Genomic DNA, 87,159 nt, shown 5'->3' with positions numbered 1-87,159 from the left:
CGACGGCCGCATCGTCGACGAACTCCACCAGCCCACCGCCGACACCGTCCTGGACCGCATGCGCCGCTTCGACGCCAAGGGCCGCACCAGCTGACAGCCCACCAGCCCGGCCCCGATCACCGACCACCTCCAGGACACCCCATGTATCGCACCGCACTGCGCAACGTGCTGGCCCACAAGGGCCGGCTGCTGATGACGGCACTGGCCGTCATGCTGGGCACCGCCTTCGTCGCGGGCACCATGGTCTTCTCCGACACCTTCGGCAAGGCCATGAAGGACAGCAACTCCAAGAGCTACTCGGACGTCTCCGTCCAGGTCGTCGACCGCGCGGCCGACGCCGAGGCGACCGGCAAGCACCGCGACCAGTCGGCGCCCAGCGAGCTCACCGACAGCGCCGTCCAGCAGCTCGCCGCCCTGCCGGGCGCCGCCAACGCCCGCGGCGTGGTCAGCGGCTTCACCGGGGTCGCCGACAAGAAGGGCGCCCTGATAGGCCAGACCTGGTCCGCCAAGGGCTCCAACTTCGCCCCCGGCGCGAACGGCGCCGACCCGCGCTACCCGATGGCGGAGGGCCGCGGCCCGCAGAACGACAAGGAGGTCGCCCTCGACCGCAAGACCGCCGACAAGGCCGGTTACAAGGTCGGCGACACCGTCCGGGTCGCCTCCACCGGCCCGGTCGTCGAGGCGAAGCTCACCGGCGTCTTCACCACCGACGACCCGGTGGTCAACACCGGCGGCACCCTCACCCTGTTCGACCGCGCCACCGCCCAGCAGGTGCTCCTGGAGCCCGGCCGCTACAGCAGCATCGTGCTGACGGCCAAGCCCGGCACCAGCCAGGAGGCGCTGCTCGCCGAGGTGAAGGCCAAGCTCGGCAACAACCCGGTCGACATCGAGACCGGCGCCCAGCTCAAGGCCGACCAGGAGTCGATGATCACCAGGAGCACCGACGGCCTGCGCACCATGCTGCTGGTCTTCGCCTCGATCTCGCTGTTCGTCGGCATCTTCATCATCGCCAACACCTTCACCATGCTCGTCGCCCAGCGCACCAGGGAACTGGCGCTGATGCGGGCCATCGGCGCCAGCCGCAAGCAGGTCACCCGCTCGGTGCTGGTCGAGGCCTTGGTGATCGGCGCCGTCTCGGCGGTGGCCGGTCTGCTGGCCGGCGTCGGCATCGGCGCCGGGCTCCAGTCGCTGATGGGCAGCCTGAACGAGAGCATGCCGAGCGGCTCCCTGGTGATCAAGCCGCTGACCGTCGTGGTGACCCTCGTGGTCGGCGTCGTGGTGACGGTCCTGTCCGCCCTGCTGCCCGCCCGCCGCGCCTCCCGGATCGCCCCGGTGGCCGCGATGAGCAGCGGAGACCAGCCCGCCAGCCACAAGAGCCTGCTGATCCGCAACACCATCGGCTCCGTGCTGGCCGCCGGCGGCCTCGCCCTGATCGGCTACGGCGCCTCCACCGGCGACGACACCGGCCGGACGCCCGTCGGCATCGGCGCCGGGCTCGCGCTGATCGGCGTGTTCGTCCTGCTGCCGCTGCTCTCCCGCCCGGTGGTCGCCCTGGTCGGCCCGCTGCTGCGCGGCCTGGGCGGCACGCCCGGCAAGCTGGCCCAGCAGAACGCGGTGCGCAACCCGCGCCGCACCGCCGCCACGGCCGCCGCGCTCACCATCGGCCTGACGCTGGTCAGCGGCCTCACCGTGATCGGCTCCTCCGTCTCCGGCGCCCTGGACAAGTCCCTCACCAGCTCCGTGAAGGCCGACTACCTGGTCGACGCGGCCAACGGCATGGCCCTGACCGCGCCGCTGACGGACAAGGTCGCCAAGGCCCCCGGGGTCACCGCCGCCTCCCCGCTGATCGAGGCATACTGGCTGCTCGGCGACACCTCGGTGAAGGTCACCGGCCTCAACCCGGACACCTACCAGCAGCTGGTCAAGATGCAGCTGAACAGCGGCTCGGCGGACGCCGTCGGCAAGGGCCAGCTGCTGATCGCCTCGGACCTCGCGAAGAAGCTGAACGTCACCGCCGGCTCCACGGTGAAGGCCTCCTTCTCCGACCGCTCCAGCGACACCGTCACCGTCGGCGGCGTGTTCGAGAAGGGCGGCGTGCTCGGCGAGGTCGTCATGTCCAACGCCGCGATCGCCAAGCACGAGGCCAAGCCCCGTACGGTCGCCGTGCTGGTGAAGGGCCAGGACGGGGCCACCTCGGCCCTCAAGCAGTCCCTCACGGACGCCACCGGCGCCAACCCGGTGATCGAGGTCAAGTCCATGCAGGACGTGCGGGACGGCTTCAGCCAGACCATCACCTTCGCGCTGAACATGATGTACGGCCTGCTGGCGATGTCCGTGCTGGTCGCCGTCCTGGGCGTGATCAACACGCTGGCCATGTCGGTCTTCGAGCGCAAGCGCGAGATCGGGATGCTGCGGGCGATCGGCCTGGACCGCCGGGGCATCAAGCGGATGGTCCGCCTGGAGTCCGTGGTGATCTCGGTGTTCGGCGCCGGCATCGGCCTGGTGCTCGGCTGCTTCATCGCCTGGGCCATCAACGGCACCCTCAAGTCCGACATGGCCGGGCTGACGACCGTCCTGCCGTACGGCCAGCTGGCGCTGTTCCTGGCCCTGGCCGGGCTGGTCGGCCTGGTGGCCGCGATCTGGCCGGCCCGCCGGGCGTCCAAGCTGGACATCCTGGAGAGCATCAAGACCGACTGACGCTCCCCCAGGTCCCGCACCCGCACAACAGAGAGCCCCTGCCGGAGGGTTTCGGCAGGGGCTCCTCTACTGCTGTACTCCGCCCGGTCGCACGGCCGGCTGAGCACCACGGAGGTCGTGGTCCGGCGACACTGCCGGGCGGAGGGCCTCCGACTCATACCCCGGCGCTCCCACACCGGGGTCTCAGTCGCTTACTTGGCGGCGAGTTCCTTCTCGGCGGCCGGCTTGGCGGCCTCGACGGGCTTGGTGGGCGGCGTGACCTCCTGGATGGGCAGCTGCGGCTGTTCCATCTGGGAGAGGCCGACCGTCTCGCGCTTGAAGAACATCGCGAGGGTCCAGTCGGTGAAGACGCGGACCTTGCGGTTGAAGGTCGGGACCATCGCACCGTGGTACAGGCGGTGGAACCACCAGGCGAGGCGGCCCTTCAGCTTGACCTTGCCGAAGAGGATCGCGACGCCCTTGTGCAGGCCGAGACCGGCGACCGCACCGAGGTTCTTGTGCTTGTACTCCTTCTGCGGGAAGCCCCGCATGCCGGAGATCACGTTGTCACCGAGGACGACGGCCTGGCGGCAGGCGTGCTGGGCGTTCGGCGGGCACCAGGCGCCCTCGCCGGCGGCGAGGTCGGGCACCTGGGCGTTGTCGCCGGCGGACCAGACGTTGTCGAAGCCCTGGACCTGGAGGGTCGGGGCGGTGTCGACGTGGCCGCGCGGGCCCAGCGGCAGGCCGAAGTTGGCGAGGATGGGGTTCGGCTTCACGCCGGCCGTCCACACGATGGTGGCGGCGTCCATCTCCATGCCGTTCTTCAGCATGACGTGGCCGTCGATGCAGGAGTCCATCGAGGTCTCGATGTAGACCTCGATCTTCCGCTCCTCGAGCTTCTCCTTGGTCCACAGGCCCAGCTCCGGGCCGACCTCGGGGAGGATGCGGTTGGCGGCCTCGACCATGACGAAGCGCATGTCGTCACGGCTGAAGGTCTTGTACAGCTTGGCCGCGTCGCGGGCCATGTCTTCGATCTCGGCCAGCGTCTCGACGCCGGCGAAGCCGCCGCCGATGCAGACGAAGGTCAGGGCCTTGCGCCGGATGTCCTCGTCCGTGGTGGACTCGGCCTTGTCCAGCTGGGCCATGACGTGGTTCCGGAGGCCGATGGCCTCCTCGACCGTCTTCATGCCGATGCCGTTCTCCGCCAGACCCGGGATCGGGAAGGTGCGGGAGACCGAGCCGGTCGCGACGACCAGGTACTCGAACGGCAGCTCGTAGCTGTCGCCGGCCGCGGGCTGGATGGTGGCGACCTTGCGGGCGTGGTCCACACCGGTGACGGACCCGGTCAGCACCTCCGCCTGCTTGAGGACGCCGCGCAGCGGGGCGACGAGGTTGCGAGGCGCGACGCTGCCGCCGGCCGCCTCGGGAAGGAAGGGCAGGTACGTCATGTACGACCGCGGGTCCACGACCGTGACGGTCGCTTCGCCGTAGCGCATCTTCTTGAGGATGCGCATCGCGGCATACAGGCCGACGTAACCACCGCCGACAATGAGGATGCGAGGACGCTCCGTGGTGCTCATATCCGAAAGTATCCAGCACCGTCCGGAGCAGCCTTCGTGAGCCCGGTCACAAGTTGCTGGACACCCCGTGCTACACTGCGCGCCCCCACAACGGGGGTCGGCGCACGGGTTCACGGGCCCGCGCGGGCGCGGAAGGACACGCGCCGGGGCACCACCCCGTTGAGCAGCAACGATCCGTACGACACCCGGGTTCCCGCTCGCGATTTCGATTTTCAAACCTCAGCCAAGGGCTGACCTGCGATCCAGCGGGCCGGGCGGGCGGGCGACCTTCGGTCCCACAATTCGGACGTAGCGGGCGACAGGGTGCGACGAATGACTGGATCGCCATGTGAAGAAATTCACGAACATTCCCGCACGGGGTCGGGCGCGCCCCGGCCCCGGCCCCCTCGAAGGGGTGCCGGGGCCGGTTCGACCATGATCCACAGGGGTCGCGCGGGGGTCGTGCAGGGGGTCGCGCGAAGGTCCCCCAAGGGTCCTGGAAGGGGTCAGACCACCATGCTCCAGGCGGTGCCGTCCAGGATGTCGTGCTCGCTGACGACCACCTCGGCGGCGCCCGTCCGCTCCATGATCTCCAGCAGCTCCAGGGCCCCGGCGGCGATCACGTCCACCCGGCCCGGGTGCATCGACGGGATGGCCGCGCGCTCGGCGTGGGTGGCGGCCAGCAGCTCGCGGGCGATCTCGGCGACCCGCTCCCGGGTGATCCGGGAGTGGTGGATGCGCTCGGAGTCGTACGCGGGCAGCTCCTGGGCGATCGCGGACACCGTGGTGACCGTCCCGGCCAGGCCCACCAGGGTCGCCGCGCCGGTCAGCGGGACGACCTCCTCGGCCTTGTCCAGCTCGGCCCGCACGTGCGCCCTGGCCGCCTCGATCTGCTCCCCGGTGGGCAGCTCGGCGCCCTCGAAGTGCCGCTCGGTCAGCCGGACGCAGCCGATGTCCACCGAGCGGGCCGCCTCCACGTCCGTCCCGCCGAGGACGAACTCCGTGGAGCCGCCGCCGAGGTCGAACACCAGGTAGGGGGCGGGGAACCGATCGCCGGTCAGCTCCTTGGTGGCGCCGACGAAGGAGAGGCGCGCCTCCTCCTCGCCGCTGACCACCTCGGGCTCGACGCCCAGGATCTCGCGCACGCCCTTGACGTACTCGTCGCTGTTCTCGGCGTCCCGCGAGGCGCTGGTGGCGACGAAGCGGGTGCGCTCCGGGCCGACGCCGAAGCCCCGGATGACCTCCCGGTACTCGCGGCAGGCCGCGAAGGTGCGCTCCAGCGCGTCCGGGTGCAGCCGGCCGGTGCGGTCGACGCCCTGGCCCAGCCGGTTGATGATCATCCGGCGGTCCAGGTCGGTGATCGCGCCCGTCTCCGGGTCGAGGTCGGCGACCAGCAGGCGGATGGAGTTGGTGCCGCAGTCGATCGCGGCCACGCGGGTCGTGCTCACTCGGACTCCTGAGCGGCTTCCTCGGCGGCCTTCTTCGCGGCCCGCTCGGCGGTCAACTGCTGCTTGGCCGCGATGACGGCCTCGTGGTCCTTCTCCTTGGCGCGGTTGCGCTGGACCCGCTCGCCGGCGGCCTCGACCTCGGCCGGGGAGACGCAGGAGCCCTTGGCCCACCAGTCCTCCAGCATGCCGATCGCCTCGTCGCCGAGCGGGTTGACGCCCTCCCCGGCGGCCAGCGAGTGGCCGACCAGCACGTGCAGGCACTTCACCCGGTCCGGCATGCCGCCGGCGCTCGGGAAGCCCTCCAGCACCTCGATGGCGTCGCGCCGGGCGATGTAGTCCTCGTGCGCCTTCTGGTAGGCGGCGGCCAGCTCCGGGTCCTCGGCGAGGCGCGCGGTCTGGTCCTTCATCACGCCCTCGGCCTCCAGGGTGCCGATCAGCGAGGCGGCCTTGGGGCAGGTCAGGTAGTACAGCGTGGGGAACGGCGTGCCGTCCGGCAGGCGCGGGGCCGTCTCGACGACGTCCGGGTTGCCGCAGGGGCAGCGGTGCGCCACACCGCGCAGGCCGCGCGGCACCCGGCCGAGCTGGGCGGCGATGGCCGCGACGTCGGCGTCGGAGACGGCGGGGTGGTTCTCAGTGGTCATGGGGGGAGGTGTCTCCAGCGGATGGCGATGTGGTCGGACGGGGTGCGGCAGGAACGGCGGCGGGTGCGGCAGCGGCGGTGTCGGCCGCGTCCACGGAGTCCCAGATGCCGGTGTACCAGGGCTTGGCGGCCTTCACCGCGCCGGCCGCCGTGCCCCCCGAGGGCGTGGCGGCCGAGGACGGCCGGTCGGTGGCCTGCCCGGCCGGGTCCACCGCGATGTACGGGGTCTCCCCCGGCACCGCGAAGTGCAGCCGGGCCCGGGCCTGCGCCTTGACGTACTCCGGGTCCTGCCAGCGGGCCTTGTCCCGGCGCAGCTGCTCGACCTGCTGGCGGGCGTGGTCGGCCTTCGCCCGCTGGGCGGAGATCTCGGCGCGCTGGGAGATGAACTGCCGCGTGGGGTACGCGAGGATCGCCACCAGTGAGCAGAGCACCAGGACGAGGACGGTCGCCCGGCTCGTGAACCGAGGCCGGGCCGCCAAGCCCGGGATCCTCCAGCCTGCCATCTGCGCTGTCCCCTCCTGGTCGCGACGGTGCCCCGCCGACCACCCTACGGGGTGAACGGCGGGGCACCGGTCAGGCTGTACGTGTTACTCGGCGGCGCGACTGTGCTGGTTACTCCGCAGAGCGACTGTGCTTACTGGTCCGCGGAGCGGAACCGCGGGAAGGCGCCGCGGCCGGCGTACTCGGCGGCGTCGTCGAGGATCTCCTCGATGCGCAGCAGCTGGTTGTACTTGGCGACGCGCTCGGAGCGGGCCGGGGCGCCGGTCTTGATCTGGCCGCAGTTGGTGGCGACGGCCAGGTCGGCGATGGTGACGTCCTCGGTCTCGCCGGAGCGGTGCGACATCATGCAGCGGTAGCCGTTGCGCTGGGCCAGCTCGACGGCGTCCAGGGTCTCGGTCAGCGAGCCGATCTGGTTGACCTTGACCAGCAGGGCGTTGGCGGTGCCGGTCTCGATGCCGCGGGCCAGGCGCTGCGGGTTGGTGACGAACAGGTCGTCGCCGACGATCTGGACCTTGTCGCCCAGCTTGACGGTCATGGCCTTCCAGCCGTCCCAGTCCGACTCGTCCAGCGGGTCCTCGATGGAGACCAGCGGGTAGGCGTCGACCAGCTCGGCGTAGTACTCGATGAGCTCGGCCGAGGTGAGGGCCTTGCCCTCGAACTGGTAGGCGCCGTCCTCGAAGAACTCGGAGGCGGCGACGTCCAGGGCCAGGGCCACGTCGCGGCCGGGCTCGTAGCCGGCCTTCTGGATGGCCTCGACGATGAGGTCCAGGGCCTCGCGGTTGCTGTCCAGGTCGGGGGCGAAGCCGCCCTCGTCGCCGAGGCCGGTGGACAGGCCGCGCTCCTTCAGCACGCCCTTGAGGGTGTGGTAGACCTCGACGCCCCAGCGGACGGCCTCGGAGAAGGACTCCGCGCCGATCGGGGCGATCATGAACTCCTGGATGTCGACGTTGGAGTCCGCGTGCGAGCCGCCGTTGAGGATGTTCATCATCGGGACGGGCAGGACGTGCGCGTTCGGGCCGCCCAGGTAGCGGAACAGCGGCAGGTCGCTGGCCTCGGAGGCGGCGTGCGCGACGGCCAGGGAGACGCCCAGGATGGCGTTGGCACCGAGCGAGGACTTGTCCGGGGTGGCGTCCAGGTCGAGCATGGCCTGGTCGATCAGGCGCTGCTCGGTGGCGTCGTAGCCGACCAGCTCCGGGCCGATCTGCTCGATGACGGCCAGGACGGCCTTCTCCACGCCCTTGCCGAAGTAGCGGTTCTTGTCACCGTCGCGCAGCTCGAGCGCCTCGAAGGCGCCGGTGGAGGCACCGGACGGAACGGCGGCACGGCCGGTGCTGCCGTCGTCGAGGCCGACCTCGACCTCGACCGTGGGGTTGCCGCGGCTGTCGAGGATCTCACGGGCTACGACGACATCGATGGACGGCACGTGGCATCTCCTTGCGGAAGCAGGTCCCGGCCGACCGGGGTGGTGATGTCGGCGGGAGGATTGCGGAGTCGTTACGACCAGAGCCTAACCGCCCGGGCCTCCACGGCCACGTCGGCCTCGGTCCCGTCTCAGCGTGTGGCCGTGCTACCCACCGGTAGTTCACCTGGGCGCCCCGGGTCGGCAGCCCGATCCCGGGCGAACGCGGACGAAGGGGCCGGCCCTGCCGGCCGGCCCCTCTGACGTCCGGTCGGCTCAGCCGAGGTGCAGCACCTGGCCCGGGAGGATCAGGTCCGGGTCGCCGCCCACGGTGGCGCGGTTGCCGGAGTACAGCGACTGCCAGCCGCCGGAGACGCCCTGGGCGGCAGCGATGGTCGACAGGGTGTCACCGGAGCGCACGGTGTAGTCCCCAGCCTTGGGCGCGGCGGCCTGCGGGGCGGCGTGCTTGGGAGCGTACGACTGCGCGGCGGGCTTCTCGGCCGCCTTCGGGGCCGCGTGCTTCGGGGCGTACGACTGGGCGGGCTTCTCCTGCGCCGGCTTCTGGGCCTGCTGCTGGACGGGCTTCTGGGCCTGCTTCTGGGCCTTGGGCGCGGACTGGGCCTTGGTGTCCGAGGAGGTGTCGACGGAGGCGGCCGGGCCGCCCTTGCTCAGGCCGGCCTTCTGGGAGCAGACGGGCCAGGCGCCGGGGCCCTGGGAGGCGAGCACCTTCTCGGCGACGGCGATCTGCTGGCCCTTGCTGGCCTGGTTGGCCTGCGCGGCGTAGGAGGTGCCGCCGTACGCCTTCCAGGTGCTGGAGGTGAACTGCAGGCCGCCGTAGAAGCCGTTGCCGGTGTTGATGCTCCAGTTGCCGCCGCTCTCGCACTGGGCGACGGCGTCCCAGGTGGAGGCGGGGGCCGCGGAGGCGCCGGTGGCGGTGAGGAGCGGCAGTGCGAGTCCGACGCCGGCCACACCGGCGACGGCGATGACCTTCTCGGCCTGGGTGCGACGACGGTGACGGCCAGATCCAACGAGCAGCATGAAGAGGTCCCTCTCCGCACGCCTGCGAGGTGAGCTGTCGGGTTCGGACCGGGAGGTGGCCCGGCCGCCGTGACGCGGAGTCGGCTCCGCGCGGGCGGCTTCACCCCAAGCCGTGGGGACGGCAACAAACCTGGGTCCCCCGCCCCTGCCCAGGGTTCTGGTCGGTTTCCCGTGGCGCGGCGGGCAGGATTCGGCGTTCCGCGTTCGGGGTCCGCAGCTGCGAACTCCACGGAGACTAGACAGATCATCAGCTCGATCACAAGCTCATCTCGCCGATATCACACAGAAATCACGGCCAGTGGTCGCTCGCCTACGCACGGCGCCGGTTTGTCCGATTTGATGCGTGTTCACACCCCGATCGACAGGCTGCCGGCGACGCCCCGTCAGCGTGTCGGTGTCTCGAAGGACGTCAGGGAGTGGCCGGAACCGCGTGCGGGGAGCGGATTTCCGGGCTGAATTCGACCGGCAGTTCCCGCAGTCCACGCATGATCAGACCGCCGCGCCAGCGCAGGTTCTCCGGCTCCTCCGCCAGCCGTACGTCGGGCAGCCGGGAGAGCAGCGTGGCCAGCGCCGCGCGGCCCTCCAGGCGGGCCAGCGGGGCGCCGATGCAGTAGTGGATGCCGTGCCCGAAGCCCAGGTGGGGGTTGTCGGCCCGGGCCAGGTCGAGGGTGTTCTCGTCCGAGAACCTCGCCGGGTCGCGGTCGGCCGCCGCGAGCACCACCAGCACCGGGTCCCCCACCGGAACGGACACCCCGCCGATCGACAGCGGCTCGGTCGCGAACCGCCAGGTCGCCAGCTCCACCGGCCCGTCGTAGCGCAGGAGTTCCTCGATCCCCGTCTCCAGCAGGGCGCTCTCGCCGCGGGCCACCGACTCCTGGAGCAGCCGGCGCTGATCCGGGTTGCGGAACAGGGCGTAGGCCCCGTTCCCGATCAGGTTGATCGTGGTCTCGAACCCGGCGAAGAGGAGGATGAAGGCCATCGCGGCGGCCTCGTTCTCCGTCAGGTGCTCGCCGTGGTCGCTCGCCCGGATCAGGCCGGAGATCAGGTCGTCCCCGAGGTCGGCGCGCTTGCGGTGGATCAGCTCCAGCAGGTAGGCGCGGATCTTCTTCACCGCCCGCCCCACGCCGCCGCGTTGGCCGCCGTGGTGGCGGATCATCGCACCGGCCCAGTCCCGCAGGTCGTCCTGGTCCTCGGGCGGCACGCCGAGCAGGTCGCAGATCGCGTAGATGGGGAGCGGGAAGGCGAACTCGTGGATGAGGTCCGCCGATCCGCGCTGCGCGAAGCCGTCGATCAGCCGGTCGGTGAGCTGCTGCACCCTCGGCTCGAACTCGGCCACCCGGCGCGGGGTGAACGCCTTGGACACCAGGCGGCGCAGCCGGGTGTGGTCCGGCGGGTCGATGTTCAGCAGGTGGGTCATCAGGTCCGCCTGCCGCTCACCCGGGATGCCCACCCGGCCGGTGCGGTGCGCCTGTTCGCTGTGGTGCGCCGGGTTCTTCGACAGCCGTCCGTCCGCGAGCGCCTGGCGGGCGTCCGCGTACCTCGTCACCAGCCAGGCCTCGACCCCGCTCGGCAGCGTGGTGCGGTGCACCGGGGCGTGCTCGCGCAGCCAGGCGTACGCCGGGTACGGGTCGGCGGCGAACTCCCAGGTGAAGAGCTGAGGGGCGGTGGCGTCGGGCTGAGCTGGCATGGGTCGACGGTATCCGGTGGCGGGGGCGCGCCCCGTCCGTCAACGGCGCGCGAACGGTTCGCGAACGGCGTGCGCCCGGCGCATCGACGGCGCGTGGCCGGCCCGTGCCCGGCCCGTGGACGGTTCTTGGACAGCTCTTGGCGCGGCGCCTGGCGTGAGCCTGGTCACCTGAGGGGTAATCCCTGTTGCGGGGGGTCAGGACGTGCCTACGATCCTCCGCAGTACGCGTGGGCGCCGGTGCGGTGTCGCCCACAGGGAGGAGCAGACCATGCGGGTCGCCGGGGCAGTCGTCGTCATCGCGGTACTCGACGGCGGGTCGGGGGCCGACCTCGCCCGCCGGTTCACCGCCGCCGGCGCCGCCGGGATGCTGATCGCCGACCAGCACGTCGGCGTCGCGGAGGACCTCGCCTCCGAGCTCGACCGCCCGGGCTGCCCCGTCGTCGGCGTCCACGGGGACGTCCGCCGCCCCAGCGACGTGGCCGCCGTCGTCGACACCGCCGAGAAGCACCTCGGCCCGATCGACCTCTTCTGCGTGGCCGGGCCGGACGGCGAGCGGATCGTCTCCCTCGCCGAACTGCCCGCCCACCTCGACCTGGAGCGCCTCGCCGAACTCGTCGCCCTGGTCGGCGACGCCATCGCCGAGGTCGTCCTCCCGCTGCCGGTGGAGCACACCACCGCCGCGTGACGCTCCCCTACGGCTGGAGCCCCTCGGCCGCGCGCACCGCGCCCCGGTAGCGGCGCGCCGCCGCGCGCAGCGCCGCGTCCACGTCCACCCCGGCGTCGTGCGCCCGCTGCGCCACGGCCAGCAGCAGCCGGCCCGCCGACTCGGCGGTCAGCTCGGCCGGCAGCTCGTACGGCTCGTCCGGCACCTTCCCGAAGCCCGCCCGCCGCACCCGGGACACCAGCTTCGCCGCGTACGCCAGGGCGGGCAGCCCCGCCGGGACGCCGTCCAGGACGGACTCCCGGTCCGCCTTCTCGGCCGCCTTCAGCTGCTCCCAGTTCGCCTCGACCTCGGCGGCGCCCTCGGCCCGCTCGCCCGCGAACACGTGCGGGTGCCGGTAGACCAGCTTGTCGACGATGTCCCCGGCCACGTCGTCGATGGAGAACGGCTCCTGCCCGTCCTCCTCGGCGATGCGCGAGTGGAAGAACACCTGGAGCAGGACGTCGCCCAGCTCCTCGCGCAGCGTGTCGCGGTCCCCCTCCTCGATGGCCTCGACCAGCTCGTACGCCTCCTCGACCAGGTACTTCACCAGGCTCTCGTGCGTCTGCTCGGCGTCCCAGGGGCAGCCGCCGGCCGAGCGCAGCCGGTCCATCACCGACACCAGGTCCAGCAGCCGGGCCCCCGGCAGGTCGTACGAGCCGGGCAGCACCTCGATCTCGGGCACCTCGCCCGCCCGCTCCACGGCCAGGCGGGCCAGCGCGTCGGTCAGCCCCGGGTCGCCGTCCGGGCTCCCCAGCCAGACGACGGGCCCGGCGGCGGCCGGCTGCCCGGTCAGCAGCCGCGCCAGCGCCGGTACGGACGCCTCGGCCGCCACCTCCACCACGACCCCGGCGGCCCGCACCGCGGCCACCTGCGGATGGTCCTCCTCCGCCGCCAGCACCCGCCCCGCCGAGCGCAGCGCCTCCCAGGCGGGCCAGGACAGCAGCCCGGGGGCCACCCGGTGCGTGGTGGTCAGCAGGATCAGCTTCGCGCCCTCGGCGCCCGGGCTCGCGGCAGTCGTCGTCACCCGACGAACCTACCCGTCCCGGGACGCCGTACGGGGGCCCCTGCTTCTCCGGCCGCTCCTTCTTCGGCCCCTACTTCTTCGAGCCTGCGAGGTCGTCGAACATCGCGGAGAGGAACTCCGTGCACCAGCCGAGCAGGTCGCGGCCGACGAGGGGCTTGCCGCCGATGCGGCCGGTGCTCGGGCGGGGGACGAGGAGCTGCTGGGAGGCCGCCTTGACCTGGCTGCGCGGGTAGAGGCGGTTGAGACGCAGCTCCTGGGACTCCCGCAGTTCGACCGGGCCGAAGCGGACGAAGTTCCCCTGGAGGGTGATGTCCGCGACGCCGCAGCGGCGGGCGTACAGGCGCAGGGCGGCGACCAGCAGCAGGTTCTCGACCGGCTCGGGCAACTTGCCGTAGCGGTCCACGAGTTCGTCGCGGACCTGCTGGATGTCCGCCTCGGAGTTGACGGCCGCGATCGAGCGGTACGCCTGGAGGCGCAGCCGCTCGCCGGGGGCGTAGTCGTGCGGCACGTGGGCGTCCACGGGCAGCTCGATCTTCACCTCCAGCGGCTCCTCCTCCGGCTCGCCGCCGCCGGCCAGCGACTCGCGGAACTCGGCGACGGCCTCGCCGACCATCCGCATGTAGAGGTCGAAGCCGACGCCCGCGATGTGCCCGGACTGCTCGCCGCCGAGGAGGTTGCCCGCGCCGCGGATCTCCAGGTCCTTCATCGCGACGTACATGCCGGCGCCCATCTCGGTGTGCTGGGCGATGGTGGCCAGGCGCTCGTGGGCGGTCTCGGTGAGCGGCTTCTCCGGCGGGTAGAGCATGTACGCGTAGCCGCGCTCGCGCCCGCGGCCGACGCGGCCGCGCAGCTGGTGCAGCTGGGAGAGGCCGAAGGTGTCGCCGCGCTCGACGATCAGGGTGTTGGCGTTGGAGATGTCGATGCCGGACTCCACGATCGTGGTCGACACCAGGACGTCGAACTCCTTCTCCCAGAAGTCGACGACGACCTTCTCCAGCTGGGTCTCCCCCATCTGCCCGTGCGCGGTGGCGATCCGCGCCTCGGGCACCAGGTCCTTGAGCCGGGCGGCGGCCTTGTCGATGGACTCCACCCGGTTGTGGATGTAGAACACCTGGCCCTCGCGCAGGAGTTCGCGCCGGATCGCGGCCGAGATCTGCTTCTCGTCGTACGGTCCGACGAAGGTCAGCACCGGGTGCCGCTCCTCCGGCGGGGTGGTGATGGTGGACATCTCGCGGATGCCGGTGACGGCCATCTCCAGGGTGCGCGGGATCGGCGTCGCGGACATGGTGAGCACGTCCACGTTGGCGCGCAGCTTCTTCAGCTGCTCCTTGTGCTCGACGCCGAAGCGCTGCTCCTCGTCGACGATGACCAGGCCGAGGTCCTTGAACTTCGTCTCGGAGGAGAACAGCCGGTGCGTGCCGATGACCACGTCCACCGAGCCCTCGAACAGGCCCTCCAGGACGGCCTTGGCCTCACTGTCGGTCTGGAAGCGGGAGAGCGCCTTCACGGTGACCGGGAAGTTGGCGTACCGCTCGGCGAAGGTGGAGAAGTGCTGCTGCACCAGCAGCGTGGTCGGGACCAGCACCGCGACCTGCTTGCCGTCCTGGACGGCCTTGAAGGCGGCGCGCACCGCGATCTCGGTCTTGCCGTAGCCGACGTCGCCGCAGATCAGCCGGTCCATGGGGACGGACTTCTCCATGTCGGACTTGACCTCGGCGATGGTGGTCAGCTGGTCCGGCGTCTCCGCGTACGGGAAGGCGTCCTCCAGCTCGCGCTGCCACGGGGTGTCCGGGCCGAAGGTGTGGCCGGGGGCGGCCATGCGGGCCGAGTAGAGCTTGATCAGGTCGGCGGCGATCTCCTTGACGGCCTTCTTGGCGCGCTGCTTGGTCTTCGCCCAGTCCGCGCCGCCGAGCCGGTGCAGGGTCGGGGCCTCGCCGCCGACGTACTTGGTGACCTGGTCGAGCTGGTCGGTCGGCACGAACAGCCGGTCGCCGGGGTGGCCGCGCTTGGCGGGGGCGTACTCCAGGACCAGGTACTCGCGGGTGGCGCCCTGGACGGTGCGCTGCACCATCTCGACGTACCGGCCGACGCCGTGGGCCTCGTGCACCACGTAGTCGCCGGCCGCCAGGGCGAGCGGGTCGATGGCGTTGCGGCGCCGCGAGGGCATCCGGCGCATGTCCTTGGTGGAGGACTTCTGGCCGGAGAGGTCGGTCTCGGTGATGACGGTGAGCTTGAGGCCCTCGTCGACGAAGCCGTGCTCGATGGAGCCGCAGGAGACGTGGACGACGTCCCGGGTGGGCGCCTCGGCGAGGTCGGCGACCAGGCGGGCCGGGATGCCCTCGTTGCCGAGCACCTCGGCGAGGCGGGAGGCGGGGCCGTGGCCCTCGGTGACCATGACGACCCGCCAGTCGGCGGCCAGGCGCTCCTTGGCGTCGGCGATGGCCCGGGCGGTGTCGCCCCGGTACGCCTCGACGGCGTGCATGCCCAGGGTCAGGGTGTTGGCGTCGAACTCCAGGATGCCGTCCACCGTGGACTCGCTGGTCGCGAAGGGGCTGACGGACCACCAGGGCAGCCCGATCTCGGCGGCGTGCTCGCGCACCTCGGCGATGGAGCGCAGCGAGGCGGCGGAGACGTCGATCACCTCCAGGTCGATCGGCCGGTCCCCGCCGGCCGCGGCGGCGACCCAGGAGGCGTGCAGGAACTCCTGGCTGGTGGCCACGAGGTCGGCGGCCCGGGTGCGGACCCGCTCGGGGTCGCAGACCACGGCGACGGAGCCCAGCGGCAGCACGTCCACCAGCAGTTCCATGTCGTCGACGAGGACGGGCGCCAGGGACTCCATGCCCTCGACCGCGATGCCCTCGGCGATCTTGTCGAGGATCTCGGCCAACCCCGGGTGCTCGGCGGCGAGTTCGGCGGCACGGGCGCGGACCTCGTCGGTCAGCAGCAGCTCGCGACAGGGCGGGGCCCACAGGCCGTGCTCGGCGATCTCCAGCGAGCGCTGGTCGGCGACCTTGAAGTAGCGGATCTCCTCGACCTCGTCGCCCCAGAACTCCACCCGAAGGGGGTGCTCCTCGGTCGGCGGGAAGACGTCCAGGATGCCGCCGCGGACGGCGAACTCGCCGCGCTTCTCGACCAGTTCGACCCGGGCGTAGGCGGCGGCCGAGAGTCGGCGGGCCACCTCCTCCAGGTCGTGCGAGCCGCCGCGCTGCACGGCCACCGGCTCCAGTTCGGCGAGCCCCTTGACCTGCGGCTGGAGCACCGAGCGGACGGGGGCGACGACCACCTGCACCGGCCCGGCCGCCGGGTCGTCCGCCCTCGGGTGCACGATCCGGCGCAGCACGGCGAGGCGGCGGCCCACGGTGTCGGAGCGGGGCGAGAGCCGTTCGTGCGGCAGGGTCTCCCAGGCCGGGTACTCGGCGACGGCGTCCGGCGGCAGCAGCGAGCGCAGCGAGGCGGCGAGATCCTCCGCCTCCCGGCCGGTCGCGGTGACGGCCAGCACCGGGCGGCCCCGTTCGCCGGCCGCCCGGCCGGCGAGGGCGCGGGCCAGCGCGGCGATGGCGAAGGGCCGGGCGGCGGGCGGTCCGACCAGGTCCAGGTGGCGGCGGCCGCCGGCCGCGGCTCCGGTGGCGGTGGCCGCTTCGATCGCCTCGGCGAGCGCCGCGTCCCGCGCGACGACATCGAGCAGTCCGGTCAGGCTCATCTGGGGTCTCTTCTTCGTCCCGTGACTGATGCTGCCTCCGGGCGGCGAAGGCCCGCCGGGGCAACGCGAACGGCCCGGCACGCCGAGCGGCCGGGGGTTCCCAGCCTACGCCGCGGCAGGGGCGGCCACGCGGCGTACGGCCCCGGCGGGGCCGTACGCGAGCGCCGCGCGAGATGCCGCGGGATGTTCCGCCTGCGCCGCGCCTTTGATGTCAGGGACACGACCGAGGACGAACGAATGGACGGATCGCGGAGCCGCCAGTGGACGAACCGAAGTGACAGGCACCTAAAGGCGGGCACCGCTACGTGCCACGAACTGGACATACTCCTGTCACTGCCCGTCCATGGACGTCCTGCACCATGGTGAATGTGCCCGCCGCACCCAACCGTGGGGGATGGCTGTGGGGGGCACCTGTCGCACCACCCGATGGGGGTCGGGGGTGCGAGGCCGGGCGACCCTGGGTGGGGGCGCCCGCCCAAGCGCCGGGAACCGCGGCGCCCTTTCCTGGAGGGCGCCGCGGGTCTCGGCCTCTTCTGTTGCCGCTGCTTCCTCGAACCCTCGAACCCTCGCCCCGGGCGTCCGCACCGGCCCGGCGGTCAGGCCCTCGGGCTCACCAGCGCGACAGGTTGATGTCGTACATCATCACCTGGTGCCCCTGGTTGGCGTTGAAGTCGTAGCGCTCCCAGGTGAAGACCGTCCAGGAGCCCAGGCCGCCGCCCAGGTACGTGACGACCTTGTTGTTGCCGGCGTCGATCCGGTCGACGTTGTAGATGCGCACGGACATCCAGCCGTCGTTGGCGAAGCAGAGCTGCCCGCCGTAGCCGTAGTTGTACACCTTCGCGTAATCGTCCCGGTTTCCGCAGTCGACGCGGTTCACGGCATTCGCGCCGGAGACCGGGAGCAGTGTCGACGCGGCGGCCGTCAGAGCCGCGAGCACGGCCAGCCTCCGGCCCGTCCCCTTTCCCTTCCGAAGGCGAGTTCGGCGATTGGTGCGGCGAATCATTGAAACCCCTCCATCGGCAGTGTTCGAGACTCCAGAGATTCGCACGACGCACTGTGGGCGGACAGTTGTTTTCCGGCCAAGACGATCGCCCGCAGGGGCTCCGGGAACGTATCGAGACGAAATGCGCTAGGGTCCCAACACACTTGCCGCACAAGAGGATAGGAGCAGACGCTTGCCACGTCCCACCCAATTCGGGCGATTCACCGCCATCGCCCTGGCAGCCGTTCTGGCCACCCTCTCGGCAGGAACGGCAGGCTGCTCCGGCGACTCCGGCAAGGCCTTACCGAAATCCTCCCTGACACCGCCGCTCATTTCCGATCCGCGCACTCCGGATTCCGGCCGGGGCGCAATGACCGGACTTCCTCTTTCCGCTTATCGGGCCGACGACCAGATCGCCGTCAAGGAAATCAAGGCCCGCAATGCGCTGATCGTCTCCTGCATGCATACGGCCGGGTACGCGGCCTTCACCGGGGACGGGCTGCAGCCCGCGCAGCCGCCGGACAACCTGACCGCGCTGCCCGCCGGGCCCTGGGGCTACATCGGCCCGGGGCCCGCGAACGCCCAGGGCTTCCACCCGCCCAGGCGCCCGGCCCCCCGCGCGCCCGACGCCTCGGCCGGCTACGGCGGCGAGGCCTACGACGCGGCCCGGGTGGACTGCGACCGGCAGGCCGCCGAGAAGATCGGCTCCCCGCCCCCCAAGGGCGCCGACCTGGTGGGGCAGCTGTTCGACGAGTCGACGAAGGCCACCGCCCAGGACGCCCGGGTGCTGGCGGCGCGCAAGGACTGGGCCTCCTGCATGGCGACGGCCGGGTTCGAGGCGGCGGTCCCGGAGGAACTGCCGAAGACGTACGAGGCGGCGCCCGAGATCACCCAGGCCGAACTGGCCGCCGCCCGCGCCGACGCCGACTGCACCACCGGCACGAGCCGCCTCGCGGCCGTCTACTTCGCCGTCCTGGACGGCTACCAGCGCCAGCTGGTCGACCGGAACGCCGAGGCCCTGACCGCCCAGAAGGAGGCGGTCAGGGCCCAGGACGCCAAGCTCACCCGGCTGATCACCGGGGAGGGGAAGGGCTAACGACGACGGTAGGAGACCGTGTTCGGGGTGGCGTAGCCGGCGCCGTCGTCGACGATGATGATCTTCGGGACGATCTTGGTCTCGTCCTCGCCTTCGCCCTCGCTCGCGGCCGGGGCCGGGGCCGGGGGCGGGCTTGAGGGCTTCGGCGGCAGGGCGGACGGGGTGACCGGGCCGGTCACCACCGTGGGCTCGCCCTCGGGCGCGGGCTTCGCGTCCGCGGGCTTGACGTCGGCCGGCTTCGCGTCGGCCGGCTCGGCGTCGGCCGGTGCCTTGTCCGCGACGGGCTTGTCGGCCGCCTTGTCCGCGCCCGGCTTGCGGTCCGCTGCGCCGCCGAGGACCGGCGCCCGCAGCACCGCCGTCGCCTGCTCCCTGGCCGGCGCCTTGCGCAGGCTCGGCCGCACCGGCGGGAGCGGGATCTCGCCGGTGTCCGCCTCGGAGTCCACGGCCGCGCCCACGACCGCAGCCGCGTCCTCAGGAGCGGGGACCGGGGCCTCGGCGGGGGCCGCCTCGGTCGGCAGCACCGCGGCGAGCAGCTCGGGCTCGATCTGCCCGACCGCCGCGCCCGTGAGCGAGGCCAGCGTCGCCTTGATGTGGTCGAGGTGCTTCTGCACCGTCTCCAGCCGCGTGTCGAACTCGCGCTGCTCGCGCTCGATCCGCGCGTTGATCCCCTCCGCCTCCCGGCGGGCCTGCTCGACCAGCTTGTCGGCCTTGGCCTGCGCCTCGGCCTCCTGCTGCTTGATCTGCGAGAGGACCGTCTCCCGCTGCTGCTCGGCCTCCTTGACCCGGCGCTCGGCCGTGGAGGACACCTGGGCGTCCTCGGCGTCGGCCTTGGCCTGCGCGGCGGCGAAGGTCTCGTCGGCCTTGCGGCGCCGCGAGGCCAGCTCGGCCTCGGCGTGCTCGTTGGCCTCGGCGGCGGCCACCCGCACCTTGGCGGCGTACGCGGTGGCGGTGTCCCGGGCGGTGCGGCCGTCCCGGTCGGCGGCGGAGCGCAGGCCCTCGGCCTCGGAGCGGGTGCGCTCCTCGGTGCGGCGGGCGGCCGCGTCGGCCTCCTTGCGGGTGGTGGCGGAGTACTCCTTGGCGGCCTTGTCCAGCGCCTGCCCGGCGTCGTACGTCTCGTCGCGCAGGTCCTCCGAGAAGCGCTCGGCCTTCTCCCGGACGGCCTGCGCCTCGTTGCGGGCCATGGCGGCGAGGCCGGCGGCCTGCTCGCTGAGCACCTCGTAGTCGGGTTCCGGCGCGTCCTCGGCGGCGCGGCGGATGTCGGCCAGGCGGCCCTCCATCTGCCGGATGCCGGCGCCGAGGACGCTCAGCCGTTCCCAGGCCTCGTCGCGCTGGGCGGTCAGGGCCTCCAGCGCGCGCTCGACCTGATCGGGCGCGTAACCGCGCCGTGCCTGGGTGAAGCCGTACTGGGGGACGGCGTCGCTCATGGGCTCTTCCCCTCGTTTCGCGGGCTGCGGAGCCCATGATCGGACGGAGCGGACGAATCCGGAACCGGTTCCGTGGCCGGGGCCGGATTCGGTCGTCTCGCGGACCTGATTGCGTCGAGGATGGACGGGTAGGCCCATCCTCTTGACCTATTTTGCGCAGATCCGGACGAAACCCCAACGAGGCACCGCCGCCGCGGTACGCCGGAGGGGCCGCTCCGGACCCCGGAACGACCCCTCCCCACCTGCGAGGATCGGCGACGGCAGCCCTAGAGCAGGCCGTCCCAGAACTGCTCCAGCAGTACGGCCCACCACGTGTCCGCGTTCTGCAGGGCCGCCGGGTCGATCGCGGCGAGCTGCGCCTGGAAGTCGGTCGTCCAGCGACCGGCCTGGTCCGGCGTCAGCCCGTACCGCAGCCGCCACATCCGGCCCAGCAGGGCCAGCGCGCGGGCGAACTCCGGCACACCGCTGTTGACGAAGCGCGGCGGCTGGCCGGTTCCGTCGACGTCCACGGCGACGACGTTGGCCGTGCCGTACTGCACGCACAGCTGCCGACCGTAGTCGTTTCCGAGCACCAGGTAGCCGCCGAAGTCCGGGGCGGCGGGCAGGCCGCGCTCGGCGGCCAGCTCGGCCAGCGTCGGGATCGGGCGGCCCTCCTGGGCCTGGGCCCAGAAGAACGGGCCGAAGTCGCGCGGCAGCCCGGCCCACATCAGGCTCTGCGAGACCGGCTCCGGCACGCCCTGGCGGGAGACGGCGCGCTGCTCGTAGCGGAACACGTTCTGCCCGAAGGCCGCGCCGACCTCCTGCGCCAGCTGCTGCGGGGGCAGCGGCGGCAGGGCCTGGACGGTGCCCGGCGCGGGCGGCGGCACCCGGAACGGGCGGACCCGCTGGGCGCCGGCGGCCTGCTGGTGCAGCTCGTCCAGGTGGTCGAGCAGCTCGGCCATCCCGGCCTGGCGGGAGGCGTGGTCACGGCCGTACGGGGCGGTGTGGGTGAGCCGCACGTTCGGCCAGGAGGCGGCGATCATGCGGTTGCAGTAGCCGCCGGGCAGGTCGCAGGACTCCAGCTCGGTGTACAGCTCCAGCACCTGCTCCGGCGGCACGTTCAGCCGCCGCAGGTCCTGGAGGATCTTCCACTCCGGGTGCGGGGTGCCGGGCTCGCTGCGGTGCAGCAGCTTCTGCTCCGAGCCGTCCGGGCCCCGGTAGCTGAGCGCGGCGAAGTAGCCGGGCCCGACGGCGGGCACGCCCGGCGGCACGGGGGCCGCCGGCGGGTGGCCGGCGACCGGCGCGGGCGGGACGACGCCCTGGGCGCCGCCCGGGTAGCCGTAGCCGGCGCCGGGCGAGACGGGGACCGCCGGGCCGCCGGGCGGCGGCGGGACGGCGGGGCCGCCGGAGGGCGGGGTGCCCGGGTCGGCCGGGGCGGCGCCCAGCAGTGCCGGGTCGACGGCGCCGGCGAGCTGGGTCGCCTCGTACGCCGCGCCGGGGGCGGGCGCCGGCGCGGGTGCGGCGGGCGTGCCGGAGCCCGGGGTGTGCCGCAGCCCGGCGGGCGGGGGCGGCGGCGGGGCGGAGGCGGCGGAGCGGCCGCCGGCCTGCGGGGCCGGGCCTGAGGAGCCGCCGCGCAGCGCGGCCGGCGGGGGCGGCGGCGGGGCCGAGGAGGCCGCGCGGCCGCCGGCCTGCGGGGCGGGTGCGGGCGGGGCGGGCGGCGGGCCCGCGGGGGTGCCGCCCGGCGGGGTGCCGGGGGCTCCGGGCAGGCCCATCAGACCGGGCACGGAGCCGGGGGCGGCCAGCATCGTGGGTGCGTGCTCCACCGGGGCGGCGGGGGCTCCCGCGGGCGGGGTGCCGGGCGCGCCGGGCAGGCCCATCAGGCCCGCGACGGCGTCCGGCGGCGCGAGCAGCGTCGGCGCCGGCTCCACGGCCGGGGCGGGCGCGGGGGCCTGCGGGGCGGGGGCCGGAACGGGGGCGGGCATCGGGGCGGGCGGAGGCGGCATCAGCACGGTCGCGGCCTCGGCGCCGGGCGGCGCGGGCACGTCCGGCAGGTCGGAGCCGCTGGTCCGCAGGCCGTCCGGCGCCAGCACGGGCGGGACGGGGGACGGCGCCACCGGGGAGGGCGGCGCGGGCGGCGCCCAGGACGGGTCCGGGGCGCTGGGGGAGGCGGGGGGCGCGGGCGGCGCCCAGAACGAGTCCTCGGCCCCGGGCGGCGGGGCGAGCATGGTCGGCGCGTCCCCGGCCGGACGGTCGGAGGCGGGAGGCGTGGTCAGCACGGCGGGCGCCACGGGCGGCACGGGCTCGGCGGGCGCGAACGGCGCCACGGGCTCGGCGGGGGCGACGGGAGCAACAGGGGCAACCGGCGCGACAGGCTCGGCGGGAGCCGTCGTCCCCAGCTTCTCCGCCTCCGCCGCGATCGCCGCCGCCCCCGCCTCCTGCAGCCACTGCGGCGGGCTGAGCAGGAAGGAGGTGGCCTCCACCGGCCCCGGAGCGGGCTTCGCCGCCCCCGCCGGGTTGGCCGCGACCGGCCGCCCGTACGCCTCCTCGAACTGCCGGACGACCTCGTTGACCGGCAGCGCCGGCCACAGCGTGCTGGCCCCCGAGTCCCGGGCGATCACCAGCCGCGCCTCGCCCGTGTCGGCGTCCGGCCCGGCGTCCGCGGGCTGCACCGCCCAGCAGACGAACCCCAGGTCGAACTCCCGCACCCGTACCTCGCGCTGCTGCGCGAGCGGCACGCCGCCGTTGATCCACTCCTCGGCGAGCTCCTGCGCCTGCGCGTACGTCACCACGCCCGGTTCACCCCTGTCGTCCGCATCCTCGTCACTCCCCCGCCTGTCCGTGCGGCCGGACGGCCCGGGCGAACCCGCCGTCCACCATCAGCTCCGCGACCGTCTCCAGCTCCGGCGGGCTGCCGGCCAGCCGCAGCAGGAACGCGTCGAAGTCGTCCCCGCAGGGCAGCAGCAGCCGGGCGCAGCGCTCCTCCGGGCTCTCCTGCGCGCCGGTGTCGCGGGCGTCGTCGTAGAGGTGGAACCAGACCGAGCCGGCCCGCTCCCCGCGCACCTTGAGCGCGACGATGCCGCCCTGGGCGTAGGCGACGCCCAGGAAGTCCTTGGTGAGGTGGTCGCGCAGGCACTTGTTGGCGTAGACGACGTCCTCGGTGCCGTACTCCTCGGTGAGGGTGAGGAACGGCTGGTCGAGCAGCAGGCCCAGCTCGGTGTCCAGCGCGACCCCGACCGGGGCGCGGCCGCCGCCGACCTTGAGGAAGCTGCGGTAGGCGCCGGGCAGCCGGTAGCCCAGGCGCGCCTCGGCGCGCTGCACCAGGTCCTCGGGGACGCCGATCGGGTCCCCGCCGTCCTTGGCGAGCGAGAAGTGGACGGGCCGGCGCTCCTGCAGCGGGCGGGTGCCGCGGCGGGTGTGGTCGGCGCCGGAGGTGGCCAGGCCGCCGTGGTGGCGCAGCAGGGCCTTGACCTCGACGGGCACGAGCTCCATGCGCCGCCAGCCGGGGGCCGCGTGGCCCGCGACGTGGTGCCAGGTCCAGCCGGCCGGGGTGGCGACGGCGGTCTCCTGGTCGGCCCAGAGCGGGTGGCCCTGGGTGAACAGCGCGGCGTTGGCCGAGACGTAGTCGGTCAGGCGCAGCTCGTCCACGCCGAAGCCCTCGGGCGGGTCGGCGACCTCGGCCGCGGCGGCGGCGTACGGGCTGAAGTCCGGGTAGCCGTGCTCGTCCACCTGGACCCCGGCCGGGTGCCGCTCCGCGCGGACCGGGTCCGGGAAATGCACCACCTGACCTGCGTACGCCGCGTTCGGTGCGACGGCGACGCCGGGCCGACCTGTCGTCATCTGGGAGCCCCCACTGCTGCTGCGTCCTCTGGTGCGCTTGCCGAACACCAGCCTAGGGGGTCACCCGGCCGCAGCACCCCCCGCACCCAGGGCCCGCCCCAACACCTCCACGACCCGGGCCTGCTGGGCCTCGGTGAGGTGCGGGTGCAGCGGCAGGCTGAGCAGTTCGCGGGCGGCCCGTTCGGCGACGGGGAACGCCCCGGCGCGGTGGCCGAGGTGGTGCAGCGCGGGCTGGAGGTGGACGGGTGCGGGGTAGTGCACCCCCGCGCCGATGCCGGCCGCCTGCAGCGCCGCCAGCGCCGCGTCCCGCCCGCGGCCGACCCGCACCGGGTAGAGGTGCCAGACGTGCTCGTTGCCCGGCGCCGTGCCCGGCGCGGTGAGCAGGCCGGCCCCCACGAGCGGGTCCAGCAGCGCGCGGTAGCGGTCGGCGGCGGCGCGGCGGGCGGCGTTCCAGGCGGGCAGCCGGCGCAGCTTGGCGCGCAGGACGACGGCCTGCAGGGCGTCCATCCGGGAGTTGAAGCCGAACCGCTCGTGGACGTACTTGCCGCGCGCCCCGTGGTCGCCGATCCGGCGGACGGCGTCGGCGAGTCCGGGCTCGTCGGTGAGCACCGCGCCCGCGTCCCCGTACGCGCCGAGGTTCTTGCCCGGGTAGAAGCTGGTGGCCGCGATCCGCCCGTACGCGCCGCGCCCGTGCCGCCGGGCGCCCTGGGACTGCGCCGCGTCCTCGATCACCGGCCGGCCGTCCGCGAGCTCCAGCAGCGCCTCCATCGGCGCGAGTTGCCCGTACAGGTGAACGGGCAGCAACGCCGCCGCGCCGGGCAGGGCCTCGGCGGCCCGGCCGGGGTCGATCAGGAGGTGCTCGGGGTCGGCGTCGACGAGGACGGGCCGCAGCCCGGCGCGCAGCACGGCCTCGGCGGTGGCGACGAAGGTGTTGGCGGGCAGCACCACCCCGGCGCCGGGGGCCAGGTCGAGGGCGCGCAGGGCGAGTTCGAGGGCGTCGGTGCCGTTGGCGGCGCCCACGCAGTGCCCGACCCCGCTGAAGGCGGCGAACTCCCGCTCGAAGGCCGCGACTTCGGGCCCCTTGACGTACGCGCCGCTGGCGAGCACCCGCTCGAACCCGGCCCGGACCTCGGCCTCGACCTCGGCGTGCGCGGCGGCCAGGTCCACCAGGGGGATGCCGCTCACCTCACTGCTCACCTCACTGCTCACCTCACTGCTCACCTCACCGCCGACCGCACCGCTCACCGGACCGCCTCCCGCTCGCCGGAGCCCACCGGCACGGTGGCCCCGCCGAGTTCGAGGCTGAGTGAGGCGGCCTCCAGCAGCCGCAGCACCCGCAGCCCCGCCCGGCCGTCCGTCAGCGGGGCGCGGCCCTCCAGGACGGCGGCGGCGAACTCGGCCATCACGTTGCGCAGCGCCTCCTGCTCGACGAGCGCGGGGGCGACCATCTCGCCGACCCGGTAGGAGATCAGCGCCCGGTGCCGGATCGCGTCGGTCAGCTCGTCGGGCGGGGTGAGGTCCACGCCCCGGTCGTGCACGGCCAGGCGGGCCTGCGGGTTGAGGTCGTCCCAGACGAGGGTGCGCCGGGAGCCGCCGATCAGCGTGGTGCGGACCTTCGTCGGGGAGAGCCAGTTGACGTGGCAGTGCGCCAGCGCGCCGTTGCTCAGCCGCAGCGTCAGGTACGCGACGCAGGCGCGGCCCGCGCCGATCGGGTCGGCGCCGTGCGCGCAGACGCCGACGGGCTCGACACCGGGTGGCAGCACGAAGTCGAGGATGGACAGGTCGTGCGGGGCGAGGTCCCACAGGACGTCCACGTCGGGCTGGACGAGGCCGAGGTTGATCCGCACCGAGTCGAAGAACTGGACGTCGCCGATCTCCCCGCCGTGCACCAGTTCGCGGATGCGGCGCACCACCGGGGTGTAGCAGAAGGTGTGGTCGCACATCAGCACCAGCCCCGAACGCTCGGCCAGCTCGACGAGTTCGGCGGCCTCCGCGGAGGAGGTGGTGATCGGCTTCTCGACCAGCACGTGCTTGCCGGCCTCCAGCGCGGCCCGCACCAGCCGGTAGTGCCCGGCCGCCGGGGTGGCCACCGCGACGGCCTCGACCCGCTCGTCGGCGAGCACCCGCCGGTAGTCGTCGGTGGCGCCGACGGTGCTGTACTCCCCCAGCACCGTACGGGCCTTGGCCGCGTCCAGGTCGCAGAGCCAGTGAAGCCGCAGCGCCGGGGTGTGCTGCGCGTTGCGGACCAGCTTGGGCCCCCAGTATCCGGCCCCGACCACGGCCAGCCCGACGGGCCGCTCCGGTACGGGCTCCGGCGGCGCCCCCGGGGTGGGCACGTGGCCTCCGGGCGCCTGGTTGGCGGCCTCGGCCGCCCACTGCCACGACGTCATCGTCGAGCTCCCTCGGTTCTCGGGCGCGGCCCCAACCTCCGGCGCGGGCAGGGGACTCGGCCCCTCCGGGCAGCCGCCCGCGGCCCGCTCGGTGCCGGAACCGTACCGGCCGTGCCCCCGGCCCCGGGCCACTTTCCTGAAATCAGTGGACAATTCATGACGGCACTGTGGGGATTCGGCCAGCATCGGGTGAGCACCCGGTGGGTCCCCGTCACGGCCCGGGCACCCCCGCACCCCGGATGTGCGGTTGTCGGTGCCGTTTGACAGGCTTGCCCCGGAAGGCCCGGTACCAGACGGGCGAGAGTGACACCGGAGCAGCGGCGAGGAGGGGGAGGACGGATGACCACCGGTGAGCCGGCGGGCCCGCCCGTACTTCGCCACCTCCGCGACAGCCTCCTGCCCGCCGTCGCCGCCGCGCTGTCGCTCAAGGGCGGCGAGGTGCACACCCTGGCGGGCGACAAGGACGCCCGCCGCCCGGCCCTGCACCCGCTGGTCGGCGAGTTCCTGGACGCGCTGCCCGTCGAGGCGCGCGAGCGCTTCACCGGCCACTGCCCGGAGGCCGTCCTGCTCTCGCGCTACCTCACGGCGGTCGACGGCCGGCGCTCCAAGCGCGCCGCCCGCAAGGCGATGACGCTGCACGAGGCGCGCAAGGCGCTGCGCGGCGCCCGGATGACGACCGTCCGCATCCGCGAGGAGGGGGACCCGACGCACGGCACCCACGCCCCGCCGTGCCGCTCCTGCGAGCCGATGCTGGAGCACTTCACCGTACGGAGCGTCGCGGTCGGCCCACCCGCGCACTGACCGCCGCCCGCGCCCCGCCCGATCCATCGCGCCCGGCGCCCCCCGTCCCCGAGCCCAGGAGCCCGTCCTGAACCCGCCCCTCCCACCCCCACCGCCGGCCACCCTGCACCCCGCCGGCGCCCCCGGGCGGACGCGCCCGCGCTTCCCCGCCGAGGTCGCCGCCGAGCTGAAGGCGGCCGGCTGGCACCCCGGCCGCTGGGAGATCCGGCAGGCCGAGGAGTGGGCCGACGCCCTGGTCGGGCACGGCGCCCCGACCGGCGCGCAGCACGCGGTGTTCCCGGCGGCGGTGGAGGTCTGGGCCGAGTTCGGCGGCCTCGCCTTCGACCTGACCGGCCCCGGCCGCCAGGTCGCCCGCACCCCGTTCCTGCTCGACCCGCTCTGCGGCCTGCACCAGCCGCGCACCCTGCTCGACCTCGGCCGGGCCCTGGGCGTCCAGCTCGCCCCGCTCGGCGAGGAGGCGTACGGGCAGGCGCTGCTGGCCGTCGACGAGGAGGGGCGCGTCTACAGCCTGGACCACACCGGCGAGTGGTTCCTCGGCCAGGGCATCGACCAGGCGATCACCACCCTGGTCCTGGGCACGGCGCCCCAGCGGCTGATGACGGCCGAGGACTACTGACCGAGCCGGTCCGCCCGCACGGCCAGCCGGGACGGCAGCACCGCCTCCACGCGGAACCCGCCGTCCGCCTCCGGCCCGGACGAGAAGGTGCCGCCCAGCGCGACCACCCGCTCCCGCATCCCGACCAGCCCGTTGCCGCCGCTGGGCAGCTGCGCCGCGCCGCGCTCCCCGCCCGGGCAGGCGTTGACCACGCTCACCCGCACCCCGTTCGGCGCGTACGCCAGCAGCACGGACACCTGTGCGCCGCCCGCGTGCTTGTGCGCGTTGGTCAGCCCCTCCTGGACGACCCGGTACGCGGTCTGCTCCGCCTCGCCGGTGAACTCCTGGCGGCTGCCGCTGACCGTCAGCGTCACCGCCATCCCCGCCGCCCGGGACTGGTCCACCAGCCGCGGCAGCCCGGCCAGCGAGTCCGGCTCCGGCTGGCCGCCCTCGTCGTCCATCCGCAGCACCCCGAGGATCTCGCGCAGCTCGTTGAGCGCCTGCCGGCCGACCTCGCCCATCAACTTGGCGCTCTGCGCGGCCTTCTCCGGGTCCTTGCCGACGATCCGCTCCAGCGCCCCGGCGTGCACCACCATCAGCGACACCCGGTGCGCCACCACGTCGTGCATCTCCCGGGCGATCCGGGTGCGCTCCTCCAGCCGCGCCCGGCGGGCGCGTTCGCGCGCCTGCTCGGCCAGCAGGTCCAACTCCGCCTCCAGGCCGTGCGCGCGGTCCTGGAGCGACTCGATCAGCCGCCGCCGCGCCCCCACGTACAGCCCGGTCACCACCGGCGGGACGGTCAGCCCGATCGCCACGAACACCGAGAGCAGCACCTGGCCCCAGACCGGGGGCCGTTCCAGCGCCGTGTCGCCGGGGCTGAGCATCGACACCAGCATCACGGCGACGGACTCGGCGAAGGCCAGCGCGGACAGCCCCACCACCCGCCGCCGGGTCGAGGGCCACTCCCAGGTCTCCGCCAGCGTGTACAGCGACACCACCAGCAGCGTCACGCTCAGCATCACGGGCATCAGCAGCAGCGTCACCAGCACCGGGACGGCCGGCCAGCGCCGCCGCAGCACCAGGGTGCCGCCCGCCAGCACGCCCATCACCCCGATCCCGACCGAGGCCGCGCCCGACAGGTGCACCCTGCTGGAGAAGAAGTTGAGGACGTTCACCACGCACTCGAGCGCGGCGAGCAGCGCCAGCCCGATGTCCAGGAAAGCGCTGCGCCGCCGCTTCCACCACCAGAACGACATGACCGGCGCGCGCTCCCCAGGCGACTTGCTCATGCCCCAAAGACTAAGGTGCAACCCCGTCCCCTCCCCACCCGGTTCGCCCGACACACCGCGGCGGCCCGGTAAGTGGTCCAGACCACAGGTGCTTTTCGGCAGCTCTGTCCGCCATCCGGCCACCTCTCGGACACCGCCCGTCCCGACACCTATGCTGGTCGCGTCGGACAGCGCGGTCCGCACGCGTCACACCCGCCACTGTGTGCGCGGACCTGTGACGATGAGCCGTTGCCGAACCCCACCACCAGAGGGAGCCAGCCGTGACCGCTCCGGTCCCCAACCCGGCGGACAGTCCGACTCCGGTCGTCGCCGACCCCGTCGCCGACAACGCCGCCCTGCGTGCGGACATCCGCCGCCTCGGCGACCTCCTCGGCGAGACACTGGTCCGTCAGGAGGGCCCCCAGCTGCTGGGCCTGGTCGAGCAGGTCCGCCTGCTCAGCCGCACCGACGGCGAGGCCACCGCCGAACTGCTCTCCGACATCGAGCTGGAGACCGCCGCCAAGCTGGTGCGCGCCTTCTCCACCTACTTCCACCTCGCCAACGTCACCGAGCAGGTGCACCGAGGCCGCGAACTCGCCACCCGCCGCGCCCGCGAGGGCTCGCTGCTCGCGCAGACCGCCGACCAGCTCGCCGAGGCCGACCCGAAGCACCTCCAGGACACCCTGGCCCACCTCGCGGTCCGTCCGGTCTTCACCGCCCACCCCACCGAGGCCGCCCGCCGCAGCGTCCTCAACAAGCTGCGCAGGATCGGCGAACTCCTCGACCGCATCCACCGCCAGGAGATCTCCTCCGGCCTGGCCGCCGCCGACCCGGCCCGCGTCAGCAGCGCCCGCCGCTCCGCCGACCGCCGCCTCGCCGAGGTCATCGACCTGCTCTGGCAGACCGACGAGCTGCGCATCGCCCGCCCCGAGCCCACCGACGAGGCCCGCAACGCCGTCTACTACCTGGACGAGCTCTACCGCGAGGCCGTCCCCGAGGTGCTGGAGGAGCTGCACGAGGAGCTCGCCCGCGTCGGCCTGAACCTGCCCGACGGCGTGCGCCCGCTCACCTTCGGCACCTGGATCGGCGGCGACCGCGACGGCAACCCCAACGTCACCCCGCAGGTCACCTGGGACGTCCTCAACCTCCAGCACGAGTACGGCATCAAGGACGCCCTCGCCGCGATCGACGACCTCCGGGGCACCCTCTCCACCTCCGAGCGGCTCGCCGGCGCCTCCGTCGAACTCCTCGCCTCGCTCAACACCGACCTGCACCGGCTCCCCGAACTCAGCCCCCGCTACAAGCGGATGAACGCCGAGGAGCCCTACCGCCTCAAGGCCACCTGCGTGCGCCTGAAGCTCGAGAACACCCGCGAGCGCCTGGCCGGCGGCACCCCGCACGTCGAGGGCCGCGACTACCTCGGCACCCGCGAGCTGATCACCGACCTCCGGCTCATCCAGGACTCGCTGCGCGCCCACCGCGGCGGCCTGATCGCCGACGGCCGCCTCGCCCGCACCATCCGCACCGTCGAGGCCTTCGGCCTCCAGCTCGCCACCATGGACGTGCGCGAGCACGCCGAGGCCCACCACCACGCCCTCGGCCAGCTCTTCGACCGCCTCGGCGAAGAAGCCTGGCGCTACGCCGACATGCCCCGCGAGTACCGCCAGCGGCTGCTCGCCAAGGAGCTGCGCTCGCGCCGCCCCCTCGCCCCCACCCCGGCCCCGCTGGACGAGGCCGGCACCAAGACCCTCGGCGTCTTCAGCACCATCCGCGAGGGCTTCGACCGCTTCGGCGACGAGATCGTCGAGAGCTACATCATCTCCATGTGCCAGGGCGCCGACGACGTCTTCGCCGCCACCGTCCTCGCCCGCGAGGCCGGCCTGATCGACCTGCACGCCGGGATCGCCAAGATCGGCATCGTGCCGCTGCTGGAGACCACCGACGAGCTCCAGCAGGCCGACCGCATCCTCGACGAGATGCTCTCCGACCCCTCCTACCGGCTGCTCGTCTCCCTGCGCGGCGACGTCCAGGAGGTCATGCTCGGCTACTCCGACTCCTCCAAGTTCGGCGGCATCACCACCTCCCAGTGGGAGATCCACCGCGCCCAGCGCCGCCTGCGCGACGTCGCCCACCGCTACGGAATCCGGCTGCGCCTCTTCCACGGCCGCGGCGGCACCGTCGGTCGCGGCGGCGGCCCCTCGCACGAGGCGATCCTCGCCCAGCCCTGGGGCACCCTGGAGGGCGAGATCAAGGTGACCGAGCAGGGCGAGGTCATCTCCGACAAGTACCTGCTCCCCTCCCTCGCCCGGGAGAACCTGGAGCTGACCATCTCGGCCACCCTCTCCGCCTCCGCGCTGCACACCGCCCCGCGCCAGGCCCCCGAGGAACTGGCCCGCTGGGACGCCGCGATGGACCAGGTCTCCGAGGCCGCCCACACCGCGTACCGCGCCCTCGTCGAGCAGGACGACCTGCCGAAGTACTTCTTCGCCGCCACCCCGGTCGACCAGCTCGCCTCCCTGCACCTCGGCTCCCGCCCCTCCCGCCGCCCCGACTCGGGCGCCGGGCTGGACGGCCTGCGGGCCATCCCGTGGGTCTTCGGCTGGACGCAGTCCCGCCAGATCGTCCCCGGCTGGTACGGCGTCGGCTCCGGCCTCGCCGCCGCCCGCGAGGCGGGCCTGGGCGCCGTGCTCGACGAGATGCACGGCCAGTGGCACTTCTTCCGCAACTTCCTGTCCAACGTCGCCATGACGCTGGCCAAGACCGACCTGCGGATCGCCCGCCACTACGTCGAGCAGCTGGTCCCGGCCGAACTGCACCACGTCTTCGACCAGATCGTGGCCGAGCACGAGCTCACCCTGCGCGAGGTCCTGCGCCTCACCGGGGAGAGCGAGCTGCTGGAGCACAACCCGGTGCTGAAGCAGACCTTCACCGTCCGGGACGCCTACCTCGACCCGATCTCCTACCTCCAGGTCGCCCTGCTGCGCCGCCAGCGCGAGGAGGTCGCCACCGGCCGCCACGAGGACCCGCTGCGGGCCCGCGCGCTGCTGCTGACCGTCAACGGCATCGCCGCCGGCCTGCGCAACACCGGCTGACAACCGGAGCTACGGCGAAGGGCCGGTGACCACCCCCGTGGGTCACCGGCCCTTCGCCGTCGAGGTCACCCCCGGTGGTTGACCTCGACGACCAGGGGGCCGTAGCGGGCGAGGATCTCCGCCCGCACGGCCTCCGCCTGCTGGGCGACGTCCACCCGCACCCCGGCGCCGTCGGCGCAGACCGCGACGCCGACGAGCGTCACGCCCTTCGGCCGCCAGTACGTCTCGGCCTCCCCGGCGATCCGGGCGGCCAGCGCGTCCAAGGCGATCCGGCTGTCGGCCGCGTTCCTGAAGTCGAAGCGGACGCCCCCCGAGAAGACCCGCTCCCGCAGGGCCGTGTCGAAGGCGTACGCGCCCTCCTTGCGCATCACGAAGAGCGTCCTGGTGGCGGAGTCGTAGCACATCCCGAAGAACTGGTCCCGGTACAGGCCGGTGCCCAGGTCCGCGGCGGCCCGGGCCACCTGGTCGAGTGCCGGGTCGCCCGGGAACCAGGTCGCCGAGTGGCTCGCCATCACCGACTCCGGGGCCATGCCCGGCATGTTCGGCTGCCCCACCAACGGCGAGGTCGGCGGCTCCCTCCCCGGGGGCATCGGCGGGTACCACCCCGGGGTCCGCAGCGAACTCGGGCCCCCCTGGCAGCCGTTCACCGGACCCGCCGCCCACCAGGGCAGCGTGGTGGGCGCCGTGGCGGTCGGCGTCACCGTCGGCGGCGCCCCGCCCTTGCCCCCGAACTGTCCCAGCGCCCCGACCCCGGCCGCCAGCAGCGCCACCGCCGCCACCCCGCGCACCACGTTCTGCCGCCGCGCCCGCCGCCGCCCGGCCTGCCGCAGCGCCGCCAGCGGCGGGCTGCCGCCCACCGAGGCCGCCCGCGCGCCGAGCCTGACGACCAGCTCCTCCTCGAACCCGTCCGGCCGCTCAGCCGACATGGCCCATCAACTCCCTCTCACCGGAAAGGTCCTGGCGAAGCGACTTCATCGCCCGGGCGAGATGGGTCTTGGCCGTCGGCAGGGAACAGCCCAGCTCCTCGGCCACCTTCACGACCGGGAGGTCCAGGTAGTACCGCAGCACCACCGCGGCCCGCTGGCGCCCCGGCAGCGCCCGCAGGGCGGCGGCCAGCTGCTCGTCCTCGACGGCCACCGGTTCGCCCGGGGCGTCCGGGAGTTCGGAGGTCAGCACCTCCCGCCTGGTCCGCCGCCAGCGGGAGACGTGCGTACGGACCATCGTGGTCCGCACGTACCCCTCGGCCGCCTGCGGGTCGCGGATCGCGGAGCGCTTCGGGTACACCCGGGCGAGGGCGTCGTGCAGCAGGTCGCGGGCGTCGTGGACGTCGCCCGTGATCAGGTAGGCCCCGCGCAGCAGTGCCTGGTACCGCGCCGCGACGAACTCGTCGAAGGGGTCGCCTCCGTCGCCGCCCCCCGGGCGCACCGATTCGCGCTTCATGACCCCAGGACGCCCCGCCCGTCGGAAACGGATGACACGGAAAGAAAAAAAGGGGCCGGCGCCCACGCTTCCCGTGGACACCGGCCCCGAAGAACCCGCGTACGCCTACTCGCCGACCTCGCCCGCGCGGCGGCGCTTGAGCCACAGGGCCGCACCTCCCGCCGAGACCAGCAGGCCGCCGCCGACCGCGAACAACCCGGCGTCCGGGCCGACCGAGTCGCCGAGGGCCGGGGCGAACTGCGCCGCCGCCGGCTCGGGCGTCGCCGCGGGCTCGGGATCGGCCGCCGCGTCGGCGTGCGCCAGCGCGCCGCCCGACAGCAGGACCCCCGCCGCCCCCAGCGCGCCGACCGTGCCGACCCGCCGCCCGAGCTTCACCAGCCGGACCACCCGGCGCCGCCGCATCAGGCGGACCGGACGCAATCTCCGCATCGAGAACTCCCCAGGACTCGTTCGCGTACCAGGGCGACGCTATCCGATCCTGCACGGGGTTCTCACACGGATTCAGGTTTGCCCGGCAAGCGTTGTACGACTGTTGCGTACCCGCCACACCGTGCACATGACGGATGGTCAGCACACCGCCCGGCTCAGGAGTTGTACGTCGCCTGCGCCCGCTCCAGGCCCTCGGAGAGCAGCGCCTCCACCGCGTCCGCCGAGCGGTCCACGAACCACTCCAGCTCCTTGCGCTCGGTCGAGGAGAAGTCCTTGAGGACGAAGTCCGCGACCTCCATCCGGCCCGGCGGGCGGCCGATCCCGCAGCGCACCCGGTAGTACTCCGGGCCCATCGACTTGGTGATCGACCTCAGCCCGTTGTGGCCGTTGTCCCCGCCGCCGAGCCTGAGCCGCAGCGCCGCGTAGTCGACGTCCAGCTCGTCGTGGACGGCGATCAGCGCCGAGGCCGGCACCTTGTAGAAGTCCCGCAGGACCATCAGCGGCCCGCTGGACAGGTTCATGTAGGTCATCGGCTTGGCGAGCACCACCCGCCTGCCCGCCAGCCGCCCCTCGGCGACCTGCGCCCTGCTCTTGTGCGCCTTGAACCTGGCGCCCATCCGCTGCGCCAGCAGGTCGACCACCATGAAGCCGATGTTGTGCCGGTTGCGCGCGTACTGCTCGCCTGGGTTGCCCAGCCCCGCCACCAGCCAGGGGCCCTCGTACTCGTCCGCCATGCCCTCGGTCCTCTCCCTCTCGCTCGTCGTCATCATCCCGGACGCACCGCTGCCCCGGCCGCTCCAGGGGAGCGACCGGGGCAGCGGTCTCAGCTACGGGGCGAGGCTCAGGCCTCGGTGCCCTCGGCCTCGGCGGCCTCCTCGGCCGGGGCGGCCTGGGCGGCGATGACCTGCAGCACGACGGTGTCGGCCTCGACGGCCAGGGAGACGCCGGCCGGCAGGACGATGTCCCCGGCGAGCACCGAGGTACCGGCCTCCAGGCCGGCGACCGAGACGGTGACCGACTCGGGCAGGTGGGTGGCCTCGGCCTCGATCGGCAGGGCCTGCAGGACGTGCTCCAGCAGGTTGCCGCCGGCGGCCAGCTCGCCCTCGGTGTGGACCGGGATCTCGACGGTGACCTTCTCGCCGCGCTTGACCAGCAGCAGGTCGACGTGCTCGATGGTGCGCTTGATGGCCTCGCGCTGGACGGCCTTCGGCAGGACGTACTCGTCGGTGCCCTCGATCGGGACGACCAGCAGGGCGTTCGGGGTCTTGAGGGCCATCATCAGGTCGTGGCCGGGCAGGTTCAGGTGAACCGGGGCGTGGCCGTGGCCGTAGACGACACCGGGGACGAAGCCGGCGCGACGGGCGCGACGGGCGGCACCCTTGCCGAACTCGGTACGGGTCTCGGCGGCGATGCGGATCTCGGACACGACTGCACTCCTCGTGAAAATGGCGCGGGGGTGCAGGCAACGAAAAACCGCCGGGACCACACCCTCAGTACGTTCGGGGGTCACTCGGCGGTAACGGCCTCTGCCGATGGACGGGAATCCGGCACCGGCAGCGCGTCGATCACGGAGCGGGCGCCCGTAGAGCGGGCACACGGCATCCCTCGCCGAGCAGTTTCACGAGTCTAACCTCACCGGTGCGCTGACGCGAAATCGGCGGCGGCGCCGAACCGGCGGCGGCCCCGGCCCCTCGAAGGGACCGGGGCCGCCGCGGCGGGGCTCCGTCAGTGCACGCCCTCGAAGAGGCTGGTGACCGAGCCCTCCTCGAACACCTCGCGGATCGCGGCCGCGATCGACGGGGCGATGGAGAGGGTGGTGATCTTGTCCAGCTGCAGCGAGGCCGGGGTGGGCAGCGTGTTGGTGAACACGAACTCGCTCACCCGGGAGTTCTTCAGGCGGTCCGCGGCCGGGCCGGAGAGCACGCCGTGGGTGGCCGCCACGACGACGTCCGCCGCGCCGTTGTCGAACAGGGCGTCGGCCGCGGCGCAGATGGTGCCGGCGGTGTCGATCATGTCGTCGACCAGGACGCAGACGCGGTCCTGGACGTCACCGACCACGTCGGCCGACAGGATGGTGTTGGCCTGCGTCATGTCGCGGCGCTTGTGGATGATCGCCAGCGGCGCGTCCAGGCGGTCGCACCACTGGTCGGCCACCTTGACCCGGCCGGCGTCCGGCGAGACGACGGTGAGCTTGTCGCGGTCGACCTTCCCGCCGATGTAGTCCGCCAGCAGCGGCAGCGCGAAGAGGTGGTCCACCGGGCCGTCGAAGAAGCCCTGGATCTGCGCGGTGTGCAGGTCCACGGCCATCAGGCGGTCGGCACCGGCCTGGCGCAACAGGTCGGCGACCAGCCGGGCGGAGATGGGCTCGCGGCCCAGGTGCTTCTTGTCCTGGCGGGCGTACCCGTAGAACGGCAGGATCGCGGTGATGCTCCGGGCCGAGGCCCGCTTGAGAGCATCGATCATGATCAGCTGTTCCATGATCCACTGGTTGATGGGAGCCGTGTGGCTCTGCATCACGAAACAGTCCGCACCGCGCGCCGACTCCAGGAAGCGGACGTAGATCTCGCCGTTGGCGAAGTCCAGGGCCTTGGTCGGAACCAGTTCGGTCCCCAGCGCCGCAGCCACCTCCGTCGCCAGTTCCGGGTGGGCACGGCCGGAGAAGAGCTTCAGCTTCTTCTCACCCGACGTCGTGATCCCGCTCACTGCACCGTCTCCTCGCGTTGCGGACGCTGAACCCCGCCCCCCACTCCGGGCAGGCCAAGCCCGCGCGCAACAGGGGATCGGGGGAAATGTTCGTGCGCCTGGACACGGGCGGTCAGGCCCAGTGGCGCACGCATGTCCCCAAGGTTACGCGCCCGTGCGGAAACCGTCCGCCCCGGGACCTTCCCTCGGCGAACCGCCGGGTCCGTCAGGCTCCCGCGGCCTCGTCCGCCGCGGCCTTCGCGGCCTGCGCCGATGCCGTCCCGGGGCGCTTGCGCTCCACCCAGCCGTCGATGTTGCGCTGCTGCGCCCGGCTCACGCCCAGCGAGCCCGGCGCCACGTCGTTGGTGATGACCGAGCCGGCCGCGGTGTAGGCGCCGTCACCGATCGTGACCGGGGCGATGAACATGTTGTCCGAACCCGTCCGGCAGTGGGCGCCGATGACCGTGCGGTGCTTGTTGATGCCGTCGTAGTTGACGGTGACCGAGGCCGCGCCGACGTTGGTGCCCTCGCCGATGGTGGCGTCCCCGATGTAGGAGAGGTGCGGCACCTTGGCGCCCTCGCCCAGCTCGGAGTTCTTCACCTCGACGTAGGTGCCGACCTTCGCCTTGCGGGCCAGCTTCGCCCCCGGGCGCAGGTAGGCGTACGGGCCGGTGACGGCCAGCTCGCCGATCTCGGCGCTCACCGCCGTGGTGTTGCTCACACGGGCGCCGGCGCCGACCAGGGTGTCGGTCAGGGTGGAGTTCGGGCCCACCTCGCAGCCCTCGCCCAGGTGGGTGGCGCCCTGCAGCTGGGTGTTCGGCAGCACGACGGCGTCGGGCTCGTACGTCACCTGCACGTCGAGCCAGGTGCTCGCCGGGTCGACGACGGTCACGCCGGCGCGCATCGCCTGCTCCAGCAGCCGGTCGTTGAGCAGCCGGCGGGCCTGGGCCAGCTGGACCCGGTCGTTGATGCCCAGGGTGTCCCGGTAGTCCTCGGCGACGACGGCGCCGACCCGGTGGCCGGACGTGCGCAGGATCTCCAGGGTGTCGGTCAGGTACTCCTCGCCCTGCGAGTTGTCCGTGGTGAGCTCGGCCAGCGCCTCGACGAGGAGCTTGGCGTCGAAGGCGAAGACGCCGGAGTTGATCTCGGTGATCGCGCGCTGGGTGTCGCTGGCGTCCCGCTCCTCGACGATCGCGGCGACGCTGCCGTCCTCGTCCCGCAGGATGCGGCCGTAGCCGTACGGGTCCGGGACGACGGCGGTCAGCACGGTGACGCCGTTGTCCTGCGCCTCGTGCGCCCTGGCCAGGCGGCGCAGCGTGTCGCCGGTGAGCAGCGGGGCGTCCCCGAAGGTGACGATCACGGTGCCGTCCAGCACGACGCCGTCCTCGGCGAGCGCCTCCAGGGCCGTACGGACGGCGTGGCCGGTGCCGTTCTGCTCCTCCTGCACCACCGGGCGGGCCTCGGGGTGGCGCTCGGCCAGGTGCGCCTGGACCTGCTCGCGCTGGTGCCCGACGACCACGACCAGCTGACCGGGGCTCAGCTCACCGGCGGCCGAGACGGCATGACCCACCAACGAGCGCCCGCACACCTCGTGCAACACCTTGGGCAGCTTGTTGGACTTCATCCGGGTCCCGCCACCGGCGGCGAGCACGACAACGGCGGCAAGCGACTTGGCCATGCGGGGAGGCTCCTCTATCGGTTCACAGCGAGGGCGGATCGGTCAGGGGCGCGAATCCGCACAGATGCCCTGGCCATTCGAGGATAGTGCGAGGCTGCCGGCTCGAACGCCGGGCCCTCGACGCGCGGACACTCGCCCGTGGCCGTTCGGAGTGCTCCCGGAGGAGGATTCGAACCCCCATAAGCTGGACCAAAACCAGCTGTCCTGCCCTTAGACGATCCGGGACCGCACAGCCGCCCTCAGGACTCCCGGCGGCGCGCTGGCCCAAGACTACGGCTTGAGAAGCCTCACATCTACCACCCGCCGCCAACCGCCCCGCCCGATCCTGTGCGAACCCCGCCGCGCCGAACCGACACGGGGGTTCATCCATCCAGTCGGGTGAATTCACTCAAGCGCCGCGCGGCGGTGTGTTCCCTCGACCACGGAGCGCAACCTACGATGCCGTAGGTTACGCCAACGTAGGCTCCGCTCCTCTCCCGTACCGGGACGCCGCAAAGGGACGCCCATGACCATCCAGGCCGGCGAGGCGCGCGCGGGGACCGCCGCGCACTCCACCCCCACCACCGACGAGACCGCCGTGGACGACGCCACCGACACCGCCGAGGCCGCGGACGCCACCCGGCTGTCCGCCACCCGCGGCGGGGAGCGGCAGGGCTTCGCCGAACGGCTCGCGCTCGTCCTGTTCATCCTCGTGCCCTTCGCCGCCCTGGTCGCCGCAGCCCCGGTGGCCTGGGGCTGGGGGCTCGGCTGGACGGACGTCGCGATCACCGTCGCCATGTACTTCCTCACCTGCCACGGCGTCACCGTGGGCTACCACCGCTACTTCACCCACGGCGCCTTCAAGGCCAACCGCCCGATGCGCCTGGCCCTGGCCATCGCCGGCAGCCTCGCCGTCGAGGGCCCGCTGGTGCGCTGGGTCGCCGACCACCGGCGCCACCACCGCTTCAGCGACAAGGACGGCGACCCGCACTCCCCCTGGCGCTACGGCGAGAGCATCCCGGCGCTGATGAAGGGCCTGTGGTGGGCCCACATGGGCTGGATGTTCGACGAGGAGCAGACCTCGCAGGCCAAGTACGCCCCCGACCTCGTCCAGGACCCGGCCATGCGGCGGATCTCCCGGACGTTCTGGCTCTGGACCCTCCTCTCCCTGCTGCTGCCCGCGCTGGTCGGCGGCCTGGTGACGCTCTCCTGGGAGGGCGCGGCCTCCGCCTTCTTCTGGGGCTCGCTGGTGCGCGTGGCGCTGCTGCACCACGTCACCTGGTCGATCAACTCGATCTGCCACGCCGTCGGCCGGCGCCCCTTCCGCTCCCGGGACCGCTCCGGCAACGTCTGGTGGCTCGCCGTCCTCTCCTGCGGCGAGTCCTGGCACAACCTGCACCACGCCGACCCGACCGCCGCCCGCCACGGGGTGCTGCGCGGGCAGATCGACTCCTCGGCCCGGCTGATCCGCTGGTTCGAGCTGGCCGGCTGGGTCCGGGACGTCCGCTGGCCGGACGCGCAACGGATCGCCGCCCGCCGCGCCGCATGAGGCGACGCTTCCAGCATGATGTAGGGGTGAACGGGAGCAGCGCAGACAGCAGAGGCGGTCACCACAGCACGCGGACGGACGCGGCGCCCGATGCGGCGCCCGCCCGTCCGCGCGCCGCTGCACCGGCGGGAGCCGTCGACGGGACCACCGAGCGGGGCGGCGCCGCGACCCCGCGCCGCCGCGGCGGGCGGGTCCGGATGACGGGCAAGCAGCGGCGGGAGCAGCTGCTGGAGATCGGCCGGACGGTCTTCGCCGAGCGCGGCTACGACGGCACCTCGGTGGAGGAGATCGCCGAGCGCGCCGGGGTGTCCAAGCCGGTGGTGTACGAGCACTTCGGCGGCAAGGAGGGCCTGTACGCGGTCGTCGTGGACCGCGAGATGCAGCTGCTGCTGGACATGGTCACCGGCGCGCTGACCGGCGGGCACTCCCGGGAGCTGCTGGAGCAGGCGGCCTTCGCGCTGATGGACTACATCGACACCTCGACGGACGGCTTCCGCATCCTCGTCCGGGACTCGCCGGTGGCCCAGTCGACCGGCACCTTCGCCTCGCTGATCAGCGACATCGCCACCCAGGTCGAGGACATCCTCGGCCTGGAGTTCAAGTCCCGGGGCTTCGACGCCCGGCTGGCGCCGATGTACTCGCAGATGCTCGTCGGGATGGTCGCCCTGACCGGCCAGTGGTGGCTGGAGGTCCGCAAGCCGGACAAGGCGACGGTGGCGGCGCACCTGGTGAACCTGGCCTGGCACGGGCTGGAGGGCCTGGAGCGGCACCCGCGGCTGGTCGGCGACCGCAAGGGCTGAGCCCCTACCCCTTCACTCCCACGGCGAAGATCCGCCGGAACGGGAACACCGTGCCGTGCTCCCCGGCCGGGTAGGCCTCGCGCAGCAGCCGCCCGTACTCGGCGAGGAAGGCGGCCCGGTCGGCCGGGTCCGCGAGGCGGGTGAGGACGGGCCGCAGCGCGGTGCCCTTGACCCACTCCAGGACGGGGTCCGGCCCCGGGAGCAGGGTGCTGTAGGTGGTCTCCCAGACGTCGGCCCGGCAGCCGGCGCCCACGAGGGCGTCGAGGTAGCGCTCGGGCCGGTGCACTCCGGCGCGCACGGCCTCCGCGCCGAGCGCGTCCCGCCAGCGGGCGCTTCGACGCAGGTCCGCGAGCAGGGTGTGGCTGGGGGCCTCGAAGTTGCCCGGCACCTGGAAGGCGACGACCCCGCCCGGTTCGAGGGCGTCCGCCCAGCGCGTCAGCACGGAGAGGTGGCCGTCCACCCACTGGAGCAGGGCGTTGGAGAAGACCAGGTCCGGCCCGGCCGGGGCCGGGTCGTAGTCGCGGGCGTCCGCCAGCAGGTACTCGGCGCCGGGCTCGCCCTCCGCCCGGGCGGTGTCGAGCATGGCGGCGGAGGAGTCCACGCCGGTCAGGTGGGCGTGCGGCCAGCGCTCCCGCAGGGCGGCGGTGGAGTTGCCGGGCCCGCAGCCGATGTCGAGGACCACCTCGGCACCCGGGTGCGGAAGGGCGGGGACGCGGGCGAGCAGATCGCGCAGCGGACGGTTGCGTTCGTCGGCGAAGCGCAGGTACTGCGCCGGGTCCCAGACGGGGGCGGTCATCGCGCACCTCTCATGTATCTCGATATCAAGATATCCATCGGTAGCCTTGCTGGCACATTTCTCGATGTCAAGAGACTTCACATCGACACATCCACCGATACACTGATCGTCATGGAGGACGAGGTCGACAGGCTGGTCGCAGCGTGGCGCCGGGAGCGCCCCGACCTCGACGTGGAGCCGCTCGAGGTACTCAGCCGGGTCAGCCGGCTGGCCCGGCACCTGGACCGCGCGCGCCGCACCGCCTTCGCCGAGCACGGCCTGGAGCCCTGGGAGTTCGACGTGCTGACCGCCCTGCGGCGGGCCGGCTCCCCGTACCAGCTCTCCCCCGGCCAGCTGCTCACCCAGACCCTGGTCACCTCCGGCACCATGACCAACCGGATCGACCGGCTCACCGGCAAGGGCCTCGTCAAGCGGCTGCCCGACCCGGACGACCGCCGCGGCGTCCTCGTCCGGCTCACCGACGACGGCCGCGACCGCGCCGACCAGGCGCTCGCCGGGCTGCTCGTCCACGAGCGCGAGCTGCTCTCCCAGCTCACCTCGGGGCAGCAGGACGAACTCGCCGACCTGCTGCGGCAGCTGGTCGCGCCGTTCGACAACTTCCCCGGCTGACCGGGGCGTTCGCTCAGCCCGGCGTCGCCGCGGACGCGGCCGGCTCGGCCGGGCTGACGCCGGCCCGGCGGGCCACCGCTACGGCGGCCAGCGTGGAGTGCACGCCCAGCTTGCCCAGCACGTTCTGCATGTGGGTGCGGACGGTGTGCGGCGACAGGTAGAGCCGCTCGGCGACGGCCTGGCGGCCCAGGCCCGCGACCATGCAACGCAGGATCTGCTTCTCGCGCGGGGTCAGGGTGTCCACCAGCCGCTCGCTCTCGGTGCGGTCGCGCCGGGCGGTGGTCAGCTCGCGGATCACCCCGGTCAGCAGCGCGGGCGGCAGGTGCGTCTCGTCCCGCAGCACGCCCCGGACCACGGCCAGCAACCGGGCCAGTGAACTCTCCTTCGCCACCCAGCCGGTGGCCCCGGCGTGCAGGGCGCGGGCGGCCCGGTGCGGATCGTCGGCGGCGGCCAGGACGACGGCCCGCAGCCCCGGGTGGGCCCGGCGCAGCCGGCCGAGCAGGACGATGCCGTCCGGCGCCGGGCCCGCGGGCCGGAGCTGCTCCGCCCGGTGGGCGTCGAGCCGCGAGGGCTGGGCGCGCAGCCCGTCCCCCGGGTGCCCGCCGGCCGACGGGGCGCAGCCGGGCGGGGAGGCCGGGCGGCGGGGCTGCGGCACCGCCGGGGCCGGGCGCCTGCGGGCGGCCGCCGACGGCCCGGGCTGGGCCGGTTGGCCCGGCTGTCCCGCGGTCGGTGGCAGTGCCGGGGTGGCGCCCTGGGAGCCGAGGTCGGCGTCGACCAGCACCACGTCGTAGGCCCGCCCCTCGCCGGCGGCCCGCTCCAGGGCCCGCTCGGCGGCGGCGGCGCTGCCGGCGGCGCCCACCTCCACGTCGGGCTCGGCGGCGAGCGACGCGGCCAGTGCCTCGGCGAAGATCCGGTGGTCGTCCACCACCAGGACGCGAATCCGCCCCATCCTCAGTTCCCCCCTGCTCAGACCGTCCGAGCCGACCGTCCTCCCGGCCGAGGGCCGGTCTCCCCCACCGGTGCCGCCATCAGCGTACGGGCCGGAAAGGGCGCTCGTGGCGGTTTGGTGAAGTTTCGTCAGGAGAGGCGGGAGAGGCCTGAGTTGTTCCCGCCGGGCACACCGGGAGCGCCGAGGGTGCCGGGAACGCCGAGGGTGCCGGGAACGCCGGGAAGACCGGGAACGCCGAGGGCGCCGCTCCCGAGCGGGGAGCGGCGCCCTCGGGCGGTGCGGCTACTGGCCGTTCTTCTCCAGCGTGAACTTCCAGGCGTCGGCCACGATGTCGTCCAGGTTCGGGCGGCGCGGCGTCCAGCCGAGGGCCTCGTGGGCGCGGGCGGCCGAGGCGACCAGCACGGCCGGGTCGCCCGCGCGGCGGGCGGCGACCTGCACCGGGATGTCCCGGCCGGTCACGCGCTTGACCGACTCGATGACCTCGCGCACCGAGAAGCCGCTGCCGTTGCCCAGGTTGCAGATCAGGTGCTCGCCCGGCTTGGCGGCGGCCAGCGCCAGCAGGTGGGCGTCGGCCAGGTCGGCGACGTGGATGTAGTCGCGGATGCAGGTGCCGTCCGGCGTCGGGTAGTCGTCGCCGTACACCGCGATGTGCGGACGCTGCCCCAGCGCGGCCTGGAAGACCAGCGGGATCAGGTGCGACTCGGGGTCGTGCCGCTCACCATAGGCGCCGTACGCCCCGGCCACGTTGAAGTACCGCAGCGAGACGGCGGCCAGGCCGTGGGCGACGGCCTCGCTGGTGATCAGGTGGTCCACGGCCAGCTTGGTGGCGCCGTAGGTGTTGGTCGGCGCGGTGCGGGCGGTCTCGGCGATCGGCACGGCCTCCGGCTCGCCGTAGGTGGCGGCGGTGGAGGAGAACACCAGCTTGCGCACGCCGGCCGCGCGCATCGCGCTGATCAGCTCCAGCGAGCCGGCCACGTTGTTGCGCCAGTACTTCTCCGGATCCGCGACCGACTCGCCGACCTGCGAGGAGGCGGCGAAGTGGAGCACGCCGTCGAAGGAGCCGTCCAGGACCTTCCCGGCCTCCTGGATGCGCCCCTCGACGAACTCGGCACCCGCCGGGACGCCCTCGCGGAAGCCCGTCGAGAGGTCGTCCAGGACGGTCACCTGGTGTCCCGCCTCCAGCAGGTGGGCGGCCACCACACTGCCGACGTAGCCGGCGCCACCCGTGACCAGGTACTTACTCATGTCAAGACCTCCAGCGCGCGACGTGCCCCGCCCGGTCGGCGACGCCGTCGACGAAGTGCGAACGACTGGGGCCATTCTCCCTGCCCGCCGAGGTGCTCCGGACCACCCGCTCAGCTCCCGGCCATCCGCTCCAGCAGCCCGGTGCGCGCCGCCACCGCGGCCGCCTCCAGCCGGGTGCGCGCGCCCAGCTTCATCAGCACCCGCTGCACGTGCGTACGGGCGGTGCTCGCGGCGATCCGCATCCCGGCGGCGATCGCCGCGGTGTCCTCGCCGTCCGCGATCCGGGCCAGCACCTGCACCTCACGGCGGGTCAGCAGCCGCAGCAGCCGCACGGCCTCGTCGTCCGGCTCGACGGCCGGGCGCAGCAGCTGGTCGAAGGCCCCGCGCAGCACGTCCACGGCGACGGCGGCCTCGCCCGCGCGGGCCCGTCCGATCGCCCGCTCGACGACCTCGATCCGCTCGTCGCTCGGCACGTACCCGGACGCTCCGGCCGCGAACGCCCCTGCCACGCCGTACAGTTCGCCCACCGGGCCGAGCACGACCACCGCCACCTCGGGGCGCTCCCGGCGGATCCGGCGCAGCCCGTCGAAGGCCCCCGGCTCCCCCGGCGCCGCCACCCCCAGCAGGCACACCTCGGGCCGCCGCCCCGCCACCAGGTCGGCCGCGACCGCGGCCGGGGTGCCGACCGCCAGCACACGGTGGCCGCGCAGCTGCAGCGCTGTCGCCAGCGCCTCCGCCAACAGCCGGTGGTCGTCGACCACCACGAGTCGAACGCCCATCACGCCTCCAGCTCGGGGCCCGGCCCCCGCCGCGCCCCCTCGGGCGGGCGGCCGATGACGCACCATCAGAGCGCATTCCGTACCCGACCTGCCAGACCTCGGCAGGGGGCCCCGCCGGGGAAACGCCGAAGACCCCCGCCGTGAGGCGGGGGTCTTCGTATGGAGCCCCCATGCGGAATCGAACCGCAGACCTTCTCCTTACCATGGAGACGCTCTACCGACTGAGCTATAGGGGCTTGCCGGGCTTTTCGCCGGGCCGGTCGAACAAGGAAGACCTTACACGGCCGCCGGGCCGGATGGGAAATCGTTCCCGCCCCGGCCCGGCCCTCGTCACAGGCGTGCGCCGATCGACAGGGCGCCGGCCCGAACCTTCCGCAACGAGCTTCAGCCCTCCTCCGGGGCGTGCGCCGCGTCGAACTCCTCGCGGGCCGCGAGCATCCGCCCAGTGCGCAGCTCCGTCCAGCGGCCGACGGGCTCGAGCAGTTCGGCCAGCTCGCGGCCGAGCGGGAGCAGGTCGTAGACCACCCTCGGCGGCGTCTCGGGGAAGACCGTGCGCCGCACCAGGCCGTCGCGCTCCAGGGTGCGCAGCGTCTGGGTGAGCATCTTGCGGCTGACCCCGCCGACCCCGCGCTGGAGTTCGGAGAACCGCAGCGGGCCGCAGGCGAACAGGCTCATCAGGATCAGCATCGACCACTTGTCGGCCAGCTCGGCGAACACCGCCCGGCTGGGGCAGAGCTGGGCGAACACGTCGCGCTCGATCTCCGGCTCGCCGGTCTCCTTCGTCTCGCCCCGGCCGGCGGTGGCCCGGGCGCCTTGCGCCGTCGTCATGCGAACCAGGGTAGTCCTCCGGTCTCCGATCCACCCTTGGTCTCCAATGGAGACCTGGTCTATATTGGAGACCAAGGAGGCGGGGCGGTGTCCCCGCCCCTCCTCCTCGCCGTCCTCGTCACGGTTCCCAACGGTTCCCATCACCCAGGAGCGCCCGCATGACCGCCGTCCGTCCGACCGTCGCCCTCGCCTACCACTCCGGCTACGGCCACACCGCCGTGATCGCCGAAGCCGTCGCCCGCGGTGCCGCCGCGGCCGGCGCCGAGGTCGTGTCGATCGCCGTCGACACCATCACCGAGGAGCAGTGGGCCCTGCTCGACGCCGCCGACGCGATCGTCTTCGGCTCCCCCACCTACATGGGCACCGCCTCCGGCGCCTTCCACGTCTTCGCCGAGGCCTCCAGCAAGCGCTGGTTCACCGACGCCTGGAAGGACAAGGTCGCCGCCGGCTTCACCAACTCCGCCTCCAAGAGCGGCGACAAGGCCGGCACCCTCGGCTACTTCCAGACCCTCGCCGCCCAGCACGGAATGAACTGGGTCAACCTCGGCCTCAAGCCCGGCTGGAACGCCACCACCGCCAGCGAGGACGACCTCAACCGCCTCGGCTTCTTCACCGGCGCCGCCGCCTCCTCGCCCACCGACGCGGGCCCGGAGGGCGTCCACAAGGCCGACATCGCCACCGCCGAGCACCTCGGCGACCGCGTCGCCCGGCACACCGCCGTCCTCCTCGCGGGCCGGGCCGCCCTCTCGGCCTGAGCCTCCCCGCCCGGCCTCCCGAGGCCGTGTCAGGCCGCCGGGTCCGCCCCCAGCTCCAGGGTGGGGGCCCGGCGGCCCGCCGTGCGCAGGTCCGCCCCGCCCGTCTCCGGGAGCAGCCGCAGGCAGGCCAGCGCGAGCACGCCGAGGCCCGCCAGGTACCAGCCCACCGGCTGGGCCGTCCCGTACGTCCCGGTCAGCCTGGTCGCCACCAGCGGCGTCGTCGCCCCGCCGATCACGCCGCCCAGGTTGTACGTCAGCGCGGCGCCCGTGTAGCGCACCCGGGTCGGGAACAGCTCCGGCAGGAACGCCGCCAGCGGCCCGAACATCGCCCCCAGCACCAGCATCGCGCCGACCAGCGAGGTGAACACCCACGGTCCGCGCCCCGTCTCCAGCAGCGGGAACAGCGCCAGCGACCAGGAGGCCGCCGCCACCGTCGCCCACCCCAGCGTGCGCCGGCGCCCCCAGCCGTCGCTGCGGGTGGCGCTCAGCCACACCGTGCCGCCCATGCCCAGCGCACCCACCAGCAGCACCGACAGCACCATCGTGCTCTCCAGGCCGAGGCCCGCGGAGGCGTACGCCAGCGCGTACGTCGTGGTCAGGTAGAACAGCGCGTACCCCACGGTGATCACCCCGCAGCCGGCCAGCACCGTGCGCCAGTGCCCGCGCAGCACCTCCGCCAGCGGCAGCCCCGCGCGCCCGTGCCGCTGCCCCCGGAACAGCGGCGACTCCTCCAGCCGCAGCCGCACGAACAGGCCCACCGCCACCAGGGCGAGCGAGGCCAGGAACGGCACCCGCCAGCCCCAGTCCCGGAACGCCCGCTCGCTCAGGCCGAGTTGGAGCCCCAGGAACACCCCGTTCGCCAGCACGAACCCGAGCGTCGGCCCCAACTGCAGGAACCCCCCGTACCGCCCGCGCCGCCCCGCCGGAGCGTTCTCCGCCACCAGCAGCGCCGCCCCGCCCCACTCCCCGCCCAACCCCACGCCCTGGCACACCCGCAGGACCACCAGCAGCGCCGGCGCCCACCACCCCCAGGCCGCGAACCCCGGCAGCACCCCCACCAGCGCCGTCGCCACCCCCATCAACAGCAGCGACACCACCAGCACCGCCCGCCGGCCCACCCTGTCCCCGAAGTGGCCGAACACCACCGCCCCCAACGGCCGGGCCAGGAACGCCACCGCGTACACCGAGAACGCCGCCAACAGGGCGCCCACCGAGCCGAGCCCGGGGAAGAACACCGGGCCGAACACGAGCGCGGCCGCCGTCCCGTAGATGAAGAAGTCGTAGAACTCGATCGCCGTACCGATCAGCGCCGCCGCTGCCGCCCGCCGCACCTGCCCGTCGTCCGCACTCATACCACCACCCTCCCGAGCGCCTCCGGACCACCACCAGCCCCCACCCGGGTGACCCCGGCGCACGCGCCGCGGTCCGCGCCCCGTCGGTGCCGGCTACTGCGCGGCCCGCCTCCGCCACAGCACGGCGAACACCGCGGCCAGGGCCACCACCACGCCTGCGGCGAGCGGCAGGACGCTCCCACCGCAGCTCGGCGACGCATCGGCCTTCGGCGAGCTGCTGGGGGCCGGTGCCATCGAACTCGGCGTGCTGGAAGGGGTGGTGGGGGTTGCGGCCTCCGCGACCGGAAGCGGCGGAACATCCGCCGGGCCGGGATCACCGGGAGCCACCAAGGCGACCCAAGGCCGCACGGAGCCGTACCCGAGACGGTCCGTACGGCCGGAACCGTCCTTCGGCCCGTCGGCCGTGTTGATCAGCACCCGCAGGACCTGGTTCGCCGTCCACTCCGGATGCGCCGACCACACCAGCGCCGCCGAGGCCGAGGCCACGGCGGTCGCGTGCGAGGTGCCGTGGCCCTTGCAGTAGCCGGACGGCGAGGTACAGGCGTCGATCATGTCCTGACCCGGGGCCACGAAGGCCACCCGCGGCCCGTACGCGGACTCCTCCGTCGCCGCTCCGGACCGATCGGACGCCCCGACGGCCACCACACCGGGAAGACCGCCGGGGTACTCGACCGGATTGCCCTCCTGCGCCGAGTTCCCGGCACTGGCCAGGATCAGCACGCCCCTCGCCCTGGCCGCAGCGATGACGCCGTTCAGCCCGGCCACCTCCCCCGGCAGGGGCACGGCCGCGTTCATCCCCTGCGAGATGCTGACGACCCTGGCGCCCTGGTCCACCGCGTAGGTGATGGCCCCGCCGATCTGACCGAGGAAGCCGGAGGAGGTCACGGGCCCGACGCCGACCGACCCGTTGTTGATCTTCAGAGGGAGGATCCTCACGCCCGGAGCCAGCCCCTTGGCCCCCGTCCCGCCCAGGCCCTTGCCCGTCCCCGCGATCAGGCTCGCCATCTCCGTACCGTGCCCGTCGCCGGACGTACCGACCCCGCCGGCACTGCCACTGAAGTCCCTGCCGGGGAGGAACTGCCCGACCAGGTCGGGGTGTTCGAGGTCGAAGCCGCCGTCGACCACCGCGACGACGATGCCCTGGCCCTTCGTGGTCCGCCACATCTCCGGCGCGTGCATCGCCTCCAGATGCCACTGCTGCTGCCGGATGGTGCCCTCGGCAGCGGCCGGCCCGGCGACCGGGCCGACCACCACGGCCGCCGCCAGCGCGACCCCGATCAGCCCCCGCACACCTACGGGTGCTCCCGGGGCGGCACCGGCGGCTGGTACCCCGGCGGGGGCGGGAAGGAGGCGGGCTGCACGGCGGCGGCCTTCCGCCGACGCGCCAGGAGGAACACCGCGCCGGCGACGACGACCAGGGCGGCGGCCGCGCCCGCGACGATCGGGAGGGTGCTGCCGCCGGAGCCTGACGACGCGTCGGCCTTGGGCGCCGCCGCCGGTGTGCCGCTCGCGCTCTGCGGCGGCGCCCCCACCGCCGAGGTCACCGGCGCACTCGCCGACGGCGCGGGAGCCGTCGGCTTGGCCGTTTCGACCGCGAGCGGGAACACATCCGCCGGACCGGGGTCACCGGGAGTCGTCAACGCGATCCGCGGCCGTACGGAGCCGTATCCGAGGTAGTCCGTGCGGCTGGTCCCGTCCTTCGGCTTGCCCGCCGTGTTGAGGAGGACCCGGAGGACCTGGTTCCCCGTCCACTCCGGATGCACCGACCACACCAGCGCAGCGGCGGCCGAGGCCAGAGCCGTCGAATCCGAGGTGCCGTGGCTCTTGCAGTACCCCGTGGGCGAGGTGCAGGCGGCGATCATGTCGTTCCCCGGCGCCACGAAGGTCACCTGAGGCCCGTGCTCGGACTCGTCCGTCACCGTTCCGGACTGATCGGTCGCCCCGACCGCGATCACACCCGGCAGGGCACCCGGATACTCGACCGGGTTCCCCTTCTGCCCCTCGTTCCCGGCACTCGCGAAGATGAGAACGCCCTTGGCCCTCGCCGCCGCGATGACGCCCTTGAGCTTGTCCACCTCCTCCGGCAGCGGGACCACCGCGTTCATCCCCTGAGAGATGCTGATGACCTTGGCGCCCTGATCGGCCGCGTACGTGATGGCTTCGCCGATCTGGCCGAGGAACGTGGAGGAGACCATCGCCCCCTGTCCGACCGACCCGTTGTCGAACTTCAAGGGCAGGATCTTCACCCCCGGGGCCAGCCCCTGGGCGCCCGTCCCCCCGTTCCCCTTGCCGGTCCCCGCGATCAGACTGGCCATCCCCGTGCCGTGGCCGCTGCTGTCCGCGCCCACTCCACCCGTGCTGCCGCTGAAGTCCTTGCCCGGGAGGAACTGGCCCGCCAGATCAGGGTGTTCCAGGTTGAAGCCGGCGTCGATCACCGCGACGGTGACGCCCTGCCCCGTGCTGGTCTTCCACATCTCCGGCGCGTGCATCGACTCCAAATGCCACTGCTGCTGCCGGATGGTGTCCTCCGCGACGGCCGGCCCGGCGACCGGGCCGACCACCACGGCCGCCGCCAGAATCGCTCCAGCCGCCGTCCGCCAACGCACCCGTGCGTCCGTCCACCCCATCACAAGCTCCTCGCCCATCTCTCGCCGACCGGGGACCAGCCCAAACAAACCTGCCCGGCCACTGGGCGGGCCCAGTGGCCGGGCAGATGACGCCGCTTTACTCAACCACGTCCGGGTTGCTGTACGGCGTACCCGTGGTCCACGTCTCCTCGTCCTCGTGCAGGTAGTCGGCGCGCTTGCGACGCTCGCGCTCGCTCCGGCCGCCGTGACCGGCCATGCCCGGGGCCATCATTCCGCCCTGTCCCCGCGCACCGCCCTCGGCCGCTCCGGCTCCCGCGCGGTTGCGCAGGCCCGTGCCTCCCGGGGTGAACTCGCCACCAGCGGCAGGCCCCTTGCGACCGCCGACCACACCGCCCGGGGTGGAGGTCAGCCCCCGACCACGGGAGCCACCGCCGCTGCCCCCGCCGCCGTGACCACCCATGCCCATGGGCATCCCACCCATGGGCATCCCGCCACGGCTGCCTCCGGGCGGACCGGCCTCGTTGAGGCCGAACACCTTGCCGGTCGGCAGGGAGGGCGTGGCGGGGTTCCCCGGCCCCCGGCCGCCGCCGAAGGGACCCGGCCGTACGGTGCCCGAACCGCCGCCCTTCACCGGGATGGGGCTGCTCCCGCCCCCGACCGGGAACCCCGGCCCTTGACCGCCCGTCGGGTACCCGGGACCGGCGCCCGGAATCCCCGGCCCGCTGCCGGGAGTGCTGGGCCCGCCGGGGTAGGGGGTGCCACCAGGACCGTCCGGAGTGAACGGGCCGTTCCCGGGGATCGTCGGGTTGGGCAGCGTCGAGGTGGGCGGCAGGCTGTCGAGGCCCGTACCCGTGTGGTCGATCGGGACCGACGGCGATGAGGGCGAGCCGTCGTGGCCCGGGTCCTGCGGAATCGTCGGCACCTGCCCGCCGCCGTGCGAGGACGGCGACCCCGGACTCCCCGAGGTCGACTCCCAGGTGTTCGTCCCGGGGTCGCGGTACGAGACGGAGCGGTCGGTGTAGTTGGCAGCGGACGCGCGGTAGCTCCCGCCACCACTCCCTCCGCTCGATCGCGGACGGCGCTGAGAGCCCCCCGAACCCACGTAGCCCCCACCGCCACCTCCCGAGGCCGTGGTGGAATCGTGCTTGGCACCGTCGTCACCGGGCGTCCCCGGCAGCACCACATCGGTGCCCAGCCCGTTCAGCGCCGTCGTCGCCGCCGAGTACGCCTGCCCCAGCTTCTCCATCTGGTGGATGGCTTCCTGGTGCGCCATGTAGACCTCGCGCGTGCCCGCCATGGCCATCGTCTCGGAGACCCACGGACGACCCGTGGACGGCGAGGTCTTGCCCGCCATCGCCGAGTCGATCTCCGACGCGCTCGGAGGACCGGGGTTCGGGGTGGTCACGAACCGGACCATGTTCTTGACCACCACGGGGTCCGGCTTCTGCGCGATGCGGTCCGCCACCCAGGTCTGCGCATCGGTCGGCACCTTCGGCATCCCCGACTTGACGGTGCTGAGGACCTCGCCCGCCTGGTGCATCGCCGTGCCCGCGTCCGCCGCGTAGGCGCTCAGCTTCTCGGCGGACTGCTGCAGGTTCCCGGCCCAGGTCTTGAACTGCTCGCCCGCCTGCCCGTCCCAGTTGACGTTGCCGATGTGCGACTTGAGCGCGTTGCTCAGCTCGTTCAGCACGCGGCCGGCCGACTGGAGGTGCTGACTGCGGCTCAGCACCACGGCGGGCTGGGTGTACTCGACCATCTTGTAGAGCTCGTCGTGGGACTTGCCCGCAAAGTTCGTTTCGCCTGCCAACGCCCTAACTCCCCGTCTCCCCGTACGTCTTCACTCCGACGCCACCGTCAGTTGTCGGCCCGCTTCGAATCCACCGGCGGCGCCGACGCGTTCGCCGCCACCGTCTTCTGCTGCGTCGTCGTGTGGTCCTCGTTGGACGCGTAGTTGCCCGCCGACTTCGCCACCGAGTCCTTCATCGCCTGGATCTGCGAGGCGAAGTCCTTGTGCAGCTTGGCGAGTTCCTTGTGCACCTTGTCGTACGCGCCGGTCAGCGCCGTCGCCTCGTCGAAGTCCGCGCCGAGGTGCGGCCCCTCCACCTTCTGCGCCTTGACCTTGTACGGCGCGGCGGCGGACCCGTCCATCACCAGCAGCAGCTGCTCGATCTTCTTCGCGAACGTGGTGAGCGTGTCGATCTCGACCTTGACGTCCTGCTTCCCGAAGGCGCTGACCAGGTCCGCAGCGCTCGCGTACGTCTGCCCCTCGCTCGCGGTCGGGCCGGCGACCCCCACGGCGATGCCCGGCAACGTGTACGTCTCGTCGACGGGCGCCCCCGGCGGGGTGTCCCCCGGCTGGCTCGGTGCCGGACCCTTGTCCGGCACCGCGTTGTCTCCACCCGACACAGCAGTTCACCCCTCCCCCGTTACGGGCGCTCACCCCGGATGCCCCGGAGCCCGCCCCGCACCACACAGCGAACACACACCGATTCGGCCGAACCCGCCCGCCCTGTGGGCGGATTGCGCCTCCGTCATCGTAGCCACCACCCCCGTCGCACCGGCAGGGCCCTTGGCCCGCGCGTGCACGATCGGTACGAACTTGACACGAACACCCGGCCGGAGCCCTCCCCCGCCCCCGGCTAGAATGCCCGCGTACGCCCCATCTGCCGCGCAATGTCGCACAGCAGCGACCCCAGGCCGCAGAACGGACGTGTTCCCGTGCCCCCGACCCCCGCCCCGACCGCCTGGTGGGCCCGTGCCGCGCGCCCTGCCCGGCCGCCGCTCCCGCTGGTCCTGATGCTGCGGGCCGCGGTCGGCATGGCCGTCCCGCTGACCGTCGGCCTGCTCACCCACCGCCTGGACCTGGGTGTCTTCGCGGGCCTCGGCGCGATGCACGCCACGATGAACGACCGCGTCGAGCCGATCCGCCTGCGCACCGTGCGGATCGCCTCCGCCGTCCTCGCCTCGGCGCTCGGCATGCTGATCGGCACGGCCCTCCAGCACGCCCACGCCTCCCCTCTCACGCTCGGCGCCGCGCTCACGCTCACCGCCTTCGCCTCCGGCGCCCTGAGCGCGACGGGCCCGCGCGGTTCGGCCGCCGGGATGCTGCTGCTGGTGTCGGCGGCCCTGGGCAGCGGGATGCCGCTGCCGCACCCGTGGTGGGCGGCGGCCCCGATGCTGCCGGCCGGCGCCGCCTTCGTCGTCCTGCTGGGCCTGCCCTCCCGGACCTGGCAGCGCCCGGCGGCGGATCCGAGGCACCGGGCGCTGGCCGCCGCGTACGAGGCGCTGGGCCGTACCCTGGCCGATCTGGGCACGTCGCAGGCCGCCGCCTCCCGCCAGGTGCTGACGGCCCGCCTGAACCAGGTGCAGGACCTCCTGCCCGGCCACGGGCGCAAGGCCGCGCCGCTCCAGCGGGCGTACGAGGCGGCCCTCGCCGCCACCGAGGCGGCGACCGGGCTGCTGTGGGCGCGCCGCCCCGTCCCGCCCGAGGTGGCCGCCGTCCCCGCCGAGTTGGCGCGGGCCGTCCGCGGGGGCGGCGGCGCCGTGAACGTGCCCGACTGGCGGCCCGACACCCCCGCCCGGCTGGCCCTGGACGCCGCCCTGCGCGCCGCCGCCGACACCGTCGCCGGGCGCGAGGCGCGCCTCGACACGGCCCCCGCTCCCCCGCCGGACCCGTGGCGCCTGCGCGCCCGCCTGCTGTCGGCGGCCTCCGCCCGGTACGGGCTGCGGGTGGCGCTGTGCATCGCGGTCGGCTCGGCCGTGACGGCCAACTACCCGCTGAGCAAGAGCTACTGGGTCCCCATGACGATCGCCTTCGTCCTCAAACCGGACCTCGGCTCGGTGTTCCTGCGCGCCGTGAGCCGCTCGATCGGCACGGTGCTCGGGGTGGCCGTGACGGCCGCGCTGCTCTCCCTGACCACCGACGAGTGGGCGCTGACGGCGATGGCCGCCGCCTGCGTCGCCCTGCTCCCGTACGCGACGGCCGCGCACTACGGGCTGAACACCGTGGTGATGACCCCGATGGCCCTGGTCCTGCTGCAACTCGGCGGCCAGAGCGGCGCCGCCGAGTTCTGGCCCCGGGTGCTGGACACGGCCCTCGCCAGCGCGATCGTGCTGCTCTTCGGGTACCTGCTGTGGCCGGAGCGCCCGCGCCACCGGATCGAGCCCCGCCTGGTCGCGGCGGCCACCGCCCTGCGCGCCTACCTGGACGCGGCCGCAGGCGGCGCCGGGGCCCACCAGGTGTGGCTGCGCCGCACCGCCTACCGCGCGCTCGCGGACGCCCGCCGGGAGGTGAGCCAGGGCCTGTCCGAGCCGCCGCCCACCGGCCGCCTGGCGGAGCAGTGGCTTCCGGCGACGGCCGCGCTGGAGCGCCTGGGCGGCGCGGTGGCGGCGTACGCGGCGCAGATCCGCTACGGCGGCCGGACGCCGGACGGGGCCGAGATCGACCGGGTCCGCCGGGCGCTGGACGAGCTGACGGCCGCCGCCCGCGCCCACCGCCCGCCCCTGGGGGACGCCGCCCGGCCGACCGCCCCGCACGACCCCGCGCTCAGCGCGCTGGGCCGTGCGGCGGACGAGCTCGAGCTGCTCCTCACGAAGAGCTAGACCTGCTCGGCCAGCTCCAGCCAGCTCATCTCCAGCTCCTCCTTCTCGTCCCGCACGGCCCGCAGCTGCGCGTCCAGCTCCGCGACCTTGGAGAAGTCGGCGGCGTGCTCGGCGAGTTGGGCGTGGAGCTTGGACTCCTTCTCGTCCAGCTTGGCGATCTGCCGCTCCAGCTTCTGCATCTCCTTCTTCGCCGCCCGCAGGTCCCCGCCGGACAGCCCGGCCCCCGCCGGGGCCTCCGCCGCCACGGGGGCGGCCACGGGCGCGGCCGGAGCCACCGCGGCGGCCATCCGCGCCCGCCGCTCCAGGTACTCGTCGACGCCGTTCGGCAGCATCCGCATCCGCTGGTCGCCGAGCAGCGCGTGCACCACGTCCGTGGTCCGCTCGATGAAGAACCGGTCGTGGCTGATGACGATCATCGAGCCGGGCCACCCGTCGAGCAGGTCCTCCAGCTGGTTGAGCGTCTCGATGTCCAAATCGTTGGTCGGCTCGTCCAGGAACAGCACGTTGGGCTCGTCCATCAGCAGCCGCAGCAGCTGGAGGCGGCGGCGCTCGCCGCCGGACAGGTCGCCGACCGGCGTCCACTGCTTGTCCTTGCCGAAGCCGAACTGCTCGCACAGCTGCCCGGCGCTCATCTCCCGGCCCTTTCCGAGGTCGACCCGCGAGCGGACCTGCTCGACGGCCTGGAGCACCCGGGTCGACGGCTCCAGCTCCGCGACCTCCTGGGACAGGTACGCCAGCCGCACGGTCTTGCCGACCTTGATCACGCCCGAGTCCGGCTGGACGTCGCCCTCGCTCGCGTACGCGTCCCGCATCGCCCGCAGCAGCGAGGTCTTCCCGGCGCCGTTGACGCCGAGCAGCCCGATCCGGTCGCCGGGGCCGAGCTGCCAGGTGAGGTTCTCCAGGAGCAGCTTCGGCCCGGCCTTGACGGTGACGCCCTCCAGCTCGAAGACCGTCTTCCCCAGGCGCGCGTTGGCGAAGTTCATCAGCTCGCTCTTGTCGCGCGGCTCCGGAACGTCCGCGATCAGCGCGTTGGCGGCCTCGATGCGGTAGCGCGGCTTCGACGTACGGGCGGGGGCGCCGCGCCGCAGCCAGGCCAGCTCCTTGCGGGCCAGGTTCTGGCGCTTCTGCTCCTCGACGGCCTCGATCCGGGAGCGCTCGGCGCGGGCGAAGACGTAGTCGGAGTAGCCGCCCTCGTACTCGTGCACCTGGCCGCTCTGGACGTCCCACATCCGGGTGCAGACCTGGTCGAGGAACCAGCGGTCGTGGGTGACGCAGACGAGCGCGGAGCGGCGCTTCTGGAGGTGCTGGGCGAGCCAGTTGATGCCCTCGACGTCGAGGTGGTTGGTGGGCTCGTCGAGGATGATCAGCTCGGGCGAGCCGAGCAGCAGCTTGGCGAGGGCGATGCGGCGGCGCTCGCCGCCGGAGAGCGGGCCGATGACGGTGTCGAGGCCGTCCGCGAAGCCGGGCAGGTCGAGGCCGCCGAAGAGACCCTCGATGATGTCGCGGATGCGGGCGTCGCCCAGCCACTCGTGGTCGGCGCGGCCGGCGATGACCTCGTGCCGGATGGTGGCCTCGGGGTCGAGGGAGTCGTGCTGGGTGAGGACGGACGGTTCGAGGCCGCCGTTCCAGGTGATCCGGCCGCCGTCCGGCTCCTCCAGCTTGGCGAGCATCCGGATGAGGGTGGTCTTGCCGTCGCCGTTGCGCCCGACCACGCCGATCCGGTCGCCCTCGCTGACGCCGAGGCTGACCCCGTCCAGCAGGGCGCGGGTGCCGTAGACCTTCGTGACGGACTCGATGGTGGCGAGGTTGACGGCCACGTGTGCTGCGCTCCTGGGTTCGGCGGTCGTGGGGCGGGCTCGGCCCGCCCCCGCTCGGGGACACCCGAACCACCCCAGCCTAATGCGCCCGCCGATCGGCCCTACGCCACGAGCGAGGCGCCCTGCACCGGCCCGTACGTGGCGTGGGCGGTCCGGCAGGTGCCCGAGGCCCGCAGCGCCTCGGCGACGGCGGCCGCCGCGTCGGCGTCCTTGGCCAGGAAGGCGCAGGTCGGTCCGGAGCCGGAGACGAGCGCGCCGAGCGCCCCCGCCTCGGTGCCGGCCCGCAGGGTGGCGGCCAGCGCCGGGCGCAGCGAGAGCGCGGCGGGCTGCAGGTCGTTGGCGAGGGCGGCGGCCAGGGCGACGGCGTCGCCCTCGGCGAGGGCGGCCAGCAGCGCGGGGTCGGCGTCGGGGGTGCGGACCTCGGCCTCGCCGGAGCCCGTCCCGGCCTCCTCGCGCAGCCGGTCGCACTCGCGGAAGACGGCGGGGGTGGACAGGCCGCCCTCCGCCACCGCGAACACCCAGTGGAAGGTGCCGGAGACGGCCAGCGGCTCCAGGATCTCGCCGCGTCCGCGCCCGAGCGCGACGCCGCCGAGCAGCGCGAACGGCACGTCCGAGCCCAGCTCGGCCGCCAGCTCCAGCAGCGTCCCGAGCGGCGTGTCCAGGCCCCACAGCGCGTCGCAGGCGACCAGCGCCGCGGCGCCGTCCGCGCTGCCCCCGGCCATGCCGCCGGCGACGGGGATGGCCTTGGCGATGTGCAGGTGCACGCCGGGGTCGGCGAGGCCGTGGTGCTCGGCGAGCAGCCAGGCGGCGCGGGCGGCGAGGTTGGTGCCGTCCAGCGGGACGGAGGCGGCGTCGGGCCCGGAGCAGGTCAGCGTGACGCCCTCCGAAGAAGCCCTGGCCGTGACCTCGTCGCCCAGGGCGACGGCGAAGAAGACGTTCGCCAGGTCGTGGAACCCGTCGGCGCGCAGACCGCCGACCCCGAGCTGGACGTTGACCTTGGCCGGCACCCGTACGGTGATCACACAGTGTCCTTAACAGGCGCGGCAGGCTTGTGCTCGGCGATCGCGGCGAACTGCTCCACCGTCAGCATCTCCCCGCGCAGCTTGTGGTCGATCCCGGCGGCCGCGAGCGCCTGCTCGGCACCGGCGGCGGAGCCGGCCCAGCCGGCCAGGGCGGCCCGCAGGGTCTTGCGCCGCTGGGCGAACGCGGCGTCGACCACCGCGAACACCTCCGTACGGCTGGCGGTGGTCCTCGGCGGCTCGCGGCGGACCAGCGAGACCAGCCCGGAGTCCACGTTGGGGGCGGGCCAGAAGACGTTGCGCCCGATGGCGCCGGCCCGCTTGACGTCGGCGTACCAGTTCGCCTTGACCGACGGGACGCCGTACACCTTGTTGCCCGGCTTGGCGGCGAGCCGGTCGGCGACCTCGCTCTGCACCATCACCAGGGTCCGCTCGATGCTGGGGAAGGTCGCCAGCATGTGCAGCAGGACGGGCACGGCCACGTTGTACGGCAGGTTGGCGACGAGTGCGGTGGGCGCCGGCCCGGGCAGCTCGGCGACCTCCATGGCGTCGCCGAACACCAGGTCGAAGGAGTCCGCCTTGGAGGGCATCCGCCCCGCCACGGTGTCCGGCAGGTGCCGCGCCAGCACCGGATCGATCTCGACGGCGGTGACGTGCCGCGCCACCTCCAGCAGCGCCAGCGTCAGCGAGCCGAGCCCGGGCCCGACCTCCACCACCGCGTCCTGGTCCGTCACCCCGGCGGCCCGGACGATCCGGCGCACGGTGTTGCCGTCGATGACGAAGTTCTGCCCGCGCTGCTTGGTCGGCTTCACGCCGAACGCGGCGGCCAGCTCCCGGATGTCGGCGGCGCCCAGCAGGTGGCTGTCAGGGGTGGGGTCGGTGGTGCTCACCCGCCAAGGATATCGGCGCGGAAGGACTCAGAGTTCGACGACCGCGGCGAGGTCGATCTCCACGGGGTAGGGCACTGCGGTCCGGAGCACGCCCTCGTGCTGGGCGACGGGCAGGTAGACGCCCTTCTCCTCGTCCCGGTGGAACTCATGGACGATCGGCAGGTCGTCGAGGCCGCGCTCGACCCGCCAGTAGTAGGGGATGCCCTTCTCGGCGTACTGACCCGGCTTGCGGAAACGGTCAGCGGCCTTGGAACCAGGCGAGACCACTTCCACGGCCAGTACTACAGACTCGGGTGGCGTGCACTCCAGCTCGAAGAGATCGAGGCCAGTCCTGTCGAACACGGCTACGTCCGGCTTGGCCACGTTGTATTCGTCGAGCAATACACAGCGCTCGACATTGACTACGTAGGGTGCGACCCGTGCGACGCGCAGCTCCGCAAACAGCTGGTCACGTACCTGGTCGTGCCACCATTTTGTCTGCCCTCGGACCACGACGGCTCCGTCCACCAGTTCCCAGTCAGCCGGCAAGTCCATGACCCTGACTTGCTCGTACGTCCAGCCCTGGGACGGCGGAAGCTTCCAGTCGATCGGCTCGGCGGTCATTGCCACCTCCCTCACTGCACTCATGCTAGCCAGCCTAGAAAGCAGCCGGGAGTGCCGAACCGTTCCTTCGGAATCAGAAGTTCGTTCGACCGGCTCAGTACCCGAAGGCCCGGGCCGTGTTCGCCGCGACGGCCGCCGACAGCTCGTCCTCGTGCAGCCCCAGGGTGGCCGCCATCGAGCGGACCGTGACCGGGATCAGGTACGGGGCGTTGGGGCGGCCCCGGTAGGGGTGGGGGGTGAGGAAGGGGGCATCCGTCTCGACCAGGACGCGGTCGAGCGGGGTCGCGATCAGGGCGTCGCGCAGCGGCTGGTTGGCCTTGAAGGTGACGGGCCCGGCGAAGGACAGGTACCAGCCGTGCTCGGCGCAGACCTTGGCCATCTCGGCGTCGCCGGAGTAGCAGTGGAAGACGGTGCGCTCGGGCGCGCCCTCCTCCAGCAGCAGGGCGATGACGTCCTCGTGGGCGTCGCGGTCGTGGATGACCAGGGCCTTGTCGTGCCGCTTGGCCATCTCGACGTGCCGGCGGAAGGACTCCTTCTGGATCTCCACCCCCTCCGGCCCGGTGCGGAAGTAGTCCAGGCCGGTCTCGCCGACGGCGCGCACCTGCGGCAGGGCGGCCAGCGCGTCGATCTCGGCGAGCGCCGCGTCCAGCGCGGCGGCGCCACCCGCCGGACGCTGCTGCCCGGACCAGCCGTCCGGGTCCCCGAGGTAGATCCTCGGGGCCTCGTTCGGGTGGAGGGCGACGGCCGCGTGCACCTGCTCGAACCGGGCCGCCAGCTCAGCGGCCCAGCGCGATCCGGGCACGTCGCACCCCACCTGGACGACGGTCGTGACCCCGACGGAGGCGGCGCGGGCCAGGCCCTCCTCCGGGGTGCCGGACTGCATGTCCAGGTGGGTGTGCGAGTCGGCCACCGCCACGGCCAGGGGCTCCGGCAGCGGCGGCGGGGTCGACCGGTCGTCGTCCTTCTTGGGCATGTCAGGCGGCCGGCTTCTCTTCGAGGCGGGGGAAGAGGATCTCGCCCTTGGTGACGGTGGCCCCGGCGGGCAGCCGGCCCCAGTCGGCGGTGGTGGCGACGGTCTGGGCGGCGAGCGCGCCCAGGCCCTCGGCGGCGCCCAGCGAGTCCCACAGCTTCTCGGCGGTGGACGGCATCACCGGGTTGAGCAGGACGGCGGTGCCGCGCAGCGCCTCGGCGGCGGTGTAGAGGATGGTGGCCAGGCGGGCCTGCCCCTCGGGCGACTCGTCCTTGGCGACCTTCCACGGCTCCTGCTCGGTGAGGTAGCCGTTGACCTGCTTGACGAACTCGAAGATCGCCGCGAGGCCGCCCGCGAAGTCCAGCTCCTCGCCGATCTTCCGGTCGGCCGTGGCGACGGCCGTACGGAGCCCGTCCGCGATCGCCTGCTCGGCATCACCGTGCGCGGCCGAGGCGGGCAGCTTCCCGCCGAAGTACTTGCCGACCATCGCGGCGACCCGGGAGGCCAGGTTGCCGAAGTCGTTGGCGAGCTCGGAGGTGTACCGGGCGGTGAAGTCCTCCCAGGAGAACGAGCCGTCCGTGCCGAACGGGATCGCCCGCAGGAAGTAGTAGCGGTACGCGTCCACGCCGAAGTGCGAGGTGAGGTCGGTGGGCGAGATGCCGGTCAGGTTGGACTTGGACATCTTCTCGCCGCCGACCATCAGCCAGCCGTTGGCGACGACCCGCTTGGGCAGCGGCAGCCCGGCGGCCATCAGCATGGCGGGCCAGATGACGGCGTGGAAGCGCAGGATGTCCTTGCCGACCAGGTGGACGGAGGCGGGCCACAGCTGGTTGAAGCGCTCCGGGTCGCTGCCGTAGCCGGCGGCGGTGATGTAGTTCTGCAGCGCGTCGACCCACACGTACAGGACGTGCTTCTCGTCCCAGGGCAGCGGGACGCCCCAGTTGAAGGTGGAGCGGGAGATCGAGAGGTCCTTGAGGTCCTGCTCGACGAAGCGCAGCACCTCGTTGCGGGCGGAGGCGGGCTGGATGAAGTCGGGGTTGGCTGCGTAGAACTCCAGCAGCCGCTCGCCGTACGCGGAGAGGCGGAAGAAGTAGTTCTCCTCCTCCAGCCACTCGACCGGCCGCTTGTGCACGGAGCAGAGCTTCTCGTCCTCGGTGGCGCCGTCGAGCAGCTCGGAGGGGAGCTTGAACTCCTCGCAGCCCACGCAGTACGGGCCGGAGTAGCCGCCCTTGTAGATCTCGCCCTTGTCGAACAGGTCCTGGACGAACTCCTGCACCCGGGCGGTGTGCCGCTCCTCGGTGGTGCGGATGAAGTCGTCGTTGGCGATCTCCAGGTGCTGCCAGAGCGGCTTCCACGCCTCCTCGACCAGCTTGTCGCACCACTCCTGCGGGCTGACGCCGTTGGCCTCGGCGGTGCGCATGATCTTCTGACCGTGCTCGTCGGTGCCGGTCAGGTACCACACCTGCTCGCCGCGCTGGCGGTGCCAGCGGGTGAGCACGTCGCCCGCCACGGTGGTGTACGCGTGGCCCAGGTGCGGGCGATCGTTGACGTAGTAGATCGGGGTGGAAACGTAGTACGTCGGGGCGGTGGCCCCGGTGGTGCTGTGGTCTGCAGTGGCCGCCATGGTCGGAAATCTTAGTCGCGCGCGCGGACCGCCCTCGACCGCGATCGACCGCGGGAGGACGGCCCGCCCGTGCGCCCCGGCGTCAGCCGAGCAGCCGCGACCAGAACCGGGCCCAGCGTCCGCGCGGCTCGGCGGTCCGCGGCGCCGGGGGCGGCCCGGCCGGCTCGGCGTGCGCCGGGTAGCCGGGGGCGTGCTGCCAGCGCTGGTCCGCGGTGGCGACCCGGCCCTCGCGCATGATGCGGACGGTGTGGCCGCCGCACCCCGGGCAGGTCGGCTTGAGCAGCGGGGACGGCACCCGGACACCGTTGGCGTGGTACTCGAACACGATGTGCCCGTCCCGGGACACGTGGTGCTCGATGTCGTACGCCTGCTCCCAGCCGTACCCGCAGCGCAGGCACGCGAAGGAGTAGGCCTCCCGTACGGTCTCGACGGGGGTGTGCGGTCGGCCGGCCAGGCCGGCGGTGCTCAGCGCGTTGCCACCGAGGGGGCTACCCACCATCTCACTCATAGCCGTCTCCCAGCGCCCGCCGGGCGCTCGCCCGGCTGGGTCTTTCCCCTCCAGGAAATGCCCGGACCGCCGCGGTGGACGCCCCCCTTGTGAAGTCTTGGAAGCGGATTGGAAGGCCCTATACAAAGGGCGCGTTCCGAACCGGAATCCGGTACCCAAACTTCAACCCGATGGGCGTTTACCGGGGCCTTCACTCCAAGGTACGACTACGCCCGCGCCACGCAACCCCCCGAATTCACTTCTTTCCCGCGGGCTTCTGGGCCGTGTCCTTCTCCCCCGCGTCCTTCTTGGCGGCGACGACGGCGTCGAACACCTCCCGCTTGGGCAGCGCCAGCTCGACGGCGACGGCCGCGATGGCCTCCTTGCGCCGCTCCCCGGCCTCCTCCCGCAGGGCGACCAGCCGGGCCAGCTCGGCCGGGGTGTGGTCCTGCGGCGCGGCCGGCGGGGCGCCCGCGACGACGACGGTGATCTCGCCCCTGACGCCGTCCGCCGCCCAGGCGGCCAGCTCGCCGATCGGGCCGCGCTTGACCTCCTCGTACGTCTTGGTCAGCTCCCGGCAGACGGCCGCGGGGCGCTCGGGCCCGAAGGCCTCCGCCATCGCGGCCAGCGCCTCGGCGATGCGGTGCGGGGCCTCGAAGAAGACCATGGTGCGCGGCTCGGCGGCGACGGTGGCGAGCTGCCGGGCCCGGTCGCCGGTCTTGCGCGGGAGGAAGCCCTCGAAGGTGAAGCGGTCGACGGGCAGGCCGGAGAGCGCCAGCGCGGTGAGCACGGCGGAGGGGCCGGGCACGGCCGTGACCTTGACCTCGGCCTCGACGGCGGCCGCGACCAGCCGGTAGCCGGGGTCGGAGACGGAGGGCATCCCGGCGTCGGTGACCAGCAGGACGCGGGCGCCGCCGAGCAGCGCCTCGACCAGCTCCGGGGTGCGGCCGACCTCGTTTCCCTCGAAGTAGGAGACGACCCGCCCGGCCGGGGTCACCCCCAGCGCCTGGGTGAGGCGGCGCAGCCGCCGGGTGTCCTCGGCCGCGATCACGTCCGCCGTGGCCAGTTCGGTGAGCAGCCGGGGCGGGGCGTCCGAGACGTCGCCGATGGGGGTGCCTGCGAGAACGAGTACTCCTGTCACGGGCCCCATCCTTCCAGTTCCGCGGCGCCGGGGCTTTTGGTGACGATTCGGTCAGCTTCCGAGGGAACGGACGCGCGTACGAACCCCGCCCCTACGATGTGGCGGATGAACGGCGACACGGCGGCACGGACGCCTACTGGTACAGACCACACCGCGCAGGGCGGCGTCGGCCTGCCGGCCCCCCGTTCCCCGCAGGGCGACCCCGGCGCCCCGCCGGGCGACCGTACGGGCTGGAGCGGCCGCCTGGCCGCCTTCGGCCTGCGGGCCCGCCCGGACGGCCCCGCCGCGTCGCTGACCGACCGCCTGGTGCCGCCGATGCCGGACGGCCCCCGGGTCACGAAGCCGGACGTCGCGCAGTCCCCGCTGCTGCTGCGCCTGGGCCTGTCCCTGCCGCAGGGCCTCTGGTACTTCCTGTGCCGCTGGTCCGGCTGGCTGGGCCCGGTCGCCGTGGCGGTCTTCGCCGGACTGCTGCGCTTCACCGACCTCGGGCAGCCGCACGCGATCATCTTCGACGAGACGTACTACGCCAAGGACGCGTACGCGCTCTGGCACGGCGGCTACGAGATCAACTGGCCCGAGGACGCCAACACCAAGATCATGACGCCGGGCGAGCCGGTCCCGTACCGGGCGATGCCCTCGTACGTGGTCCATCCGCCGGTGGGCAAGTGGATCATCGGCTTCGGCGAGCAGCTGTTCGGCATGAACCCCTTCGGCTGGCGCTTCTCGGTGGCCCTGCTCGGGACCCTGTCGGTGCTGATGCTGGCCCGGATCGCCCGCCGGATGTTCCGCTCCACCCTGCTGGGCTGCGTGGCCGGCCTGCTGCTCGCGGTGGACGGCCTGCACCTGGTGCTCAGCCGCGCCGCCCTGCTGGACCTGGTGGTGATGTTCTGGACGCTGGCCGCCTTCGGCTGCCTGGTGCTGGACCGCGACCACACCCGGGCGAGGCTGGCCGCGAGGCTCGGCGGCGTGGCGAACCCCGCCCTGGCGCAGCGCATCGGCCTCGGCTGGCGCCCGTACCGGATCGCCGCCGGCGTCTGCATCGGCCTGACCTGCGCCACCAAGTGGAGCGGCCTGTACGTGGCGGCGTTCTTCGGCCTGATGGTCGTCCTCTGGGACGCGGGCGCCCGCCGCCTGGCCGGCGCCCCGCGCCCGTACCGGGCCGTGCTCGCCCGGGACGTGCTGCCGTCCTTCGTGTCGATCATCCTGGTCGCGCTGGCCGTGTACATCACCTCGTGGTGGGGCTGGTTCGCCAGCAGCAACGCCCCCGGCCAGGGCGGCTGGGGCCGCGACTGGGCGGTCGGGCGCCCCACCGACTACCCGTGGATACCCGAGGGCCTGCGGGCCCTGTGGAACTACCACACGACGGTCTACCAGTTCCACACCCACCTCCACGACCCGCACACCTACCAGTCCAACCCGTGGTCCTGGCTGTTCCTCGGCCGGCCGGTGTCCTTCTACTACGAGTCCCCCAAGCTCGGCCAGAACGGCTGCACCGCCGCCGACTGCGCCCGCGAGGTGCTGGGCATCGGCACCCCGCTGCTGTGGTGGGCGGCCGTGGTGGCGCTCGTGTACTGCCTGTGGCGCTGGATCTTCCGCCGGGACTGGCGGGCCGGGGCGCTGCTGTGCGGCCTGGGCGCCGGCTACCTGCCGTGGTTCGCGTACCAGGAGCGGACGATCTTCCTCTTCTACGCGGTGGTGTTCGTCCCGTTCCTGGTGCTCGCGGTGACGATGCTGGTCGGCGCGCTGATCGGGCCCTCGACGGCCTCACCGGACCGCCGGGCCATCGGATCCGCGGCGGCCGGGCTGCTCGTGCTGATGATCGTCTGGAACTTCCTGTACTTCTATCCGCTCTTCACCGGGCAAACGATCCCGCTGGAGGACTGGCGCGCCCGGATGTGGTTCAACAGCTGGATCTGACCCCGGGCCGCGCACCCGGGAACCGTCCGTATGCGGTGCACGACACGTACCAGATCCGTCACAAGTCCCGGGCATTTCGTCGGCGCACCGACGGGCGCTGCCTAGGGTGGGGGGAACAGCCTTTTCCGAACCCGCCGGCGGCGCCCGGCCGCGAGAACCCCTGGGGGAACTGCATCATGCGCAAAGGCGCCAAGATCGGCATCGTCACCGGCGTCTCCGTCGCCGTCCTGGCGGGCGGCGGCTACGGGGCGTACAGCCTGATGGGGGGCTCGGACTCCGACTCCTCCGGCAAGAAGGCCCGGACGGTGGTCGCCGAGCCGCCCTCGGCGGAGCAGGCCGCCGCCGGCACCAAGGACTTCCTGGCGGCCTGGGCGGCCGGGGACCTCGCCAAGGCGGCCTCGCTGACGGACGACCCGGCCTCCGCCGAGAAGGCGCTGACCGCCTTCCGGGACGGCGTGAAGCCGAGCGCCCTCACCCTCTCCCCGGCGGGCCCGGCCACCCCGCAGGCCTTCGCCTCGGCGACCGGCTCGCCCTCCCCCGCCGCCAAGCCCCCGGCCGGCGCCTCCGCGACCCCGTCCGCCGGCGCGACGCCCGGCGCGACCGACTCGCCGTCCGCCGCCGCCACGCCCGGTCCCACCGGCGTGCTGATGGGCTTCAAGGCGCGCGCCGAGTTCGCGGGCACCAGCCGGGCCTGGGACTACAACGGCTTCCTGAACGTCGTGAAGATGAGCGACAACACCCCGGCCGTGCACTGGGCGCCGACGGTGATCCACCCGCACCTGAACGGCACCGAGACGATCGCCGTCCAGCCGGTCTTCGCCCCGGCGGGCACCGTGGTGGACCGCAACGGCAAGCAGCTGCAGAGCCCCTCGATCACCACGGCTCTGCTGAGCAACCTCCAGGACAACGCCCACAAGCTGCTGCCGCCGGACCCGAACAAGGACCAGGACGCGGGCAGCGCGGTGATGATCACCGACCCGGCGGGCAAGGCCTCGGCGGACAAGCTGTTCACCATCGTCGAGCCGAAGCCGGCCAAGCCGTTCAAGGTGACCATCGACGGAACCCTCCAGGCCGCCGCCGAGAAGGCGATGGCGGACCTCGGCGGCAAGCCGGGCTCCATCGTGGCGATCGAGCCGAGCACCGGCAACGTGCTGGCCTTCGCCAACTCGCCCTCCAACGGCCAGAACCGGGCCTTCAATGGCATGCTCGCGCCGGGCTCGACGATGAAGATCGTCACCTCGACGGCCCTGCTGGAGGCCGGGATCAACCCCGACACGGTGGTGGCCTGCCCGGAGAAGAGCAGCAACCCGGTCGCGATCCCCAACGACTTCCCGGGCGCCTTCCCGAACAACACCCTCCAGCAGGACTTCATGGTGTCCTGCAACACCGCCTTCATCAACCAGGGCCTGACCAGCCTCAAGCCGGAGACGCTCGCCGGCACGGCCAAGGACGTCTACGGCATCGGCATGGACTGGAAGACCGGCCTGTCCAGCGTCGACGGCAAGATCCCGGCGACGCCGGGCAGCAAGGACGAGCAGGCGATGAACTACATCGGCCAGGGCAAGGTCCAGATGAACCCGCTGGCCATCGCCTCGATCACCGCGACCGTCCAGAGCGGCGCGTTCAAGCAGCCGATCCTGGTCGCCGGACTGCCGCAGCAGGCCGCGGCCCGGCCGATCTCCCCCGAGGTCGCCGGCAAGCTGCGCGCGATGATGAACGCCACCGCGATCAGCGGCACGGCCAGCCAGGTGATGGCCGGGATCACCGACAACGCGGGCGCCAAGACCGGCTCCGCCGAGGTCCAGGGCGCGTCCACCACCAACAGCTGGTTCACGGCCTTCCGCGGCAACCTCGCCGTCGCGGCCGAGGTCCAGGGCGGCGGCCACGGCGTCGACGCCGCCGGCCCGGCGGTGGCCTCCCTGCTGAAGGCCAACCGCTAGAACGGAACGCCTGAGCCCGTCCCGCCCTTCGCGAAGGGTGGGGCGGGCTCAGGCGTTCCGCGCTCTCAGCCGCGCGGCAGGGCCGGCAGCGGGGGCTCCGCGGCCGACCGGCGCGGGGGCGCCGGGCGGCGGCTGCTCCAGCGCCGGGCCGCCAGCCGGGGCCATATCAGCAGCACCGCCGGAAGCCCCAGGTACCCGAAGCGCCCGGCCGGGGCGAAGATGAACGCGATCGTGAGCCCGGCGGCGAGCAGGTCGGCGGCGGCGATCGCCGAGACCGGCGGACGGGCCAGCAGCCAGATGGCCACGCCGACGGCGCCGATGGTGACCAGCGCCAGCGAGATGCTGTGCCCGGTCGGCCCGAAGCCCGCCAGCACCTTGCCCGGCAGCGGGCTGCCGGCCGGGGTGCGGATCGCGGTGAGCCCGAGCGGGAAGCGGACGACCTGGTCGCGCAGCGCGTCCGACTGCCGCAGCCAGGCGGGCAGGATCACGGCGAGGCTGGCCCCGACCGCGATCAGCGCCGTCCGCGCGGCGGGCCTGCGGCCGTACAGCCGCCACAGCAGCAGGACGGCGACGGGCAGGGCGGGCCAGGCCGTCCACTTGAGGGTGCAGGCGAGGGCCAGCACCAGCCCGGCGGCGACGGTGCGGTCCCGCTCGGCGAGCGCCATGGCCAGGCAGCAGACGCCGATCAGCGGCAGGTCCACCCCGCCGACCACCAGGGCGAGGGCGATCAGCGGAGAGGCGGTGAGGACGGCCAGCGGCAGCAGCGGCGCCCGGTCGCGGGTGGGCCGCAGCAGCCGCCAGGCCGCCAGCAGGCAGACGACGAAGGCGAGGGCGAACCAGATCCGGGCGTCCCCGGCGACCTGGGTGAAGGCGTTGGAGTCCCCGAGCAGCTGCCGGGGCATCCCGAACAGGGACATCGCCGGCAGGTACGGGTTGTAGTCGGTGACGACCGCCGTGTGCGGCAGGTAGGCGTCGCCGGTGGTGAGCAGCAGGTGCGCCGAGCGTTCGACGACCATCACCTCGGACTGGTGGCGCCCGGTGAGGGCCAGCAGCGCGAGCGGGGCGAGGACGGCGCCGACGAGCCCGACGGCGGCCGCCGCCCGGGCCGCGACGCGGCGCGGCAGGACCAGGCAGAGCAGCCCGGCGAGGAGGTAGGAGGGGGCGGCGATCAGGCCCCACAGCCGCTGGTTCTCCAGGTCGGAGACGAGCGGGAAGGCCGCCGCCCAGCCGGCCGCGACGAGGCAGCCGAGGAGTTGGACGGAGCGCAGGGAGGCGAGGCGGGCGGGATTCAGCCGATCGGGCGTGGGCGGAAAGGTGCTCTCGCCACGCTGCCGGGGGAACGGTCTGCTGGAGAAGCCGCGCGGGGGCCGTCCCGGTCGGGACGGGCCGTCGGCGTGGAGGGTCGGGGCCGGCGTTCTGGCGCGGCCGGTGAACCGGCCGCGCGGGCGGGAGAAGCCGGGCGTGCGGGTGCTCACCATGGTGGAAGGTTAGGGGTGGGGGACGGGCCCTGTCGCCATCGCGTCGGCGTCGGGGACGGGTCGACATGGTGCGGGCCGCCGGGTGTCATCCGCCCGACGGCCCCTTTCGTACCTTTTCTGCCGGTTCAGTGGCCGGCGCGCTGGTCGGCCGTGGCCGCCTGCCGCTCGCCCTGCTCCAGCTTGGAGTGCTTGATGCTGTAGCCGAAGTAGACGACCACGGCGACCGCCAGGGCGATGGCGCCGGCCCGGAAGGTGTCGGCGTGCAGGCCGGTGATCAGGTAGACGCAGAAGCCGATGCTGATCAGCGGGACGACGGGGTAGCCGGGCACCTTGAAGCCGCGCGGCAGGTTCGGCTGGGTGCGGCGCAGGATGATCACGCCGACGGCGACCACCGAGAAGGCCACCAGGGTGCCCAGCGAGGTGATGTCGGCCAGGACGGTCAGGGGGACGAACGCGGCCAGCGCGCCCACCCCGAGGCCGACCACGATGGTGTTCCAGACCGGCGTGCCGGTGCGCGGGGAGACCTCGGCGAAGCGCTTGGGCAGCATGCCGTCGCGGCCCATCGCGTACAGGATGCGGGTCTGGCCGTAGATCACCACGAGGGTGACGCTGAAGATCGAGATGACCGCGCCGACGGCGAAGATCATCGCGGGCCAGCTCTGGCCGGTGATGTCCTGGAGGATCTGGGCGAGGCCGGCCTCCTGGCCCTTGAACTGCGTCCACGACTGGGCGCCGATGCCGGCCAGCGCGACCAGGATGTAGAGCAGGGTCACCACGACCAGCGAGATGATGATCGCCATCGGCATGGTGCGGCGCGGGTTCTTGACCTCCTCGCCGGCCGTGGACACCGCGTCCAGGCCGATGAAGGAGAAGAAGATGCTGGACGCGGCGACCTGCACGCCGCCGATGCCCAGCGGCATGAACGGGGTCAGGTTGCCGGAGTGGAAGCCGGTGAGGGCGACGCCGACGAACAGCAGCAGGATCACGATCTTGGTCGCGACCATGGCCGCGTTGACCTTCACCGACTCGCTGACCCCGCGCACCAGCAGGAAGCAGACCATCGCGACCAGCAGCAGCGCGGGCAGGTTGAACCAGTGGCCGCCGCCGGGCGCGCCGGAGAGCTGCTCGGGGATCCTGAACCCGAAGGCCAGGTCGAGGAACTTGTTCAGGTACTCGGCCCAGCTGACGGCGATCGCCGAGGCCGAGACGCCGTACTCCATCAGCAGGCAGATGCCGACGCCGAAGGCCACGCCCTCGCCGAGGGTGGCGTAGGCGTACGAGTACGAGGAGCCGGAGACCGGGATCGCGGAGGCCATCTCGGCATAGCAGAGCGCGGTGAGCCCGGCGGTGACCGCGGCGATCACGAAGGACAGGATGACGGCCGGCCCGGCGTCCGGCACCGCGGTGCCGAGCACGAAGAAGATGCCGGTGCCGATGGTGGCGCCGATGCCGATCGAGGACAGCTGCCAGAGGCCGACGGTGCGGCGCAGGTGGATGCCGGACCTCCCGCCCTCCTCGGGCGCGCCCGCCGGAAGGCCGTGGCCCTCACTCTCCGCGATCAGGGACGAGACGGGCTTGCGTCGCAGCAGGCGCGAGCCGAGGGTGTTGCCAGCCAAAACCACGGTCCTTCTAGGCGGGGGAGGGTGTCCTAGCAGCCGGTCACCCGTGACGCTGGGGGGTGTCAACGGGGACCAACCGAACAAACATGGGACAGTACCCCGCGAAAGCACCAGTGTCGCAAACAAACAATACCGATCGGCGCATTGTACGAATCGTCGCATCAGACATCACAAACCAGACACTTCGCATGCAACGCACCTCGCTCCGGTTCGCTGACCAGCGGTTCAGCGGCTTCCGAGCACCGCCCGCAGCACCGAGCGGGCGATCGGCGCCGCCAGGGCGCCACCGCTCACGTCCGTGGCGTCACTGTCCGCGACCACCACCGCCACCGCCACCGGCGGCACCGCCGTCGAGCCGGCCGGCCTGGCCCAGGCGATGAACCAGGCGTACGGCGTCCCGCTGTTGTCCACCCCGTGCTGGGCGGTCCCGGTCTTGCCGCCCACCTCCGCGCCCGCGATCCTCGCGCTGCCGCCGGTGCCGTTCTCCACCACGTCCGTCATCAGCTTCCGCAGCCGCCCGGCGACCTCCGGCGTCACCGCCCGCCGGTACACGGCCGGCTCCGTCCGCCGCACCACCGTGCCGTCGGCCTTCGTCAGCCTGTCCACAAGCTGTGGACGCATCACCGTGCCGTCGTTGGCGATCCCCGCCGCGACCATCGCCATCACCAGCGGAGTGGCCGCCGTGTCGAACTGGCCGATGGAGGAGAGCGCCAGCTGGGAGTCGTCCATCCGGGTGTCGAAGTTCGAGCGGGCCGGGCGCACCGGCATGTCCAGCCTCGGGTCGTTGAAGCCGAAGCCCTCGGCCGTCGCCGCCATCCGGTCCAGGCCGACGCGCACTCCCAGGTAGCCGAAGACGCTGTTGCAGCTGGCCGTCATCGCGTCGGCCAGCGAGCGGCCCGGCCGGTCGCAGACGGCCGTGTCGTTGACCAGCGGCGTGGTGGTGCCCGGCAGGACGTACGGGAAGGGCGCGGCGGTCGGCGCGGCCGGGTCGGTGACCACCCCGGCGGCGAGCGCGGCGGCGGCCGTGACCACCTTGAAGGTCGAGCCCGGCGGGTAGGTCTGGCGCAGCGCCCGGTTGAGCATCGGCTGGGCCGGGTCCGTGCGCAGCCGGTTCCAGGCCTCCTGGTCGGCCGAGCCGTAGCCGGCGAAGCTCCCCGGGTCGTAGGACGGGGTGCTGGCCAGCGCCAGGATCCGGCCGGTGGCGGGCTCGATCGCGGCCACCGCGCCCTGCTGGCGGCCCAGGCCCGCCATCGCGGCCTCCTGGGCGGCCCGGTTCAGCGTGGTGTACACGTCCCCGCCCGGGTTCTGCCGGCGGGTGACCGCGTCCCGGAGGGACCAGCCGGCCAGCCGGCCGTCCGTGCCGGTCAGCAGGGCGTCCTCGGTGCCCTCCAGCTGGGTGTTGCCGTACGCCTGGGAGGAGTAGCCGGTGACGGCCGCGTACGTCGGGCCGTCGGTGTAGCCGCGCTTGTACGCGTACCGGCCGGAGGTGGACACCGAGGTGGTGACGGGCGCGGTGCCGACCAGGATGTCCCCGCGCGGCTGGGCGTACCGCTCCAGGACGGCGCGCTGGTTGGCGGAGTTGCCGTTCAGGCCGTCCGCCTCGAAGACCTGCACCCGGGTGGCCTGGACGCACAGGGCCGCGACGAGCAGCAGGCAGAAGGTGCCGGCCCGTCTCCCGGTGATCGAGATGCCCGGCAGCCCTTGCGGCCCGTTGCCTTTCATACGGGCCTCCGCGCAATGTCACTCATGCGCACCAGCAGCGCGACCACGATCCAGTTGGTGACCACCGAGGACCCTCCCTGGGCGACGAACGGCAGGGTCATCCCGGTCAGCGGGATCAGTGCCAGCACCCCGCCCGCCACCACGAACACCTGAAGGCCCACCATCGCGGCCAGCCCGATCGCCAGCAGCCGCCCGAACGGGTCGCGCAGCGCGATGCCCGTCCTGAAGCCCCGGGAGACCAGCAGCGCGTACAGCAGGAACAGGGCGAACAGCCCGGTCAGGCCCAGCTCCTCGCCGATGGTGGCGAGGATGAAGTCCGACTTGGCGGCGAAGCCGATCAGCACCGAGTGCCCGTTGCCCAGCCCCGTGCCCAGCTCCCCGCCCCAGGCGAAGGCGAACAGCGACTGGGCGATCTGGTTGGCCCCCCGGCCCTGCGCGATCGAGCCCAACGGGTCCAGCCAGTCCGTCACCCGGCTGTGCACGTGCGGGGACAGCCAACCCACCGCCACCGCGCCGGCCGCGGCCAGGCCCAGGCCGATCGCGATCCAGCCGGTGCGCGCGGTGGCCACGTAGAGCATCACCACGAAGAGGCCGAAGTACAGCAGGGCCGTCCCGAGGTCGGTCTCCAGGACGAGCACCCCGACGAAGGCCGCCCAGATCAGCAGCACCGGCCCCAGCACCCGCCCGCGCGGCAGCTGCCAGCGCCACACCCGGCGGCCGGTCAGCGCCAGCGCGTCCCGGTGCACCGCCAGGTAGGCGGCGAAGAAGACGGCCAGCAGGACCTTGGCGAACTCCCCCGGCTGGAAGGACAGCGGGCCGACCACGACCCAGATCCGGGAGCCGTACACCGGCGGGAAGAACGCCGGCAGCACCAGCAGGACCAGCGCCACCAGCGCGCCGAGGTAGGCGTAGCGCTGGAGCCTGCGGTGGTCGCGCACCAGCAGCAGCACCGCGACGAACAGCGCCACCCCCAGGGCCGACCAGAGCAGTTGGGTGGAGGCCGCCTCCCGGCCCGGGGTCGCGCGGTCGAGCCGGTAGATCACCACCAGGCCGATCCCGTTGAGCAGCACGGCGATCGGCAGCAGCAGCGGGTCCGCGTACCGGGCCCGCCACCGGACGACGGCGTGCGCCCCCAGCGCGAGCACCCCGAGCGCCGCGCCGTACTGCGCGGCGTCGGCCGGCACCTCGCCGTCCAGGTTGACCCCGACCTCGATGTAGCCGAACACGGCGGCCAGGACGGCCGCCACGACCAGGACGAGTTCGGTGGTGCGCCTCGGCCGCACCGGCCGACCGGGCCCGGCGGCGGACCTCGTCACGGCGGAGGGTGTCGCCATGAGGTCCCTCCAGGGTGTCGGACGGGGCGGGCCGTGCCCCGAATTCGCACCCTAACGAGGGTTATCCATGGTTATCGGTTCTTCGACCCGGTGTGTCCCGGGGCCCTACGCGCTACGGCGCCCCGCCAGCGCGGCCGCCCCCGCGCCGGCCAGCGCCAACAGGGCGGCGGCGACCAGCAGTTCCGTCCAGGGCGCCGCCACCCGGCCCGTCCGCGCCGCCGCCACCAGGCCGCTCACCGCCGCGTTCGCCGGGGAGCCCGGCACCACCAGCACCGCCGCGGACAGCCCCAGGGTCGCCAGGACGCCGTACGGCGAGCGGACCAGCACCGGCCGGTTGCCCAGCGCCCCGGCCAGCACTCCCGCCAGCACGCAGACCACCACGGCCGGCAGACCCGCCGTCAGCGCCTCACCGACCCCCGGGGCGGACTGCGCCCCCTTGTCCGCCACCGGCCCGCTCACCGCCCACAGCCCCGCCACCGAGGCCGCCGCCAGCACCAGACCCGCCGTCAGCGCCGCCAGCAGCGCCCCCAGGTGCACCCGCGCCGCGCCCGCCGCCGCGACCAGGCAGGCCCGCGAAGCCGGCGGCTCGGCGTTCAGCGCGGCCCGGACGTACCAGGCGCTCACCGGCACCAGCACCCCCGCGCCGTACCCCAGCCCGCCCAGCAGCGGATCGCCCTGCGTCACCCCGAGCACCATCAGCAGCGCGAACGCGAGGAACGGCGGCAGCCAGGCGTGCGAGCGCAGCAGCAGCTCCAGGTGGTACCGCGTCAGCGCCCCGACCTGCCTCACCGCTCCGCCCCACGCCGCCGCACCGCCAGCACCCGGACGCCCGGGCGGCCCACCAGCAGGCTGCGCAGCAGCGCGTCCGAGTGCGCGGAGGACACCGCCAGCCGCACCGCCGTCCCGCCCAGGGCCGTCGCCTCCGGCGCGCCGGGCAGCCGCTCGGGCAGCGGGGAGCCGTCCGGCAGGTCCACCTCGATCTCCACCACCGGGCCGGCCCGCGCCGACTCCTCCCGCTCCGCGCTCAGGGCGCCGTCCGCGCCGACCCGGTGGACGGCGGCGGTGCGCCCGGCCAGCCGTGCCGGGTCGTGGTCCACGAACAGCACGGCGCCGCCCCGCGCCGCCCGCTCGGCGGCCGCCTCGTCCAGCACCGCCCGGGCCTGCGGGTCCAGCCCCGTCCAAGCCTCGTCCAGCAGCAGCACCCGGGGCTCGGCCATCAGCGCCTGTGCCACCGCGACCTTCTGACAGGTGCCCTTCGACAGCCGGCTCAGCGGCGTGCCCGCCCGGTCCGCGATGCCGAACCGATCCAGCCACTCCCCCGCCCGCCTCCGCGCCTGCGCGGCCGTCAGCCCGTGCACCCGGCCCGTCCGCAGCAGGTAGGAGGCGGCGTCGAACGGCAGCGCCGGCGGGAAGCGTTCGGGGACGTACGCGACGGGGCCGGGCCGGGCCACCGTGCCGGTGCTGGGCCGCTCGATCCCGGCCGCCAACCGCAGCAGCGTCGACTTGCCGCTCCCGTTTGCCCCGGCGATCCGCACCAACTCACCTGCCGCGACCGAGAGATGGACCTCGCGCAGGATCCAGCGGCCGCCCCGCCCGTACCGTTTGCCGACCGCCGTCAGCTCCATCCGCGCCCCCGCCTCCCGTCCGTGGCGTACGAAGGCTAGCGAGGCCCCTGTGAGGGCGGCGTGAAGTCCGGCCCTCGTTTGGCCTTGACGAACTGATGATCCCTAGGATCGCCGCGTGAACACCGGACGACGACCGAAGACCAGGCTCGGCAGCCTGCTGGCCGCCCTGGCGATAACCGGCGCCTCGCTGCTGCTGGGCGTGCCCGCCCACGCCGACGAACCCACAGCGGGCGCCACCCCCGCAGCCCCGAAGGAGGCCCCCAGGGTCGACCTGATCCTGGACGTCAGCGGCTCCATGACCGCCACCGACATCCAGGGCAAGAGCCGCATCTCGGTGGCCCAGCAGTCGCTGAACGAGGTGATCGACGCCCTGCCCCCGGAGACCGAGTTCGGCATCCGCACCCTGGGCGCGACCTACCCCGGCAACGACAAGAACATCGGCTGCCAGGACACCAAGGTGCTGTTCCCGGTCGGCAGGACCAACAAGGTCGAGGCCAAGACCGCCGTCGCCACCCTGCGGCCCACCGGCTGGACCCCGATGGGCCTGGCCCTGCGCGGCGCGGCCCAGGACCTCGGCAAGGGCGAGACCACCCGCCGCGTGGTGCTGATCACCGACGGCGAGGACACCTGCACCCCGCCCGACCCCTGCGACGTCGCCCGCGAACTCGCCTCCCAGGGCATCCACCTGGTGGTCGACACCCTCGGCCTGGCGCACGACGACAAGACCCGCCAGCAGCTGCTCTGCATCGCCAACGCGACCGGCGGCACCTACACCGACGTCCGCTCCCCGCAGCAGCTCACCGACAAGGTGAAGCAGCTGGTCGACCGCACCAACGACACCTACACGGTGACCCCGGTCAAGACCGCGGGCACCGACAAGTGCGAGAACGCCCCGGTGCTCGCGCCCGGCGTCTACAGCGACCGTGAGAAGTTCTCCGAGCACCGCGTCTACAAGGTCCCGGTCAAGTCCGGCCAGGAGCTGCGCGCCTCCGTCAGCGTCTCGCTCGACCGCGCGGTGAACCGGGACTACGGCGTCCTGCTGCAGGCCACCAGCGCGACCGGCCAGGAGCTGGTCCGCGGCACCGACGCCGGAAGCAGCCGCACCGACGTGGTCTCCACGGGCCTGCGCTGGTCCACCGACGACTCCAAGGGCTACGTCACCGCGAGCCCGAGCAGCTCGGCCAAGGACAAGGACAAGCCCGACACCACCGTCTGCCTGGTCGTCAGCAACTCGGCCTCACCGCAGTCCGGCGTCCTGGCCGACCCCGGCATGCCGGTCGAGCTGACCATCGACCTGGCCGCCGCCTCGCCCGCCCCCGAGGGGGCCGCGATGGGCCTCGGCCGTGGCTGGATCCTCCTGCTCACCCTCACCCTGGCCGGCCTGCTCTTCGGCCTGGTCTTCGGCTGGATCGCCCGCTGGCGCATCTCCGTCTGGCGGGAGAACTGATCATGCGTACGACCTTCCGCGGCGCCCTCGCCGCCCTCGCCCTGCTGCCCGCCCTCGCCCTCGCCCTCGGCGCCCCGGCGGCCTCCGCAGCCTCGCCCTCGGCCTCCGCCTCGCCCTCCGCGGGCTCGGGCGGCACCCCGGCCCCGGCCACCAAGGCCGGCACCACCTTCCTGACCGCCGTGAACCTCTCCCCCGGCCAGGACGCCAAGGTCGCCGCCTCCACCGGCGACTACCTGTACTGGGCCTTCGGCGCCGCCGAGGGCCAGACCCCGACGATCACCCTGGGCGTCGACCTGGCCCCCTCCACGGACCGCCACGGCCCGCAGACCTGGACGGTGGAGGTCTTCGACGGCCTGCGCCGCCGCCAGGCCTGCACCGCCGGCACCCAGAACGCCACCGGCGACCAGGCCGCGACCAGCGTCCAGCTCAGCTGCACCCTGCGCGAGGTCCGCACCTGGGCCGAGCCCTGGTCCGGCGACCCGCTGCCCGGCACGTACTACGTCCGGCTGTCGGTCACCGACGTCCCGCAGTCCGACCTGGGCCTGGCCGCCTCCGTCCAGCTGCACGTCGCGGCCAAGGGCAACGCCGACAACGCCCAGCCGGAGGGCGGGGAGCTCAAGGCCCCGCTCGTCCCGCCGGTGGGCGGCGGCGCCTCCACCGCCAAGGCCGCCGCCCCGGTGGCCCAGGAGGACCACTGGTACACCGGCTGGTTCTCCGGCTGGAACAGCCGCTGGTACTGGACGATCGGCGGCGGCTTCCTGGCCGCGCTGGCCGGCGTCCTGGGCTACAGCCTCACCCGGCACCCCCGCGGCCACCGGCCGGGCCGCTACGGCTCCGTGCCGCCGCAGTCCGGCACCCCTCACCACCACGAGGGCTACGCCGAGCGCCACTGAGCACCCGCCCCGTACGACCGCGGGCCGGCCGGATCTCTCCGGCCGGCCCTCGGTCGTTCCCCTGAGGTCTCAGCCCCGGAAGAGGTCGTGCCCCACGTCCGGGGGCACCTCGTCCTGCACCGGCGTGCTGCCCGGCCCCGGCACGTGCTCGCCCGGGATCGGCTCGGTGCCCTCCCGGTGCAGCAGCACCACGCCGTCCTCGGCCCACACCTGCCGGTACCCGTGCGCCAGCAGCAGCTCGATCCGGGCGGCCTGCTCCTTGTCCGTCTTGAACGGGAAGGAGCGCTTGTCCGAACGGGTCAGCACGTACTCCCGCCCGCGCGGCGTCCCGTCCACCAGCACCACGTTCGTCCGCGCCGTCAGCCGCGGCGCGATCTGGTTGTCCGCCTCCACCGAGGCGCCGTCCGGGATCAGCGCGGCGGCCCGCACCAGCGCGGCCTCGCTCGCCCGGGGCTCCCAGGAGGACGGCACGGCCAGCTGCGCCAGCCCGATCGGCACGGCGGCGACCAGCGCGATCCCGGTCACGCCCAGGCCCATCAGCCGCGCCCTGCGCACCGTCCTCTCCGGGCGGTCGGCGGCGCTGAGGCGGCCCAGCACCTCGATCGAGGCGACCAGCAGGATCGGCCACAGCATCGAGTCGTAGTGCCGGGCGACCGACCAGTGGTTGGGGTTGCTGGACAGGATGCGCTCGGCCAGCAGCGGCACCAGGCACAGCACGGTGGCCGAGCGCAGCGGCAGGAGCAGCAGGGTGCCGAAGAGCCAGAGCAGCAGCAGCGGCTTGAGCGGCTGGTCGAAGGCGGTCTGCACCAGCAGGAACGGGTTGTGCAGCAGGTGGCGCAGCGCGTCCCCGCCGTCCTCGCCGAGCGCCTTGTAGTTCCAGTAGTAGCCCGGCTCCCCGCCCATCGCGGGGATCAGCCACTTGATCGCCACCGCCGAGGCCAGCGGCCCGCCGACCAGCAGGCCGATCCCGGTGAAGCGGCCCGCGCGGTCCGGCGTACGGCGGGTGCGCAGCAGCAGCACCAGCCCGTAGGCACCGACCATCAGGCCGAGGTCCTCCTTGGTGCAGCACAGCAGCACGGCCGCGAGCACCACCGTGCCGTACCGGCGGGCGAGGCCGCGCTCCAGCATCAGCAGGGTCAGCGGGACGGCGAAGGCCACCTCGTGGAAGCCGACCCGGGCGGCGACGAGCAGCGGCCAGCCGAGCGCGTACGTCAGCCCGGCGAGGTCGGCGGCCCGGCGGGCGGTGCGCGGCTCGGCGGCGGCGAAGCAGTGCGCGGTGACGCGGCGGATCAGCGGCACCCCGGCGGCGAACAGCAGGGACTGACCGAGGATCAGCGTGCGCGGGTCGTCCCAGATCCAGTACAGCGGCGCCATCAGCGCCAGGACGGGCGAGAAGTGGTCGCCCAACAGCGAGAAGCCGGGCGGGAATTCGTGGTGGTAGCTCTTGAGCGTGGAGACCGGCAGCCCGAAGTGGGCGTAGCCGCGCACCCCTTGGTCGAAGATGCCGAGGTCGAATCCGCCGAGCCCGACGGACACCCAGCCCTGGAGGCCGACCGCGGCCGTGGCGGCGAAGCAGAGGAGCGTCAGCAGCAGGCCGCGCCGGCGCGGAGTGAGGACGGCCCCGAGCCGCGAGGCCCGTCCGGCCCCTCCGACCGGTGCGACGGCCGCCGTCGGCGTCGCGGCGGTCCCTGTCGCGGTGCTCTCGGTGGTCTCGGTGGTCACGTCAGCCCTGTTTCGTCAGTGCGTCGTCGTGGTCGAGGGCGGAGGCGGGCAGCGCCCAGGCGTCGCCCTCCCCGGCGGCGCGGCGCCACACCCCGTACAGCCGCAGGCCGATGATCACCAGGATCGCGATGCCGATCGGCGGGTAGATCGAGCCGGCCAGCTGCCAGTTCCAGCCGACCTCCCGGCCCCAGCGGTGCGGCACCGCCCACATCACGTGCGAGAGGAACACCGCCGCCGTCACGCCGAGCAGCACCCTGCGGCCCAGCGTCCGGGCCTCGGCGGCCAGCAGGACGAGCAGTGGCAGGCACCAGACCCAGTGGTGGGTCCAGCTGATCGGCGAGACCAGCAGCGCGGTGAGCGCCGTGCACACCCCGCCCCAGGCGTCGGCCCGGCGCAGCACCCGGACGGAGCGCCCGGCCAGCACCGCCACCGCGATCCCGAGGGAGGCGACGAGCGCCGAGGCGATCAGCCCGACCGTGCCGGGGTCGTTGACGTCGAGCAGCCGGCAGACCGCCCCGCGCAGCGACTGGTTGTCGACCAGGACGGTCACGCCGACCCGGCTCGGGTCCCACAGGTAGTTCGTCCAGAAGCCGTACGAGGCGTCCGGCAGCGCGGCCCAGCCGATCAGCCCGGCCGCCAGGAAGGTGACGCCGGAGACCACGGCGGCGCGGACGCGGCCGGTCAGCAGCAGGTAGACGGCGAACAGGCCCGGGGTGATCTTGATCGCGGTGGCCAGGCCGATGCCCACGCCCTTGAGCGGGGAGCGGTCCGGGCGGGTGAGGTCCCACAGGACCAGGCAGAGGATCGCCAGGTTCACCTGGCCGTACTGGAAGGTGGTGTAGACCGGCTCCAGCCAGACCCCGACGCCGACGGCGAGGAACACGGCGGCCGCGCGGTTGCGCTCGGCGGGCCAGCCGGCCAGCCGGAAGGAGAGGAAGGCGGCGAGGGCCAGCAGCGCGTAGTTGCCCAGCATCACCAGGACGCGCAGGGTGCTCACGTCGAACCAGGTGCTCGGCACGAACAGCATCGCCGCGAACGGCGGGTAGGTGGCCGGGAGGTCCCATCCGGGCAGGCGCATCGCGTAGAGGTCCTCGCCGTTCACGACGGCCTGGCCCTCCGCCCGGTAGACCAGCATGTCGACCATGCTCGCCCCGTGCTGGTGCCGCTGGAGCGTGAACACCGCGATGGACAGCACCGCGAGGACGGCCGCCCCGATGGTCCAGGCTCTCGATCTCCCGGTCGACCGTGCTCCCCCGAGCAGCTGCGGGCCGCCTCGGCGCGCCCCCCGTGAAAGACCGAACTCGCGCACCGCTATGGCACCCCGTTGAGATAGACCAGATCGTTCCGGCGTCAGCGTCTGGGCCAACCCACCATAACCGACCCCCCTGAGCCCCAAACCGCGTCAGAAACACACTCCTGACACCGCTGTGACCCCCGACACAGCGCCCCCGTCCGTTCGAACCGTCCAGCCCGTTCGGGCCGTTCTTCCTGTTCGACCCGTACGGCCCGCCCGGCACGCGACAACCCGGGAAAAGCGAAGTCCCGCCGGGAGTTGCCTCCCGGCGGGACTTCATTGGGTGGAGCTGAGGGGATTCGAACCCCTGACCCCCTCGATGCGAACGAGGTGCGCTACCGGACTGCGCCACAGCCCCAACGAGAAGAAACTCTAGCACCTTTCGGAGGAGGGTCATGACCACCCCCTGGTCGGGGGTGGTCACCCACCTCATTCGTTGGCGGCGCGGGGGCGGGACTCGGGAGCCGGGGCCTCGGCGTACTGGTCGAACAGCGGGGTGTTGCGGGGCTCGGCCGGGCGGCCGGCCGTCCAGGTGCCGGGGGCGGAGAGGTCGAGGCCCCGGGAGACCCGGGGGGCGACCGGCGCCGTGACGTACGTCGGCCGCGGGACGGGCACGGGCTCCCAGGAGTCCGGGCCGGCCGCTCCGCGCTCGCGCATGCCGTCGACCCACTCCTCGTGCTCGGTCGCCTCGGCGACGGCGGAGGCGGTCGGCTCGGTGGCCAGCCGCAGGTGCGGCCGCCGTCCGGCCCGCTCCCGGACGGGCTCCGCCGGGGCGGCGGGCTCCTCGGGCCGGTGCGCGGCGTGGAGCTCGGTGGCGGCCTCCGTGCTCGCCGCCCGCTGCTGCTCGCGCTTGCGCAGCCGCTCGGCGGCCTGGGCGGCCCGGTCGCGGTCCAGCTTCACCTCGTACCGCACGCGCTCCAGTCGGCGCAGGTGGCCGATGTAGAGGGTGAGGAGGAGGGCCGGGACGGCCGGGACCCAGAGGAAGGCCAGGCCGAGGACCGCCGCGGCGACGGCGCCGAGGGCGAAGGCGAGGAAGAGGACGGTGACCATCCGCCGCCGCCGGGCCAGCAGCCGCGCCCGGCGCTCCGGACCGCCGGGGGCGGCCTGTGCGGGGGCCGGGGTCGGCGCGGGGGCCGGCCGTTCGGCCGGGGGCTCGGGCTCCCGTGCGGCGGGATCGCCGGAGGCGGCCTCGTCCCGTACGGGGAGGCCGTCGTCGCTGTTCGTCTCGTCACGCGATTCGTCGCCCAGGGCCCGGGCCGCCCGCCGCTCCAGCCCCGAACGCCCCGCCAGCAGGCGGATGGCGGTGCTGAAGCGTTCCGTCGGGCGCGCCTCGTTGAGTTCGTCCTGCCTGCGGAGCCACATCGGCACCAGATAGGCGGCCCAGGCCCCTACGATGACGGCGTAGATAAGGCCACTACTGCTCACGATTCACACCGTAGGGGCGCCGGGGAAGGCGCGGCAGCAATTTGGCGCGGCGTGTCGTGTGATCAAGCTGATTCTCCGACTATTTTGCCGGTATTTGTGCCGGTCCGGTGCGGCGCCGATGCCATATCGATATTTCTTTCGAACATATATTCAATTATTCGGCTCGCGGCCGGAACTGAGAGCCCGCCAGCGCTCCAGCATCCCCTCGGGAACCTCCTCGGCGGTCAGTGCGTACACCAGGTGGTCGCGCCAGTCGCCGTCGATGTGGAGATAGCGCGGGCGGATTCCCTCCGAGCGGAAGCCGAGCTTTTCCACCACCCGGCGGCTGGGGCGGTTCTCCGGGCGGATGCAGACCTCGATCCGGTGCAGCCCCATGGTGCGGAAACAGTGGTCCACGGAAAGCGCCACGGCGGTCGGCATGATGCCCCGGCCGGCCACCGCCTCGTCGACCCAGTAGCCGATGTTGGCGGAGCACATCGAGCCCCAGGTGATCCCGCCGACCGTCAACTGCCCCACCATCTGGCCCTTGTGGACCACGACGAAGGGCAGCATCCGGCCGGCCGTCGCCTCGTTGCGCAGGAAGCGGACCATCTGCCGGTACGTGGGGCGCGGGCCGGCGGCCTGGCCGGCCGGACCGGGCGGGACGGTGGCCTCCCAGCGGCGCAGCCAGTCGCGGTTGCGGCGGCTGATCTCCTGCCACTCCCCCTGGTCGCGGCGCCGGATCGGGCGCAGCACGACCTCCCCCTCGTGGAGTTCCACCGGCCAGCCGGCGTTCAGTGCCCGCTCCTGGATGCTGGGGCCCCCGGGTCGGAGGCGTCGGGCCGGGGGTGGTCCCCGCCGCGGAGCTGGTCGACGGCGTGGGCGAGCAGCGGCTCCAGGACGGCCAGGCCGTCCCTGACGCCGCCGGTCGAGCCCGGCAGGTTGACGATCAGGGTACGACCGGCGAGCCCGGCCAGCCCGCGGGAGAGCGCCGAGGTCGGCACCTTCTCGCGGCCGCGGGCGCGGATCGACTCGGCGATGCCGGGAATCTCGCGGTCGATCACCCGGGCGGTCATCTCGGGGGTGAGGTCCATCGGCGAGATGCCGGTGCCGCCGGTGGTCAGCACCACGTCGTAGCCGGCCGCCACGGCCTCGCGCAGGGCGGCCTCCACCGGCTCGCCGTCGGGGACGACCCGGGGGCCGTCCGCGGTGAAGCCCATCGCCGTCAGGCCGGCGACCAGCAGGGGGCCGCCCCGGTCCTCGTAGACGCCGGCGGAGGCGCGGTTGGAGACGGTGACGGCCAGTGCCTTCACGCCTCCACCTCCGGGGCGAACCAGTCGCCGCTCTTGCCGCCGGTCTTGCTGAGGACGCGGACGGACTCGATGGCGGCGCCCTTGTCGACGGCCTTGACCATGTCGATGACGGTCAGCGCGGCGACCGTCACGGAGGTCAGCGCCTCCATCTCGACGCCGGTGCGGTCGGCCGTCCTCACGGTGGCGGTGATCTCCACGGCGTCGTCGGCGACGACGAGGTCGACCTTGACGCCGGAGACGGCGATCGGGTGGCAGAGCGGGATCAGGTCGGGCGTGCGCTTGGCGCCCATGATCCCGGCGATCCGGGCGACGGCGAGGGCGTCGCCCTTGGGGACGCCCTCGCCGCGCAGCAGCTCGACCACCTTCGGGGAGACCCTGACCCGGCCGGCCGCGACGGCCGTGCGCGCGGTGGTGGCCTTCTCGGAGACGTCGACCATCCGGGCCGCGCCCTGGTCGTCGACGTGGGTCAGGCGGTCGCCTGGGGGCGGTGTCGTCACGGGGAACTCCAGGGGCGCGCGGGCGGAATACCGCGCTACCGTACAGCTCTTTGACCGCCCGTTCGCCTCCAGCGGGGCCCCGACGCTCAGGAGTCCAGCAACACCACGTCGACCTCGCTGCCGGCGGGCAGCTCGGTGACGGCCTCGGGGACGGTGATCAGGCAGTCGGCGCGGGCCAGCGCCCCGACCAGGTGCGAGTCCGCGCCGCCGACCGGGCGGACCACGCCCTCCGCCGGGGCGTAGGAGCCGCGCAGGAACTGGCGGCGGCCGGCCGGGGAGCGCAGGGCGACGGGGCAGACCGCGCGGACCACCGGGCGGTGGACGTCGGCGGCGCCGAGCATGGTGCGGATGACCGGGCGGACGAACAACTCGAAGGAGATGTACGCGCTCACCGGGTTGCCGGGCAGGGCCAGCAGCGGCACCCCGGTGCGGCCGCCGATCCGGCCGAAGCCCTGCGGCTTGCCGGGCTGCATCCGCAGGCTCCGGAAGTCCACGCCGCCGTAGGACTCGAAGACCTCCTTGACCACGTCGTACGCGCCGACGCTGACGCCGCCGCTGGTGACGATCAGGTCGGCGCGGCCGAGCTGGTCCTCCAGGACGGCGCGCAGCACGTCGGCGTCGTCGGGGACGGCGCCGACGCGGAAGGCGATGGCGCCGGCCTCCTGGGCGGCGGCGGTGAGGGTGAAGCTGTTGGAGTCGGCGATCCGGCCGGGGCCGACCGGCTCACCGGGCTGGACGAGCTCGCTGCCGGTGGAGAGCACCACGACCCGGGGGCGCGGGCGGACCTTGACGGTGGCCCGGCCGATCGCGGCGAGCAGGCCGAGCTGGGTGGGGCCGAGCCGGGTGCCGGCGGTCAGGACCGTCTCCCCGGCGGTGACGTCGCTGCCGCGGCGGCGGATGTGCGCACCCTCGGCGACCGGGCGCAGGACCCGGACCTCCTCGTCGTCGACGGGGGCGGTCATCGCGGCGGCGGGCGCGCCGGTGCCGGTGCCGCCGTCCGTCCACTCGACCGGGGCGACGGCCTGGGCGCCGGGCGGCAGGGGGGCTCCGGTCATGATCCGGGCGGCCTGGCCGGGGCCGACCCGGGGGAGGTCCTCCGCGCCGGCGGCGATGTCGCCGACCACCGAGAGCACCGAGGGGTAGGCGTCGGTGGCGCCGGCCGTGTCGGCGGTGCGCAGGGCGTAGCCGTCCATCGAGCTGTTGTCGAAGGGCGGGAGGTCCCCGCCCGCACGCACGTCCTCCTCCAGCCGGCAGCCCTGGGCGTCGAGGAGTTGCAGCTCGATGGGCGGCAGCGGGCCGACCTCGGCGAGCACGTCGACGAGGTGCTCGTCGACGGTCCACGGACGAGGAGCCGCCGGTGCCCGGTCCCCGGATGCGTCACAACAGGCTGAAGGCGTGGTGCGGTGCTGCGGGGAACCGGTCATCGACGGCTCGCTCTCTTCTCTGGAGGTCAGTCCTGGAGCTCGGTGGCGACGAAGGAGCGCAGCCAGGTGCGGAACTCCGGGCCGAGGTCCTCGCGTTCGGCGGCGAGGCGGACGATGGCGCGCAGGTAGTCGGCGCGGTCGCCGGTGTCGTAGCGGCGGCCCTTGAAGAGGACGCCGTGGACCTGGCCGCCCTCGGCCGGGTCGCGGGTGGTGAGCTCGCGCAGGGCGTCGGTGAGCTGGATCTCGCCGCCGCGGCCGGGCGGGGTGTCGCGCAGCACGTCGAAGACCAGCGGGTCGAGGACGTAGCGGCCGATGACGGCGTAGTTGGACGGGGCCTCGCCGGGCTCGGGCTTCTCGACGAGGTCGGTCACCTCGAAGACGTCCTCGCCGAAGCCGTTGGCCTTGACGGCGGCGCAGCCGTAGAGGTGGATCTGGGAGGGCTCGACCTCCATGAGGGCGACGACGGAGCCGCCGAACTCCTGCTGGACCTCGATCATGCGGGAGAGCAGCGGGTCACGCGGGTCGATCAGGTCGTCGCCGAGGAGGACGGCGAAGGGCTGGCCGGCGACGTGCTGCTCCGCGACGGAGACGGCGTGGCCGAGGCCCTTCGGGTCGCCCTGGCGGACGTAGTGCATGTTGGCCAGCTCGACGGACTCGCGCACGCGGCGCAGGCGGTCCTCGTCGCCCTTGCGGACGAGCAGCTCCTCGAGCTCGTAGGCCCGGTCGAAGTGGTCCTCCAGGGCGCGCTTGTTGCGGCCGGTGACCATGAGTATGTCGGACAGGCCCGCGGAGGAGGCCTCCTCGACGACGTACTGGATGGCCGGCTTGTCGACGACCGGCAGCATCTCCTTCGGCGTCGCTTTGGTGGCCGGGAGGAAGCGGGTGCCCAGGCCGGCCGCGGGGACCACTGCCTTGGTGACCGGAATTCGGGAGCTGGTCGTCGTCATGCGTTTACCTTACTCAGGCATGTTTTCACCCGGCCGGGCGCGGTCGCTCCGCTAGGGCAGCAGGTCGCGGGGCCCGGCCACGGTGGCAGGCGAATGGGAGGCGACGGGCGGGGCGAGGGGCTCCCGTCCGGCACAGGCCGACACACTACCCGTCTTTTCCGAACGGTCACGTTCAGCAGTCGGCCGCTCCTGCGGGGCCCCCGTTCCCGCCCCCGCCTGCCTCCAGCAGTCGCCCCCGGCGGCGCGGGCCTCGGCGAGGGCGCGGTCGGCGGCGCGCAGCAGGACGGCGGCGTGGGCGCCGTCCTCGGGCAGGACGGCGACGCCGACGGCGGCGGTCAGGCCGTTGCCGTGCGCGGGGCGGGGCTCGCGGGTGCCGGAGGACCAGTCGAGCAGCAGGTGGCGGCGCACGGACCAGACCAGGCGTTCGGCGACCTGGGTGGCGCCCTCGGCCCCGGTGTCGGGCAGGACGACGAGGAACTCCTCGCCGCTGTAGCGCCCGAGGGTGTCCGCGCGGCGGATCTCCATCGCCAGGCGCTGGGCGAGGTCGCGCAGCACGGCTCCGGCCCGGCCTCGGCCGTGCTCGGCGACGACGGCCTCGAACCCGGCGATCTCCAGCAGCAGGACGGCCAACGGGCGCGGGCCCTCGGCGAGTTCGCTGTGCTCGGCCCGGCGGGCGCGCTCGATCTCGCGGTCCAGGGTGAGCTGGAGGTGGCGGTAGTTCCACACGCCGGTGAGCGGATCGCAGGAGGCGGTGCGCTCCAAGTCGGCGCAGCGGGACTCCAGTTCGGCCGTGCGCTCGCGCAGCCCTGCCTCCCGGGCGGCGGCCTCGGCCGTACGGCGGCGCAGCCGCAGCCCGAACACGGTGGTGCCGGCCAGGGCGGGGGCGCTCAGGGCGGCCAGGGCCTGGACCAGCAGCGGCGTGGACAATCGGGGACCTTTCCCGTGGCAGGCTCGGCGGAGGTGCAGGGCGTGTGACGCGGAGGATCTGATGCACAACGAGAAGAGCGGGCTGAGGACACGGCTGCTGGCGCAGCGCCGTGCGCTGTCGGCCGAGGAGCGGGAGGCGGCGGCCCTGGGGCTGGCCGGGCACGCCGGGGAGCTGGCGCGGGCGGGGGCCACGGTGGCCGCGTACG

The 87,159-nt window shown here is 73.5% G+C and carries 72 protein-coding genes, 3 tRNA genes, 1 pseudogene and 1 riboswitch (1 of these 77 only partly in view); of the genes and pseudogenes, 17 read left to right on the top strand and 59 right to left on the bottom strand.

The genetic code is table 11. From position 1 onward, the window contains the following. Positions 1-94: pseudogene (locus tag ACIRRS_RS12545) on the top strand (ABC transporter ATP-binding protein); the annotation flags it as partial. 47 nt (positions 95-141) lie between these two features. Then, on the top strand, positions 142-2,697 hold the full coding sequence (locus ACIRRS_RS12540; RefSeq protein ID WP_402968785.1) for an ABC transporter permease: 2,556 nt from the start codon (positions 142-144) through the stop codon (positions 2,695-2,697). A 191-nt stretch (positions 2,698-2,888) separates the two neighbouring features. Here ACIRRS_RS12540 and ACIRRS_RS12535 read toward each other — a convergent pair whose 3' ends face one another. The 7 genes from ACIRRS_RS12535 to ACIRRS_RS12505 form a co-directional block, all read right to left on the bottom strand. Next, on the bottom strand, positions 2,889-4,256 hold the full coding sequence (locus ACIRRS_RS12535) for an NAD(P)/FAD-dependent oxidoreductase (protein WP_402968782.1): 1,368 nt from the start codon (positions 4,254-4,256) through the stop codon (positions 2,889-2,891). A 485-nt stretch (positions 4,257-4,741) separates the two neighbouring features. After that, positions 4,742-5,683, bottom strand: coding sequence for an exopolyphosphatase (locus tag ACIRRS_RS12530; RefSeq protein ID WP_402968779.1), 942 nt, complete (start codon positions 5,681-5,683; stop codon positions 4,742-4,744). After that, positions 5,680-6,342, bottom strand: a complete 663-nt coding sequence (locus ACIRRS_RS12525) for a DUF501 domain-containing protein (protein ID WP_402968835.1) — start codon at positions 6,340-6,342, stop codon at positions 5,680-5,682. Before ACIRRS_RS12525 ends, ACIRRS_RS12530 begins: the two co-directional genes overlap by 4 nt. Next, positions 6,314-6,802 (bottom strand): septum formation initiator family protein, encoded by a 489-nt coding sequence (locus ACIRRS_RS12520; RefSeq protein WP_402968776.1) that lies wholly within the window; start codon positions 6,800-6,802, stop codon positions 6,314-6,316. The genes ACIRRS_RS12525 and ACIRRS_RS12520 overlap by 29 nt, the downstream gene beginning before the upstream one ends. A gap of 155 nt (positions 6,803-6,957) precedes the next feature. Beyond that, the gene (gene eno, locus ACIRRS_RS12515; protein ID WP_402968772.1) at positions 6,958-8,247 is read right to left on the bottom strand and encodes a phosphopyruvate hydratase; all 1,290 of its coding nucleotides are present in this window, start codon (positions 8,245-8,247) and stop codon (positions 6,958-6,960) included. 252 nt (positions 8,248-8,499) lie between these two features. After that, entirely contained in the window at positions 8,500-9,261 is a 762-nt protein-coding gene (locus ACIRRS_RS12510) for a transglycosylase family protein (protein ID WP_402968769.1), read from the bottom strand. 5 nt (positions 9,262-9,266) lie between these two features. Then, positions 9,267-9,434, bottom strand: a riboswitch (cyclic di-AMP (ydaO/yuaA leader). A gap of 236 nt (positions 9,435-9,670) precedes the next feature. Further along, positions 9,671-10,948, bottom strand: coding sequence for a cytochrome P450 (locus tag ACIRRS_RS12505; RefSeq protein ID WP_402968766.1), 1,278 nt, complete (start codon positions 10,946-10,948; stop codon positions 9,671-9,673). Between the two features lie 268 nt (positions 10,949-11,216). On the opposite strand from ACIRRS_RS12505, the gene ACIRRS_RS12500 reads away from it, so the two are divergent. Next, positions 11,217-11,633: an SDR family NAD(P)-dependent oxidoreductase gene (locus ACIRRS_RS12500; protein WP_402968763.1), complete on the top strand. Its 417-nt coding sequence runs from the start codon at positions 11,217-11,219 to the stop codon at positions 11,631-11,633. 7 nt (positions 11,634-11,640) lie between these two features. Here the strand turns inward: ACIRRS_RS12500 and ACIRRS_RS12495 are convergent, their stop codons facing one another. From ACIRRS_RS12495 to ACIRRS_RS12485, 3 genes are all read right to left on the bottom strand, one after another. Next, a complete protein-coding gene (locus tag ACIRRS_RS12495; RefSeq protein WP_402968760.1) occupies positions 11,641-12,675 on the bottom strand; it encodes a MazG family protein in 1,035 nt (344 codons plus the stop codon). Between the two features lie 70 nt (positions 12,676-12,745). Further along, positions 12,746-16,375 (bottom strand): transcription-repair coupling factor, encoded by a 3,630-nt coding sequence (mfd, locus tag ACIRRS_RS12490; RefSeq protein ID WP_402968757.1) that lies wholly within the window; start codon positions 16,373-16,375, stop codon positions 12,746-12,748. Between the two features lie 610 nt (positions 16,376-16,985). Then, positions 16,986-17,312, bottom strand: a complete 327-nt coding sequence (locus ACIRRS_RS12485) for a beta/gamma crystallin domain-containing protein (RefSeq protein ID WP_402968754.1) — start codon at positions 17,310-17,312, stop codon at positions 16,986-16,988. Between the two features lie 415 nt (positions 17,313-17,727). On the opposite strand from ACIRRS_RS12485, the gene ACIRRS_RS12480 reads away from it, so the two are divergent. Next, positions 17,728-18,453, top strand: coding sequence for a hypothetical protein (locus ACIRRS_RS12480; RefSeq protein WP_402968751.1), 726 nt, complete (start codon positions 17,728-17,730; stop codon positions 18,451-18,453). On the opposite strand, the gene ACIRRS_RS12475 is transcribed toward ACIRRS_RS12480, so the two are convergent. The 5 genes from ACIRRS_RS12475 to ACIRRS_RS12455 form a co-directional block, all read right to left on the bottom strand. After that, positions 18,450-19,877, bottom strand: a complete 1,428-nt coding sequence (locus ACIRRS_RS12475) for a hypothetical protein (protein ID WP_402968748.1) — start codon at positions 19,875-19,877, stop codon at positions 18,450-18,452. The two genes, ACIRRS_RS12480 and ACIRRS_RS12475, sit on opposite strands and share 4 nt — an antisense overlap. Before the next feature lie 266 nt (positions 19,878-20,143). Continuing rightward, the gene (locus tag ACIRRS_RS12470; RefSeq protein ID WP_402968745.1) at positions 20,144-22,645 is read right to left on the bottom strand and encodes an SUKH-4 family immunity protein; all 2,502 of its coding nucleotides are present in this window, start codon (positions 22,643-22,645) and stop codon (positions 20,144-20,146) included. Between the two features lie 31 nt (positions 22,646-22,676). Further along, positions 22,677-23,693, bottom strand: a complete 1,017-nt coding sequence (locus ACIRRS_RS12465) for an HNH endonuclease (protein ID WP_402968742.1) — start codon at positions 23,691-23,693, stop codon at positions 22,677-22,679. A gap of 60 nt (positions 23,694-23,753) precedes the next feature. Beyond that, entirely contained in the window at positions 23,754-24,890 is a 1,137-nt protein-coding gene (locus ACIRRS_RS12460; RefSeq protein ID WP_402968740.1) for a DegT/DnrJ/EryC1/StrS family aminotransferase, read from the bottom strand. 44 nt (positions 24,891-24,934) lie between these two features. After that, entirely contained in the window at positions 24,935-26,083 is a 1,149-nt protein-coding gene (locus ACIRRS_RS12455; RefSeq protein WP_402968737.1) for a Gfo/Idh/MocA family protein, read from the bottom strand. A gap of 339 nt (positions 26,084-26,422) precedes the next feature. Between ACIRRS_RS12455 and ACIRRS_RS12450 the strand changes: the two genes are divergently transcribed. Together ACIRRS_RS12450 and ACIRRS_RS12445 are read left to right on the top strand one after the other, a co-directional pair. Beyond that, positions 26,423-26,884 carry a YwqJ-related putative deaminase gene (locus tag ACIRRS_RS12450; protein ID WP_402968734.1) on the top strand — a complete coding sequence of 154 codons (462 nt, stop codon included), beginning with the start codon at positions 26,423-26,425 and terminating at the stop codon, positions 26,882-26,884. Between the two features lie 103 nt (positions 26,885-26,987). Next, a complete protein-coding gene (locus ACIRRS_RS12445; protein ID WP_402968832.1) occupies positions 26,988-27,500 on the top strand; it encodes an SUKH-3 domain-containing protein in 513 nt (170 codons plus the stop codon). On the opposite strand, the gene ACIRRS_RS12440 is transcribed toward ACIRRS_RS12445, so the two are convergent. Then, positions 27,494-28,768: a sensor histidine kinase gene (locus ACIRRS_RS12440; RefSeq protein WP_402968731.1), complete on the bottom strand. Its 1,275-nt coding sequence runs from the start codon at positions 28,766-28,768 to the stop codon at positions 27,494-27,496. The two genes, ACIRRS_RS12445 and ACIRRS_RS12440, sit on opposite strands and share 7 nt — an antisense overlap. A gap of 335 nt (positions 28,769-29,103) precedes the next feature. Between ACIRRS_RS12440 and ppc the strand changes: the two genes are divergently transcribed. After that, entirely contained in the window at positions 29,104-31,839 is a 2,736-nt protein-coding gene (gene ppc, locus ACIRRS_RS12435) for a phosphoenolpyruvate carboxylase (protein WP_402968829.1), read from the top strand. Positions 31,840-31,904: 65 nt separating this feature from the next. Here the strand turns inward: ppc and ACIRRS_RS12430 are convergent, their stop codons facing one another. The 8 genes from ACIRRS_RS12430 to ACIRRS_RS12395 all read right to left on the bottom strand — a co-directional run bounded on the left by ACIRRS_RS12430 (position 31,905) and on the right by ACIRRS_RS12395 (position 38,293). Next, the gene (locus ACIRRS_RS12430) at positions 31,905-32,765 is read right to left on the bottom strand and encodes a hypothetical protein (protein ID WP_402968728.1); all 861 of its coding nucleotides are present in this window, start codon (positions 32,763-32,765) and stop codon (positions 31,905-31,907) included. Then, positions 32,755-33,279: a SigE family RNA polymerase sigma factor gene (locus ACIRRS_RS12425; protein ID WP_402968725.1), complete on the bottom strand. Its 525-nt coding sequence runs from the start codon at positions 33,277-33,279 to the stop codon at positions 32,755-32,757. The genes ACIRRS_RS12430 and ACIRRS_RS12425 overlap by 11 nt, the downstream gene beginning before the upstream one ends. Positions 33,280-33,384: 105 nt before the next feature. After that, positions 33,385-33,708, bottom strand: coding sequence for a hypothetical protein (locus ACIRRS_RS12420; protein ID WP_402968722.1), 324 nt, complete (start codon positions 33,706-33,708; stop codon positions 33,385-33,387). A 155-nt stretch (positions 33,709-33,863) separates the two neighbouring features. Then, the gene (gene pth, locus ACIRRS_RS12415; RefSeq protein ID WP_402968719.1) at positions 33,864-34,442 is read right to left on the bottom strand and encodes an aminoacyl-tRNA hydrolase; all 579 of its coding nucleotides are present in this window, start codon (positions 34,440-34,442) and stop codon (positions 33,864-33,866) included. A 107-nt stretch (positions 34,443-34,549) separates the two neighbouring features. Continuing rightward, entirely contained in the window at positions 34,550-35,134 is a 585-nt protein-coding gene (locus ACIRRS_RS12410) for a 50S ribosomal protein L25/general stress protein Ctc (protein WP_402968716.1), read from the bottom strand. Between the two features lie 299 nt (positions 35,135-35,433). After that, entirely contained in the window at positions 35,434-36,411 is a 978-nt protein-coding gene (locus ACIRRS_RS12405; RefSeq protein WP_402968713.1) for a ribose-phosphate diphosphokinase, read from the bottom strand. A gap of 205 nt (positions 36,412-36,616) precedes the next feature. Then, positions 36,617-38,068 (bottom strand): bifunctional UDP-N-acetylglucosamine diphosphorylase/glucosamine-1-phosphate N-acetyltransferase GlmU, encoded by a 1,452-nt coding sequence (glmU, locus tag ACIRRS_RS12400; RefSeq protein ID WP_402968710.1) that lies wholly within the window; start codon positions 38,066-38,068, stop codon positions 36,617-36,619. A 154-nt stretch (positions 38,069-38,222) separates the two neighbouring features. Beyond that, positions 38,223-38,293 (bottom strand) — tRNA-Gln (locus ACIRRS_RS12395). 280 nt (positions 38,294-38,573) lie between these two features. Between ACIRRS_RS12395 and ACIRRS_RS12390 the strand changes: the two genes are divergently transcribed. Continuing rightward, the gene (locus ACIRRS_RS12390; protein ID WP_402968707.1) at positions 38,574-39,596 is read left to right on the top strand and encodes an acyl-CoA desaturase; all 1,023 of its coding nucleotides are present in this window, start codon (positions 38,574-38,576) and stop codon (positions 39,594-39,596) included. Positions 39,597-39,793: 197 nt separating this feature from the next. Then, positions 39,794-40,396 carry a TetR/AcrR family transcriptional regulator gene (locus ACIRRS_RS12385; RefSeq protein ID WP_030259955.1) on the top strand — a complete coding sequence of 201 codons (603 nt, stop codon included), beginning with the start codon at positions 39,794-39,796 and terminating at the stop codon, positions 40,394-40,396. A 4-nt stretch (positions 40,397-40,400) separates the two neighbouring features. Here ACIRRS_RS12385 and ACIRRS_RS12380 read toward each other — a convergent pair whose 3' ends face one another. Then, positions 40,401-41,192 carry a methyltransferase domain-containing protein gene (locus ACIRRS_RS12380; protein ID WP_402968704.1) on the bottom strand — a complete coding sequence of 264 codons (792 nt, stop codon included), beginning with the start codon at positions 41,190-41,192 and terminating at the stop codon, positions 40,401-40,403. Between the two features lie 111 nt (positions 41,193-41,303). On the opposite strand from ACIRRS_RS12380, the gene ACIRRS_RS12375 reads away from it, so the two are divergent. After that, on the top strand, positions 41,304-41,801 hold the full coding sequence (locus ACIRRS_RS12375; RefSeq protein WP_402968701.1) for a MarR family winged helix-turn-helix transcriptional regulator: 498 nt from the start codon (positions 41,304-41,306) through the stop codon (positions 41,799-41,801). Positions 41,802-41,814: 13 nt separating this feature from the next. Here the strand turns inward: ACIRRS_RS12375 and ACIRRS_RS12370 are convergent, their stop codons facing one another. The 5 genes from ACIRRS_RS12370 to ACIRRS_RS12350 all read right to left on the bottom strand — a co-directional run bounded on the left by ACIRRS_RS12370 (position 41,815) and on the right by ACIRRS_RS12350 (position 45,602). Then, a complete protein-coding gene (locus ACIRRS_RS12370; protein WP_402968698.1) occupies positions 41,815-42,750 on the bottom strand; it encodes a LuxR C-terminal-related transcriptional regulator in 936 nt (311 codons plus the stop codon). Positions 42,751-43,032: 282 nt separating this feature from the next. Further along, positions 43,033-43,995 carry a UDP-glucose 4-epimerase GalE gene (gene galE, locus ACIRRS_RS12365; RefSeq protein ID WP_402968695.1) on the bottom strand — a complete coding sequence of 321 codons (963 nt, stop codon included), beginning with the start codon at positions 43,993-43,995 and terminating at the stop codon, positions 43,033-43,035. Positions 43,996-44,105: 110 nt separating this feature from the next. Further along, positions 44,106-44,774 carry a LuxR C-terminal-related transcriptional regulator gene (locus ACIRRS_RS12360; protein WP_402968692.1) on the bottom strand — a complete coding sequence of 223 codons (669 nt, stop codon included), beginning with the start codon at positions 44,772-44,774 and terminating at the stop codon, positions 44,106-44,108. A 160-nt stretch (positions 44,775-44,934) separates the two neighbouring features. After that, a tRNA-Thr gene (locus ACIRRS_RS12355) sits at positions 44,935-45,010 on the bottom strand. Between the two features lie 148 nt (positions 45,011-45,158). Further along, positions 45,159-45,602 carry a winged helix-turn-helix transcriptional regulator gene (locus tag ACIRRS_RS12350; RefSeq protein ID WP_402968689.1) on the bottom strand — a complete coding sequence of 148 codons (444 nt, stop codon included), beginning with the start codon at positions 45,600-45,602 and terminating at the stop codon, positions 45,159-45,161. 158 nt (positions 45,603-45,760) lie between these two features. On the opposite strand from ACIRRS_RS12350, the gene ACIRRS_RS12345 reads away from it, so the two are divergent. Beyond that, positions 45,761-46,357, top strand: coding sequence for a flavodoxin family protein (locus tag ACIRRS_RS12345; RefSeq protein WP_402968686.1), 597 nt, complete (start codon positions 45,761-45,763; stop codon positions 46,355-46,357). 29 nt (positions 46,358-46,386) lie between these two features. Here ACIRRS_RS12345 and ACIRRS_RS12340 read toward each other — a convergent pair whose 3' ends face one another. The 5 genes from ACIRRS_RS12340 to ACIRRS_RS12320 all read right to left on the bottom strand — a co-directional run bounded on the left by ACIRRS_RS12340 (position 46,387) and on the right by ACIRRS_RS12320 (position 52,682). Further along, positions 46,387-47,709: an MFS transporter gene (locus tag ACIRRS_RS12340; protein ID WP_402968683.1), complete on the bottom strand. Its 1,323-nt coding sequence runs from the start codon at positions 47,707-47,709 to the stop codon at positions 46,387-46,389. A gap of 93 nt (positions 47,710-47,802) precedes the next feature. After that, the gene (locus tag ACIRRS_RS12335; RefSeq protein ID WP_402968680.1) at positions 47,803-48,999 is read right to left on the bottom strand and encodes a S8 family serine peptidase; all 1,197 of its coding nucleotides are present in this window, start codon (positions 48,997-48,999) and stop codon (positions 47,803-47,805) included. A gap of 2 nt (positions 49,000-49,001) precedes the next feature. After that, the gene (gene mycP, locus ACIRRS_RS12330; RefSeq protein WP_402968677.1) at positions 49,002-50,336 is read right to left on the bottom strand and encodes a type VII secretion-associated serine protease mycosin; all 1,335 of its coding nucleotides are present in this window, start codon (positions 50,334-50,336) and stop codon (positions 49,002-49,004) included. A gap of 97 nt (positions 50,337-50,433) precedes the next feature. After that, positions 50,434-52,104 (bottom strand): WXG100 family type VII secretion target, encoded by a 1,671-nt coding sequence (locus ACIRRS_RS12325; RefSeq protein WP_402968674.1) that lies wholly within the window; start codon positions 52,102-52,104, stop codon positions 50,434-50,436. 47 nt (positions 52,105-52,151) lie between these two features. Next, positions 52,152-52,682: a hypothetical protein gene (locus tag ACIRRS_RS12320; RefSeq protein WP_402968671.1), complete on the bottom strand. Its 531-nt coding sequence runs from the start codon at positions 52,680-52,682 to the stop codon at positions 52,152-52,154. Positions 52,683-53,015: 333 nt separating this feature from the next. On the opposite strand from ACIRRS_RS12320, the gene ACIRRS_RS12315 reads away from it, so the two are divergent. Beyond that, positions 53,016-54,899 (top strand): FUSC family protein, encoded by a 1,884-nt coding sequence (locus tag ACIRRS_RS12315; protein ID WP_402968668.1) that lies wholly within the window; start codon positions 53,016-53,018, stop codon positions 54,897-54,899. Here the strand turns inward: ACIRRS_RS12315 and ACIRRS_RS12310 are convergent. The 8 genes from ACIRRS_RS12310 to rsmI all read right to left on the bottom strand — a co-directional run bounded on the left by ACIRRS_RS12310 (position 54,896) and on the right by rsmI (position 63,450). Continuing rightward, entirely contained in the window at positions 54,896-56,716 is a 1,821-nt protein-coding gene (locus tag ACIRRS_RS12310; RefSeq protein ID WP_402968665.1) for an ABC-F family ATP-binding cassette domain-containing protein, read from the bottom strand. The two genes, ACIRRS_RS12315 and ACIRRS_RS12310, sit on opposite strands and share 4 nt — an antisense overlap. A gap of 101 nt (positions 56,717-56,817) precedes the next feature. Then, positions 56,818-57,738 carry a 4-(cytidine 5'-diphospho)-2-C-methyl-D-erythritol kinase gene (locus ACIRRS_RS12305; RefSeq protein ID WP_402968662.1) on the bottom strand — a complete coding sequence of 307 codons (921 nt, stop codon included), beginning with the start codon at positions 57,736-57,738 and terminating at the stop codon, positions 56,818-56,820. Further along, on the bottom strand, positions 57,735-58,625 hold the full coding sequence (gene rsmA / locus ACIRRS_RS12300) for a 16S rRNA (adenine(1518)-N(6)/adenine(1519)-N(6))-dimethyltransferase RsmA (RefSeq protein ID WP_402968660.1): 891 nt from the start codon (positions 58,623-58,625) through the stop codon (positions 57,735-57,737). Before rsmA ends, ACIRRS_RS12305 begins: the two co-directional genes overlap by 4 nt. A gap of 27 nt (positions 58,626-58,652) precedes the next feature. Further along, the gene (locus ACIRRS_RS12295; protein WP_402968657.1) at positions 58,653-59,252 is read right to left on the bottom strand and encodes a Uma2 family endonuclease; all 600 of its coding nucleotides are present in this window, start codon (positions 59,250-59,252) and stop codon (positions 58,653-58,655) included. Positions 59,253-59,322: 70 nt separating this feature from the next. Beyond that, positions 59,323-60,201: a TatD family hydrolase gene (locus tag ACIRRS_RS12290; RefSeq protein WP_402968655.1), complete on the bottom strand. Its 879-nt coding sequence runs from the start codon at positions 60,199-60,201 to the stop codon at positions 59,323-59,325. Position 60,202: 1 nt separating this feature from the next. Beyond that, positions 60,203-61,822 carry a methionine--tRNA ligase gene (metG, locus tag ACIRRS_RS12285; protein ID WP_402968652.1) on the bottom strand — a complete coding sequence of 540 codons (1,620 nt, stop codon included), beginning with the start codon at positions 61,820-61,822 and terminating at the stop codon, positions 60,203-60,205. Between the two features lie 82 nt (positions 61,823-61,904). Beyond that, entirely contained in the window at positions 61,905-62,330 is a 426-nt protein-coding gene (locus ACIRRS_RS12280; protein ID WP_402968649.1) for a hypothetical protein, read from the bottom strand. A gap of 235 nt (positions 62,331-62,565) precedes the next feature. Beyond that, positions 62,566-63,450 carry a 16S rRNA (cytidine(1402)-2'-O)-methyltransferase gene (gene rsmI, locus ACIRRS_RS12275; RefSeq protein WP_402968646.1) on the bottom strand — a complete coding sequence of 295 codons (885 nt, stop codon included), beginning with the start codon at positions 63,448-63,450 and terminating at the stop codon, positions 62,566-62,568. A 105-nt stretch (positions 63,451-63,555) separates the two neighbouring features. Here rsmI and ACIRRS_RS12270 point away from each other — a divergent pair, with 105 nt between their 5' ends. Together ACIRRS_RS12270 and ACIRRS_RS12265 are read left to right on the top strand one after the other, a co-directional pair. Beyond that, a complete protein-coding gene (locus tag ACIRRS_RS12270; protein ID WP_402968643.1) occupies positions 63,556-65,367 on the top strand; it encodes a dolichyl-phosphate-mannose--protein mannosyltransferase in 1,812 nt (603 codons plus the stop codon). A 176-nt stretch (positions 65,368-65,543) separates the two neighbouring features. Then, complete coding sequence (locus tag ACIRRS_RS12265) at positions 65,544-67,307, top strand: penicillin-binding transpeptidase domain-containing protein (RefSeq protein ID WP_402968641.1); 1,764 nt, start codon at positions 65,544-65,546, stop codon at positions 67,305-67,307. Between the two features lie 65 nt (positions 67,308-67,372). Here ACIRRS_RS12265 and ACIRRS_RS12260 read toward each other — a convergent pair whose 3' ends face one another. The 6 genes from ACIRRS_RS12260 to ACIRRS_RS12235 form a co-directional block, all read right to left on the bottom strand. Then, on the bottom strand, positions 67,373-68,785 hold the full coding sequence (locus tag ACIRRS_RS12260; RefSeq protein WP_402968638.1) for a glycosyltransferase 87 family protein: 1,413 nt from the start codon (positions 68,783-68,785) through the stop codon (positions 67,373-67,375). Between the two features lie 125 nt (positions 68,786-68,910). Further along, a complete protein-coding gene (locus ACIRRS_RS12255) occupies positions 68,911-70,440 on the bottom strand; it encodes an amino acid permease (protein ID WP_402968826.1) in 1,530 nt (509 codons plus the stop codon). 189 nt (positions 70,441-70,629) lie between these two features. Next, positions 70,630-72,126, bottom strand: coding sequence for a penicillin-binding transpeptidase domain-containing protein (locus ACIRRS_RS12250; protein WP_402968635.1), 1,497 nt, complete (start codon positions 72,124-72,126; stop codon positions 70,630-70,632). Continuing rightward, positions 72,123-73,460 (bottom strand): FtsW/RodA/SpoVE family cell cycle protein, encoded by a 1,338-nt coding sequence (locus ACIRRS_RS12245; protein WP_402968632.1) that lies wholly within the window; start codon positions 73,458-73,460, stop codon positions 72,123-72,125. The genes ACIRRS_RS12250 and ACIRRS_RS12245 overlap by 4 nt, the downstream gene beginning before the upstream one ends. Before the next feature lie 105 nt (positions 73,461-73,565). Beyond that, entirely contained in the window at positions 73,566-74,249 is a 684-nt protein-coding gene (locus ACIRRS_RS12240; RefSeq protein ID WP_402968629.1) for an ABC transporter, read from the bottom strand. Further along, positions 74,246-75,085, bottom strand: coding sequence for an ATP-binding cassette domain-containing protein (locus ACIRRS_RS12235; protein ID WP_402968626.1), 840 nt, complete (start codon positions 75,083-75,085; stop codon positions 74,246-74,248). Before ACIRRS_RS12235 ends, ACIRRS_RS12240 begins: the two co-directional genes overlap by 4 nt. Before the next feature lie 115 nt (positions 75,086-75,200). On the opposite strand from ACIRRS_RS12235, the gene ACIRRS_RS12230 reads away from it, so the two are divergent. Both ACIRRS_RS12230 and ACIRRS_RS12225 read left to right on the top strand, forming a co-directional pair. Then, entirely contained in the window at positions 75,201-76,532 is a 1,332-nt protein-coding gene (locus ACIRRS_RS12230; protein WP_402968623.1) for a VWA domain-containing protein, read from the top strand. Positions 76,533-76,534: 2 nt separating this feature from the next. Next, on the top strand, positions 76,535-77,425 hold the full coding sequence (locus ACIRRS_RS12225; protein ID WP_402968620.1) for a peptidase: 891 nt from the start codon (positions 76,535-76,537) through the stop codon (positions 77,423-77,425). A gap of 69 nt (positions 77,426-77,494) precedes the next feature. On the opposite strand, the gene ACIRRS_RS12220 is transcribed toward ACIRRS_RS12225, so the two are convergent. The 10 genes from ACIRRS_RS12220 to ACIRRS_RS12175 form a co-directional block, all read right to left on the bottom strand. Next, on the bottom strand, positions 77,495-79,147 hold the full coding sequence (locus ACIRRS_RS12220; RefSeq protein WP_402968617.1) for a DUF2079 domain-containing protein: 1,653 nt from the start codon (positions 79,145-79,147) through the stop codon (positions 77,495-77,497). Position 79,148: 1 nt separating this feature from the next. Continuing rightward, complete coding sequence (locus ACIRRS_RS12215; protein WP_402968614.1) at positions 79,149-80,342, bottom strand: glycosyltransferase 87 family protein; 1,194 nt, start codon at positions 80,340-80,342, stop codon at positions 79,149-79,151. A 383-nt stretch (positions 80,343-80,725) separates the two neighbouring features. Next, positions 80,726-80,799: transfer RNA gene (locus ACIRRS_RS12210), tRNA-Ala, on the bottom strand. A 71-nt stretch (positions 80,800-80,870) separates the two neighbouring features. Next, complete coding sequence (locus ACIRRS_RS12205) at positions 80,871-81,866, bottom strand: hypothetical protein (protein ID WP_402968611.1); 996 nt, start codon at positions 81,864-81,866, stop codon at positions 80,871-80,873. Between the two features lie 150 nt (positions 81,867-82,016). Next, on the bottom strand, positions 82,017-82,625 hold the full coding sequence (locus ACIRRS_RS12200) for a GNAT family N-acetyltransferase (protein ID WP_402968608.1): 609 nt from the start codon (positions 82,623-82,625) through the stop codon (positions 82,017-82,019). Positions 82,626-82,639: 14 nt separating this feature from the next. Then, positions 82,640-83,158 (bottom strand): molybdenum cofactor biosynthesis protein B, encoded by a 519-nt coding sequence (locus tag ACIRRS_RS12195; protein WP_402968605.1) that lies wholly within the window; start codon positions 83,156-83,158, stop codon positions 82,640-82,642. Beyond that, positions 83,155-83,595 carry a cyclic pyranopterin monophosphate synthase MoaC gene (gene moaC / locus ACIRRS_RS12190; protein WP_402968823.1) on the bottom strand — a complete coding sequence of 147 codons (441 nt, stop codon included), beginning with the start codon at positions 83,593-83,595 and terminating at the stop codon, positions 83,155-83,157. The genes ACIRRS_RS12195 and moaC overlap by 4 nt, the downstream gene beginning before the upstream one ends. Before the next feature lie 146 nt (positions 83,596-83,741). Then, positions 83,742-85,079, bottom strand: coding sequence for a gephyrin-like molybdotransferase Glp (gene glp, locus ACIRRS_RS12185; RefSeq protein ID WP_402968602.1), 1,338 nt, complete (start codon positions 85,077-85,079; stop codon positions 83,742-83,744). A gap of 26 nt (positions 85,080-85,105) precedes the next feature. Continuing rightward, the gene (gene galU / locus ACIRRS_RS12180) at positions 85,106-86,026 is read right to left on the bottom strand and encodes a UTP--glucose-1-phosphate uridylyltransferase GalU (RefSeq protein WP_402968599.1); all 921 of its coding nucleotides are present in this window, start codon (positions 86,024-86,026) and stop codon (positions 85,106-85,108) included. A gap of 51 nt (positions 86,027-86,077) precedes the next feature. Continuing rightward, the gene (locus ACIRRS_RS12175; RefSeq protein WP_402968596.1) at positions 86,078-86,953 is read right to left on the bottom strand and encodes a GGDEF domain-containing protein; all 876 of its coding nucleotides are present in this window, start codon (positions 86,951-86,953) and stop codon (positions 86,078-86,080) included. Between the two features lie 61 nt (positions 86,954-87,014). Here ACIRRS_RS12175 and ACIRRS_RS12170 point away from each other — a divergent pair, with 61 nt between their 5' ends. Beyond that, on the top strand, positions 87,015-87,159 hold the 5' end (the start) of the coding sequence (locus tag ACIRRS_RS12170; protein ID WP_402968593.1) for a 5-formyltetrahydrofolate cyclo-ligase. 431 nt of this gene lie beyond the right edge of the window; 145 of the gene's 576 nt are visible here — the first part of the coding sequence; it begins with the start codon at positions 87,015-87,017; the stop codon falls past the right edge of the window.

It is taken from the genome of Kitasatospora sp. NPDC101183, assembly GCF_044767945.1.
In the GTDB taxonomy this organism is placed as follows: Bacteria; Actinomycetota; Actinomycetes; order Streptomycetales; family Streptomycetaceae; genus Kitasatospora.
The sequence above is the reverse complement of the archived record's forward strand: the minus strand, read 5'-3'. Positions and strand labels throughout refer to the sequence as shown.

Coding starts and splice junctions, on each gene's coding strand:
- ACIRRS_RS12540 (WP_402968785.1), top strand. CDS start 142: ATGTATCGCACCGCACTGCGCAACGTGCTGGCCCACAAGGGCCGGCTG.
- ACIRRS_RS12535 (WP_402968782.1), bottom strand. CDS start 4,256: ATGAGCACCACGGAGCGTCCTCGCATCCTCATTGTCGGCGGTGGTTAC.
- ACIRRS_RS12510 (WP_402968769.1), bottom strand. CDS start 9,261: ATGCTGCTCGTTGGATCTGGCCGTCACCGTCGTCGCACCCAGGCCGAG.
- ACIRRS_RS12505 (WP_402968766.1), bottom strand. CDS start 10,948: ATGCCAGCTCAGCCCGACGCCACCGCCCCTCAGCTCTTCACCTGGGAG.
- ACIRRS_RS12500 (WP_402968763.1), top strand. CDS start 11,217: ATGCGGGTCGCCGGGGCAGTCGTCGTCATCGCGGTACTCGACGGCGGG.
- mfd (WP_402968757.1), bottom strand. CDS start 16,375: ATGAGCCTGACCGGACTGCTCGATGTCGTCGCGCGGGACGCGGCGCTC.
- ACIRRS_RS12480 (WP_402968751.1), top strand. CDS start 17,728: ATGACCGGACTTCCTCTTTCCGCTTATCGGGCCGACGACCAGATCGCC.
- ACIRRS_RS12475 (WP_402968748.1), bottom strand. CDS start 19,877: ATGAGCGACGCCGTCCCCCAGTACGGCTTCACCCAGGCACGGCGCGGT.
- ACIRRS_RS12465 (WP_402968742.1), bottom strand. CDS start 23,693: ATGACGACAGGTCGGCCCGGCGTCGCCGTCGCACCGAACGCGGCGTAC.
- ACIRRS_RS12455 (WP_402968737.1), bottom strand. CDS start 26,083: ATGACGTCGTGGCAGTGGGCGGCCGAGGCCGCCAACCAGGCGCCCGGA.
- ACIRRS_RS12450 (WP_402968734.1), top strand. CDS start 26,423: ATGACCACCGGTGAGCCGGCGGGCCCGCCCGTACTTCGCCACCTCCGC.
- ACIRRS_RS12440 (WP_402968731.1), bottom strand. CDS start 28,768: ATGAGCAAGTCGCCTGGGGAGCGCGCGCCGGTCATGTCGTTCTGGTGG.
- ACIRRS_RS12430 (WP_402968728.1), bottom strand. CDS start 32,765: ATGTCGGCTGAGCGGCCGGACGGGTTCGAGGAGGAGCTGGTCGTCAGG.
- ACIRRS_RS12425 (WP_402968725.1), bottom strand. CDS start 33,279: ATGAAGCGCGAATCGGTGCGCCCGGGGGGCGGCGACGGAGGCGACCCC.
- ACIRRS_RS12420 (WP_402968722.1), bottom strand. CDS start 33,708: ATGCGGAGATTGCGTCCGGTCCGCCTGATGCGGCGGCGCCGGGTGGTC.
- pth (WP_402968719.1), bottom strand. CDS start 34,442: ATGGCGGACGAGTACGAGGGCCCCTGGCTGGTGGCGGGGCTGGGCAAC.
- glmU (WP_402968710.1), bottom strand. CDS start 38,068: ATGGCCAAGTCGCTTGCCGCCGTTGTCGTGCTCGCCGCCGGTGGCGGG.
- ACIRRS_RS12390 (WP_402968707.1), top strand. CDS start 38,574: ATGACCATCCAGGCCGGCGAGGCGCGCGCGGGGACCGCCGCGCACTCC.
- ACIRRS_RS12385 (WP_030259955.1), top strand. CDS start 39,794: ATGACGGGCAAGCAGCGGCGGGAGCAGCTGCTGGAGATCGGCCGGACG.
- ACIRRS_RS12380 (WP_402968704.1), bottom strand. CDS start 41,192: ATGACCGCCCCCGTCTGGGACCCGGCGCAGTACCTGCGCTTCGCCGAC.
- ACIRRS_RS12375 (WP_402968701.1), top strand. CDS start 41,304: ATGGAGGACGAGGTCGACAGGCTGGTCGCAGCGTGGCGCCGGGAGCGC.
- ACIRRS_RS12370 (WP_402968698.1), bottom strand. CDS start 42,750: ATGGGGCGGATTCGCGTCCTGGTGGTGGACGACCACCGGATCTTCGCC.
- galE (WP_402968695.1), bottom strand. CDS start 43,995: ATGAGTAAGTACCTGGTCACGGGTGGCGCCGGCTACGTCGGCAGTGTG.
- ACIRRS_RS12360 (WP_402968692.1), bottom strand. CDS start 44,774: ATGGGCGTTCGACTCGTGGTGGTCGACGACCACCGGCTGTTGGCGGAG.
- ACIRRS_RS12350 (WP_402968689.1), bottom strand. CDS start 45,602: ATGACGACGGCGCAAGGCGCCCGGGCCACCGCCGGCCGGGGCGAGACG.
- ACIRRS_RS12345 (WP_402968686.1), top strand. CDS start 45,761: ATGACCGCCGTCCGTCCGACCGTCGCCCTCGCCTACCACTCCGGCTAC.
- ACIRRS_RS12340 (WP_402968683.1), bottom strand. CDS start 47,709: ATGAGTGCGGACGACGGGCAGGTGCGGCGGGCGGCAGCGGCGGCGCTG.
- mycP (WP_402968677.1), bottom strand. CDS start 50,336: ATGGGGTGGACGGACGCACGGGTGCGTTGGCGGACGGCGGCTGGAGCG.
- ACIRRS_RS12295 (WP_402968657.1), bottom strand. CDS start 59,252: ATGAGTGCAGTGAGGGAGGTGGCAATGACCGCCGAGCCGATCGACTGG.
- ACIRRS_RS12290 (WP_402968655.1), bottom strand. CDS start 60,201: ATGCCCAAGAAGGACGACGACCGGTCGACCCCGCCGCCGCTGCCGGAG.
- metG (WP_402968652.1), bottom strand. CDS start 61,822: ATGGCGGCCACTGCAGACCACAGCACCACCGGGGCCACCGCCCCGACG.
- ACIRRS_RS12280 (WP_402968649.1), bottom strand. CDS start 62,330: ATGAGTGAGATGGTGGGTAGCCCCCTCGGTGGCAACGCGCTGAGCACC.
- ACIRRS_RS12270 (WP_402968643.1), top strand. CDS start 63,556: ATGAACGGCGACACGGCGGCACGGACGCCTACTGGTACAGACCACACC.
- ACIRRS_RS12265 (WP_402968641.1), top strand. CDS start 65,544: ATGCGCAAAGGCGCCAAGATCGGCATCGTCACCGGCGTCTCCGTCGCC.
- ACIRRS_RS12260 (WP_402968638.1), bottom strand. CDS start 68,785: ATGGTGAGCACCCGCACGCCCGGCTTCTCCCGCCCGCGCGGCCGGTTC.
- ACIRRS_RS12250 (WP_402968635.1), bottom strand. CDS start 72,126: ATGAAAGGCAACGGGCCGCAAGGGCTGCCGGGCATCTCGATCACCGGG.
- ACIRRS_RS12245 (WP_402968632.1), bottom strand. CDS start 73,460: ATGGCGACACCCTCCGCCGTGACGAGGTCCGCCGCCGGGCCCGGTCGG.
- ACIRRS_RS12235 (WP_402968626.1), bottom strand. CDS start 75,085: ATGGAGCTGACGGCGGTCGGCAAACGGTACGGGCGGGGCGGCCGCTGG.
- ACIRRS_RS12225 (WP_402968620.1), top strand. CDS start 76,535: ATGCGTACGACCTTCCGCGGCGCCCTCGCCGCCCTCGCCCTGCTGCCC.
- moaC (WP_402968823.1), bottom strand. CDS start 83,595: ATGGTCGACGTCTCCGAGAAGGCCACCACCGCGCGCACGGCCGTCGCG.
- glp (WP_402968602.1), bottom strand. CDS start 85,079: ATGACCGGTTCCCCGCAGCACCGCACCACGCCTTCAGCCTGTTGTGAC.
- galU (WP_402968599.1), bottom strand. CDS start 86,026: ATGACGACGACCAGCTCCCGAATTCCGGTCACCAAGGCAGTGGTCCCC.